Origin of the sequence: Streptomyces sp. NPDC005931 (assembly GCF_042871235.1) — a bacterium.
Taxonomy (GTDB): Bacteria; Actinomycetota; Actinomycetes; order Streptomycetales; family Streptomycetaceae; genus Streptomyces.
The window spans coordinates 115,344-229,599 of sequence record NZ_JBIAIG010000007.1; the positions used below are offsets into that span (position 1 = coordinate 115,344).

Genomic DNA, 114,256 nt, shown 5'->3' on the forward strand with positions numbered 1-114,256 from the left:
TCGGCCACCCCCGCCCGATCGCCTCCGCCCACGGGGCGAACCTGGCCACGGCGCGCTCCGCTCGCGGCAGGTCCCCGGCTCGGACGGCAGCTTCCACGTAGCTGGGCACGGCTTCCATCGCGACGCCGGGATGTCCGAGCCTCGTCCGGGCGAGCCGACGCAGCTTGACCGCCGCCTCGCCCCAGTTTCCGGAGGCGAGATCCAGCTGGGCCAGGCCCCACAGACCAAGGGCGGAAGCGAGGCCCAGGCCGTGTTCCTGCGCTTCGCCGACGACGCGGTCCGCGTACTGCCCGCAGGCCCCGGCGTCCCCGGCCATCCCCGCAGCCAGCATCAGGATCCCCATCAGATTGCGGACACAGCTGAGCTGGCCCGTTCCCCGGGCGAGCCGCAGGGCTTCGGTCGCGGTGAGCGTCGCGGTCTCCGGTCCTCTCAGCCAGCATTCCGGGTACGAGAGGTACTGCATGGCGTGCACCATCGCGGGTGTGTCACCTGCGGTGTGGGCAAGAGTCACCGCTCGCGTTGCCAGCGTGCGCGCGCGGGCGTCGTCGGCGACGAAGAGCGCAGCGTGCGATGCCCAGGTGAGCAGGAGGGGATCGTCCACCTGGGCCGCCGCGTCGAGGCGTCCCCGCAACCGCGGCACCGCGGCCGCGAGTCGTCCATGCAGCAACTCGACGACGTCGAGCAGAACGTCGGCGGCGAATCGGCTCTCCTGCTGTTCCTTGCGCGCTGAGCCGTCGAGTACCGCCTTCGCGCGGCGGCCGAACTGCACGGGTAAGGCCGCGTTGCCCGTGTACAAACTCGCTTCTCCCGCTGCCACCAGCGCCTTGACTGCCAGCGACGGGTCGTCACCGGCCAGGAGACCGGACGCACTCATGAGGCTGTCGTAGGCATCCGGTGCGGCAGCGTGGTGCAGGGAGATCAACCCCTTGAGGTAGGCGATGTGTCCCCGTAAGGACGGCTGATCCGTGCCGACCAAGCTCTCGGCGCGTTCCAGCAAGCGGGCTGCGCGCCGCGTCCGTCCGGCCCGCCTGTGGCAGTCGGCCGCAACGACCAGGCGGCTCCCCCGGCGGCCGTCCTCGCGGGTCAGCTCGGCCGAACGTTCCATGAAGGCCGCTGCCCGCGCCCGGTTGCCGCGCCGATCGGCGCCGGCCGACTGGCGTTCCAACGCGTCGGCCAGTTCGCTGTCGGCATCCGACAGCAGGGCTGCCTCGTGCCAGCAGCGACGACCGTCGTCCGTCTCGGCGAACGCTCGCGCCAGCGTGTCGTGCGCCCAGTGCCGCTCGGAGAGATCCACCCCCTGGCAGATGGCCCGGCCGAGCTCGTCGTGCCGGAAGGAGATCACGGTCTTCGAGACGGTGAGCAGGCCCGCGGTCTCAGCGGACGTCAGGGCCGACGGGTCCACCTTCGCTCGACGGGCCACACGGAGGAGCGTCGGGAGATCCAGCCCCGGTTCCGCGGCCAGCAGCAACAGCAGCCTCCGGCAGTCGCCGGGGAGCCGACGGAACTCGGCGAGCCACAGGCGGGCCTGATGAGGAGTCAGCGGGAGGGGCTCTGGCAGCCGGGACAGCCGGCTCAACTCCGTGGAGGTGAGCGTTCGCAGCAGTTCCAGCAGGACGAGGGGGTTGCCACCGGCCGCGTGGAGGAGCACCTCGCGAACCGACGGTGCCACGGTGGACGGTCTGGCCCGGTCGATGAGCCGCAGACAGTCCTGATCGCTCAGGCCCGCCAGCCGGAGCACCGGCACGCCGGACAGCGCGGCGCACCGGTCATTCTGCGTGCCGGCCAGGATCAGGACCCGCTCGGTGTCGATCCGGCGCGCTACGAAGCCGAGGGTGTACCGCGACTCGGCGTCGACCCATTGCAGGTCGTCGGCACCGACGAGCACCGGGAGGCGGCTGCCCGCCCTCGCCAGGAGCGCCAGTACCGCGACCGCCACCACTGTCCGCTCCGGGAGCGGCGGTACGTGACCGAGCAGCAGCCGCTCCAGGACGTCGCGGAACTGCGGCCGCAGTCGGCGGATGTCGGAAGCCAGCGGTCTGATCAGCCGCTGCACCGCTCCGTATCCGACGTCCTGCTCCGCCGGTACGCCGTCGGCCCGCACGATGCGGAAGCCGTCGGCGAGGTGGGACGCGTCACGGAGCAGTGCGGTCTTGCCGATCCCGGGGTCACCGGTCAGGAGCAGGGCGCCGCCTCCTGTTTCCCGGCAGGCGTCCACCGCCGCCGCAAGCCGCCTGCGCTCGGCCTGTCGTCCGATGATGGGGGGTTGCTCGGTGCCGTACGTCATGGCGCACGCCTCCCGACTCGAAGTCTCAAGCCGAGAATAATGACTATTCGCGTGGGTGAGCGCAACGGCTGCGACAGCCGAAAGCGCCGCGCTTCGAGGGCCGGATCCCTGAAGTCCCCCTGCGCGGTTAGGCTTGGGCCGTGGCAGAGCCTGATGACCTCTCTGGGCAGTCCAACGGCCTGATCCGTGAGCGGCTGATCGAGGCGGCCGTGCAGGAATTCGGTGAGCAGGGTTACGACCGCGCGCGCGTACAGGACATAGCCCGTCGTGCCGGGCTCTCGACCGGCGCCATCTATGGCAACTTCAGGAACAAGGCCGACCTTCTCGCCGAGGCGGTCGATCGCGGTCTGGCAGCCGCCGCGCGCAAGCTCGGCGAGGCACTCGACCGTGGGGCCGCCTCCGCCGATCTGCTCGAGATGATCACCACCGACCTCTCCGACCCCCGTCGGCGGACGTGGGCGCCCCTCGTCAGCGAGGCGCTCGCCGCCGCACGGCGGGACGACGAGGTCGCCCGCAGGGTCCACGCTGCTCTGCGCAAGGCGGAGACCAAGCTGACGGATCTGGTCGAACTCGCCCAACGGGACGGCTCGCTCACCACGGAGGTCGACAGCGCGGCATGCGCCCGCCTGGTGCTGTGTGTGTCTCTCGGAGTCGACGTACTCACCGCCTTGAACATCGAAGGCCCGGATCGCAAGGCGTGGACGGCACTGATGCACAGGCTGTTCGCCGGCCTGGCTTCGGCGACCGCCCGCACCGTGTCCTCCGCCCGGCGGTCGGCCGGGGGCCTCTCGCGGGGCGGCAGCGCCTGAATCACCGGTCCTCGGCCACCACGAACCGGTGAAGTCGCCGGTGTCGCATGTGCCCGAGGAGCGAGTTCCCCCGGGTGAACGCTGGTCAGCAACCCAGGCGTGATCCCCCGGTTCTCCTAGCGGCGCGGCGTCCGTTGACAGCGGAATGAGCGCACGTCACCCTACGGTCAGCCAGGCGAGGTCGTTGCCAATGAGGGGGACCCCCTCGGAGGCCCCGCCTGTTCCCGAGGTGTTGACCGCCGCACCCCGCTCCAGTTGGTGAAAGACATCGCCCGCGTTCGCGTGCCGATCGGTTCTCCTGACGTGCCCACCTTGTGAGGGCCCGGGTGAAGCGCGCTCAAATTGCTTACTCGTCAATGGAGTTCAAAGAGCCTCTCTCAGGCATGGAGGGAAAACATGCTGCAGCAAAAGATCGCGTTGACCGCCGTGGTCCTCGCCACGGCTCTTGCGGCCGGGGCCTTTCCGCCCGCCGCAGCCGCCGCCCCTGCCGCCTCCGATGCGCCACGGCAGGACGGTCCGCAGGTCACGACCGTACGGTACGGCCCGTTCACCATCCCGGCCGCGTCCGGCCACGACCACGGGGAGTCGGGCAACCGACTTTCCTTCAATGTCCAGAAGCCGTGCGACGACTGCTTCATCACCGGATTCAAACCCAATCTGGTCTACGCGGACGGGTCGAACGCCAATGTCAACACCGGCCCGATGCTGCACCACGTGGTGATGGGCACCCATCGGCGGAGCGATGTCGTATGCAAGGGCCCGCAGCGGGTATTCGCTTCCGGCAACGAGCGGGTGGAAAGCGTCTTACCCTCCGGATACGGCGTCAAGGTCGGCAAGGGCGAGCGCTGGAACATGGTCTACGACCTGATGAATCACGCCCCGCAGCAGAAGACGGTCTACATCTCCGTCACCTACACGCACGAGTCCGCCGCTGGCTCGGGGCTCGAGCCGGTGACACCGATCTGGATGGACGCGGGCGGTTGCCTCGGCAGCGTGTACGACGCTCCGGAGGGAGTCAGTGAAAAGTCCCGCCGGTGGCGGTCCACGATCTCCGGGACGCTGGTGCACATGCGCGGCCATCTCCACCACGGTGGTGACACGGTGCGGACCGAGAACCTGACCACGGGCAAGCTCCTGTGCTCCATCAAGGCGGAGGAAGGCGGCAGCCCCGAGTTCGTCGACCTCCACGGAAACCCCGAGGTCTCGGACATGCCGCCGTGCAGCGATGGCCCCCTCGGCAGCATCAGCCGCGGGGACGTCCTCCAAGTGACCAGCAGGTACGACATCGACGGGCACTCGCACGACGACGTCATGGGGATCATGGTCGGCTGGGTGGCCCGGGACTGATCCGTCTCCCACCGACCGGGCGGTGGGCCGGCGGGTCTGTCCTCACCTCGTCGTCCCACCGCCCCACCGCCCGAAGGAGGTGATCGCATGAAGCCGGGCCGGTCCCTCGGAGCGCTGCACGGCTGGACGCTCGTCGTCGCGGACGTGCTGATCTGTCTGGCATGGGCCGGCAGCGTATGGGCGGCACTGCATGTGGAGGTCGGCCCAGCGGTCCGCACGGTCGCCCTCTTCGTGCATCTGGGGGCGCTGGTCGTCGGACTGGGCTCGGTGCTGACCATCGACTACTACGGCGCGCTGTGGCTGCTGGGGAGGCGGAGCCTGCGTCAGGCGTTGGAGTTCGCCGGTCCGCTGCATGTGCCCGTGTGGGCGGGGCTGGCCGGCCTGGTGCTGAGCGGGATCACTCTCGACCCCGACCCGCGGGCACCCCTCACGCGGGTCAAGCTGGTGCTCGTCCTCGCGATCGCGCTCAATGGAGTGCACGCGCAAGTGGTGCACCGCTCCCTGGCCGACCAGGGAGGGACGTGGCCCCCGCGGAGACTGCTCGTGCGCGGAGTGATCTCGGCCGTCCTCTCTCAACTCGGGTGGTGGGGGGCCGTGACCATCGGATTCCTCAACAGCCAGTCATGACCGGCGCGCCCGTGTTCTCGACCTGGTCCTTCACGCGGACCGCTGGACGGCGCACTGGGAGATGCCCGGCATCCGGGTGACCGCGCGGGTGCCCTGAGCTGCTTGACCAGGTGCCGCATCCGCGCGGGGTGCGCTCCTGGGCGTCGGGCGGGGAACGCCTCCTGCACCGCGCAGCACCGCCGCGTCCAACGCCGTTGCCGCGCAGGCTCGTCGTCGCCCTTGAGGCGCTACTTCGTGCGCAGCATGAGGGCGTGGCGGGTGTTGTTTCCGTAGACGCCGCTCTCGTCGCCGCGGATGCCGTAGCGCTGCTGGAATCTGGACACCGCCTGCCGCACTTCGGTGCCGTAGCGGCCGTCGACCGCGCCACCGTCGTAGATGTGCGGGATCTGAAGCAGACGCACCTGCAACTCGTACACGCCATGGCCGCTGTCCCCCGGGCGCAGGATCCCGGTGCCCGGGATCTCGGGGAGCGATGAGCTGCCGGGGAGCGGCTGGTCCGGTTGACCCATGCCGGCCGGCTGCACGGGTGCCTGGTGCTCGTTGCCGAAGAGAGCAGAGGCAAGGATCAATCCGCCCACTGCGCCAAGTCCCACGGCTCCGGCGAAGCGGGCGTGACGCCGGTCGCTGAGACGTCGGCGCTCTCGGCCGCCTGGCTGTGCGAGTGGGCCGCGGGGTTCCGCGCGCACGGGCGCTCGGGAGGGCGGCGCGACGAGCGAAGCCGTAGGCACGGCCCGCGGCCCTGGGGCGGGCGGGCGGCGGCTGTCCACACGGGGGCCGGACGGGACGCCGGGGGCGTCCTGCAGCGGAGCGGACAGCGGCACGACCGCCGGAGGCTGGGTGGGCGGCAGACCTGCGCCCGTCGCCGTGGGTGGCGGCCCTGGCTCCCTCCGTGTCGCCTCTCCGGAGTGCATGCCGCGGGACCACAGGGGCGCGACCACGGTTCCCTCGGGAACCGGACCCGAGTGACCAGCACGAGTGCCGGCCGCGATCATGTCGCCAGGGTGAAGGGGCTGTTGTCGCAAAGTGCGGAGATCGGCCCGTGCGGCGTCCAAGCCGTCCAGAACGGCCTGGAACGAGTCCCGAATCTCCTGCACCGGATCGCCCCCGGAGGGGGCGTACCGCGGTTCGGCATCGGGCCATTTCATCGGCGGTCCTCCTTGGGCGGCATCCGCGGAGTGCCCCATGGGGCACCCGGCGTTCCGTCGGGGCGACGGGCGTGCTCGAGAGGGGCACGCCGAGGTCGGACTACGTGCGGGAACACCGGCGCGGTCGTCGGTCTTCCTGTGAAGCGATACGCACTCCGTGGGCTCCTGTCTCAATCCGCATCCGTGCTGACGCGAGTTCCCCGGCCACGGGGTACGCGGAAGCGGAGCCAAAGACCGAGAAGGCACGGCTCCCTCGCCGATCGTGAGGCGAAACGGCGCCGGCCACCCCGCAGGGCGGTCGATCAGGCGAGTTTGAAGAAGAAGAGGGCGCGTGTACCCCCCTCTGGGCCAGGAGGACCGCGCCTCCGCGACGCCCCGCGCCCGGTGACGGTGCTCTGTGTGTGGAGTCGCCGCCCCGCTCATGGATCCCGCTCACTGCGGCCGTCTGCGCGTCCGCGCACAGGTCGTCGCTTGCGGCGCGGGCGGCCGGGGCGGTGGTGAGGGGCTGATGTCGTAGGGCTGATGTCGTGGGGGTCGAAAGGCGCTGCCTCCGGGGCGTGCGCAGTCGCGCCGCGGGGGGATGCGTGCTGTCCTGGAACCAGCCGCAGGAGTACACGCCGATGCGTCACAGCCTGACTTCCGCCTTCGTGTCCGCCAGGACGCCCGCGCCGACCGGAGCGGGCGGGGGCTTGCTGCCGGCTCGGGATCTCGCCGCCGCCTGGTTGCTGATCGTCCTGATCGCGGTACCCGCCTGGGCGCTGACCATAGGGCAGGCCCGGGACATGGGGGTCGAGCCCGGCACGATGGGAATGGCGCTGCCGCTGTTCCTGCTGCTGTGGCTGACGATGATGACGGCCATGATGCTGCCGTCCATGGCGCCGGTGGCCCTCACCTGGGCGCGCGGGATCGGCCGCCAGTCCTCCGGCTGGGCGCGGACCGTGCGGACCGTCGAGTTCGCCGGTGGGTACCTCCTGGTGTGGACCGCCTTCGGTCTGCTCGCCTACGCGGCCCTCGCCGTCACCGGCGGCCTGGTGGACGACCATCCGACCGCCGGACGCTGGATCGGCGCAGCTGCCTTCCTGCTCGCGGGGCTGTACCAGCTCGGTCCCCTCAAGAACGTCTGTCTCCGGCACTGCCGCGACCCCATGAGCCACCTGGTGCGCTATGCCGGGTTCCGGCCGCCGGCCCGCGATCTTCGGGTCGGCGTCCACCACGGCGCATACTGCGTCGGCTGCTGCGCGGGACTGATGGTCGTCCTTGTTCCGCTCGGCGTGATGAACGTGGCTGCGATGGCCGGACTGGCTGTGGTGATCTTCGTGGAGAAGCTGTGGTCCCGTGGGCCGTTGCTCGCCCGGGGCGTGGGCGCAGCGTTTCTCGTGCTCGCCGTGCTCGCCGTGCTCGCGCCGTCCCAGGACTGGTTGTTGCCGGGGCTGCAGGCGTCGATGCCGACGATGGACGACATGTGACCCGACCGGCCCCGGAGACCGTACGAAAGGCTGTGCCTCCTCTACTCAGGACCGCTCCAGTCGAACGGGAAGTGTTTGCTCGACTTCCCCGAGCGTTCCCAGGAGAAGCCGAACGCGTCGGCGCGGTCGGCGGTGGCCCGTCCCCAGGTGGCGACCTGGCCCGGTCCGACCTCGGCGCCCGGGGCGTTGTGGACCTGGACGCGCGCACCGTCCGGCGTCGTCGGGCCGGTGAGTGCCTCGGCGGTGGCCGTGACCCGGCCGGGAACCTCGGCCCGCCAGCCACCGAGGTCCTCGTCGATCTCCACGTGGACGGGGGCGAAGTCCATGCCGCGCATCTCGGGGTGGAACATCTCCCCGAACTGCGCCGGCCACCCGCCCGCCTCACCGCCGAAAATGGCTCCGAGCGCGGCGCGCTGCTGCTCGTCGGCCCGTTCGTCGAGGAAGACCGCGGCGTACGGCTCGGTGTGCGTGCCGGCCCAGGGGTTGCCGACGAAGGAGCCGAGCATCAGGACGTTGAGATCGTCGAGCCGCACATCGCCGAAGCCGCCTTCCCGGATGTGCCAGACCAGCACGCCCTCGCAGTCGCCGTAGGTCGGGGGCTGGGCGAACGTGCAGGGGCACGGTATGGCGCACTTGCACACATCGAACCAGTCGCCGGTGAGGTGCCAGCGCGTACCGGTGGTGACCTGTTCTGTCATCTCGCTTCCCTCCTGCCGAGCCCGGGAGAGCTCACTCGCGGTGGGCGAGACCGCGTGTCCCGAGCCCGCACCCGGGATCACGAGGGGGCCTCCCTTCCAGCTTGCACCTCATGCCCCCTTTGGGGAAAACAGGCACTCACCACTCCACCGTCCCCCGCTCCGTGAGGTGACTCAGTGATCGTCGCCGATGGTGGTCACAGATGCCGTTGCCGATCATGGTCGCCGCCGGCCCGGACGCGACGAGGCACTGCGGCAGCGTCCTTCGACTCGCTCCGTTCGGTCTCGGGCAAGGCCGCCATCCGTTCGCACCGTCTTTGTCGCGACGGTCTTCGTAGGTGGTGGTCTGGGCGGTGAGGTCTCGATGTGCGCATCACTCCATGGCGTCGGCCTGGCGGAGGTGAGGCAAACAAGGGGCTCGCGCCACCGGTCCTCGGGCCCGAACAGCTGCTCACCCACGCCCGGTCCCGGCGCCGCCCTGCGTACACGCCGGTCGGGGCCGGCCGCTTGAGTGAGGCGGTGCAGAACAGACGGACCGACAGATCGCCTGTGGAACCGAACGACTTGGCTCCGAGGTCGCCACCCGGCTTCTGGAGGTCTTCGCGGCGGAGACGGAAAGGAAACTGCCCGGGCCTGTCAAGGAGACGCTGCTGGTACCGATCGGTGCTGCCCCCGCCGAACGACCCGTGCTGACACGGTGCTTGGGGTCACCCGAGCAGAGCAAACCTGCGGGGTCGCGAGCTTGGTACCGGCCAGCAAGGTGATCGGCAACCGGGCCGCCGGACCACCGGGCTGGACCGCAGGCCCAGGAGTTCAGGCAGGTTGAAGGCGCCGGTACGCGCCCCGCCGTCTCTGCTGCTTCGCTCCTGAAGGCATGCCCTTGACTCCAAGCACAAAAGACCCGAAGGTGTACGTATACGGTGTAATCGTGACGCACCGAGAGGCTTCTCTCGACATGCCGGCCTTCCGAACATCTGAGACTTCGCATGCTTCCGTGCCGTCCCCGCCGGATCGTTGCGCTCCGCAGCTCACAGGTGACCGTACGGCCCGCTGGGCCGGAGGAGGCGGACCCTGATGCCGACACCGATACTGCGCAGGCCCACCTCGCGTTTCGTCTCCGGGGGGCCCGGCGAGATCCCGCCGTGGCTCGCGCGCCCCGCCGTCGACCTCGAGCTGATCGTTCCGGCGCTCAACGAGGAACGCCGGCTGCCCGAGACCCTCGCCTGCACGGTCGACTACCTGTCGCAGCGGCCCTGGTCCTCGGCCGTCGTCGTGGTCGACAACGACAGCGTGGACTGCACCCTCGAAGTCCTCGACCCCTTCGCGGACGCTCCGGTCGGCGTGCATGTCATCGGGTGCAGCGAGCACGGCAAGGGAGCGGCGGTGCGCCGCGGTATCGCCACTTCACGCGCCCGCTTCGTGGGCTTCGCCGACGCCGACAGCGCCACCCCCGTCCAGACCCTCGATGCGGTCATGGCACTCCTTCAGGAGGGCCACAGCGCGGTCATCGCCTCCCGGCGGGCCCCGGGGGCGCGCTACCGGATCGAGCAGTCCTTCCCCCGTAAGTGCGGCGGATGGGTGTTCCGGAGTCTGGCACGCCTGGTCCTGCCCGAGATCGCCGACACCCAGTGCGGGTTCAAGTTCTTCGACGGCCGGCTCGTCCGGAGGGTCATCGCGGACTGCCGCATCGACGGCTTCTCCTTCGACGTGGAGGTTCTCGCACGCGTCGCACGAGAAGGCGGTGATGTCGTCGAGGTGCCCGTGGCCTGGTCCGACGTGCCGGGTTCGACGTTCTCCATCCGGCACGACGGTCTGCGTTCCGTGGCGGACCTTGTCCGGCTCTCGGTGTCCGGTAGGTGATCGACGTGACTGCCCTCGACCACATAGGTGCCGCAGACCTACTGCTGCTGAACTGGCGCGACCCTTCCCATCCCGCGGCCGGGGGCGCCGAGGCGTACTGCTACGAAATCGCCCGACGATTCGTCGATGCGGGCGCCGGGGTCACTCTGTTCACGGCGCGGCACCCGGGCTCGGCCGAGTCCGAGGTGTCGGACGGAATAAGGATCGTGCGGCACGGTGGCGCCTTCGGGGTGTACGCGGCTGCGGCACGTCACCTGGTACGTCACCGACACGCGTACGACGCCGTGATCGACTTCCAGAACGGCATACCGTTCTTCTCTCCCCTGTTCACTCCTCGCTGGACAGCCGACATCTGCGTCATCCACCACATCCACCAGGACCAGTTCGATCTGCGCTTCCGGTGGCCCCTGAACGTCGTGGGCCGGATCCTGGAGAAGGACATCAGCCGGTGGGTCTACCAGGGTCGCCCCGTTGTCGTGGTCTCCCCGTCCACGCGGGAGGGGACGCGCCGGAGTCTCGGCTTCGGCAACCCGATCTACATCGTGCCCAACGGCGGGCCGGGACCGGCCGCAGCAAGGCAAGCGCTGCCCAGGTACCCTGCCCCCGGCTCCCCGGGTGATCGACCCGTCATCACCGTGGTAAGCCGTATGGTCCCCCACAAGCGCATCGACCTGCTGATCCGTGCCCTGCCTGAACTGCTGTCGCACCGCCCGGACCTGCGGGTCGACATGTGCGGTGACGGGGAGGAACTTCCCTCCCTGCGCCGGCTGGCCGAGCACCTGGGCGTCGCCGAGGCCGTGGACTTCCACGGTCATGTCACCGAGGAGCGCAAACGGGAACTGCTCGCCGGTGCCTGGGTGACAGTCGTGCCGTCCGTCGCCGAGGGGTGGGGACTGACCGTCCTGGAGGCGAACGCCGTGGGGACACCGGGAGTGGCCTATGACGTACCGGGGCTGCGCGATGCCGTCCAGCACGGCCGTACCGGCTGGCTGCTGCCTGCGGAGGCGAAGCTCGCGGACGGCGTCCTGGCGGCCCTCGCGGAGCTCGAGGACCCCCGTGCACGAGAGCGTATGGCGCAGCAGTGCCACGCGTGGAGCACGCGGTTCTCCTGGGACGACAGCGCCGAGCGGCTGGCTGCTGTAGTGGTCGAGGAATGGCAACGCACGCGCCGTCACCGCCGCTCGCGGCGCCGGACGAGTGATCTCACCGTCCTCGTGCGGTTCCAGGCCCCTGACGCGGACGCCATGGAGCACACGATCGAGCGTCTTCTGCGGGGTACGGACGGCTGGAGCCGGCACGGCGACACCTTCCGGCTGTTGCTGCACGGCTGCGACGAAGTGCGCGTGCTGGGCGCACTGCGGCGGCTGGGCGTACCCGACAGCGCGGTCTCCCTGACCGGCCTCGCCCACCGGCAGGACCTGCTCGTCGGCAGCGAGCCGGCTCAGCCATGACGTCGCCCCGCAGCACCGGGACGACCGCCACGGAAGCCTCTCCGGGCGGGACGGACCGGGTGCACCAGGACACCGGGGGCCCCGAGCACGGCGCCCGATGGGTCACGGGGGCCGCGGTGGCCGTCGGCGTGCTGAACTACGGGTACGCCTTGGTGCTCACCCACCTCCTGGACGTCGAGGCGTACGCGGTTTTCGGTGCGGGGCAGGGACTGGTGCTGTGCGCGTCGACGGTGGCGTTCGTGGGCATTCCCTGGGTGCTGGCCCAGGCGCTGGCACGAGCCGGCTCGGAGGCCGAGGGCCGGGAGGCCGCCCGGTTCACCGCCCTTCTGGGAGCCGGGGCCGGCCTGGTGGCGGCGGCCGCCGCGAGCAGTGTGGCTCTTCAGTTCGCCGATCCGGCCACCACGGTGGTGATCGCACTCGGCGTTCTGCTGATCTTTTTCACCACGGTCACCGTGGGCTGGTTGCAGGGCACCGAACGTCTGCGTGTGCTCGCCTGCGCGACCACAGCCGGAGCCCTGTGCAAGTTCAGCGTCGGCCTGCTGCTCGTCGCCGCGCTGGGCCTGGCGGAAACAGGTGCGGTGGCAGCGCTCGGCGTCGCGGTGCTCCCGCTGCTGATCTGGTGGCCGTACTCGGCGGTGTCCGGGGCTGGGCGGCGGCTGCTGCGCGTGCGCGCCTACCGGGATCTGGCCCGCACAGCCCTCGGTATCACCGCGGTGCAGGGCATGGTGGCAGTCGTCGCGGCGGTCGCCGTCGTGCTGGTGACGGTGCTGCCCCTGACCTCCTCCGACGCCGCGAGCTACCAGGCCAGCGCCATGCTCGGCCGGGTGCCTCTCTTCCTGGCCGGTGCGATCTCGACCGCCTACTTCACGGCCCTGTCCAGGCGCACGGCGACCACGGCACTGGCCACCAATGCCGTGCGGCTGTACCTCACGGTCGCACTGCCGATCACGGCCATCTGCGCGACCGCTCCCACGGCGGTGCTCACTCGGCTCTTCCCCGCCGACTACACGCGGATGGGTGAACTCGTCGCGTTCGCCGCGGTGTCGGGGTTCGCCGTCGGCGTGCTGAACCTGGGAGCCACCTTCCACCAGGCCGTCAACGACTACAGGTGTCTGCGCGGTCAGGTCCTCGGGCTGGCCGTCTGCGTCGCTGCGCTGGTGGCCGGCTGGCAGCTGGGCGGGATCGTGGGTCTCGCGGCGGGATCCGCCGTCGGGACGGCGGCCGCAGCCGCCCTGCTCGTCCTGCGGCTCGTGCGTCGGTACGGTGCCGGGCTGCTGGGCCGGCCGCCGCTGGCGGAACCACTCCTGCTGGCCGGGCTGCTGATAGTGCTGCGTCCCGTACCGGTTGCCTGGCTGATCACTGCGACGGCGCTGGGAGCACGCGCCACGCTGCGCTTCTTCCGTCATCGCGGCGTCCAGCGCGCACCTGCGCCCGCCGCGTCCGAAGAGCCCACGGAGACCGACATGCCGCCGTCACCAGACGCACACGACGGCCCGGCTGCCGCCGCCTCCGGCGACGCCCCCAGCGCCGACACACTGCTCGTGGAAGCCGTGTGGACGAACCGCCGGCCAACGGCCGATGCCGGCCGGCTGAACCGCACGCTCGTCCTTGCGCGACGCAACCAGGTGGAGGGCCGGCTGGCACGTGCGTATCCAGGTCCGCTCGGGAACTCGCTTGCCCAGACCCGGGAGAAGACCGCCCTCTTCCGGCGCAACCTCGACGACGTCACCAACCTGCTGGACTCCGCGGGGATACCGGCGGTCCTGATCAAAGCCGACCCGGCGGGCGACTACGTCTACGACAACTTCGATCTCGTCGTGCCGGCCGGCCGGTGGCAGGCGAGCCAGCGGGTCCTGGCGCCCTGGTACGTACGCCGGACGACGTACTGGCTGGAGCGCTCCACCAAAGTGCTGCTGTGGCCGCCCCGCGGCCCGGCCGTTCACCTGCACACCGCCGTCTCCTGGTTCGGCGTACCCGTCATCCCCACAGGGCGACTGTTCGCCCGGGCCGTGCCCTGCCCGGGACATGGCTGCCTGCTGCCCGGGGAAGCCGACGCGCTGCGCATCTGGCTGGCCCACGCACTGTTCCAGAACCTCACCCTGGACATGTCCGAGCTGCTGGCGGTGCGGGGCCTGCTGCGGCCGGACATCGTCGCCCGGGCGCTGCGGGAGGCGGCCGGAGAGGGCTGGGAGACCGGTTGCCGCGCCGCGCTGGACGTGGTCACCGAAGCCGTCGCGCGACTGGATGTCGGGGTCCCCGTCCCCCTGCCCCTTCCCCTGCCGGTGTCGGCCTCGCTGCGCGTCGGTGCCGAGCACGCCCGTCATCTCGCACGTCGAGGCAACCTGCCCACGGCCGTGCGGGAGCTGGCCCTGCGTGGGCCGCTCGTTGTCACCAAGACGCTACGGAGTGCCTCCCCATGAAAACGACGCACACGGGGACGAAGCCTGTCCTCGTCGGGGTCTCCGGCCCGGACGAGGTCGGCAAGACGACGCTGGTGCGCGGGCTCGCACAGATCTTGCGGCAGCGGGGCTGCGCCGTCTCCACGGCCCACTGCTACGGGTGCGTGCTGTGCCGCAGACTGCCCGACCGCCGTCACAGTACGACGCGGGCGCAGCCCGGCCCCGCCGCGGCACTCCTCCGGTTCCTGCACGGCGCCCACTGCCTGCTCGACGCCGCCGAACTCAGGGCACGCCTGGCCATGGCCCGCCTGTCCGTACGGCGGGGCCGGGCCGCAACGACGGCCGTCATCACCGACCGGGGGCCGCTCGACACCCTGGCGAAATTCGATCCCGTCCCCGGCTCGTCCGCGGCACGCCGGCTGACCCGGCTGGCCGGCCGGTACGACGTCACCCTGCTCCTCCTTGACGGCCCGCAGGCCCGTGCGGGTTACGAACGGCAGAGCGATGATCCGGTCGCCGACGGCTGGCGGCTCCGCTACCGGCGCTGGGAGCGGAACGTGCCCGGCGTCAAGAGGCTCGCGGCAGGAGGCGACCCGTCCGAAACGGCGGCCGAGGCGATACGGCTGATGTCCGACAGGGCGCCGACAGCCGCGGCCCGCACCGGCCCGCCCAGGGTGGTGATCTCGAACTTCGACAACACCGGGCAGGCCGACTACGGCGGGGGCAGCGCCGTGACCCTGGAGAGGGTGGCTCGGAGCCTGGCCGAGGAGTTCCAGGTCACGGTGGTCACCGCCGGGCGGCGCGGCTGCACCCGCGCCGAGGGAAGGGTGACCTACCGGGTCCTTCCCGTGGCGTGGGCCGGCCCCCGTGGAGGGCAGCTGCTGTTCCAGGCGGTGCTGCCGTTCGCCGCCCGCCGGATACCCCACGAGCTGTGGATGGAGAACCTCACTCCCCCGTTCTCCGCGGGCCTGCTTCCGCTGGTGACACGGGCGCCGGTGGTGGGCATCGACAAGGTCCGCTACGGCGAGTTCCTGCGCCGTAAGTACCACCTGCCCTTCCAAGGCGCGGAGCGGATCGGCTACCGCCGCTATCGCAACCTCGTCGTCATGAACCATGCCGACGCCGACGCGATCCGGAGTCTCAGTCCCCGCACCACGGTGGAAGTGATCCCCAACGGGGTCGATCCGCCGGCCGACCGCACCAGGGACGGCGCGCAGGGCCCGGACGACGCCACCGCCGACGGCGCGCAGGGCCCGGACGACGCCACCGCCGACGGATACATCCTGTTCATGGGACGCATCGACCTGTGGCAGAAGGGCCTGGACCTCCTTCTGGCCGCCTACGCCAGGTCCGGGGTGACGCTCCCGCTGGTCATGGCGGGCCACGGCACCAAGGCGGAGGAGAAACGACTGGGGAAGCTGCTGGACGAGTTCGGCATGACGACACAGGACACCCCGCCCCGTCCGGCCGTGCGGACGGTCGGCCATGTGGAGGGAGAGCGCAAGCACCGTCTGCTGCAGGCAAGCACCTTCGTGGTGATGCCCTCGCGCCAGGAGACGTTCGGCGTGGTGGCACTCGAAGCGATGTCCTACGGCAAACCCGTCGTGCACTTCGACCTGCCGGCGCTGCGCTGGATGGGCGGTGACGGCGACGTGAGGGTTGCGCCCTTCGACGTCGACTCGCTGGCCGAGCAGATACGGCAACTGGCCGACGATCCCGCGCTGCGTCAGAGCCTCGGCGCAAGGGCCGTGCTCACGGCACGGCAGTACACCGTCGAGGCCATGACGCAGCGGTACCGGTCACTCGCCCGGCGCCTGCTGGCCCCGTCGGACCGTCCGGCGGCCCCCGTGCACGAGAGGTGATTCCCAGTGCCCGCTGCCCAGAACCGCTCTCCCACGCGCACCCCGCTCGACATGAGCACCTCGCAGGCGTGCGTCGCACCGCCTCGCGGCCGCACTCGTCCCCGGGGCCACCGTTCAGGCGACCGGGGGAGCCCGGAACCGGCGCTCTCCCGACTCCGGCCGGGGCCGGCACCCGGCGCAACCGGCCGCAGACACCGGTTGGTGGCCGCCGTGGGACACCACGCGGTGACCGCACCCGCACCCGCCCACGCGCTCACCGGCCGGACACGGTCCCCCCTCGGATGCCGCACCGCCGCTCCCCGCCCTGCCCGGGCGGCGCCACTTCACCGGAGTCCGCGATGACCACGACCAGTGCTCCCCGCAGCGCGGCACGCGACGGGACACGCAGCGCAACGGTGATCATTGCCGCCGCCGCGTGCCTGCTGACCGTGACGGTGCGGCTCCTCGGGGTCGACCGCTCGACGGACCTGTTCGTCGACGAAGTCATCTACCAGGAAGTGAGCGACAGCGCCGCCGAGGGCGGATTCCCCCGCACCGACACCGGACTGTTCTTCCTCCATCCTCCCGGCTTCTTCTATCTGTGGGCCGGATGGAGCAGGCTCCTGGGCACGGACACCGACATCGCCGGGGTGTACGCCGGGAGGGTGCTCAACGGGGTGCTGGCCGGTGGCACGGCCGCGCTGCTGGTGCTCCTGGTGTCACGTGCCGCGACGCGCGGAGCCGGCGTGGTGGCGGGCCTGCTCTTCCTCGCGGACCCGTACTGCATCCGGCAGAACGGCCTGGCGATCATGGAGACCGGGGCGCTGCTGTGGGTGCTGGCCGGCTACCTGCAACTGCTCGCCCTCACCCGCGACCCGCCGCCTGGACGCGCGGTGCTCCGGGCCGCCGGCGCGGGACTCTGCTTCGGCCTCGCCATACTGACCAAGGACCACGCCGCATTGATCACCGTCCTGCCCCTGGTCCTCGCCCTGGCACTGAACTGGGGCCCGCCCCGGCGCCTCGCGGCGGTCTGCGCGGCAACGGCGGTGGCGTGCTACGGCCTCTACGTGACCGTCGTCGCGGCAGCCGGTCACTTCGACGCCTTCTGGGACGCCAAGACCCGCGGGATCCGCCGCCTGCTGGGACTGGTCCAGGACACCGGGTTCAACGCCCGTAGGGGGAACCCGCTCTCCGAGCGCCTCTTCGAGGAGCTGCCCACCTTCTGGCCCACCTATGTCCTGCTGATCCTGGCACCGGCCGCGCTGGCCGTCCTGCTGCGCCACAAGGACCGCACGCACCGTCTGCTGGCTCTCTTCCACCTGTCCGCGGGCCTCACACTGGCCTACGCACTGGCGCTGGGAACACTCGAGGAGAAATTCCTCTACCTGCTGGTGGTGCCCAACATCGCGGCGGTGACGGTGGCCGGCTCCGACATCCTCACGCGACACCGGGCCGCCGCGCGCCCGCACCCGCGCCGTGGTCTGCTCCCGCAGGCCGCCACGGCGGTGTTCGTTGCGGCGGCCGTGACCGCCTCCGGCATCTCCTACGCCCAGTCCCGGCTTCAGGCGGACGACGGGTACGTCCAACTGCGCACCTTCATGACGGCCCATGTGCCCCGGGACAGCACGGTCATCGCTGCGGACGGGGTGACCACACGCGGCATCACCGGCTGGACGCTCAGGGAGGACTACCACGTCAAACGCATCGGTATCACGTCCACCAAGGTGCGCTACGCGGTCATCCCCTGGAAACTCGTCCACGACGGCTACGGCCGGTTCACCCCGGGCGAGGCACAGCGTTTGGTCAGGAACGGCAAAATGCTCTTCAGCACTCACAGCCAGATGTACGGCAAACTGGCCCTCTACCGGCTCCCGCCGGCCCCGGCGGGCCCGCCCGAGGAACAGGCCGATGCCCGCCGCTAGCGTCCGCCCCCGGGTGCTTCTGCTCACCAGCGGCCCGCTGGAGGGACAGGAGGGCGCCGACATCCAGCTGGCAGCCGCGGTCGCCGAGACGGTTCCCGGCATCGAATTCGTGTGGTTCACGAGGTGGCCCGGGCGCGGCCGCCCGCCGAGGGTCGACCACGGCCGGCCCGTACCCATCGCCTGCTGGGACGGTCTGCCCCATGTACGGCAACGCCTGCAGGCCGCAGCCGCCGGCACGGTGCTCGGCCGCCGGGTCGACCTGGTGCACGCCGTCATGACCATAGGCTCGGGCTATCCGCTCTTCTCACACCTGTGGCCCCCGATGCTCGCCGGCCGGCGCGTGCTGCACACGGTTCCCGCCGTGAAAGACCCCCGCCTGCTGCGGCACTGCCGCCCCCTGGGGCGGACCGTGGCGCTCTCGGGCGCCACGGCCGAGAAGCTGCACAGGGCCGGCTTCGGTGAGGTGCGTGTCGTACCGCCTGGGGTACGGCTGGACCGCTGGCCGCGCCGCCCCCGGCCGGCCCACGACCTGCCGATGGTCCTGGTCACCGGCCACCACGATCCGGACGGCGGCGCGGACGACGCCCTCGCGATAGCCGCCCGCTCGGCACGGGCCGGTGCCCGCTTCCGCCTGGTACTGGCCCTCAGAGCGCGCTCCGGGCAGAACGAGACCGCGCTCCGGGCCGCCGTGCACGACCGCGCTGCCGCAGCGGGACTCACCGACGTGGATGTGCGCGGCAACGTCGACGACATGCCCGCACTGATCGCGTCGGCGGACGTGCTGCTGTACGTGCCGCGCAGCCTCGGCGGCAAGGCGGACATACCCTTGACCGTGCTGGAGGCCCTGGCGACCGGACGCCCGGTCCTCCTGAGCGACCACCCGCAGTTCAGCGCCCTCGGCGACACGGTGATGCTCAGCCGCATCGGCGACCACGGCGGCGCGGCCCGGCTGCTGTGCCGGCTCCTGGAGCAGCCGACGTGGTGGAACACCCTGGCCGAACAAGGCCGACTCGCCGTGGAACAGCGTTTCCAGGCCGGGCGGCTCACCACCGCGTACACCAGCCTCTACCAGGAGTTGCTGTCATGAGTGGCGCGCAGCGGGGCCTCATCGGCGGTCTGCTCACGGCAGTCCTGGTTGCCGTGCTCACCCTCGTCATGGCACCGCAGAACTCAGGAAGCCACCGCACACCGTACTTCTTCGGCACCCTCCGTACGGACCCGGACAAGGCCCGGGAGGAACACGACCGCGGCATCGGCGTTGCCCATGTCACCATCCGCTGGGAGCAGTTCGAGCCCTCCCCGGGCGAATACGACACCGACTACATCGGCGAGATCGAAGACGACCTGCGGACCCTTCACCAGGCGGGCGCCCGGATCGAGTTGGGGGTCGGCCTCAACCATCCCCCGCCCTGGCTGTACGAGCGCTACCCCGAAGCGGCGTTCACCAACGAGCACGGCGATCGGTACGAGGACACCTCCAACATCGTCTTCAATCAGAGGATCCGCGACGAGGTGCGCCGCTACATCCAAGCCCTGGAAGAGAAAGTCGGGCTGGGAAAATTCTGGGCGATCCGCGTCGGTGTCAACGACAAGGGCGAGTTCGCCCTGCCACCGCCGGTGCCGGACGACGGCCGGCCGGGCAACGACTACTGGGCCTACGACGCCACCGCACAGGAGACGTCCCACCCGGACAGGGCACGGACCCTGCCCCCCAATCCCTATCCCGGCTGGCGCCCCGGAGAACGCCAGTACAAGGGCGAGCCCTTCACCCGCGAACAGGCAGCCAGGTGGTACCAGTGGTACCTCGGAACACTGCCCGACGCGGTCAACTGGCAAGTGGACACCTACCGGTCCATCGGGTTCCAGGGGCTGCTGAAAGTACTCGTCCCCGGCGCCGGCTACTACCCCGGCGACTACGCCGCGGCCCTGCGGCAGTACTTCGCCGGACCCTACGTCAACGGCCTCATCGGCCGCGCAGTCGCATACTTCTGGACCATCGAGCAGATCAGGCTCCGGAAAGGCGTCCAGATCGTCGCCACCTCCCTGGTCAACGGATCGGGGACGCCGCCCGACAACAGCTGCCGGGCAACCGACACCGCCACCGACCTGGACACACCCCCCGACACCGCCGTCCGGCGCTGGTCCTCGGTACGGTGGGTGACCTCCATCGCCCGACGCGCCGGCTTCACCGTCAGCGGCGAAAGCGCCGGACCCCACGTACGGCCCTACTATCCCGGCGTCATGGACGACGCAGCCCGACAGGTCCGCTCCTGCCGCCTGAAAGGACTCATGTGGGCCTTCGACGACAACCTCTACGACGGAACACCCGGATCCTCACTCCACGACTACGCACGAACCATCGACCGCCTGAACTGAGACGCGGTTTCTCATGGGGTGATCGTTCGTCGGACCGTGCATGACGGATCTGGTTGGGCGGTTGGTGCCGGACGAGAGTCTTGGGTGCTGTTCCGGCAGGTGATGGGCCGACGGAGGAGAAACATCCTCGGGGTGGTGGCCGGCGACGGGCCGGGGAGGTCGGGGAGGCGGCCGTGAACGCCGTGGTGCCCCGTGGCTCAGGACCATGGGGACGGCAGGGCGGCCATCAGGCAGGCCACGTCCAGCACGTCCCGTGCCTCGGCGTCCTCGCTCCACGTGGTCAGCAGGCCCGTGAGGGCCGTCCTGCTCAGCCCGGTCAGGGGACGCTGCAGCACGGCTCCGGGATGGTCGAAATCGTGCACCAGGGTGTGCCGACCGACGGTGCGCCTGCGGGGTCCGTCGGCGAGGCCCAGCTGTCCGCCGTAGGCGACGTACCGGCCGTCCGCCGAGGACATGACGAAGTCGAGGTGCTCCGCGACGGCGCGGAGTGGCACCGGGGGCGGAACGGGCCGCAGGGTGTGCGGGTCGTGGAAATGGAGCCGGTGCTCACGCTGGTCCAGGCCGCCGACGGCTCCCCAGGCCGGCAGGGCGAACAGGTCCCTGAGCGCGGGCCCTCGATGGGCGGCCGTCACGGACGGCCGGTGGCCACGCAGGTCCCAGACCAGCAGGCCGCCCCCGTCTCCGGAGGTCAGGAGCCGGTCGGGTCCGCAGAACACCATGTCGCGGATGTCACCGAAGTCTTCCGGGACGGCGGCCACGCCCAAGGCCCTTTCCAACCCATGGTCGACCGTGACCAACCGGTGCCTGTCGGACATGACCAGCCGGTCCCCGGCGGGGTTGACGGCCAGCAGGTCTCCGCGGGCGAGTCCCCACTGCGCGAGGTCCCACTGACGCAGGTCGTCCTCGCTGGTCGCGACGAGCGCGGCCGGCGCCAGCCGCAGACCGGCCACGAAACCGGAAGCGGTGGCGGCGAGGCTCGCTCCGCCCACCGCTGCGCCGGAGGCCAGTACCCGGGTGCGCGGTCCGTCCAGCCGGACGAGCTCGAACCCGGTGAGTGGCCCGTCCCGTCGGCGGGCCCCGATCGCCTGGTCGGCGCCGAGGCAGGCGATCGACGTCAGCGCCGCCGTGCCGCCGGCCAGTGTGGTCTGCCGACCGCTCTCCAGGTCGAGGACCCGAACCACCTCGCTCATGTCCGGCTCGATCGTGGCCACCGCGAGGGCCGCGCGGCCGTGCGCGAAGGCGGCGTAGTCCCCGTTGTGGAGGGTGAACTCCTCGGGCACCTGTAGCGTCGCGGCCTCGGCCAGCCGCTCGACCAGCCGGGCCGCCCGGCGGGGGTCGATGTCCCTGAGCCCCTCCAGCACTTCGAGATCGGCCTCCGCGGACGGACGCCACTGGTGCAGAGGGATGTGCACCGCCAGCTCGGCGGCGTCCACGAGCGGCACCGAGCGGATCAGCTGCCAGTAACCGGTCCAGTCCCCGGCGCTCGCCAGCTGCCGGCCCACCACGGCCGGTCGCTCCGGCGGGGGCAGTCGGCCGGGCACCCGTGTCGGGTCCCACCCGTACACGGAGACCGTGACGGCGGGCCGGTACGTCGCGTTCCGGAGTGAGACCTCAGGGGAGCGCCGGTCGGCTTCGGGGTCTGGCGGCAGGCCGGCCGCGCGCAGGGCGTCGTTCTGGCGGTGCAGCGCGCCCGTCAGGCGGCGTTCGTAGCGGTCGGGTGCCCGGGCGGCCAGGCGCCGGAAGACGGTGACGCACTCCGCTCCGGCCGTGACCGCCTGCGCCGCGCGGCCCGCGGAGACGAGGGCGTCGCGCAGCAGCCCGAGCGCGGTCGCCAGGCCCTCCTCCTGGGCGTGCGGATCGGCACCAGCCAGCAGGCGGTAGAGCTCGACGCTCTCCTCCGCGGCGGCAACGGCCTCGTGCGACCGACCCGCGGCGGCGAGTTCGCGCACCAGGTTGATCAGCGCGACGGCGAGGAAGGCCCGGTGGTGGCCCGGATCGCCGGCCGCCAGCTCCCGCCACAGGGCGACCGCTTCCGCGGTGGTCCGCGCGGCCTCTCCCGCGTCCCCGGTACCGGCGCCCCGCAGAGTCAGCGCCGACGCATTCGTCAGGGCGGTCGCCAGACCGGCTCTGGCCCGCGGGTCGGTGCGCATCCGGTCGCGGTAGCGAGCGATCGCCTCCTGACTCGCCCGGTGTGCCTCCTCCCAGCGGTGGGCGGATTCCAGCTGCAGGGCGTGGTTGGCGAGGGCGGTGGCCACGTCGAGGCCGTACTGCTCGGGGTCGGCGTCCGCGAGGCGGCGAAAGGCTGCCACCACCCGCTGCTGCGCCGCGAGCGCCTCGTCGGCCCGGCCCAGGTCGAAGAGGTGGTGGGCGTGGTTGTTCAGGGACCGGGCGACGTCCGCCTCGTAGGCGTCCGGGTCGGCGGCGGCCAGGTCGTCGAAGATGTCCACGGCCTGCCGTCCCGCCTCGGCGGCCTCCTCGTCGCGGCCCAGCGACTTGAGGTCGCTGCCGTGGTTGACGAGGATGCGGGCCCGCTCGGCGCGGTCCTCACCGGCCAGCGCGAGCCGGTGCTCCAGCAGCCGTACGCGGAGCAGGGCCCGGCCGGTGACCAGGTCGTCGGGCACAGGGTCGGGGATGTGGGCCGTGACCGTCAGCAGCAGTTCCGGGGCGGCATCGGGGAGCTGGGCCAGCGCCATGAGGAAGGCGTTGCCGGCGGCCACCGCGCGGGCGGGGTCGGCGCGGATCAGCGGGTACAGCACATCGCGCCCGACGTGCGGCCACCGGGCTGCAGCGGCGGCGAGCGTGGTCAGCGCCCGGCCGGGCCGCCGGACCCGGCGCACCGCCTCGGTGGCCATGCCGGAGGCCCATGGCTGCGCGGGGTAGTCGGCGGTGTGGCCCGGCAGGGTGAGGGCGAGGAAGTCCTCGGCCAGGCGGTCCGGGTAGAGCGGTTCGAGTACGGACTTCCCCGCCACGGCGTGGGGTGGCGGGTAGCACACCGCATGGTCGGCGAGCACATCGGCGGTGGGATGCCCGAACTCCAGGGCGTCCACGAGCATGGTCCCCTCGGCGACCGGCTGGGTCCCGATCAGCGACGCGGTGTACACGGCGCGGTTCATCACCGTCGGCGGCGTGCCGATGCGCCCGTGTCTCCTGCCGGTGTGCATGCGGGCCCAGTTGAGCTGCTCACGGTCGAGGAGGTAGACGGTGAGCCCTTCGAGGCTGATGGTGCCCGGGTCTTGGGCTGGGGCACAGCCACAGGCGTCCGCGTCCACCGCCACCAGCGCCGCCATGTGCACGGCCAGGGTGAGGGCGAACGCCTCGTCCGTCAGGTCGACGCGCGTTGAGGGCGGATCGATGCCGTACCGGTCGGCGAAGGCGTTGCGGGCGGCCCGGAACATCGTGGTGCGGGCGTCGGGCCCGTCGGCGTCCAGTGGAGGCAGGGCCTGGGACGATGCCGAGACCTGGTCGTTGGCCAACGAGGCCCGCAGGGCGGGCCAGATGTCCGCGGTCCGTCCCAGCAGCAGTACGCGTACGGGGATGTCGGTCCGGTGCAGCAGGGCGTTGCTGAACAGCCAGGTGAGCGAGGCGAGGGGCCAGCGGTCGGCGTAGTCGACCAGGAGGAGCAGGCCTGCGGAGCCTGCCGTACGGAGGTCCTGGCTGCCGGGGGGCGGCAGGACACCGCCGGGGCCCTCGGTCGCGATGACCACCTTCCAGCCGGCCGCGGCCCGGTCGCGTGCCAGCTCCTCGGCCAGGCGGGTCTTCCCCTGTCCTCCGGGTGCGTGGAGCCAGCGGGCGGCGCGGGCCGGCCGTGACGCGCACCAGTCCCGCAACGCGGCAAGCTCCCGTTCCCTGCCGGTGAAGCCGACCACCGCGAGGCGCGCGTTGAGCATGCGGCTCGGCTGTTCGGACAGCCAGGCCGCGTCGGGTTCGGCGGGCGGACGCCAGTTCTCCATCACGTAGAGCGGGGTGCCGTCGCCGAAGACGTGGAGGTCGGCGCCGACCACGCCGTAGGCGAAGCCTGCTGTGGCCGTGACGTACTGCTCGGTGCGGTCCGTCACTCGGGGTCGCCCGCCTCCCGGTGGACGATGACGTTTCCGCCCTGGGCGGCGAACACCTGGGACCGGTCACGGGCGTTGACATGCTGCACCCAGTGCTGCTCGGTCCGTGGCAGCGCGGCGAGTGTCCGCTCGGTCAGCTCCCGCAAGCCGTCGGCGGCCTCGGGGTCGGCGCGCAGGAACTCCTCCAGGCGCAGCCGCCAGCCCGGCACGATGCCTCGCCGGGCGGATTCGGTGTCCTCGGCCTGCGCCACGAGCGCGGCGTCCGCGTCCAGCTGAACCACCAGCTCCGGCCGGGGCTCCGCCCGCTCCGTCTCACGCCGGAAGAGCCGCGCCGCGCTCTCCCGCGTCACCTGCCAGGCGTCGGTCGCCATGGCCCCCACCAACGCCGTCGAACCGGCGGCCGCGACCGCCGCCAAGGACTCAGCCAGCATGAAACCACCCCGTCCGGTCGAGTGTGCCTGTGACCATGCTGCCATCAAACGCCCCGCATAACACAGGAGTTGGAGGTCACAGGCGACGGGTGCCGGGTGCGCCGGTGCAGCGGGTACGGGTCTGCCGTGCGTCGCGGCCGGCGGTCGCCCGGGGTGCCTCTGAGGCCGTGTCCTGCCTGGTGAGGGCATGGCCGGCCTCGGTATGGAGCGGGGAGGTGGAGGGGGGAAGATCGGCATTTCTGCAGGCCGCGTGCCGCCTCCCCGGGTAACGTCACGGTGCGCAGCCCGGACGCGGACGGCCGTTCCGGTTCCCGACGCGTCAGCCGGCGGCGCGCGTGCCGCTCGGTCTTCCCCGCCAGTGCGTACTGCGGGAGCAGGTCCAGCAAAGACTTCAGCAGCCCGGAGTAGGCGGCCTTGCAGACGGGGGTACCGACCACGATCCCGTCCGCGCGCTCGAACAGGGTGGTGGCCTCGACGATCGCCGGATGGCTGAAGTCTGCGTGCAGCAGGGCGGCGGGCAGGAGCCGCTGCAAGCACGCGACGCGTGGAGGTGTCAACCGCACGCTGGCGCCGCGTGGTTGGAGCCATCGGGGTCGCACTCGGGCGTTCGGCGGGAAGAGAGCGGGGGCTGCTTCATCGCCCTCGGCGTCCTGACCGACAGCCGGGCCGCCGCCTTCACGTCTCCGGTGGACGGCCCGCCGCTCACAGCGTGAGACATTCCCTATTTTCCCTACGGGATTACTAGGGAAGCCTTGACTGCGCTGACCCAGGGTGCGCAGGATGACGAACATGTCCCGCAAGCAGCAACGACTCGTTCGTCGTCGGCATGTCGACTTTGGTCACGTCGTCAGTGCCGCCTGCCGTCGCGCGTAGAGCACGCGGCTCACAGCTTCGCTCCGTGCCGCTCGACTCCACCTTCCCAGGCGTTCGGTCGCGTTCATCCACCGCGCCTGATGGCCCCACACACCTCTGAGGGACATCCGCCATGACCACAGCACGTCCGGCACAGGCCGCTCCACACCACCCGCTCCTCCCCGACGCGCCCCACCTTCGCCTGGTGGGCGCTACCGCTCATGGAGACACCCACGGACCCACGTCCGCGGCGCTCGTCGGCTACCTCGTGCTCGTCCCCGAGGGCACCGATCCCACCCAGCTCTTCGCCAAGGACGGACCACGGCCCGAGGTCCGACCGGTCACCACCACGGGTTCGGCTGACCGGCGGACCGCGGACGACGGCGTCCGCGTCGATCCGGCGCGGCGCGTCGCCGAGGTGGACGGACACGAACTGGACCTCACCTACCTGGAGTTCGAGCTGCTGGCGCACCTCGTTCAGCACCCCGACCACGTGCAGACGCGAGGTCGGCTGGTGGCCGCCGTCTGGGGCTACGACCACATTGGCGACGGCCGCACCGTGGATGTCCACATCGCTCGCCTGCGCCGCAAGCTGGGCGCGTCTCACCGGCACCGCATCGTCACCGTTCGGCGCGTGGGTTACACGTACGTGCCCGGCCAGCAGGAGAGCTCCAACGCCGCGCTCGGCGGACGACTTTGAGGAGATTGCTTCCATGGGCCCTGCCCCCGCGCCGTTCCGACTCACCTCGCCGCCCGACCGAGCCGGTCCCGGCCCTGCGCACTGGCTGCGCGTGGCCCGCGAGGCGGCGGACGACCTGGCCACGGACGTGGTGGCCAGGGAGCAGGCGGGCAAGGCCCCGGTCGAAGAGGTGTCCCGGCTGCGCGAGGCGGGACTGCTGACGCTCCTGACGCCGGCCGAGTCCCAGGCAGGCGGCGCGGACTGGCCCACGGCCTACGCCGTCGTCCGGGAGATCGCCGCGGCCGACGGCGCGATCGGTCAGATGCTCGGCTGTCACTACTTCCTGTCGAACAGCGCCCGGTTCTTCGCCGGGCCCGCACTCGCCGCGCAGACAGAAGAGCGGTCCGCAGCCGAACGGTGGTGCTGGGGCGGCGGATTCGCGCGTCAGGAGCCGCCTCTGATGCTGGCCAGGACCTCCAGGGGACTGGTGCTCAACGGCCGGCAGAGCTACACCACCGGGGTCCTGGTCGCCGACCGTCTCGCCGTGCGCGCCGTGCGGGAGGACACGGGTGAACCGCTCGCCGTCGTGGTGGATCCCGCCCGTCGCGGTGTGGTGATCGACGGCGACACGGACACCTTCGGCCAGCGGCTCGCGGCCGGCGGCAGCGTGGAGTTCGACGACGTCCCGGTGGGCGCCGACGACGTGCTGGGGTCCCTGTCCGCGGACGAGGACCTGCTGTCGCCCCGGGCCGCCCTGGCATCTCCGGTCGGGCGGCTCTTCTCCGCCCAGCTCCTTCTCGGCATGGCCGAGGGAGTACTCTCCGAAGCCCGTGAGTACAGCAGGACGGGCCACGCACCCCGGCACCCCGCCTGGCCGGCCGGTACCCCGCACGACCCGCAGGTGCAGACCGCCTACGGAGAACTCACCGTCCTGACCCGCTCCGCGTCGGCACTCACCGATCAAGCTCTGGAAGCCGTGCGAGGCGGCGTCGAGCGCGGTGACGACCTCACCTACGACGAATGCGCCGACATCTCCGCCCTCGTGGCCATGGCGGAAACTGCCGCAACCAGGGCCGCGCAGGAGTCCACCACCCGAGCGCTCGACATCGTCGGGGCCCGCTCCACCTCCGCGATGCTGGGCTTCGACCGGTTCTGGCGCAATGCCCGCACCCACACCCTGTACGAGCCCGTCGCCCACCGGCTCCGCGATGTCGGGGAGTACTTCCTCAACGGCGCCCACCCCCCGTTCGTCCTGCCGGCCTGATCGCGAGGCGGGGACGTTCGGGACACCGAGTCCGGAGATCGATTCCGCGGTCCCACCCATGCCGGAGCCGACCGGCCTGCTGCCGGGGATCCCTCGCTCCCGGGGTGCCCGGCAGCCCTGTGGGCCGGTGCAGCGGGACCACGGCGGCGATACTGCCCGGACATGCGAATCGGAGGCCCGCCGGGACCTGGACCACGGGGTCGGCCGGGCTGACCGTCGGCCTGGTCATCGCGGTGGTGACCGCGCCGGTGGAGGTGTCGGGTGCGGTGTTCCTGCTGCCCGTGCAGCTGAGCGTCCTCGGGGTGCCCAGCCCGGCCATCACGCCCACCAATCTGCCGTTCAACGTGGTGGCCGGGCCCGGCGCCCTGCTGCGCCACCACCGCGAGGGCCTGCTGTACGGCCCGCTGACGCGCACCGCCTGGTGGCCGGCCGACCGCAGAACGTCGTGAGGGTGCTCTGGACGCCGGGTGACCTGGTCCTGTTCGACAACCGCATCACCCAGCACTACGCCCCCGACGACTACGGCGACCTGCCACGCCTGCTGCACCGGGTGACCGTGGCGGGCGACGTGCCGGCCGGTGTCGACGGCACCCCCAGCCACGTCGTCGAGGGCGACGACGCCGCCCACTACACCCCGGCCGCGGCCTGAGCACCGGACTCTCCACGCACGGCCGCCGGGCAGGGGCATCCGCTCCCGCCCGGCGGCCCGCCCGCAGCTGATACGGGCCGAAGCCTTACGGGATAATGGACGCATGCGGATCTCAGCAAGGGCGGACTACGCGGTACGTGCCGCACTGCAGCTCGCCGCGTCACACGACGGCGGGCCGATGAAGGCGGAGGCCATCGCCGACGCCCAGGACATCCCGCACAAGTTCCTCGAGAGCATCCTGAACGACATGCGCCGGGGCGGTCTCGTGCTCAGTCAGCGCGGCGGCAACGGCGGCTACCGGCTGGCGAAGCCCGCCGAGTCCATCAGCATCGCCGACGTCATCCGCGTCGTGGAGGGACCCCTGGTCTCGGTACGCGGGGTCCGCCCACCCGAGCTGTCCTACACCGGCCCCGCCGAGTCACTGCTCCCCCTGTGGATCGCACTGCGGTCCAACGTGCGCGAGATCCTCGAAGGTGTGTCCCTCGCCGACGTCGCCTCGGCGCAACTGCCCGCTCACGTCACCGCACTGGCCGACGCCCCCAAAGCCTGGGCCAATCCCTGACACGCCGCTGGGCCATCGACCGAACATTCCAGCGAATGGTCCCACAAAGCGAGATAGCCGCGTCCATCATATGAACACCCTCTTGGGATGGGCGCCACCTTCTGCCACGATCCCTATCAGCCAGGTAGGAAAGCTAGGGATCCGCGGGGGTGATGGGTCATGAGGACGCGCCGCCGCGCCGACCTGTCGCTTCCCCCGCTCACCTCGCGTCGCCACATCGACTTCGGCCGCACGTCCAGCGCCATCTGTCGGCCCGCCTGAGGCCGTAGACAGGACGCCCTTCGGCCGCCAACGACGGCCCGACCTGCGATTCCCGCATCACTCCACTCCCGGACCCGTGGCGGCGTTCCGTCACTGACGGCCGGCGAATGGAGAGCAGGCCCATGCCCATGGCATGTACGCCTCACGCCTTCCCGCATCTCCGATCAACCCCTTGCCCGAGAGGACACCTCTGTTGTCTGCCGAAAGACCGCTCACCGCCCTGCGCACCCTCGCCGTCGCAGCCACGCTCCCCCTCCTGCTCACCGCCTGCGGCTACGGTTCCGAGTCCACGGACGACGGCAAGAAGACCGAGGTCGCGGCGGGCGCCAGGACACTCTCCGTCGACGAGGTGAAGATCGGCTACTTCCCCAACCTCACGCACGCCACCGCTCTGGTGGGCGTCCAGGAGGGGCTGCTCCAGAAGGAGCTCGGTGGCACCACGATCAAGGCGTCCACCTTCAACGCCGGTCCCTCCGAGATCGAGGCGCTGAACGCCGGCTCCATCGACATCGGCTGGATCGGACCCTCCCCCGCCATCAACGGCTACACCAAGTCGGGCGGGAAGAACCTGCGCATCATCAGCGGCTCCGCCTCCGGCGGCGTGAAGCTCGTCGTCAACCCGAAGAAGGTCAAGTCCCTGGACGACGTCAAGGGGAAGAGGATCGCGACACCTCAGCTCGGCAACACCCAGGACGTCGCGTTCCTCAACTGGATCGCGGAGAAGGGCTGGAACGTCGACGCGCAGAGCGGCAAGGGCGACGTCTCCGTCGTCCGCACGGACAACAAGATCACCCCGGACGCCTACAAGTCCGGCTCCATCGACGGCGCCTGGGTACCTGAGCCGACGGCCTCCAAGCTGGTCGCCGAGGGCGGCAAGGTGCTGCTCGACGAGTCGGCCCTCTGGCCCGACAAGAAGTTCGTGATCACGAACATCATCGTGTCGCAGACATTCCTCGACGAACACCCGGACGTCGTCGAGGCCGTGCTGCGCGGCTCGGTGAGGACCAACGAGTGGATCAACGCCCATCCGGAGAAGGCGAAGGCCTCCGCCAACGCGGCGCTGAAGGAGGAGTTGGGCAAGGCCCTGCCTGCCGAGGTCATCGACCCGGCCTGGAAGTCCGTCACCTTCCTCGACGACCCGCTGGCCTCCACCCTCAACACCCAGGCGGCGCACGCGGTGAAGGTCGGCCTGCTGCAGAAGCCCGACCTGAAGGGCGTCTACGACCTCACGCTCCTCAACAAGGTCCTCAAGGCGGACGGCAAGGGCGAAGTCGACGACGCCGGCCTCGGCGCCGAGTAGCCGAGCAGCCGCCAAACCACCGATCGTCAATCACCGATCGACCCGATCAGTACCCAGGAGGTGCCGACCATGGCCGCCACGGTCACCAAGGCCGTTCAGGACGCCACGCCGGTGACGCACGCCGCACGTGTCGAGCGCGTCTCGAAGTCCTTCCCCGCGCCGGGCACGCCCGGCGGGCAGCACCTCGTCCTGGACGACATCACGCTCGATGTCGCACCGGGCGAGTTCGTCACCCTCCTGGGTGCCTCCGGCTGCGGCAAATCCACCCTGCTCAACCTGGTCGCGGGTCTGGACCGGCCGTCCGCCGGATCCATCGACACGGACGGCCGGCCCGCCCTGCTGTTCCAGGAACACGCTTTGTTCCCATGGCTGACCGCGGGCAAGAACATCGAACTCGCGCTGAGAATGCGCGGGGTCGCCAGACCGGAGCGCCGCGCCGAGGCGGAACGGCTGCTGGACCTCGTACGGCTGCAGGGCGCGCACGGCAAGCGGGTGCACGAACTGTCGGGCGGTATGCGCCAGCGCGTCGCACTGGCACGGGCGCTCGCCCAGGACAGCCGGCTGCTGCTGATGGACGAACCGTTCGCGGCGCTGGACGCCATCACCCGTGACGTGCTGCACGACGAGCTGACCCGCATCTGGCACGAGACGGGTCTGTCGGTGCTGTTCGTCACGCACAACGTGCGGGAGGCGGTGAAGCTGGCGCAGCGGGTGGTGCTGCTGTCCTCACGGCCGGGGCGGATCGCCCGCGAATGGACCGTCGGCATTCCGCAGCCGCGCCGCATCGAGGACGGCGCGGTCGCCGAGCTGTCCCTCGAGATCACCGAAGAACTGCGTAGGGAGATCCGCCGCCATGGCCAGCACTGACACCGGCGTCGACACCAAGAAGGACGGCTCATCGGCAGCCGGGAAATCCCAGGACGCGCCGGACGCGCAAGACCTGGCCGGGCTGGAGGCCGGGCTCGACGCGCTGGACTCGGTGCCGGCCGCCCGTACACCGCTGCGCGCGACTCTGACGCGCAAGGCCCTGCCGCCCGCCACCGCCGTCGCACTGGTGCTGGTGGTCTGGCAACTGCTGGTGTGGGCCGAGGTCGCCCCCGACTACAAGCTGCCCTCGCCGTCCGCGGTGTGGGACGAGGTGGCCGACGCCTGGCGGCAGGGCACGCTGCTCGACTACATCTGGACATCCGTCTCGCGCGGCCTGCTCGGTTTCGTGATGGCACTCGCCATCGGTACGCCGCTCGGCCTCCTGGTCGCCCGGGTCACCTTCGTCAGGGCGGCCCTCGGCCCCGTCCTGTCCGGTCTGCAGTCGCTGCCATCCGTCGCGTGGGTGCCGCCCGCCGTGCTCTGGCTGGGCCTGAACAACTCGATGATGTACGCCGTGATCCTGCTCGGCGCGGTCCCCTCCATCGCCAACGGCCTCGTCGCCGGCATCGACCAGATCCACCCGCTGTTCCTGCGCGCCGGACGCACCCTGGGCGCGACCGGCCTGCGAGCAGCCTGGCACATCGTGATGCCGGGCGCGCTCCCCGGCTACCTCGCCGGGCTGAAGCAGGGCTGGGCATTCTCCTGGCGATCACTGATGGCCGCCGAGATCATCGCCTCCTCACCCGACCTGGGCGTCGGACTCGGCCAGTTGCTGGAGAACGGGCGCAACAACGCCAGCATCTCCCAGGTGTTCCTGGCCATCCTCCTGATCCTGCTCGTCGGCATCGCCATCGACCTGCTGCTCTTCAGCCCGCTGGAGCGACGGATACTGCGGGGACGTGGCCTGCTGGTCACCGACTGACGACACATCACAGGCAGCACCGCTCCGGGCCGGCCGGTGCGGTGCTGCCGGCCGAGTCGAGCCGCAAGGCGGGGCTGTACCGAGGTGGGACAGGAGCGTTTGCGACGTTCGGCAGAAAGGGCGGCCCACAGGACTCTACGATGAACGGGACGACTTCGATGGCCGGCCAGGAACGAGGGGCCCTGAACCTCGATGCCGCAGAGAACGAGCTGGGGCTTTCCCGTGGCAACTGAACCATGAGGCGGCCGGCGAACGCGTCACCCAGCACCTACAGCACATCATGCCCACTTCCAGATGCCCCCTTCGTTCGGCCCCCCGTAGCCCTTCGAGGAGCGGTGTTTCTGCGTGCAGCCGGATGGTCAGGAGACCTGATTGAGCGTCTATGTGTCCTCGTTGAAGACCAGTGTCCAGCAGTCGATCCCCGCCGACGGCGCCTACCACGTCGTCCGCTTCCCGTTCGGCTCCGGTGAGTCGTACGACGCGCACAACATGCACCAAGCGGCGCAGCCGGACGGCTACACCGTCACGAACTGGGCCACGGACGACCGCTCCGGCCTGATCTGGCCATCCACCGCGGGCTGGGGCCAGTTGTACGCGATGATCCAGTGGGAGGACGGCTCCTACACCGAGCTGCGGGACCGCTTCGTCCGCGATCCGCTGAACCTGTCCACGGGCTACGACTCGACAGCCACCGACCACCGCCCGCCGTCACCCGGCATGCAGTGCTTCACCAAGAGCCACGGCCTGTTCACCACCGTCGGCATGCCGCTCGCTCTGCTCGTCTCCCACAACGACAGTGTCGCCCGCGACCTGGTGCTCGCAGAATTCAAGCTCGCCATCCACACGTGACCGAGGCACGGACGCAGCACCTCACCAGCAGGCCCGGTACGGACTGCGGCACCTCCCCCTCCCACTGCGCGTTTAGGCACCCTCGGGTCGTCGCTACCGGATGTCGTGGCCAGGGTGGGCCCGGTCGTACGCCTGCCGCGCCTCAGCGATGACGGCACGGTGAGCGAGGGACCAGTCGGCGAGCGCCTTGACGAGGTGGGTCAGGCCGGCCCCGGTCTCGGTCAGACGGTAGTCGACCTGGGCCGGCACGGTCGGGTACACGGTCCGCAGCACGAGACCGTCTCGTTCGAGCCGGCGCACGGTGAGGGTGAGCATGCGCTGTGAGATGCCGTCGACGGCGCGCTGCAGTGCCCGGAACCGCCGCGGACCGCTCGCGAGTTCGACGATCACGAGCACCGACCACTTGTCCCCGATGCGGTCCAGGACGTCGCGGATGCCGCAGTCGGGATGGTCCTCACGCCCGCACGGGTCGAGGTCGGCGGGAGAGGTGGTTACCCCGGTGTGCGTGGGTGACATCGAACTGCCTCCTTGTGGCCGGTGGGCCTGCGGTCGAGGATCAAGCCTAGTTACCGATGAGAACCACGGAAGACGGCGATGCACATGATCCTGGTGACCGGAGCGAACGGGAATCTCGGCTCGATCACTCTTGCGGCGCTGCGCGCCCGCGGCACGGCTGCCACCGGCGGCAGCCGCACACCGGACGAGGGGATGCGGCGTCTCGACTTCGATGACCGCCTGAGCCTCGACCTCACCGCAGTGTCGACCCTGGTGCTGGTCTCCGCCGGTTATGCCGAGGACGACCAGGTCGTCGAGCGGCACTCGATGGTCCTGGACGCCGCGGTCCGGGATGGCGTCCGCCACGTCGTCTACACGAGCCTGACCGGTGCCGGCGACCATCTCGCTTTCGCGCTCGCGCACCGAGCGACCGAACGCATGGTGCGGGCGAGTGGGTTGTCGTGGACGATCCTGCGCAACGGCCTGTACGCCGAACTCTTCGGCGGTCTCCTGATGTGGTCCGGCCCTGATGTGGAGTCCGCGTTCGGGGACGGCGCCCTGGCCGCGGTCGCACGAGAGGATCTCGCCGAGGCCGCGGCGGTCGTCGCGGCGAACCCCGAACAGCACAGCGGGCGCGTCCACGACCTCGTCGGCACGCCGATCACGGCAGGTCAGGTAGCCCGCCGGCTCGGCGTCCCGCACCGCACCATCAGCCTTGCCGAGTACCGGCGCAGGCTCCTCGAGGAGGCGCCGGGGCTGCTGCCGTTCCAGCCACCCATGCTCGCCTCGATCGCCACTGGTATCCGACACGGCTTCCTGGGCGGCACCGCCTCCGACCTGGTGGATCTCCTGGGGCGCCCAGCCCGCGATCCACTGGCCACAGCTGTTGCAGCCGCGTCCGCCACAAGACCAGCAGCGAGCGTCTAGCAGCGAGTGGCCCGTGCTCAGCGACAAAGGCGTATGGCCGCCGATGACGGCGGGAGACTCTTCTGGCGGCGGCTGCTGAAGACATTTCAGCAGGATTCCGGGTCAAGCGAGTCCGGCGGGAACCCGCTGCGCCGTACCGCGCGGCCCTCGCCGGGCTCAGGGTTGGGACCTGATGTCGAAGACCTGGTTCTCGCTCTTGCGACAGGCCTGGATCACGGCCGCCGTTCCACTCGACGTGCCCGATCCGCTGATTCCCACGCACCCGTTGCCGACGACCCGCAGCACGTATCGGTCGCTGCGGCCGGTGTCGGTCGGCTCGATACGGAACCTGCTGGTCTTCTCGCAGTCGTTCCAGGGCTCCAGCAGCGCGGCGCCGGACGGGGCGGTCACCGCGTTCAGACAGCCCTTGCCCTGGTCGGGGTGGTACCACTGGACGCGATACGTACTGTCCCCCGCGGGCACCAACACGGTCTCCTGGGGCGCCACATCACCGCACGGACGCTGGACCGCCACCAGCGGCTCGTACCCCTCCACGTTCCCGTCGGTCAGGCACAGGCCGTCCGCCAGTACCGGACGGAGTTGTACGGGGCCCCGTGGCAGGACCGGCCGGTTCTGGGAGGACGGCGGCTCTCCTGCCCGGGCTCCGCCCGAGCCCCCCGGTTCTGCGGAGGAGGCCACGGCCCAGACGACGGCGGCCAGGCCCAGCATGCCCAGTCCCGCCGACAGCACGAGGACTCCGCGGCGCCGTGGTCTCCGACGCGGATGCTCGGTCGGTGGCTCCGCCCCTCCCCCGCTCCTACCGGTGCTGACGGCCCGTTCCCCGGCCCGGAGCCACTCCGGCAGCCGTGCGCCGTCCCCGCAGGCCCGGACGAACGCTGCCACCAACTCGGAACGCGGCACGGTCTTGCCACCGAGCACATCGGCCAGGGTGCTGCGCGCCAGAACCTCTCCGTTCTCGGCCGCCCGCTCCTCGAGCTGGCGATACGTCAGGCCCGAACGCTCCTTGAGCTGCCTCAGGGCAGCGGTGAACTCACCGGCATCACCGACCTGTTCAAGTCGTGGCTCCCCCGCGTCCGTCATGGGCCCATCGTGTCCGGTCCCGGTTCGCACCGGCAAGGCCGGGATCCGGCCGCCCCCATGCTGTCCGGACAGGATCCGGGCAGCACCTCCGACCAGCCCGGACAGGAAGAGCGCCATCGGGAGCGGGCGAATCAATCGAACCCTCGGAGGAGCGGGAGGACGGTCATGCGTGTACGGCAGCGGCCGGGGGCTGCTCGGCCTCGTCGTCCTGTGCTCGGTGACCGGCAAGCTCCGCTGCGCGGATGCCTACGAGGCCTTCCGGTTCGGGCTGGCACAGCTCGTCCCGGCTCTGCGGCGCAGGACGAGGGTGATGACTCCCCTGGTGATCGTCGCCGAGGCGACGGTGCCGGTGGCCCCCGCCGTACCGGAGGCCGTGGACGTCGGCTTCGCGCCTGCCGCACTCCCGCTCGTCTCGTTCGCCGCCCTCACCGGGATGCATCGAGCCTGCGCGAACGACGATCCGTACCCCGGTCGGCGGGTCGACGGCCCCGCCGTGACGGGTCGCCGCGATACCGCCCAGTTGTTTGCCGATCACCGCCGAGGGCCCCATACCGTAGGAGCGCCACTGATCGGCAGCTGGAGCTGGAGACCGTAGAGCGTCGGCATGACAGCGCCGAGCGGTCGGTCGACGTGGGAGCGGTGGGTGTAACTTCCTTGCCGTGGCGGAGCACCAGGACGGGACCAGGGCGGCCTACGACAGGATCGTCGAGCTGTACGCGTCGATGTTCGCCGATCGGCTGGAGACTCAGCCGTTCTCACGGAACATGATCGGCACCTTCGCCGAGCTGGTGCGCGGAACAGGCAATGTGCGGGCAGCCGACGTCGGCTGCGGACCCGGACATCTGACAGCCATGCTGCACGACCTGGGGTTGGACGCCTTCGGGCTCGACATCTCCCCGGCCATGGTCGACCACGCCCGGCGGGCCCGTCCGGCGCTGCAGTTCGTCGAGGCGCGGATGGAGGCTCTGCCGGTCGAGGCCGGCACGCTCGGCGGAGTGCTGGCTCACTACTCGATGATCCACACCCCTCCCGGGGAGCTGCCCGCGCTGCTCGCCGAGCAGGCACGAGTCCTGGCACCAGGGGGGCTGATCCTGGTCTCCTTCTTCGCGACCGAAGCGCCCGAGCCCGTCCGCTTCGACCACAAGGTGACGCCCGCCTACAGCTGGCCTGCGGACCGGTTCGCCGAGTCACTGGCCGGGGCCGGGCTCGTCACCTTCGCACGGCTGCTCCACGATCCTGCCTCCAAACCGGGCTTCCTGGACGCCCACCTGCTGGCCCGCCGCTGCTAGTGCTGTGACCGCATAGGTTCACCGGGTTGGTGGTCGTGGCGGTTGGATGTGCGGTGCCGTCCGGTCCGACCGCTGGAGGTGCGGTGGCCGAGCCTGTCCGTGTGCGCAGACTGACCGACCAGGAAGGGCAGCGGCTGCAGCAGATCGTGCGTCGGGGTAGCACGAGTTTGGTGCGCTATCGGCGCGCGATGATGCTGCTGGCGTCGGCTGGCGGGAACCGTGTTCCGGTGATCGCCCAGCTGGTCCTACCTGCCCCGTGTCCACGGCCGGGTCATCCGCATCGGCCGCGAGACCTTACGCTGTCTGCTCGCCCGCCGTGGCGTCACCTTCCAGCGCACCAAGACGTGGAAGGAGTCTCCCGATCCCGAGCGCGACGCCAAGCTCGACCGCATCGAGCACGTCCTGGACCGCTTCCCGGACCGGGTCTTCGCGCTCGATGAGTTCGGCCCGCTCGGCATCCGGCCCACCCCAGGTTCGCGCTGGGCCGAACAACGGCGCCCCGACCGGTTGCCGGCCACCTACCACCGCACTCATGGAGTCCGGTACCTCCACGGCTGCTACTCGGTCGGCGACGACACGTTGTGGGGCGTGAACCGCCGCAAGAAGGGAGCCGTGAATACCCTGGCGGCGCTGAAGTCGATCCGCGCCGCCCGGCCCGACGGCGCACCGATCTACGTGATCCTGGACAACCTGTCCGCACACAAGGGCGCCGACATCAGGCGCTGGGCGAAGAAGTACCGCGTCGAACTGTGCTTCACCCCGACCTACGCGTCCTGGGCCAACCCGATCGAAGCCCACTTCGGGCCGACCCGCATCCGCAGCGAGAAAGGCATCCGCTGGGGCGGACGTCCCCTCAAAACGGCAGCCTGACCACGCCACCTCCCGGCCCCGGCGCACGGCTCCCCATGAGAGGCTGGACGGCATGGGGGCAGCGCCGGACGATCAGACTTCCCGGGAGTTCTTGGCAGGGATCCACGTTGGCGACCTCTGCAGCGGGACGGTCGCAGAGGTCACGCGGTCTCAGGGGGTGGCGGTGACCCTGGACGGGTTCTCCACGTGCCCACTGGGGACCGTCTGGCCGGCGGACGTCTCCTGGCGCTGGAATACGGCTGTGGCCGTGGAGGTCGGCCAGCGGATCACCGCTGAGGTGATGGCCGTTGACCTGGATAAGAGCCAGGTCCGGCTGGCGATGACCGCCACCGAGAATCCGGAACTGTGGGCGTTCCTGAAATCACGTCACCGCGGAGAGATCCTTTCCGGGACAGTAGCGGCGATCGAGCGGTTTGGCGTGTTCGTCTCGCTCGACGACGGCCCTGACCACCCGGTCTTCCCTGGCGTCGGGTTCATCACCATCCCCGAACTGTCGTGGCTCCACATCGACGCAGTTTCGGACGTCGTTCGGGTCGGACAGCACGTCTCATGTGAGTTCCTCCAGTTCGACTACTGGAACGGAGAGGCAAGACTGTCCTTGAAGGCGATGCAGCCAGACCCTTTCGCGGCGTTCGCTGAAGGGACTGCGGTGGGCCAGACGTTGCACGGACAGGTCACCAAGGTGGTCCCGTTCGGCGTCTTCGTTCAGGTCGCCGACGGCGTTGAGGGACTGGTCCATCTACGAGAGCTCACCCGGATGCCTTTGGAGACTCCGGAGGACATCCTTCAGGTCGGCGACGAGGTCACGGTCGTCGTCACAGAAATCGACCGACAACGACGCAGGTTGGCACTCTCCCGACGTCAGGTCTCACCCGACCTCCAGTGACACCCGCGTGTCGCTGTCTCACCCGCACGAGTGCTCCAGTCCCTCAGCCTGTTTGATGAAGGCGAGGCCCTGCCCCCAACCCGGTGAACCTATACGGTCACAGCGCTAGAGGCTGAGAACCGGCTCCGGCGCGGCAGCTGGGGCTCGATATTGCTGAGGCCATGACAACCCCGCTGGGCTCCCTCTACCATCGCGACACTCACTGGCATTAATGCGATGAGGGGGGACGATGCGAAGCGGATATTTCCGAAAAAGCTTACGCACGACGGCAGTTGTCGTGTCATTGACGCTCCCGGTGGCGCTGTTGACCCTGCCGGCGCCCGAGGCCGCGGCAGCCGAACCGGTCAGGCTCGTTCCTGCCGCATGCACCGGCATGACCGTACCCGGGGAGGAGAACCACCCCGCCGTCCGGGTGGACGCGCCGGAACACGACGCCGAAGTCGCGGTCGACGAGGAGGGGAAGATCGATGTCGGCGGCGTCCTGCACAAGCAGGCCACGATGGTCGACGTCTCGGTCGGCAAGCTGGTGACGACCGACTTCACTCTGGGCCCGCCACCGGACGGGGTCTCGAACTGGGCCTCGTCGTGGGAGACGCGCCTGCGTCCGCCGGAGCTGGGCGAGAACCTGGTGTGCACCCGCGCCGAGCGGGAGCCCAAGCGGCACTCGAGGATCCTGCGCTCCATCACGGTCGTCGACACCATCCCGCCGAGCAACGTCGCCGGGCTGACGATCGGTGACATCACGGCGTACTCCGCGAAGGCGACCTGGGGCACGGCCTCGGACAACTACGGTCTCGCCGGATACGAGATCAGAGTCGACGGCGGCGCCGCGCACCGCTTGAACAGCGGCACCCGCTCATACACCATCACGGGGTTGGCACCGGAGACCGAGCACACCGTGTCCGTTGTCGCCGTCGACCTGGCCGGCAACAAGTCGCCGACTCCCGCCACGGCGACCTTCCGCACGGCGCAGAAACCGCCGGAGCCCGTCGGACTGGAGTTCGAAACGGGAGAGGGCGGCGCCCTGGCCACATGGCGCCCCGACCCGGCCTACGACGTCACGTACCGCTCCTTCCTCGACGGTTCTTTGTACGAGGAGTTCTCGCTGAAGCAGTACTGCGAGGACGCCGTCGGCAACTCGGCCGACCCGTGTACCGCGGACAGCGTCGTCAAGTACCCGATCGAGCCCCTCGAAGCGCTCACCTCCCATACGTTCCGCGTCGACGCGATCGGCCGGGACGGCACCAAGGTGCGGGACTTCGGAGGCGAGTTCGTCACCGCGGCCGTCGAACCCGCCGTGCCCGAGGCGGTCACACAACAGGTGACCAGCGAGGGCTCGCAGTGCGCCGCCCAGGGCGGGGACTTCTACATCGCGCCGAGCCTGCGCGGCGACGTCGAGCTCCCGGCAGGAGCGACCCAGGTTTTCGCGGGCTGCTACACCGCTGCGGACGCCACCTGCATCGAGGACAACCTCCCTCTGAACGACGACAAGAAGCTCGACTGCGACGACGACGTCACCGACATGCTCGAAAAGGTGTCCCCACCGGGCAGAGGACCGGCCATCGACTCGTTGAGCGGCGGCACCGCCGGAGGTAGTGGAGCACAGTTCGTGCCAGGAGTCGCGGTCCAGACCGTCGCCTGGTGTGCGGAGGGAGCCTGCGCATTGCTGCTGGCGCCGCCCACGGTCGCCGTCGAGGCAGCGGTGGGCGCCACCGCCGCATCAGCTGTCGCCACCTTCGTCGTCGTCACGATCGCGGGAATCGTCATCGGGATCGCGCTCGGTGCGCTCTGGGCGATCCTGTTCCCCACCCCGATAGCCATCGGAGGGCTCCTCGAATACCCGATCCACCACGACGACGACCTCACCACCTTCGACGACTGGCACCTGGACGAGGGTGATTGGTACAACAGCCTGAAGGCGTACGCCCAGGTGATCACGACGACGAAGGAGGTGACAGGCCGGGACAACCTTCCCTTCGCCTGGAACGACAGCGAGGACGCGAGGCTCAAGCGCATCATCGACGCGGCGTGCACCGCACAGCGGGGCACCCAGGGAATCGCCGCGTGCGACGACGACGTGGTCGTCTACGTGCCTGGTGGCACCAACTACCGGCGTGCGCCCATGCAGGAGACGGGGACCCACATCGTGGAGGCCATGGGGAACGGAAGTTACCCGCAGCCTCCGGCCCGGTCCAAGTGGTTCTACCCGGGGCGCAGCGAGCGCGGCCAGGCGGCGGAGTCCGCGGGCTACGACCGCAACTGGTACGACAACGAACCGCGGTTCCAGCCGAACGTCTGCAACGGTCGCGTCGCGAAGACCTGTGACGAGTTCCCGTTCTGGTCGACGGACCAGGCCGTCGACCTGTCGGGGCTGGTCGCCTCGCTGAAGCCGGTGCCGAACGCGGAATCGCTCCCGCAGGCCCACGACCTCTCGGCGTTCTTCGGCAAGTGCAAGGTGAAGAACACCGACAAGTTCGTCGTGCTGCCGATCAAGCCGTGGGTCCAGGCGAACGGGCCGAGTTTCGGTTTTCGGATCAACCCGGGCGGGACCGACCTGTGCATGGAACCCAAGCCCCTTGCGTAAGAAGGCATGACCACCATGCTCGATGACCTGCCTGCGCTGCATGCCGCCGTGCAGGCCTACCGGACGGCGGCGTCGGCTGCGGGCCTCAGCTGGCCCGCGGTCGGCTCCGCCTCGGATGGGCAGCCGCCGCAGCCGGTTCACCTGCTCTTCGACGTGGAGCACGTCGCCGAGCAGGTGACCTGGCTCCACTCCCAGGGGTGGCATGCGCGGCGGCTTCTGCCCAACGGCGGGAAGCTGCTCCCGTGGCCCGTCGGCGGGGATGCGCTCGACATGCTGTCGCTGTCCGTCGGTGTGCCGTTTCCCTGGCGGCACCAGCTGCCGCTGTTTCACTTCGACGTGATCCTGTACACCTTCGTGCTCGCCGGGGAGCACGAGGGAGAGATCTGGCGTTACGAGATCGCCCCGGACGCCTGGGACGCCGTCCGAGCCGCCACCAGCCTGGCTGCTCTGTTCTCCACCTGGACGAAGGGGATCAAGTGCGGGGTGATCACGTACCACGACGCCAACGGGTGGCTCTCCGTCTCCAACGGCACCCGCAGCGGCCTGGATCTGCTCGGGGAGCAAGCGCCGCACCTCGATCCGCTGGCCTTTCCCGTCTCCGTGGCCCTTCATCCGCTGCTGCGGACCCGACAGGCCGAGTGCGGGGTCGACATGAACAGCGTCGACCGAGGCTTCGCGTGCATGGAGGAGCTGCTCGACGAGATCGACGCCGCCCGCGTCTCCCTCGGCGGCTGAGAGACCGGGCCGCCATCAGGGCCCGTGACCACCGCGGCACGCGCACTCCGGCCACGGCTTGCTGTCGTCCGTGCCCGGTGGTGCGGTGACACGGCCCGGTATGCGCCGCCCTCACCCCATCGCTCGCTCGCCGGCAGCCAGGCGAACCGGACGGGCGAAGCCGCCCACCCCCCGCACCGAGCCGCGCTCGTCGCCGCACAGCCGCTGGTCGACGTGGCAAGGGGGTGGCGGCAGCCGGGGCCGGGGACAGCGCGGTCGACCTGGTGGCATTTTGCCCCGATCGCTCTGCCCACCCGACAGTGCGGAGCCCGTCATCGACCAAGCGGGTCAACCGTGTTGGGTTCGAGGGCGGTGGATGTGTCAGCTTGCCGGCAGGCCGCGCTGGGCGCTCCGCATCACCGCGTTCCTCCAGCAGCTCCGCGTGGCGCTGCGCGGCATACCCCAGCGTCCCGGCTGCTGGGCAGGCGCGCGATTCCCCGGTCCGGTCCCGAGCGGGCCATCTGATCGGTCTCTCACGCTGCTGTGCTCCTGTCGCGGCCACGCGGCACACCGTGCATCGTCAGTGAGCGGGCTTTTCCGCAGGGGCACCCGCTGGTCAGTTCTCCGACGGGATGCGGGCGGTGATCTCTTTCGCCAGCCGGTTGGCCTCCCACGACAGCGGCCCCTCCTCCTCTTGCGCGATGGTCACCAGCAGCCGCAGCAGGTCCTGCGCCTCTTCCAGCGTCAGCAGCGCCAGCCGCTCCGCTGTGTCATCCACCGGCACGAATTCAACGGCGGCGAGGTCGAGGTGCTCGTAGTCGTCCACGGTCAGAGCAACGGCTCCTCGACCGTGACGGTTACGTACGACTTCGGGTGACCCTCGCGCGGAGTGCAGTGAGCGGCTCCATCTGCTCGACTTCGGTCAGGCGGCCCTGCTGTACCAGCACGCCCGTACGAGGAGAGCCGGAGCTCGCCGAACAGGCCGTCGGGCTGTAGGCAACTCGCCATGGAGGGCCCGGGCTCGTACACGGGGTGCCTGGGCTCCGCCCGGACGAGTCTCTCACCCCATCAGGCCGAGTGCGGCCCCCCCGGAGAGGCGCTCGCATGCGGCACCGCCTGACAATCCGGTTCAGGACCCACCTGCCCGGCCTGGCGGCTACCTACCACTTCACCGTACGGCTACGGCTCGCCGATGACCAACACGCGCAAGTGGCCGGTGCGCGGAACGAGGCGGTCTCCAGCTGTCGGCAGCCTCCGCAGAAGCAGCCGGAGGTCCACCGTCCGAAGCTGACTTGGTACCAGCCGGCCACATGCCTGAGAGCGCTTGAGGCGCAGTCCGCCCGGACGAGGCCACTGATCCCCGGACCGACCGTCGCGTGTGAGTGGTCCGCCCGAGCCCCGGTACTCGACGAAGTCGTCCTTCTGCGGCCGGACCGAGAATTTTCACGGATTGGTCAGCCGCGGCGTCGGCCGGTCCTTCGGCGAAGGTCCCCGGCTTGCGAGCAGGCCCCAGGACCTACGAAAGGAAGAGCGGATGTCGGTCGACCTCGTCGGCTTCCTCGGAGTCGTACTGGTGGCGTACGTGGTCCCCGGCCCGGACTTCCTCGTGGTGCTCAGATCGGCCACCGAACATCCCGCCAAGGGGCGGGCCGCGGCGCTGGGGACCCAGGCGGGGCTGTGCGTGCACATGATGGCCGCCGCCGCGGGACTGTCGCTGGTCGCCGCACGCTCACCGGTGGTCCACGCAGCGATGAAGCTGCTGGGAGCGGCATACCTGGTCTTCTTGGGGAGCCGGGCGGTCCTGGCCGCACGGCGCGCCGCCCGGGAGCGGCGCGGACGCCAAAGGTGCGGACACGACGCAGTGGAGGTGGGGAAGGGCGCCAGGCCGCAGGACTCAGGGGGACAGGTGACGGCCCGCGGCCGGTGGCGTTCCGGCTTCACTCAGGGCTTTGTGACCAATGTGCTCAACCCCAAGGCTGCATTGTTCTTCCTCAGCGTCCTCCCGCCGTTCGTCCACGGCGGCGGCTCCATGGCGCGGCAGATCTTCCTGCTCGGCATCCTGGACATCCTGATCGGCGTCGTCTACTGGTTCGCCCTTGTCGCCGTCGCCGCGCGGCTGGGCACGCTGCTCGCCCGCCCGAAGATCCGCCACCGCTGGGAGCTGATGACCGGCTGGCTGTTCATCGCCATCGGGATCGGTTTCGCCAAAGCCTCCTGAATCGCGTGGACGTCCGGGCCGTCTCGTGGCCCTGCGCCGTCGGGCGTCCACCGGCCAGGAGTCGTCGTCGTGTCCGGCACGGAGGAGGGGGAATGGCCCGTACCGGTGATCGAACCGCACCGAGCGGAGCCGTGCTGCCGCCACCCCGTTCCTCAGGGACTGCGGGCCGACCCCGGTCGGCGCTGAGTGGAGCCCTGCGATGTGCCGGGGCAGGCTGGACGCATGCGGTCGATATCTCGCTCGCTCGTCCGACCCGGAACAAGCGTTCCCGGCCGAGTACTGTTCACCTTGGCGCAGTGGCTGCCGTTCGTGCTCGCGCTCGCCGTATTGATCATCGAGCTCACACCGGCCCACTTCATCTACACCGGCCCCCTACTCACCGCGACGCCGGCACTGGCAGCAGTGTCGCTGGGCCCCCGCGGGACACTCGCGGCGGCGGCTCTCGCCCTCGTGATCAGCGTGACGACCGCCACGTACAACCAGGCGTGGGCGACGCTTCAGGTGTACACCAATTTCCTGGCGCTGACGCTCGTGTCCATTGCCGGTTACCTGACCAGCAGCGCGGTGCAGACGCGAAGACGGAGTGAATTGGAGCAGGTGCGCCGCATCGCCATAGCCGCTCAGGAAGTCGTCCTGCGGCCCGTACCGGCGCGGCTGGGCCCCGTGCGGGCAGCCAGCCTCAGCCTCGCGGCCGGGTCGGAAGCGCAGATCGGCGGTGACCTCTACGAGGCGGTGCAGACCCGGTACGGGGTCCGGATGATCGTGGGAGATGTCCGGGGCAAGGGGCTCGCGGCCATGCGCGCTGTGGGAGTCGCCCTGGGCGCGTTCCGGGAGACCGCACACTACGAGCAGGATCTGGCCGAGGTCATGAACCACTGTTCGGCAGGGCTGAAGCGAGAGGCGGCGGTCCCCGGTGCGTACTCCCAGACGATCCGCATGGAGGGATTCGTCACCGCCGTCATGGCCCAGATTCCGAAGGAACCCGTCGTGCAGGTGGTCAACCGGGGCCATCCGGCTCCGCTGGTCCTGCACCGGGGCAGGGTGCACGCCCTCGAGCCCGCTTCGTCGTTGCCACCGCTCGGTCTGGAGGAGCTTGTCGCCCACCGGCCCGGCAAGCCCGAGAGCTATCCGTTCGTGGTCGGCGACCGTCTGCTGCTGTACACCGACGGGGTGACCGAAGCCCGCAACGGCGAGAACGACTTCTTCCCCCTGGCGGAGACCATGGTGAAGATGGGCGCCGACACCACTCCGCAGGAGTTCCTGGAGGAACTGCATCAGGCGTTGGTGCGCCACACCGGCGGTGACCTGGCGGACGATGTCGCGGTGGTCCTCGTGGACCGGATCGAGTGACCGGATCCGCACCGCCGATGCGGCGCACGGGACGAGCGGCATCCCGGCCACGCCGGAGGCCGCGGCCCTGTGGGCCACGGCCTCCGGGGGCGTCCTCTCACCAGGGATCACACCAGGGCCGTGGGCCGGAGGGTCGGTGCGGCCGCCGTGTCACCGAGTGCTCGCGCGAACTCCCGGACGACGGCGACGGCCTCGGCCCGGCCGGTGCGCGCGGGCCGGCGGTGAAGGGGGCGGACCACGGGGGTGCCGATGACGATGCCGTCGACGAACGGGGCGACGGCCCGAGCCCGGGCGGGAGTGGAGATTCCGATGCCGGCGACGAGGGGATGGTCGACGTGCGCGCGCAGCCTGCGGGTGAAGTGTTGCATCGCCGGGAGGTCGAGGGCGCCGTGGTAGCCGCTGGCCGCGGCGACGGCGGGCGTGTAGATCCATCCGGATGCGGCCGCGGCGACGGCCGCCAGGGTGTCGTCGTCGGCGTCACGGGGGGCGAACTGAGGCGTGCAGATCCCCGCACTCCGGGCGGCCGCGAGCCAGGAGGCAGTGTGCCGGCGGGGCAGGTCCGGGATCATTGCCCCTGCGGCGCCCGCCCGGGCCACATCGGCGGCGAACCTCAGCACGCCGTGGGTCAGCACCGACGTCCAGTAGCTCATCACGACAACGGGAGCACCGCTCTCCGCGGCGTGGTGCACGGTGTTCATGACTCGGTTCATGTCCGTGCCCTGGCGCAGTGCTTGCTCGTGGGCGGCGGCGATGACCGGGCCGTCGAGGGTCGGGAAGGCGCAGGGAACACCGACTTCGAGGATGTCGGCGCCATGCCGGGTGAAGCTGTGCAGGAGGTCGATGCACGCCGTCTCGTCGGGGAAACCTGCCGGCAGGTAGGCCCCCAGGGCCGTCCTCCGTGCTTGGCTGAGCAGGCGGGCGAGGCGGGGGGAGGACAGCGTCTGTGCGTTCACGATGGGTCTTTCCAGGCGTTCTGTTGAAGGGCGGCTTCCTGGCGCCGCGGCCCTGTCCGTAACGGCTGGACGGGCGCAAGGACACGCTCCGCCCGGCAGAAGAGTGATCAACGGTGCATGAGCGCATCGCGAGGGGCGGCCCGTCGGGGCGGCGTCGGCGTCTGCCGCGGTCGGGCCGGTTCTGCCCGCCGCGCCCGTCCGGTGCCGTGCACGCCGTGCTCGCCCACCGTTGTGCTCGCCCACCGCTCCGACGGGCCGCCGGCCGCCGGGTCGGGCAGCGGCCTCGGCGCGGAGTCGTCCGCGCTGTGACGGAGCCCCTGCACGACGTCCTCCCCGAGACACGCGTCCCGGCCCTCCGCCAGGCTCTCGCCGTCGCCGAACGGGCGGACGTGCCTTGAGTGCTCCGTTGCCCCAAGGCAGTGGCATTCCCGGTGCGCGGACGGGCGGGTGGTAGCGGTGTCGGTCACGGCGCGGTGGTGACGGCGGGTGAGTGGCCGCACGAGTCGGTCCGACCGCAGCATGTGGCCCCTCTCGAGGCCGGCGGGCCGACCGGGCGCCGGACCCTGCAGCGCCACCTGACATCTGTCAGGTTCACGGGCCACGGCTTTCTCGTGAGGATTCTGTTCACGTGATCGGCGCGCGGAAGCGCAATTCGCGCCGCCGGGAACTCGTCAACGAGGGGAAGATCAATGGTCAGTAAGATCAAGCGGACCGCCGTGGCCCTGGCACTCGCCACCGGAGCGATCGCCGGTACCGCGGCAACCGCCCAGGCCGGTGAACGGGCAGCACAGGGAGACTACGCGGGCTGCCGGGTCGGCTACGTCTGCATGTACCAGAACGAGGCCGACTGGAACGCCGGTCGGCCCAGCCACCGCTGGTACCAGTACGGAGCCCACAACCTCAGCAACCAGTACGGCACCAAGTGGGTCTTCAACAACCAGCACTCCGGTGCGAAGGCCCGGCTGTGCTACGGATACGACGGTGCCAACTGCACCGGCCTGATCATCAACAGCTACACCGTCGGCGTGGCCGACATCACGCCGATCAACAGCATCAAGCTCTACGCGTAACGCTCCGGCAGTCCGCGGGCGCGACGGGCCGGGTGGGCATGACCCGGCCCGTCGCGTGGTCGCGCCCGCTGTCCGCTCGCCGGTTCAGCCGAGGGACCGCAGCAGTTCATTGCACGCCTGTTCGCAGGACCGACAGGCTTCGGCGCACAGACGGCAGTGCTCGTGGGCGTCGGCGTGCGCGGAGCACTCGTCGGCGCACGCCTTGCAGGCGGTGGCGCACGCGGTGAGGATCGCGCGGGTGACGTTGGCGTCGTAACCGGTGTGCCGGGACAGCACCGACGCCGTGGCGTTGCAGATGTCGGCGCAGTCCATGTCGGTCCTGATGCACTTGGTCAGCTCGCCCACCATGCCCTCGGACAGGCAGGCGTCCGCGCACGCCGTACAGGCCTGGGCGCAGGCGACGCATTCCTCGATGCACAGGGTGAGCTTGTCGCGGTCCACCTGGCCCAGGTCGGCCGGGTAGGTGGCGAGCATGTCCCTGACCGTGGTCATCGCGAAGTGCCTCCTTCGGTAGCGGGGCCGCGGGCGGTGAGCCTCGCGGACGTCCGTCGACCGGACTCCTGCCGGGTGGACAGGGCGCGGCAACGCAAACCCGCCGCCGGTCAGCTCAGCTCGGCGAAGGCCTCCACCGCATGGTCTTGCCCGTGACGACGATCCCGTCGCCCTGCTGGAAGACTTGTCCGCGCGCTTTCTTCGGGACACCCACATCCGGCGTCGAGGAGGCCGTCGATGCCGACGGCCGGTACGACGCCGTTGCACCACCCGTCCTGGCCATCCGACCGGGTCACCGCCACCGACGCGATCCGGAGGCGGTTCCGCTCGGACCCTGCGGCCGACGGCGTCGTCGCGGTCACCGGGGCCGGCTCGCTCGTCCTCGCCTCTGGCAGCGGCAGCCAACTCCCCGCCGCATATGGGCGTCGCCACCAAGGCGGTTTGGATCATCGGCCCGCACAAGGTGGTGCCCGGCCTCGGCACAGCGCTACGCCGTATCGAGGAGCAGGCCCTCGCGCTGGGGTGCGCCCGCGCGCTGGAGCAGGCCCTCGCGCTGGAGGAGGCCCGCGCCCGGGCGGTGCACGGGACACCCAGCGTCGTGAACCGGCTGCTCATCCTCGACACGGACCTGCCGCGGAGCGGCGGCACCGTGCTGCCTCTCCCGGACGGCGGCTACCGGGCCGTGCCGAAGGCCTGCGTCCAGTAGGAGCCGGGCTGGGCGAGAGCGACGCCGATCTCCCTGAAACCGCAGTTGAGGATGTTCGCCCGGTGGCCGGAGCTGTTCATCCACCCCTGCATCACCTGCTCCGGCGTGGAGTAGCCGTAGGCGACGTTCTCGCCGTAGGTGCTCCAGCTGTAGCCGGCCCGTGTGATGCGGTCGGCGGGGGAAGAGCCGTCCGAGCCGGTGTGGGACATGGTGCCGCTGGAGGCCATGTCGTCGCTGTGGGCCTGCGCTGCCCTGGTCAGGGCGGAGTTCACCGTGACTGGGGAGCAACCAGCCTTGCTCCGCTCGGCGTTGACGAGTTCCACGACCCTGGCGACGGCACCGGACGCGGTGGCGGTGGCCGTCGCGGTGGGGCGGGGAGCGCTGGTGGTGGGTGTGGTGGTGGGCTCGGGGCCGGCGGTGGTGGCCTTCGGGGCGATCGTGGCGGTCTTCGATGCCGAGGCCTGGGGCGCCTTGGGGGCTGTCGTCCTGCGCTTTCGCGACGGCTTGGCGCCTTCACCGCGTTTCGAGGCACTCGCGGTGGGGGCCGTCTTGGACGGGGACGCGGCGGACTCGAGGTCCTGGCCGCGGCTCCATTCGCGATACCAGTTGTGATCGTCCCACCTGTCCTCGGCGGCGACCGTTGTTGCTGCGTCATGGCGCCGCTCGTCGGTCGGCCAGTCGGAACAGGCCAGCGCGACGGAGGGTATCCCTATGACGCTCAAGGCGACGGTCGTGACGACCGTGCGCCGGTAACGCTGCTGGTGTCGGTGCTTTGCCATGTGTGACCTCACCCCTGCTGTCCGGTGGCTGGTCATTCTTCGGAGGGCCCGTCGCGAAGCGCAAAGGCCCGTTTTACTACCGCGCTTCGTAGATCGGAGCGGCTCTTGCGACGACGCTGAGAGCATGCCGCCCCTCCCTCGGGTCGCCCCGGTGATGCCTGCCGCCTCGTCAACAGCCCTGGCATCAGGAAGGAAGACGGGATCCCGCGTCCGGCCCGGCTCGCGACTCCTCACGGAGCGCCCCTCACCGAAGGCAAACCGGACAAGTCTCCTATGTCACCGGAACGGCTTCTACTAAGCGGCCCGCGTAGATCGACCAGCCGCGTGACGGATGTCACGGAACCATGGATTCCGGATCGCTGTCCGGGCTTCGCCCGCCCCTTCCCCAGCACTGCCACGACCATGGAGGCGCGGGCCACCGCCACGCCCTCGCGCGTCCGCTGCTGTTCCTCGGCGGGTGATGCTCACGGCGGGGACTCCGGCACGGGCACGGCTTCACGATCCGTCTCCACGCGGTCTGCGCCGTGTCGGCCCCCCTACCGTGGCTCGGGCCGGGACGGCCGGTCACGCCCGGTGGCCGAGCATCCGGGACAGTGCGCGGCTCGCCTCCGGCGCCGCACACCGGCGCACTCGGTCTGTCGTCCTGCGAACGCCGGGTGCCTCGCGCATGTCCGTCGACATCCGGCGGTGACGCCGTCGTTCAGGCAGCCGTCGGGGTGTCGATGACGGCATGCCGGAGGCGGCGCAGGGTTAGGCGACGGGGCATGCGGTCGGCGTGGCGGTGGACGTCAGCGAAGACTCTGTCGCGCTCGCCGAAACCGCCGGTTGCTGGTCAGCGCACCACACGGTGGCGGAGGTAGACGATGCTCGACTGGAAGGTGCGGGTCTCGACGAGGTCGAGATCCACCCTGCGCTCGTCCCGGGGAAAGAACGGGATGCCGCCGCCCACCAGCACCGGGTGGACCACGGCCCGGTACTCGTCGATCAGACCCAACCCGGCCGCCTCGGCGGCGAGGGTCGCACCGCCGATCGCGATGTCGCCCTCCCCCGGCTCCCTTCGCAACCGCTCGATCTCCTCCGCCAGGCCGCCGGAGGCCAGACGGGCTGTGCCCTGTACCTCCGACAGCGTGGTGGAGAACACCACCTTGGGGAGCGGCTTCCAGAGCGCGGCCCACTCGAGCTCTGCCTCATCGAGTGAGGCATCCTGCTCGGCGGTCTCCCAGTACAGCATCGTCTCGTAGAGCCGCCGTCCCAGCACGTGCACGCCGACCTGTCGGATCTCGTCGATCCAGAAGCGAAAGACCTCCTCGCCGGGCACCGTCCAGTCGAACCTGCCGTCCGGCCCGACGATGTAGCCGTCGAGTGAGACACCCATTGAATAGGTCACACTGCGCATCAGAAGCCCTCCTCCGGAGCAGGACCAACACTACGGCCGGCGGACGCCGCGAGACCGGGAGCGACTCCGATCCTCCGGCGAGAGGCGGCCGGACGAGCAGCGACACGCACAACGCATCCAGCGTGACCGCTCCGCGTGGCGATCGGCGCATGGGCCAAGCGGAAGGTGCGTCAGCGCGTCGGGATCGGCTGAGTGAGGTTCACCGGATTGCCGTCAGGGTCCTGGATGTGGGCGACTCGCTGTCCCCACGGCATGTCCTTGGGGCCGCTGCGGACGGAGCCGCCGAGCGCCTCCACCCGGCCGAGCGTCTCGTCGACGTCGTCGACACCGATGCTGAGCAGGATCCGCGGCGTCGCCCCGGTCCCAGGGTTCGCCTTCGACACCAGCCCGAGGTCGGTGTCACCGATGCGCAGACCGAGATAGAAGGCCGGGCCTTTCGCCGGTAGCCGGAAGACCTCCTCAGCACCGAACAATGTCGTATAGAAGCCGAGCAGAGCGTCCTGGTCGGCAGTCAAGATCACTGGCTGGACAGTGGACATGGCACTCCTGTCGGGAACGGTCCTGTCACCGGGTAGACCGTTCGAGGACGGTGAACTCATCGCCGGCGCCGCCACGCCGACGGCTGCTGCGCGCCCACAGCGCCGCGGCACCGGCCACCGCCGGCCGGGCGGCCTGACCGATGGGGGCGGAGAGCCTGGCTCTCCCGGCGGCGCATCACCGCACCCATCGATCCCGAACAGCTCCTCCCGGAAACCGCTCACCACATGCCGGTCCCGCCGTGCGAAGCCGGCCTGATCAGCGGCGGGTCCTGCACGGCGGAGGGCCGACAGGCCCCGCCTTCCGCCGCCTCGGCAGTCGGCGAGTTCAGGCACCGCTCGTCGGGGCCGGATCGGGCCCGCAGGTGCGCAGTCCCGTCACGTAGTTGAGCTGCGGCCCATAACCGGCGAAGGTCGCCGACGCGCCCGGCTCGATGATGCGGCACGGGGCGTCCTGACCGTCCGTGTACTCGACCGTGACGGCGACGTTCCTTTCGCAGCCGTTGACGACGATGGTGTAGCGCCAGCCCGCGTAGTACTGCACGCACTCGGGCGGCGTGGTGTCGGTGAGCGCCGCGGCGGGCGGGGCGGCGGTCAGAACAGCCGAGAGTGCGGCCGCAGCCGTGGCGGCGAGGGAGAGGCGTCGCGCTGAGCGAGGCGTGAAGGGCAGGTTCGTCATGCCCGGCATCCTGGTGGCGGACGGCAGGCTTGCGCAAAGCCGTGAAGCATTTTTCAGACGCCAGCCGAGGAACTGGTGAAATCGCAGTTCAGAGCGCTCACCGCACTGCAAGAGCGTGCAACAGTAGATCGCTCAACGGGTTCGCCTGCCGTCAGGCCCGTCATGGCCCATCACCGCTTCCGGCGTCGGGATGCAGGAGGAGGCTGCCGGCTGAACGCCTGCGCTCGTACCCCTCGCCCGACCGGACGCCGACCGGTCCGCCACACATGCGGCTGCCGTCTGTCGGCGTGTTACTCGCAGCCACCGCCACCGGGGCTCCCGGGGTGTGCCTGCGCCCCCGTCAGGTCGCCGAAGGCCCCCCGCACGGCGGCCGCGACCGGCCGCCGTGCGGGCACGGCTCGGATAAACGCGCTCAGACCAACGCGTTCTTGTAGAAGATGCTGGACCGTCGGTCGCCCTCCACGCCAGTGGCGAAGCCGATGAAGAGACGGGCTTCGCCGGCGTCGGTGCGGTAGATCGCCAGCCCTTCCGGTTCGCGGTGGTGGAGCGTGGAGCCGGCCTTGGTGAGGACGGGGCCCTGCTTCACGGTGCCGGTGTTGATGTCGATGCTGGTGACGTAGGTGTTGCCGTCACCGGTGGGCGTGCCGTCGCCGGGGTACGCGTCGCCGGTCAGGTAGTACATGTACGAGCCGTAGAGGGTGTAGCCCTGCGGGGTGCCGGAGATCGCCGGCTGCTTGAAGTCGACCAGCGGCGTGCCGAAGCTGCGCGTCCGGAAGGCGGAGAGGGGGTACACCGCGATGCGCTTGCCGGCGCTGGTGTGGTAGCGCACGATCATGCGCTGGTACACCGGGTCCACGGAGCAGGTGTACTCGGTGGCCCCTGAGATCGGCCGGTAGGCGGCCGAGGCAGCCGGTGAGCCCATGGTGGTGTTCGCGGCGTAACGGATGGGGGCGAGCGCGGTGCCGTACCCGTTGGTGTTCGCAGCGCACTCGATCCACAGTTCGGTGTCGGAACCATTCGGCAGCGCGGCGAAGGCCACACCGTGGCCGAAGCCGTTGAGGTGCATGTACGACAGGTAGTTCCCGTCGAAATCCATCTTGTTGATGCACAGGTCACCGGCGGACTCGTCACTTCCGCTCCGCTTGGTGGCGACGAACAGGAACTTGTTCACCCAGTCGAAGGCGAAGCTCTGCTGGACCCGCGGACCGTGGGTGTCCTTGGACCGGAACAGGTCGTACGACGGCTGCGTGAGATCGAACCGCTGGGTGGTGGCCACGTCGGCGGAGGCGGTCTGCGCACCGGCGCCGAGCCCGAGCGCGGCGAGCGAGGCGCCGGCACCGGCGCGTATGAGGCTGCGGCGGGATACGGGGAAGCCAGGGGTGCGGTTCATGGGGGACTCCAGAGCATAGGTGTGGGGGCGGAAGAGGTGATGTTATCGGTAGCGGAGGTGGGGTTATGTGCCGGGTCTCGACAGGCAGTTGGGAGTGAGGTTGCACGGGGCCGACTTGACGACCGACCCGCACGCACCCTCGTCGTGCGGACGCACCGCCGACTCGAGCGGGACTTCGGCCGCTCGCACCGCACTGGCCTCCGCAGGCCGTGGCCCGTCGACCTGCCCGGCGCCGGGGGGCAGGCGCCCGGATCGAGCCGACATCGAGGGCCTCAGGAGGTTCCCGGCTCGCGCACGGAACAACCGGACGGCCAGGGTCGGTGCGCGAGTAGTGCCGCGGATCGCCGTGCGGATGGCGGTTGTTGCGAAGCATGCACCACGTCGTCGGCCGGACCAGCTCGGCCGGCTGCGTCACCGTCGTGGTTCACGGCACCCTCCGTCGGTCGAGCTCGGCCTGCGGCACAGAGGTCCCTCGACAGCTCCCGATGCCTCTGCCCCATGGCAGAGCGCGCCTGCGCCAACCGGGTGCTGTCTGCGCCGACCCCCGTGCCGCGGGCCGTCCTCGGGGGATGAAACAACAACCACCGGCCCAATCCGTCCCGCGGGGCGGGGCCCTTGCTGAGCGGAGCGAACGAAAGGCGCGACCGTGAATCGGAACTCCAACGCAGACCTCTCCGGCAGACGTGCCCTGGTCACCGGGGCGGCCCGGGGCCTGGGAGCGTCGCTCGCCCGCTGCCTGGCCAAGGCGGGAGCGAGCGTGTGCCTGACCGACGTTCGCCGCGAGGACGGCGAGAAGGTGGCCGCCGCCCTGACCGTGGAAGGCCACGACGCGCGCTTCGTGGAGCTCGACGTGCGCGACGCCGACTCCGTCGAAGCGGTGATCCGGGACCTGGAGCAGGACGGGTGGCCTGTCGACATCCTGGTCAACAACGCCGCCGTCGACGTCACCAAACCGATCGAACACCTGGCGCCGGAGGAGGTCACCCGCGTGGTGACCACCAACCTCCTGGGCCCGATGTACCTCTCCCTGGCCGTCTACCGCCGCATGGTGGCACGCGGCGACGGCCACATCGTCAACATCCTCTCGACCGCATCCCACCGGACCTGGACGGAAGCCGGCCCGTACGCGGCCAGCAAGACCGGTCTGCGGGCCTTCACCCGCACCCTGTTCCAGGAGGCGCAGCGCGACTGCATCGGCGTCGGCGTCACCGGCGTCATCGCCGGCGGCATGGAGACGCCGTTCATCATGGAGCGCTTCCCGGACGCCGACACCTCCAAGCTGCAGCAACCCGACATCGTCGCCGACGCGGTGCTCTACGCCTTGTCCGTGCCCGCCACCAGCGCCGTACCGGAAGTGGTCGTCGTGCCCCGCAACGAGCCGTCCTGGCCCTGATCGGCCGTCCCCCGTTTGTCACGCGGTGACCGCGGCACCCGGGTCACCGCGGACGACCGGGGCGACCGCCTCCGGCGCGGCACGACCCCGGCCCCAGCGGCCCGGGCGGAACAGAAGGTGGTCGATGACAACGATCGGTTGCATGTGCGGCTCGGCCACACCACGCCCCGGGTCCGGCGCTGTGTCCCCCACCCGCTCCGACGCGCCGACGGGCCCCTTCCGGGCCGGGGCCCGGCGTCCGCGCGGCATGGGCGCCCCAGGATGAGCAGGAGGCCGGGCGGACCGGTGCGGCGCCCGCGCGTGCGCTTCGAGGGCTGGATAGCGGGCACGGGCACCTCCTCCGGCACGCGGATCGTGCTCGGACACTGGCACCGGTCACCCTTCGGGGCCTTCAGCGACGTCATGCTGGAACGGGCCGACGGCAGCCGTCTGCTGCTCGCCCCCACGCGGGAGACGGCAGGCTTCGTCCGTGACACCTACGTCTTCGACGCCGTGCGGGTCGTCCCGGTCGACGTGGAGGTCACGGACGACACCTGGACCGTCGCGGCGGGACCGTTCCACCTGCGCTTCACCACCGGTCGGCGTGGGTTTCTGGGCCTTGCGCTGCGTGCGGTTCCCGACGCGCTCGCCGCCCGTCCGGCATGGACGGTGCTGACGGACCCGCTCGCCCGTCTGCTGCTGCCCGGTGTGCGCACCCGCGGCAGCGCCGGTGGGGGCCGCCGCCAGTGGTACGGCGCCCGGGACCTGCTGCCCATCCGTGCGGTGTCGGCGTCCCTGGAAGGCGTGGACCTGGGGGCGATGGCACCGGTCGCACCGCCCGTGCGCTTCGGATCCGGTTCGGCGCCGAGGACCCCCGCCGTCACCCGGGTCACCACGACGGTGGCGCTCGGAGCGCCGACTGGGGCGGCCCGGTGAGGGGTACCCGGCCCTCCCTCGAAGGGAGGCGCCTTGGACCGGACCGAAGTGCGCAGGCCGGCGGAAACGGCCGGAACGGGAAGCCGGCCGACCCCGCGCACGAAGGGTGCGAGGTCGGAATCGTGGCCGGTCGTCGTGGTGGGAGCCGGCTTCCGTCTGCTCGCGCGACTGCGCCGGGCCCCGGCCCTGCACCCGCACGGGCTCACGTGCGGCGCCCGACTGGAGGTGGTGGACGACGGCAACGGGCCCTGGGGGGTGCCATGGCTCGACGCACCCGCTGCGTACGCCGCGACGGTGCGCCTGTCACGAGCCGCCGGCCTGCCGGGGCGCCTGCCCGACGCACTCGGGCTGGCCGTGCGCGTGGACCGCGGCGACCGGCCCGGCCACCCACTCGACCTGCTTCTCACGAGCAGCGGGCGGGGCCGGATCACCAGGCATCTGCCCCTGCCGCGCTACGACGCTCTCGGCGGCCCCTGCTCCAGCCTGCTCTCCTATCGCGTCGGTGGCCGCCGCCGCGTTCTGGCCGCCTTCCCACGCCCTGCCCGGCAGTCACCCGTTCACGGCGCCCCCGAGAGCCTCGCCGAGGCCATGGCCGGTGGACCGCTCGTCTTCGACCTGTGCGCCGACACCACCGGCGGGTCGTGGCGCGTGTTCGCCGTGTTGACGGTGCACACGCCCCTGCCGCTGCGGCAGGAGGAGACCCTGGACTTCGACATCTACGCGCATGACGCAGACGGATTCACTCCGGGCAAGGCCCTGGCCGCCATCCGCCGCGCCGCGTACGGGGGCTCCCGGGCGGGCCGCCGGGAAAGGCCCCACGGGGGCTGACGTCCGGCATGCGCGCTCCGCCCCTCACCGGGCCGCCGCGTCCCGGGCCGGCGTCGGCCGCTCGATCCGGACGGCCGGCTCCGTCCTGGCCGGCGGCACGGCTCCCAGGTGTCGGGCGGCCTCGGCGGCGGGGTAGGAGGTGGCGAAGGTGAAGGCACGCGGGGACGGTCCGTGCGCCCGCAGGTCCGCCAGCCGCTCCAGGGCCTCGGCGACGGTGGGGTGATGACCGGCGGGGACCCACCAGAGCACCATGTGCGCCTCGGCGTGCCGCTCGAACCATTCCCGACGGCGCCGCATGACCTCCAGGTGGCCGCTGCGGTAGGTGAAGTCCCACAGGGCCTCCTGGCTCTCCCAGACCGTCAGGTTGACGATGACGTCCTCCCCCGCCGGGCGCAGGCCGGTGGCGTCGGCCGCCCCCTCCTCCACGAGCCGCCACACGAAGCCCGGAGCGGCGTCGGCCGCGGCGTTGACCGGGTCGAGCATCTCGACGAACGACGCCGTGCGCGGGTCGTCGAGGGGGTGGCGGAGCATGGCGACGTTGAGCTGGGCGAGGTGGGCGGCATGCGCGGATACGGTCATGGCGTCATCCCAGCACGCAACCCACTCTATGTCAACGCTAATTGTTTTTAGACTCCTCGACGACTACGCAGCACTCACCCGGCCGCGGGTCCAGGCGGGCGCGCAGGGGACCGTCCATGCCGAGCAGCCCCTCCAGGAGCGCCAGGTTCATGCCGCAGACGAGCGGCGGGTAGCGCTCGGCGACGGCATGGAAGGGACAGTTGCGCATCCGGACCACCGGCCCGGCCCCTCCCTCGGTGTCTTCCAGGTGCGGTTCGTAGCCGCGGGCGGCCAGTGCGTCCACGGCCTCCCCGAGGCTGCCGCAGGGCGCCGCCGAGCCGCGCAGGCCCTCACCCCGACGCCGCGCGGCCGCGCAGAGCCCGGCGTCCAGCCCGGCCTGCTCGGCGGCCTCGGCCAGCAGTTCGGCGGCGGTGCGGTAGTCGCGGGCGGGCAGTGACACCGCCCGCTCGGCCCGCGCCCGCGTGTACACCTTGGCGGGCCGCCCGGCGCCCGGCCCGGAACGGCCCGTCAGGCGGCGACTGCCGGTCTCCAGCAGCCCGGCCTCGGCCAGCTTGTCCAGATGGTGCGCGGCGAGCGTGCGCGCCACCCCGGCCGCCTCGGCGGCCTCGTTGCGGCCGACCTCGCGGCCCTGCGCCGCCACGTACTCGTACAGGCGTCGCCGTACCGGATCCTGCAAGGCCGCGATCGCGTCGATGTCCTCCACCCGGTCATTCTATGACCAACGCAGGTCGCCGATAGATGTGCGGGGCCGGCAGGCGTACGACCGGCCCCGCACCGCGGTGCACGGCGGGCTACTTCAGGTACGGCCCGGCGGTGCCGATCCTGCCGGTGCCGCCGAGGACGTAGACGCGCAGGTTGCCCTTGCCGGGAGCGGCGTGGGGCCCGCCGACTTCGGCTCGGTCAGCTCGCTGGCGCCTGCCGCGACCGGCGCGCCGGCCTGGGTCTCGGTGGCCCGTTCCCAGAAGTGGGGCCCGCCGGGCAGCTATCCGCAGTTGGTGCCCGGCCCGGACTTCCTGGGCTGGGACGGACAGGCGTTCACCGAGTACAGCGAGCCGGCGGTGGCCGGGGAGGGCGAATCATGGGCGCTGCGGCTGGCACCGGTGCCGGGCGCGGCGATGGTCTGGTCGGTGGGCCGCGCCGACGGCCCCGAGGGCACGTTCGCGCCACGCGTCCTGCGCTTCGGCTGATGGGGGAACAGAACCCGTCCCCGGACGAGGACTCGTGGTTTCGACATGCGCCGACCCAGTTCGTAATGGGATCCATTTTCATGTAGCGTCCTCCTTGCCCCTGCAGGAGTGAGGAGAACGATGGCTGTCCCCAAGCGGAAGATGTCCCGGAGCAACACCCGTCACCGTCGCGCCCAGTGGAAGGCGGCCACGCCGGCGCTGGTGCCGGTCACGGTCGACGGCGTGCGCCACCTCGTGCCGCAGCACCTGGTGCGGGCCTACGAGCGCGGCCTGTTGCGCCCCGAGAGCTGAGGTACCGCAGTGACGCACGACCGGCTGCCGGTGACGGTGCTGTCCGGCTTCCTCGGCTCGGGCAAGACCACGGTGCTCAACCACGTGCTCGGCAACCGCGAGGGCCTGCGCGTCGCCGTCATCGTCAACGACATGAGCGAGGTCAACATCGACGCGGCCCTCGTGCGCGGCGGCGAAGCGGCGCTGTCACGCACGGAGGAGCGCCTGGTCGAGCTGACCAACGGATGCATCTGCTGCACCCTGCGGGACGACCTGCTGGAGGAAGTCGGCCGACTGGCCCTCGAGGGGCGGTTCGACTACCTGCTCATCGAGTCCAGCGGCATCTCCGAGCCCATGCCGGTCGCCGCCACCTTCGCGTTCGCCCGCGACGACGGCGCCACCCTCGGGGACCTCGCCCGTCTGGACACCATGGTCACCGTCGTCGACGCGGCGAACTTCCTGCCCGAGTTGGCGAGCGGTGACGACCTCGTCGAGCGCGGCCTCGACCAGTACGAGGACGACGAACGCACCGTCAGCGACCTGCTGATGGACCAGATCGAGTTCGCCGACGTCATCGTGCTCAACAAGCTCGACCTGGTCGACGACGCGGTCGCCGAGCGGCTGCGCGCCACGCTGACCCGCCTCAACCCGGCCGCCCGGATCGTGCCGGCCGTCCACGGACGCATCGCGCCGAAGGACGTGCTCGGCACCCGGCTGTTCGACCTCGAACGCGCCCAGCAGGCCCCCGGCTGGGTCATGGAACTCAACGGCGAGCACATCCCGGAGACCGAGGAGTACGGCATCTCCTCCACCGTCTTCCGTTCCGAACTGCCGTTCCACCCCGAGCGGTTGTGGCGGTTCGTGACCGAGGGGATGGACAGCGGCACCTACGGCCGGATCCTTCGGTCCAAGGGGTTCTTCGTCCTGGCCGGCCGCTCGCACATGACGGGGTTGTGGTCCCAAGCCGGCTCCGTCGCCCGTTTCGAGCCTTCCGCCGCCCGCGACAACGACGGACCGGCCGGCCAGGAGCTGGTGTTCATCGGCACCGAGCTGCACTCAGAGGCGCTGCACACGGCGCTCGCCGACTGCCTGCTGGCCGAGGGTGAGAGCCCGCCCACGGCGGATCCGTTCCCCCACTGGGACACCTACGGCACCGACGCCTCCTGCGACCACGAACACCTCGGGGTCTCGGCGCCCACCTGAGGCTCCGGGCCGGGCGGTGGACGCAGCCACGGCACCGCCCGGCCCGGTCACCGGCCGCGCCGCGCAAGGCTGCCGTGTCAGTCGGTCGGCCTCGTCATCTTCTTCGCGGTCCTGCAAAAGGACCGCTGGCCTCCGGGCCCGGCATGACCTGATCAGGCGTCACCTCGCCCCTGACGCGCCCTCACTCCGACGTGCCGCTGCGTCGGGCGTACGCGCGGGCGGCGCGGGCGCGGTCCCCACAGCGGGTGGAGCACCAGTGGCGCCGTCCGTGAGTGCGCAGGAGGAACCGGTCACAGGGGGCGGAGCCGCAGGCGGCCAGGAGGTCGGCGTCGGGGCCGGTGAGCAGATCGGCGGCATCGGCGGCGAGCGTCGCCAGCGCGTGATTGACGGCCCGGTCGGTGGGGTGCGCCAGGACGCGGCGCGGTCCCCGATCCTCGTCCCAGGCGAGCAGGGGTGCGGTGGGCACCGAGGTGAGGGCCTCGTTGACGGCCCGCAGTGACCCCTCGGGCGGGGTGGCGCCGTCGACACGGGCGGCGAAGAGGGCACGCACGTGTCCGCGCAGCGTGCGCATCCGATGGGCACACACCTCGTACAGCCGGACGTCCGGGGCGGTCAGGGCATGGGCCGCGAGCCACTTCATGGCGGACCCGGGGTCGGCGAGCAGGTCGTAGCTCTGTCCGGCGGGCAGCGTCGCCGCGGTGTCGGCGAAGTCCAGGGAGGGGTGCCGGTCGGCCCCCGGAGGCGGAGGGAGGGCGGCCGGCGCGCTCTCGGTCACCGCGATCTCTTCCATGACCTCATGGTATCGCTTGCCTTTTTCCATGACACACACCTACCCTCCCTCACGGAAAACGTGAACAGAATCCGTGAGGTATCAGGTCATGCCCCAGCACAGCACCGAGCAGATCAAGGTCCGGACGTTCGGCGGCCCCACCGCTCTCTTCGAGTACGGCGGGCTGCGCTTCCTGACCGACCCCACCTTCGACGGCCCCGGCGACTACGCCACGCCCGGCCCGACCCTGACCAAGACCGCACCCTCCGCCGCCGCCCCCTCCGACCTCGGCCCCGTCGACGTGGTCCTGCTCTCGCACGACGAGCACGCGGACAACCTCGACACCTCCGGCCGGGCCCTGCTCGCCGACGTGCCCCTCACCCTCACCACGCCCGGCGGCGGACAGCGCCTCGGGGCCAAGGCGAAGGGGCTGGCCGACTGGGAGTCCGTCGAGCTCGAGCGCCCCGACGGGGGCACGATCACGGTCACCGGAGTCCCCGCCGTCCACGGACCCGGCCCACGGGAGGAGGTCGAGCCGTTCACCGGCCAGGTCGTCGGTTTCGTCCTGACCGGGCACGGACTGCCGACCGTCTACGTCAGCGGCGACAACGCCTCCCTCGACGCCGTGAAGGAGATCGCCGAGCGCTTCGGCCCCGTGACCACCGCCGTCCTCTTCGCCGGTGCCCCCCGCTTCCCCATGCTCTTCGACGGTGGCCTGATCGTCCTGGACAGCGCCCAGGCCGCCGAGGCCACCCGCATCCTCGGCGCCCGCCATGTCGTTCCCGTTCACCACGACAGCTGGGCCCACTTCACCGAGGGCCGCGACGAACTGGAGGCCGCATTCACCGCCGCCGGGCTGGCCGACCGCCTGGACCGGGACTGGATACGGCGCGCCTGAGCACACACCCTCCAGCCGCGGAGCCACCTCGGCGACGCCTGAGGGAAAGCCCCTGGTACGCAAAGCCCCGGCGGCCCGAAGGGTCGGGTCACCGGGGCATCAGGGGCAGGTGCGGGTCGATCAGACCCCGGCCGTCTCCGGTTCGCGCGCGGGCTCCGCGGACCCGGGAGTGTCGCCGAGTTCCTTGTGGAGCTTCTCGCCCTCGACGTCGACGTTCGGCAGGAGGCGGTCCAGCCACTTGGGCAGCCACCACGCCGTGCTGCCGAGCAGGGCGAGCACGGCGGGCACGATGGCCATGCGGACGACGAAGGCGTCGAAGAGGACCGCGATCGCGAGCCCGAAGCCCATCATCTTGATCATGTCGTCGTTCTCCATGATGAAGCCGGAGAAGACACTGATCATGATGATCGCCGCCGCTGCGACGACCCGTCCGCCGTGGCTGAAGCCCGTGGTGACGGAGTCGGCGGCGGAGGAACCGTGGACGTAGGCCTCACGCATCCGCGTCACCAGGAAGACCTCGTAGTCCATGGCCAGACCGAAGACCACGCCGATCATGAAGATGGGCATCATCGACATGATCGGACCCGGCTGGTCCACCCCGAAGACGTCCGCGAGCCAGCCCCACTGGAACACCGCGACCACCGCGCCGAGCGCCGCGGCCACCGAGAGCAGGAAGCCCAGAGCCGCCTTCATCGGGACGAGGATCGAGCGGAAGACGAGCATCAGCAGCAGGAAGGCCAGGCCGACGACCAGGGCCAGGTACGGGACGAGCGCGTCGTCCAGGGTCTGCGAGAAGTCGATGGTCATCGCGGTCATGCCGGTGACCAGCATGGTCGCGCCGGTGTCGGCCTTGAGGTCGCCGGACAGCGAGCGGATGTCCTTGACCAGCGACTCGGTGGCTGCGTCGCTCGGCCCGGTCTTCGGCACGACCGTGAGGACGGCCGTGTCACCCTCCTCGTTGAAGTTCGCGGGAGTGACGGCCGCGGCCTCGCCCAGGCCGGTGATCTGCTTGCCGACGGTGTCGACGGCCGCCTTGGGATCGCCGGCACCCCGTGTGTCGACCGTGACCATCAGCGGGCCGTTGAATCCGGCACCGAAGGACTCGGACAGCATGTCGTAGGCCTTGCGCTGCGTGGTGTCGGGCGCGGAGCTGCCCTCGTCGGGCAGGCCCAGTTCCATGCTCGCGGCGGGCACGGCGATGACGCCGAGGCCCAGCACCGCGGTCAGCAGCACGGTCACCGGGCGCCGCAGCACGAACCGGGCCCAGCGGGTGCCGAGCTTCTGCCTGTCGGACGCGTCGCGCTCCCCGGCGGGCGTTTTGCGGTCCTTGCGGCTGAGCGCCTTCTTCCCGGCGAAGCCGAGCAGGGCCGGGGTGAGGGTGAGCGCGATCAGCACGGCGATGCAGACGGTGGCCGCGGCGGCCAGGCCCATCTTGGTGAGGATCGGAATGTTGACCACCGCGAGGCCCGAGAGGGCCACGACGACGGTGAGCCCGGCGAACACGACGGCGGAGCCCGCCGTGCCGACCGCGCGTCCCGCGGCGTCCTCGGGCGTCCGGCCCTCGGCGATCTCCGCGCGGTAGCGGGAGACGATGAACAGGGCGTAGTCGATGGCCACCGCGAGGCCGATCATCGTGGCGAGCGTGGAGGTCGTGGCGGACAGTTCCAGTGTGCTGCCGAGCGCTCCGATGCCGGAGATACCGATGCCGATGCCGATGATCGCCGAGAGCAGCGGCATGCCGGCCGCGACGAGTGAGCCGAAGGTCAGCAGCAGGACGACCGCCGCGACGCCGATGCCGATGAGCTCGGCGGTGCCGCCCATCTCCTGCTCGGCCATGACCGCGTCGCCACCGGTCTCGACGGTGAAGCCGTCGCTGCGCGCCCGGTCGGTGGCCGCGGTGAGCGAGTCGCGCGCCTTGTCGGTCAGTTCCATGGAGTTGACCTTGTACGTCACCGAGGCGTACGCGGTCGAGCCGTCCTTGCTGACGGCGTTCGCCTTGAAGGGGTCGGCCACCGAGGCGACCTGCGGCCCGTCGCCGAGAGCCGTGACCAGCTCCTCGACCTTGGCCTTGCCGGCCGGACCGGAGATCTTTTCACCCTCGGGGGCCCGGATCACGACGCGTGCCGTGGCGCCCTCGGCACTGGCGGCCGGGAAGCGCTCGTCGAGCAGGTCGAACGCCTTCTGGGACTCGGTGCCGGGCATGGAGAAGGAGTCTTCGGGCGGGGCGGGCGCGGTGGACGCGGCGACGCCGGCGCCCACGAGTATGGCCACCCACAGCAGGGCGACCAGGCCGCGGCGCCGGAACGCGCGTCGGCCGAGTCGATAAAGGAACGTAGCCACCTGGGACCAATCCGTCGGATTTCGGGCAGGACGAGACCCGGCACATGGGAAACAGGGGTTCTGACCGGGATACCTCCCCATGTTCACCCGCGTTCCCGGGCATGAGATCCGCCCCTGGGTCTGGACCCGCGTACTGCATGGGGTGTACTGCGGCGCCCTGGCCCTCTCCCCGGGGCGTAGATCACGGCGATGGATGTACGCCGCATCCGATCGCACGGGCGGACGGGAGGGTCACCAGGTGGAGGACATGAGGACCTCGCCCGGTCGCCGTCTGCAGCGAGCCGGCCCCGCACCCGGCGGTGGCTTCCAACACGGCTCTGCCACCCGTCGGTTGGCGGTACGACGAGCACGGCCCGCCGACTGCGGAGGCGGCGGGGCGTGCAGGGCGTGGTGGCTCGGTTCGGAACGCCGGGACAGGTACAACGACGAATTCGCCGGGACTGCCGGCCCGGGCCGACGCCTTCGTCCAGGCCGACGTCGTGGTCCTCGCCCGAGAGTTGCTCACAGCGCCCCTCTCGTCGACGTGGACACGTCCGTGCTCGCCCGAGGCGAACCGCGCGCGGTTCGCCTCCCCGACGACACCGCGCCGGGCGGAGTGCTCTTGCACGCGGGGGACTCAGAAGCGGGGGCGAGCCTAGTCGGAGTCGCCGCCGCCCGTGGTCCCGTTCGAGCCCCTGCGTCCGCCCTTTCCGGAACCGCGCAGCAGTTCGCCCGCGGCGAGTGTCACGGTCGACACGACGCGGGCCCAGCGAGGCCCGCCGCGCTGCGCCCACACCACGCACACGCACCCGCCGATGACAAGCACCAGGACACCGAGCAGCACCACAACAGCCATTCCCCACCCCTGCGTTCGCCCTACGGTCACGGTGATCGTCTCAGACCCGGAAGGCGTGCTCCAACGGGAGGCCGGGGACCGGAGGACGGGAGACCATGGGGCGGGCGCGGACGCCGCGGTGAGTGGGCTGCGGGGCAAGGCGGTGGCCGTGATCGGCCGTCAGGTCACCAGTAGTGCCGGCGGCCGGCGACCGCGTGCCCCATGGAACCCATGATCCACAGAAGGGCGCCGATGACGGCGAGGATGATCCCAATCGTCCACAGGATCGATGTGCCGGTGAGGAGCCCGATGACAAGGAGGATGATGCCGAGGAGGAGCATGACCGCCTCCAGTGCGGAGTAGTGCTGCTTTCACTGTGGACCTCGGCGTCGCGCTGCGGAAGTGCCCCGAGCGGGAGAAATGCACCCATCGGACGGGCCGGGTGACGCTGCGGAAGAGGAAAGAAGGGTCATGACTGCCGGCGCTCCCGTTCGGCCCGGTCTCCGCTGACCGCATCGCGCATCGGGAATCAGCAGGTCATCGACGACTCGGTCCTGGCGGGGTGCGGGAACGGGACCGGCCGTGCAGGGCCCGTGGTGATCGCGAACGTCACTGCAGACTCGTCGGTCGTGCGCGCGGCACGCCCGCCGAGATCCCCGCGGTGTCGAGGGAGTACAGCGCGCCTGCCGCGCTCTCTCGGCCTTCACCACGAGCCGGACGGCTGGGCAGTGCGGCCCGAGTCGGCCGCTGCCGGGCGACGGGACCACCCGGCCGGGTCGGGGCAGGGCCGCGGTCAGGCGTCGGCCAGCTCCGCGTTCGCCCGATCCGTGACCAGTGCGAGCACACGGCCGGCGACCGCGAGATCCTCCGCCGGAATGCCCGCGTACAGCCGGGCCGAGATGTCGGCACCCTCGGCGGTGGTGCTCTCGTACACCTCCCGTCCGGCCTCCGTGAGCCGTGTCCGGGAGGCCTGTGCCGGGTCCTCCTCGAGCAGCTTCCCGGCCGTCAGCTCCTCGACCACGCGGCGTACGGCCGACGCGTCGACCTTCAGCGAGCCGGTGACGTCGCCGACCAGCTCGTCACGGTCGATGGAGCCACCCGCGGCCACGACGGCCCGGAGCGTCACGCTCTGCTCGAAGGTGACGCCGTGGCGGGTCAGCACGCGCTCGAGGAGGGCACGGGCGGCGTAGTGGGCCAGGGCTACGACCCGGCCGTTGACGGTGGGGGCGGTGGTGGTCATGGCTGCTCCTCGGGGTGGTCGGTGTGCGGATCGAGCGGTGCGTCCAGCAGGGTCGCCAGCTCCCGGATGAACTGCCGTGTGCGCGGGCTGTCCTGTCCCCCGAGCGGCTCGAGCATCTGGTCCAGCAGGTGGTGGACCACCTTGATCGCGCGGCGTGTGACGTCGCTCCCCTGCTCGGTGAGCGTCAGCTGCACGGCGCGCGGGTCGTTCGGGTCCCGGGTGCGGGTGACGAGCCCGGCGGTTTCCAGGGCGCGGGCGAGCTTGGAGACGTACAGCGGCTCGAGCCCCGTGTGGTCGGCGAGCCGGCGCTGACTGGGACGCAGGCCGGAGCGGGACATGCCGTACAGCGAGGCCATCACCGAGTACTGGGCGTGGGTCAGACCCAGGGGCGAGACGGCACGGTCGACGGCCACCCGCCATTTCATCGACAAGCGCCAGACCATGAACCCGGCCGTGGCGTTCTCCGCTGCTGAACTCATGGAAATACAGTACATGGCTATTGAGTACATGGCTACTATCTCGGGTGAGGGCGGGAAGTCCCGGATGCCCACGGCGCGGTCCGGCATCACCTCGCACAGCGTTCGTCTGCCGCTGCGCGGAACGATCGTCGGGCAGCTCGACGATCTCGAGAGCGCCCCCGTGGAGCGGCACGTCCGCATGGCCCCGCCCAAGCGTGCCGGTCACGGCGCCGAGGAGGATGGTTCTCGGCGTCGGGCGCGACATGAGCTGCGCCCGTCGCGCCGCAGTCACGTTTCCCGGTTCGCTCCCAAGGACGCTCGTGCGACCGGGCATTCGGGGCGTCCGACATCGTGAAAGCGTTTGCGGAACGGGCCGCCCACGAGTGACACTCCGTCTCTCCTCCTGCCTCAGTCGCGCCTCTCTCCCGAAGGACTCTGCCCGATGGAACTCTGCGTACATGTGCAAGGCACGATGGCGGTCACCGTCCCGAAGGCCGGTGCCTGAGCCGTGGAAATCGCTCGCATCGTCGTCATCGGGCTCGCAGTCGCCGCCGGCGTCGCCTACTACCGTCACGCCATGGGCGGTTTCTCCTCACTGCGGACTTCCCGCAGGGCCCAAGCCATGGGTTTCCTCCCGGAGTCCAGACAGAACACCCACTCGGCCGCGCCGGACCCCGAGGTGGATCGAGCGAAGGCCGCTGCCGCCCGCGGCCGGTGGGAGCCGGCGGCGCAGTTGCTGGCCCGGGCCAGGGAGCAGCGCGACTGGGCCCGCAGATCCTCCTACGCGGACGCGTTCGGCTCGCACCAGGCCGCACGTCCGGACAGTTGGCTGCGTGACTGGGAGGCGGCCGTCGGTCCGGACGACCCGGACGTGGCGGTGGTGCGGTCGAGGGCGACGGTGAGCCTGGCCTGGCATCTGAGGGGCGGTGGCCGGGCGAAGGACACCAGCCGGGAGCAGTTCGCGGACTTCCACACGACACTGGCTCGAGTACCGCAGGAGAACGCCCGCGCGGCCGAGCTGAACCAGAACGATCCCACTCCGTACGTCGCCGCGATCTGGACGGCCCTGGGACTGGGCCACTCGCACGAGGAGATGCGGCGCATCTGGAAGGAGGTCACCGCTCGGGATCCGCACCACTACCGCGCGCACTACGCGGCGCTCCAGTACTGGTGCGCGAAGTGGCGCGGTTCCGAGCAACTGGCCGTCTCCTTCGCCCGCGAGACCGCGGACAGGGCACCGCTCGGCAGCCTGCTCTCCGCGCTGCCCCTGATCGCCTGGTACGAGCACCACGACAACGACGCCGAACCGGCCGACTTCCGCGCGCCCCATCTGATCGCCCTGGTCGACGCCGCCCTGTCGGACGTGGCGGCGGCCCCGTCGGACCATCCGGACGCTGCGGCGGTTCGGCACCTGCTGGCGTACTTCCTGACCCGGCAGAACCGTTGCGGTGCGGCCCTGGAACAGTTCCGGCTGGTCGACGGTCATGTGGACGCCCTCCCCTGGCGGTACTGGAACGACCCGGCGGCCGTGTACTGCCTCTGGCGGGACCGTGCGGTCAAGGGCGCACGCCGGACCTGAAAGCATCCGTCCGGGCTCGGTCGGGCCGGTGTCCTCACCGCTGCCGCGACGCGGGACCTGAGGCGTCGGGCGTCGGGCGTCGGGCGTCGGCGGGAACGATGTGCGGCGCCGAGGGGCTGTGCCGCCGGGGCCCACGAGGAGTCGGTCAGGGCCGGTGCCGTCGGGTCGACCGGGTCCCGCCGGTCTCGCAGCCGCCGCGCAAACGGACGAGACCGACTTCGGCGACCGCAGGTGTCGACGGGTATTCGACACCGCGGTGGAGAGCAACATCATTTCGGCCGGCGAAAGTTGACCGGCAAGTGTGCACGTTCCCTCCCAAACCCCCTGCACCTTGCGGATTCGTAGTCACCGACCTGCCACAACGGGTGAGCCCTAGCGGTATGGTCCCTTGCCGAACGCCACCAGCGGACCCAGGACTTCCGGGCAGCCATGGCACGATCCCGTGCTGCCCCGAGCCCGCCCCTCGACGTCCCCTGCTCATCCACGCCCTCGTCTGTCACCAGGAGATTCATGTCGCGCGCGCTCAACGCCGTCCGCATCGACGAGTGCTCGTCCCGTGCACGGCTCACGGGCCACGATCCCGGGCGGTGCTGCGCGAGGGCGGCGAGGGCGGCCGCTGCGTCCCTTCGCCCCCTCTGCTGAAAGGCCCGATCCTTCCCGTCTGCTGAGGCTGCCCACCGTGGTCGGGCGCGTCGGCGGGGCCGTGTCGAGACAGGCAGCCCCCGGAGAGGAACGTCGGCGCGGGGGCTCCTCCTCCGGGTCGCCACCGCCCCCGGCGTCCGCCGGCTTCGCCGGCTCCCGTGCGGCCGATCGCAGTCCCGCGCCCGTCCGGCCCGTCGGTGGTCCCGCCCGGCCCCGGCGCTCGCCACCCCGGCCGTTCGGCACGGCCCCACCGCCCACCCCGACACACCGACGGCTTCCCCCATCCGTGAGGACCTGATGACCGAACTCCTACTGACCGCCGCCACGTTGCTGACGTTGGCCGGCGTCGGTTCCGCATGGCACTTCCGCAGCAAACGGGATCACGCCGAGCGCCAGGCCGAGCTTCTCCGCCGGCATGCCGACCGGCTCACCCAGCAACTCCTCGCGGCGGAGCAGTGCGTGGGGCAGGTCGCGGCCACCGTGATTCCGGCGGCCGTGAGCGGCGAGACGGAGCACGGGGGGCGCGGGGGCGAACTCGTGGTACCGCCGCATCTCGACGGCACCCTGCTCGCCGAGCGGCTGAGGGCCCTGTCCGGCGCGTTCGCCTCCGCGGTGGACGAGGTCCGGGCTCAGGAACGCGCTGTGGCAGCCCGAGCAGCCGAGCAGGTCCGCCAGGACGCCGAGCGGCAGGTCGCCCAGGTGCGGCACGAGTCCGTCGGCGTGGCCCGAGCCGCCGTGCGCGGCTTCGCCAACAATGTGGTGGCCCGGGCTGCGCGGCTCGGCCGCACGGTCAGCCAGGGCGTGCGGCGGCACGTCTCCGACGAGGCGTACGCCACGCTGGTGGAGATCGACCACCTCGCGCAACAGATGCTGCTCACCGCGTCGGGGTACACCGTACTGGCCGGGGACAAGCTCTCACGTCGCTGGCCCGCCACCACGCTGACCGACATCGTGCAGGCGGCCATGGGCCGGATCGAGGGGTACGAGCGGGTGAAGCACCCCGAGATGGGATCCGTCGCGGTGGAGGGCCGCGCGGTGGAGGCGGTCGTGCACGCCCTCGCCGTCCTGCTGGACAACGCGCTGCGCTACTCCCCGCCCTCCGCCGGCGTGCACGTCTCGTTGGAACAGGGTCACCACGCCTGCTTCCTGATCGTGGACGACGCCGGACTGCGCATGGACGACGAGCGCCTGCTGTGGGCCAAAGACGTGATGTCCGGCAAGCGGCGCGACGACATCACCCGCCTGGGCGCCCACCCGCAGACCGGCCTGCGGGTGGCGTCCCTGCTGGCGGAGGACTACGGCTTCCGCGTCGAGCTGACCGCCCCGAACATCTACCAGGGCACCCGGGCCATGCTCGTACTGCCGAAGAACCTTCTCACCACGCCCGCACCGGCCGCACCCGTCGCCGTCGCCGTGCCGTCGGGCCACGCCGAGCGCACCGAGCACTCCGACCGTCCCGAGCAGCCCGAGCGGCCCACCGCCCCCGCGGCCACCACGGCCAGCGGCCTGACCGTGCGCCGGCGCACCGCGGCTCCCGCGGCGCCGCGCCGCACGGCCGAGCCCGCCGCCGCCGAGCCCGGCCGTCCCGCCGTCGCCGCGGCCTGGGCCGAGGGAAGCCGCCGCGGCCGGCAGGCCGAGCCCTCCCCGAGCTCCCCCGGACACGACGCCGCACACGACGCCGCACACGACGAAGGACACTGACCGTGCGAGACACACACTCCAACAGCCTGGGCTGGCTCCTCGACCAGGAACTCGGCACCGTCGAAGGGGTCCGCTACGCCGTACTGATGAGCAGTGACGGGCTGCTGAAGGCCCGCACCGAAACGATCAGCCAGGACGACGGGGAGAAGTTCGCCGCCCTGACGGCGGCATTGCGGGCCGCGGGCAAGGCGTGGGACGAATTCACCGGCGGCGAGGGCATGCGCCAGTTGCTGATCGAGTCGGTCGGCTGCATCGGGCTGACGACCACCGCGGCGAAGAACACCATGCTGTCGGTGTGCACCACCGGACCCGACGCCGACGTCGGGCTGATATCCCATCACATGGTGCTGCTTGCCACCCGGGTCGGGCACGAGATGGCCACCGCCGACCGCCTGCCGGCCGCGGAAGGCGGCTCGCCGGCATGACGGGGCCGCGGCGTGACCCCGACATGGTCAGGCCCTACGTCCGCACCGGCGGTCAGGTCCGCGCCCGTGACGACGTGCGCCTGGAGAGCGTGGTCGTCGCCGCGACCGGTCCCACGGACACCCTCGCCCCGGACGCCCGCCGGGTGATGCGCCTGTTCGCCGGCGCGGGGGGCGGCCTCGCGGTCGCCGACATCGCCGCCGCACTGGAGCTGCCGCCCTCCACGGTGCGCATTCTCGTCTCCTCGCTGATGGACTCCGGCCACCTGGCCAGCCCGGTCGCCGCGACCGGCCACCAGCCCGAACCCGACCTGCTGCAGGAGGTGCTCCGTGGACTGCGCTCCATGGTCTGACCCGCCCGTCACCTACGTCCCGGCCACGGTGACGCGGTCGGCCAAGATCGTGGTCGCGGGGGGTTTCGGTGTCGGCAAGACGACACTCATCGGCAGTGTCTCGGAAGTGAAGCCGCTGCGGATGGAGGAACCCATCACGCAGGCCAGCGTCGGTGTGGACGATCTGCGCGGCACTCCGTGCAAGACCACGACCACGGTGGCGATGGACTTCGGCCGCATCCACATGGCCGGCGGCAGGCTCGCGCTGTACCTGTTCGGCCTGCCGGGGCAGTCCCGTTTCCGGCCCCTGTGGGAGGACCTGGCCGAGGGCGCGCTGGGCTGCCTCGTGCTGGCCGACACCCGTAATCTCGACGCCTCCCACGACGCGCTCGGCCTCCTGGAGAGCGGGGGCGTGCCCTACGCCGTCGCCATCAACGCCTTCCCCGACGCACCGAGTTATCCCGAGACCGAGCTGCGCCAGGCGCTCGCCCTCGAGCCGTCCACCCCGCTGACGGTGTGCGACGCCCGCGATCGCACCTCCTCCCTGCACGCCCTGATCACGCTCACCGAGTACCTCTCCGAGCGCCGCTCGGCCGACCCCCTGGAGTCCCGTCGATGACGATGCCCTCCGCCGCGCCCACGCCGACGGGCCCACCGGACCGGATCGCCCTGTACGCCCCGGAGTTCGCCGCCGATCCACACGCCGTGTACCGGCGCATGCGCCGCGTCCACGGCCCGCTGGTCCCCGTGGAGCTGGCTCCCGGTGTGCCCGCGACCCTGGTGATCGGCTACTACGAGGCCCGTCGCATCCTCAACGACCCGCTGCACTTCCCGGCCGACCCTCGCGCCTGGGAGAAGCTGATCCCCGCCTCGTGCCCGGTCCGGCCCATGATGGAGTGGCGTCCCAACGCACTGCGTTCCGGCGGCGCCGAGCACGCCCGTTACCGCGCCGCGAACACCACCGCCATCGACGCGGTCGACCAGCACGGGCTGCGGGCCCTCGTCGAGAAGGTCGCCTCCGGCGCCATCGGCGAGTTCCGCGCGGCGGGCGAGGCCGATCTGCTCACCCAGTACTCGTTCCCCATCGCCTTCAGCGTCCTGAGCGCGCTGCTGGGCTGCCCGGACGAGATCGGCCGGCGCATCGCCGACGGCATGGCGAAGATCTTCGAGACCACGGACGCCGAACGCGGCAACCGGATCCTCGACCAGGCCGTCTCCGACCTCGTGGCCCTGCGCCGACGGCATCCCGGTGACGACATCACCTCCCGGCTGATCGCCCACCCGGCGCACCTCACCGACGAGGAGATGGGCCACCAGCTCGTCACGCTCTACGGCGCGGGGATCGAACCGCTGACCAACCTGATCAGCAACACGGTGCTGAAGATCCTCACGGACGAGGAGTTCTCCGCCGACCTGCACGCCGGGCTGTCGACGGTGCGCGACGCCCTCGACACCGTCCTGTACACCGACCCGCCGATGGCGAACTACTGCATCTCGTATCCGCCGTACCCGGTCGACGTGGACGGGGTGCTCCTGCCGGCCGACCAGCCCGTCGTCATCTCCATGGCGGCCGCCAACAACGACCCGGTCCTCACCGACGGCGTGCCGGAGGGCCGCCTCACGGGCAACCGCGCCCACCTCGCCTGGAGCGTGGGACCGCACACCTGCCCCGCCCGCTCGCACGCGTACCTCATCGCGGAGACCGCGGTGACCTACCTCCTCGACGCGCTGCCGGAGACGGAGCTCGCCCGCCCCGTCACCGAACTCGCGTGGCGCCCCGGCCCGTTCCACCGGGCCCTGGAAGCCCTGCCCGTCATCTTTCCCGCCGCACGCTAAGGAGCCGTCCATGGCCCAGCAGCCTCCGCTCGTCCTCGACCCCTCCGGCGCCGACCACCACGCCGAGCACCGCGCCCTGCGCGCCCGCGGCGCCGCCACCCGGGTGGACATCCTGGGTGTGCAGGCCTGGTCGGTCTCCGACCCCGTCCTGCTCAAACAGTTGCTCACCAGCGCCGACGTGTCCAAGGACGCCCGGGCGCACTGGCCCGGCTTCGAGCAGGCGGTCGGTACCTGGCCGCTGGCGCTCTGGGTCGCGGTGGAGAACATGTTCACCGCGTACGGCCCCGACCACCGCAGGCTGCGCCGGCTGGTGGCACCGGCCTTCAGCTCGCGCCGCATCGCCGCCATGGAACCGGCCGTCCAGGACATCGTGACCCGGTTGGTGGACCGACTCGCGACGCTCCCCGCGCAGGAGCCGGTGGACCTGCGCCAGGAGCTGGCCTACCCGTTGCCCATCGGGGTGATCGGTCACCTCATGGGGGTGCCGGAGAGCCGGCGGGAGGACTTCCGCGCCGTCGTGGACCGTGTCTTCGACACCACGCTGAGCCCTGAGCAGGCACAGGCCAATACCGCCCGTCTGTACGGGCTCCTGGACGATCTCATCACCGCCAGGCGCGACGCCCCGGGCGACGACATGACGTCCCTGCTCATCTCCGCGCGGGACGACGAGGGCGACGGTGCCCGCCTCTCGCCGGGCGAGCTGCGCGACACCCTGCTGCTGATGATCAGTGCCGGCTACGAGACCACCGTCAACGTGATCGACCAGGCCGTGTACACCCTGCTGACCCGCCCCGACCAGCTGGACCTGGTCCGCAAGGGTGCTGTCACCTGGGAGGACGTCGTCGAGGAGACACTGCGACACGAACCAGCCGTCAAGCACCTGCCGCTGCGGTACGCCGTCAGCGACATCCCCCTGCCCGACGGACGGACCATCGCCCGCGGTGAGGCGATCCTCGCCTCCTACGCCGCGGCCAACCGCCACCCCGACTGGCACGGTGACGCCGACACGTTCGACGCGACCCGCACGGTCAAGGATCATCTGGCCTTCGGGCACGGCGTCCACTTCTGCCTCGGCGCGCCCCTCGCCCGTCTCGAGGTCGCCCTGGCGCTCCGGAGTCTGTTCGACCGCTTCCCCGACATCCGGCTCGCCGAGCCTGCCGCCGCGCTGCGTCCCGTGCCGTCCCTGATCAGCAACGGCCACCAGCGCCTCCCGGTCCTTCTGCACGCCCGCTGACCCCCGCTCCGGTCGCGTCCGCGCAGGCCGGGTGGCTCGCGGGCGAGGGAGGCGTGCGGTCGAGGGAGGCGTGAGGTCGAGGGAGGCGTGCGGTCGGGGCGGACGCGGTGTCCACCCCGACCGCTCCTCCTTCCCGTGCGGGGCGCTAGCGGTTGATCATGTCCCGGGTCTGTGCGTAGACCGTGGCGTCGACGAGCAGGCCCGAGTGGCTGAGGCAGGCGGTCCTGGTGTTGGTCGCGCCGGACAGCGGGACGGAGCTGTCCGGGTTGATGAACGTGTCGCAGGGCGACCACCAGGTCGCGTAACGGGGCGCGCCCGGCGTCTCGTCGCCGGAGTTGAGGGCGGTCAGGAACGCGGAGCCGATGCGCATCTCGGTACAGGAGGTGTCGAAGCAGGTGTCGGCGCTGTCGGTGCCGTGATTCGGGCCGCCCAGTGACACCCAGGCGTCGACCTTGGAGCTGCCGCCGAGGTTCTTCAGGTAGTAGCGCGAGGAGAGTCCGCCCATGGAGTGGGTGACGATGTCGACCTGGGAGGCGCCGGTCGCGGTGAGCAGGTTGTCGACCTCGGTGGAGAGCTGCTGGGCGGTCGTGGCGTTCGACTGGCGCCAGTCGTACGTCCACTGGGCCAGGTGGGAGGAAGGCCAGCCGTCCGCCCGGAAACGGTCGGCCATCGTGTTCCAATTGCTGCCGTTACCGCTGTAGCCGTGGACGAAGAGGATGGGGTTGCTGGTGGAGCGGAAGGCGGAACCGCTGGAAGCCTGGGCGGGGCCCGACAGCTGCACGGCGACGAGGACTGCGGCTGCCGCGGCGGTCGTGGACAGGAGGAATCTCTTCACGGAGGGGCCTCACGGAGTGCGGGGTGGGGAGGGCGCTCGCTGGCGCGCGTCTGACGGTGTTGCGCAGGGCGTACCCAGGGTGTGGGCCGCGGTGACGGCGTGCGGGCGCGGGTCGAGCGCGTTCCGCACCGCCGCAAGGTGGGGACGTCGAGGGGTGGCGTGAGCCTACTGACCGGTAGGTATTGGTGGTCAAGAGCTGTGCAGCGCCTTTTTCGTCCGAGGCGCCCCCGCGGCGGCGGCGCCGCGGAACGGGGCCGGCGGCGCGGAAGCGGGTTCGGCGCGCCGGGCCGGACGCACGCGGCGGTGCTATGAAAAGGGTATGCAGATATCTTTCCGGCGATATCTGACACCGTGGCGGCATCGGCCCGCGAGGCGCTCGCACGGCCGCCGCGTTTCCCTGCTGAGCCCGCGCAGTGCCGCCGGGCAGGTATTCCTCGTCCAGGTCGTCATCGTGGTGCTGCTGGTCTGCGCTGCGGTGGCCGTCATCGCGCTCCAGTCGTCCCGCGACGCCCTGCGGCAGGGGCGCAGGGAGTCGGTCGTCGCGGCCCAGACGTTCGCCAACGCCCCCGGTGTGGCCGAGGCGTTCCGCAGCCGGGATCCGAGCGCAGTGCTGCAGCCCGGGGCCGAAGCGGTACGGAAACGGGCCGGCGTGGACTTCGTCGTCGCCATGAGCACCGAGGGAATTCGTTACTCCTACCCCTACCCGGAGGAGATCGGGAAGAAGTTCGTCGGCACCATCGAACCCGCGCTCCAGGGCCGCACCGTCGTCGAGCAGGCCGGTGGTCCACCACTGCCCGCGGGCGAGGGCACGGCCGTACAGGCGGTGGTTCCGGTGAGGGACTCGAGCGGCACGGTCGTCGGCCTGGTCTCCGCCGGGATCACCGTGAAGAACGTGTCGGCGCGGTGGACGCCCCAGCTGCCGATCACCGTGGGGGCCGGCGCGGCGGCGCTCGCCCTGACCACGGTGGGGACGACGCTGGTGGCCCGGCGGCTGCGGCGGCAGACGCATGGTCTCGCCCCGGTGGAGCTGGCGCGGATGTACGAGCACCACGACGCCGTCCTGCACGCGGTGCGGGAAGGGGTGCTGATCACGGACGCGGACGGCCGGCTGCTGCTGGCCAACGACGAGGCGCGGCATCTGCTGGGCCTGCCCGCGGGGGCGCAGGGAAGTCCCGTGCGCGACCTGGGGCTACCCGAGCCGATCGCCCACCTGCTGACGTCGCGGGAGACGGTGACCGACGAGGTGCACCTCGCGGGCGACCGCCTGCTGTCGGTGAACAAGCGGCCCACCTTCCCGCAGGCGGCCGGTGAGGGCAGCGTGGTGACGCTGCGGGACACCACCGAGCTGGCCGCGGTCACGGGGCGGGCCGAACTGGCGCGGGGACGGCTCGCGCTGCTGTACGAGTCGGGGCTCAGGATCGGAACGACGCTGGACGTACGGCGCACGGCGCAGGAACTGGCCGACGGGGCCGTGCCGCAGTTCGCGGACGTCGTCACGGTCGACCTGCTGGACGCGGTACTGCGGGGCTCGGAGCCGTCGACCGGGGGTTGGCGGCACCTGCGGCGTACGGCGATCGGCGAGGGGCAGCGGAAGATACCGGTGTTTCCGCTCGGTGATGTGATCGCGTTCCTGCCGGGCACTCCGCAGATGCGGGCGCTGCACGAGGGGCGGGGTGTGCTGGAGGCGGACCTGCGCGCGGCGCGCGGCTGGCAGGAACAGGACCCTGAGCGCGCGCGGGAGGCCCTGGAGCACGGGCTGCGCTCCCTGGTCACCGTGCCGCTGCGGGCGCGGGGTGTGCCACTGGGCGTGGCGAACTTCTACCGGACGGAGGACTCCCCCGCGTTCGAGCCGGAGGATCTGGCCTTCGCCGAGGAGCTGGCGGCACGGGCGGCCGTGGCCGTCGACAACGCCCGCCGGTTCACCCGCGAGCACGCCATGGCGGTGACGCTCCAGCGCAGCCTGCTGCCGCGCGGGCAGCCGGACCAGGACGCGCTGGAGGTGGCCTGGCGGTACCTGCCGGCGGAGGCGGGCGTGGGCGGGGACTGGTTCGACGTGATCCCCCTTCCCGGCGCACGGGTGGCGCTGGTGATGGGCGACGTCGTCGGTCACGGGCTGCACGCCGCGGCGACCATGGGGCGGCTGCGTACGGCGGTGCACAACTTCTCCACGCTCGACCTTCCCGTGGAGGAGGTGCTCGGGCACCTGGACGACCTGGTCGTACGCATGGACCAGGAGGACGGCACCGGCGACGGTACGGACGGCCACGAGGGGATGGGCGTCACGGGCGCGACCTGTCTGTACGCGATCTACGACCCGGTGGCGGCGAAGTGCACCGTGGCCCGGGCCGGTCACCCGGACCCGCTGGTGGTGCGGCCGGACGGGACCGTGGCCTTCGCCGACGTGCCCGCGTCGGCGCCGCTCGGGCTGGGGGGCCACCCCTTCGAGACCGCCGAGGTGGCTCTGCCGGAGGCGTCACGGCTGGTGCTGTACACCGACGGTCTGGTGGAGGACCGCACGCGCGACCTGGACGTGGGGCTGGAGGCCCTGCGCCGGGCGCTGGCCGGGGCCGCGGTCCGCACGCCGGAGGAGGCGTGCCAGGTGGTGATCGACGCGCTGCGGCCGGCCCGTCCGGTGGACGACATCGCGTTGCTGGTGGCACGCACCCGGCGGTTCCCGCCGTCGCGGGTGGCCGAGTGGGAGGTTCCGTCGGACCCGGCGGTGGTGCCGTCCGTGCGGGCGCGGTGCAGGGAGCAGCTGGCGGAGTGGGACCTGGAGGACATGGCGTTCGCCACGGAGCTGATCATCAGCGAGCTGGTCACCAACGGGATCCGGTACGGCGCCCCGCCCGTCACGGCGCGGCTGCTGTACGGGCGCTGCCTGATCTGCGAGGTGTCGGACGCCAGCAGCACCTCGCCGCGGCTGCGCCGCGCGGCGGCCACGGACGAGGGCGGCCGGGGCCTGTTCCTCGTGGCCCAGTTCGCACAGCACTGGGGCACGAGGTACACGCCCCGCGGCAAGGTCATCTGGGCGGAACAGATGCTCCACGGCGGGGCGGCCGCGGCCGCGGACCACACTCCGGTCGACGTCCTCCTCGAGCAGTTCGGCGACACCTCCCTGTGAGCCACGGACCGCGCCGGCGGGCCGCGGCCCAGTGGCCGCCGCGGGACGGAGCGCTCAGCCGGCGGCCCCGAACCACGTGGGCAGCCGGTCGAGCAGATCCCGCTGGTCCTCGCCGACCCACGCCACGTGGCCGTCCGGTCGCAGCAGCACCGCGGGCACGTCCAGCTCCTCACTGACGTCCACGACGTGGTCGACCCGGTCCGCCCAGCCCGCCACCGACAGCCGCCCGGTCCGGTCCAGCAGCAGCCCGCGACCGCCGTGCATCAGGTCGTACAGACGCCCCCGCTTCAGCCCGACGTCCCGCATCCTGCGGCCCAGCAGTCGGTGCCCCTCTCCGAAGTCGTAGCGGACCGCAATGGCGATGATCCTCTCGATCAGGTGCCGGTTGACGTCCTCGAACTCCACCAGTTCCGACAGCAGCCGGCGCACGGCCCGGGGACCGGGCTCGGGGCACAGCAGCTCCATCTGCGCCCGGGTGTTCTCCAGCACATCGGCTGCCACCGGGTGCCGTTCGGCGTGATAGCTGTCCAGCAGCCCTTCCGGCGCCCACCCGCGCACCTCGGCGGCCAGCTTCCAGCCGAGGTTGAACGCGTCCTGGATACCCAGGTTGAGACCCTGTCCCCCGGTCGGCGGGTGGATGTGCGCCGCGTCGCCGGCGAGCAGCACCCGGCCGGTCCGATAGCGCTCGGCCAGCCGGGTGGCGTCGCCGAATCGGGAGAGCCAGCGCGGTGAGTGCACCCCGAAGTCGGTGCCCGCGATCGCCCGCAACCGACGCGTGAACTCCTCCAGGGTCGGCGCGGCGGCGCGGTCGGCGGCCACCCCGTCGGCGGGCACGATGATGCGGTACACCCCTGCCCCCTCGGGGATGGCGCCGAAGCGCAGATGGGTCTTGCGGACTTCCCCGATCACGGCGGCCAGCGTCTCGGGCGGCACGCCGACCTCCATGTCGCCGAGCAGCGTCTCGACCCTGCTCGGCTCGCCGGGAAAGCCGACGCCGAGCAGCTTGCGCACCGTGCTGCGGCCACCGTCGCAGCCGACGAGGTAGCGCGAGCGCAACCGTGTGCCGTCGGCCAGCTCGGCGGTCACCCCGTCCTGGTCCTGGCTCAGCCCGACCAGTTCGCGGCCGCGCCGTATCTCGGCACCGAGCTCGGTGGCGTGCTCGGTCAGCAGGCGTTCGGTGACCGTCTGCGGAATGGCGAGGACGTAGGAGTGCGTGGTGTCGAGCCGGGCGGGCCACGACGTGCCGATGCCGGCGAAGAAGCCGCCGACGGCGAACTTCTCGCCGTGGGCCAGGAATCGCTCCAGCAGTCCGCGCTGGTCCATCACCTCGACACTGCGCGCGTGCAGCCCGCGCGAGCGGGAGTGGGCGACCGGCTCCGCCTCCTTCTCCAGCACGACCACGCGCACACCATGCAGCCGCAGCTCCCCGGCCAGCATCAGGCCGGTCGGTCCACCACCGACGACGATGACATCCATCATGAAAATCCCCCATTCACACCTGCGGGAGCCGCGTGCACCCAAAGGGCACATAGTGCGTGAATCGCCGATATCCGCAGGTTCCGGTTTCGGCTGGAGATTCTGCAGCATCACCCGGCCCTTGCCGCAAGGCCCCTGGTGCGCTATACGTTGAGAGTGGCAAGGAGCGGTCGTCTCCTTGCCTTTCTTCTTGGTGGACGCGGGCGGGAACCGCCGTCACGGACACCCGCACGTGCCACGGGCCGCACGAGGTGCACGTGATGCCGTGACGGAGAGGCGATTGGCAGCGTGGCGCCCAGGGCAGCGGCTCGGGAGCGGTTGGCGGGTGCGGCGCGGGCCGCGCTGGGCCGGGGCCGGCGCCTGGAGTCGGCCGCGCGGCTCACGGGCGGCAGCAGGAAGGGCGTGTACCGCCTGGTGTTGGTTCAGGGGAGCAGTTGCCGTACGAGGCTGTCCGTGGCCCAGCGTTCCCAGCGCGCCGGGGGCCAGCCGCGCACGCCGACCAGCAGGTCGTAGGTCTCCGGGCCGAGCACCGTGAACGCGATGTCGGCGGCCGACGCCGCGTCGAGGCCGTCCCGCAGACGACCGTCGGCCTTGGCCGACAGGGCCTCGGCGAAGCGCAGTTGGACGGCGTGCCGCTGTTCGCGGTTGGTGCGCCACAGGTCGCCCAGCTCGGCATCGGTGTCCGCAGCGCCGCGCACGACGCCGAGCACGGGAGCCGCACGCTCGAGGATGCGGCGGGCCCCCGCAGCCTGGAGGGCGAGTTGACCCGCCGGGTCCGGCTCGGTGAGGACCTCCCTGGCCCACGGGCGGTCGAGTGTGGCGACCGGGTCCCCGTCTCCGGCGATCGCGACGTCGAGGAGCTCCTTCAGCAGGGCCCGTTTGGTGCCGAAGGTGAAGTACACGGTCTGGACCCCGACTTCGGCGGCGCGGGCGACGTCCTCGACGGTCGTCCTGGTCCAGCCCCGTTCGGTGAAGAGCCGGGCGGCGGCGTCCAGCATCCGCTGCCGGGTGCGGCGGGCCTTCTCGGCACGGGTCAGCGGCATCAGGGTCCTCCTCGATTCCTACTGTAGTGAGACTACAGTGTGATTCACTGGAGTATGACTACAGTGAAATCGCCGGGCGGCCCGGCCGGCCGGATCCTCGTCGTGGGCGGCTACGGCGCCGTGGGCGCAACCGTGACGTCGACGCTCGACGCCTGGTTCCCGGGCCGTGCGGTGCCCGGTGGCCGGGACGCCGCCCGGGCGCGCCGGCTGGGCGGCGTCGGGGTGGACGTCACCGACCCCGAGGACCTCCTGCGGGTGCTGGAGGTCCTCTCGGACGTGACCGCGGTCGTCCTGTGCGTGGAACCTCCGGACGCCCGCGTGGCCCGGGTCTGCCTGGAGCGCGGCGTCCATGTCGTCGACGTCGGCGCGACCGCGCGGCTGCTGGACGACGTGGGCGCGCTGCACGGCGTCGCGGCGGACGCCGGGGCCACGGCGGTGCTCAGCGTGGGTCTCGCCCCGGGTCTGACGAATCTGCTCGCCCACCGCGCCCACGATGCCGTCGGCGGTGCCGACGGCATCGACCTCACCGTGCTGCTCGGAAGCGGCGAGCGCCACGGTGCCGACGCGCTGCGCTGGACCGTCGCCGGACTGGCCGAGCCGGTGAGCGTCCGCCCGCTGCGCACCGAGCTGCCCGGTCACGGCTCCCGAACGGCGCACCCGTTCCCCTTCTCCGACCAGCACACCCTGCCCCGCACCCTGGGTGTCGCCCGCGTGACCACACGCCTGTGCCTGGACTCGCGGCTGCTGACCGGCGTCCTGTTCGCACTGCGCCGCACCGGTGTGACACGGGCGGCCGCGCGGCCGGACGTCCAGCGGCGGTTGGCCGCGCTCACCCGCCGAGTGCGTGTCGGCGGCGACGGTTTCGTCATACGTGCCGACGCCCGTCGCGGCGGCCGGCACGCCGCGTACGCCCTCACCGGCCGCGGGCAGAGCCGGGTCACCGGTCTCGTTGCCGCGTACGTCACGCGGGAGGTGGTCACGGGAAGGGTGTCCGCGGGGGTGCACCACATCGAGCAGATCCCGCGGCTGGCCGGGCTGCCGGAGGACCTCGGCCGGCACGGTGTGACCCTGTTGCGTCCCCCTGGGGGCACGGCCGAGCGGTGACGCAGACGGAGGGAACGGGGGCCGGGCGGGGACGGCGGCCTCGCACCGCTGGGGGCGCGCAGGGGTGAGGGCCGCTCGGCCCTGTTCCGTGTCCCGCTCAGCCCATGGGCCGGGGGCGCCGTCCGGCGGACCCTGAGAACACGGACACCGACGGGGCTCGGCCGGAACCGTCAGCCCTCCCCGTGTGACGCCCCGGGCCGATCGGCCCGGCCCCGTCGCACGGGACGACGGCCACCGGCACGAGTGCCCGGGAGTGCCACCGGACTCGGAAGGGACCGGCCATCATGAGCACCCAGACCATGCCCCCGGCGGTGCCTCCCGTTGCGACCCCGCCGGTCCACCCGGCACGACTGACCGCGGTCCTCGACAAGCCGCTGTCGCGCTGGTTGTGGCTCGTCAAGTGGCTGCTCGCCCTCCCCCACCACGTCGTTCTGGTCTTCCTGTGGGCGGGGTTCGTGGGGACGAGCGTGGTGGCCTTCTTCGCCGTCCTCTTCACCGGCCGGTACCCCCGGCCGCTGTTCGACTTCGGCACCGGCGTGCTGCGGTGGAGCTGGCGGGTGGCGTACTACGCGTACGGCGCCCTGGGCACGACCGCTACCCGCCGTTCACCCTGGCCGACGTCCCCGACTACCCCACGCACTGGGACCTCGCCCGTCCACCGGCCCTGTCCCGCGGCCTGGTCCTGGTGAAGTGGTGGCTGCTCGCGATTCCCCACTACCTGGTCCTGGGCTTCTTCGCCGGGGGTGTTCGTCTGGTCTGGTTCACGGGCGGCCTGATCGGGCTCCTGACGCTGTTCGCCGGGATCGCCCTGGCGGCCACCGGACGCTATCCGCGCGGCCTGTTCGACCTGGTGATCGGGCTCAACCGCTGGGTGCTGCGCGTGGTCGCCTACGCGGCCCTGCTCACCGACGTGTACCCGCCCTTCCGGCTCGACCAGGGCGGCGACGAACCGGAGGCGACGTCATGACCACCGCCCTCGTCTCGGCCTTCCTGTTCCTGCACGGCTTCGTCCACCTGCCGGTGTGGCTGGCGCGCTCCACCGGGAACGAGCCCTTCGACCCCCGGCACTCCCGGGCACTCGCCGCGGTCGGAGTGCCCGGTCCCCGCGCGACCGGCGCGACCGCCGTCGTCCTGGCCGCGGTCACCGCCCTGTTCTACTTCTTCGCCGGGGCGGCCGCCGCCGTGCACAGCAGCGCGTGGCCGGCCGCGGCACTCACCGCGGCCTGCCTCGGGCTGCTGCTCAAGGTTCTCTGGTTCAACCCGTGGCTGTCGCTGGGCGTGCTCCTGGACGTCGGCGTCGTCACCGCCGTCCTGGCCGCCTGGCCGGCGTCACTGTACTGAACCTCCCGGTGCCCGGGCCGCGGCCCGGCATCCGGACGATTCGGCATATGTCGTCCCCAGGACACTCCCCTCGGAGGTGAGGACATGGACGTCCTCGTCGGATACGCGACCGCTCACGGATCCACCCGGGCGATCGCCGAGAGAATCACCGACGTGCTGTGCGCGGCGGGGCTGACGGCGGAGGCCAGGCCCCTCGAGGAGGTGACCGACGCCGGCACCTACCGCGCCTTCGTCCTCGGCAGCGCGGTCCACGGGCAGAGCTGGCTGCCCGCCGCGAAGGAGTTCCTGCGCGACCATCCGACCGTGCTCGGCGCCCGACCCGTCTGGATCTTCAGCGTCGGGATGCCCGCGGCGCTGCGCGGACCGTGGCGGCGCCTGGCCCCCAGGGAACTGGCGGCGATCGAGCAGGCACTCGCGCCGCGTCCCGCCCACCGCGGCCACCGTCTGTTCTCCGGTGTCGTCTCACGGGATCAGTTCCCCCTCAGGGCACGCCTGCTGTTCCGCCTGATGGGCGGCCGGTTCGGGGACTTCCGTGACTGGGCCGCCATCGACCGCTGGGCACGCGGCATCGCCGCGGAGCTGCGCGCGGGTGGCTGACGGCCGGCAGGGGCCGGGCGACCGTCGGGCGGCTCCCGGCTGGCGCGGCGGCGCGGCGACCGGCAGCGTGGAGGAGGGCGGACAGCGACGATGAGTGAGGTGACCATGCAATCCTCTGGACCGGCGCCACGAGTGGTCGTGGGTGTGGACGGATCCCCTTCGTCGTACGCGGCACTGCGATGGGCGGACCGGTACGCGCGGACCGTGGGCGGTGTCGTGGAGGCGATCCACGTCTGGGACACTCCGTCCGCCAGGGGCTGGAGCGGACCGGCGATCGATCCCGACTTCGACCTGCAACAGGCGCGGGAGCGCTTCGCGGAAGAGTTGCACACCGTCTTCCCGGACGACCGTCCCGCGCACCTGAGGGAACATCTCGTCGAAGGAGACCCGTCCGAGGCGCTGATCCAGGCCTCGGAGGGAGCCGAGCTCCTCGTCGTGGGCCGCCGGGGACGGGGCGCCTTCGCCCGGGCCATGCTGGGGTCGGTCAGCCAGCGCTGCGCCCAGCACGCGGCCTGCCCCGTCGTCGTGGTCCGACAGGAGGAGGATCCCGCGCACTGACCCGCGTTCACCAGCACGCCACCCGGGTTCCGCGCGGCTAGGTCGCGCGCGGATCCGCACGCGGGCGGGTACAGCGGTGCGACCGCTTCACCGGGTCGCTCTCCGGCACCGGCAGTGGACGCGCCGGTGCACCGCGCCGCTGTCCGGGTCGAGGCACCAGTAGCCGGCCCGGACGGCATGAGGCAGTACGCCCGCCGGCCGGTGAAGGTCCATGGCGCGGGCGCACCCCGGTTGCCGCAGGCCGGGCTTTTGCGGGTCCCGGCGCCTCCCGCCCGAGGGGCGGGACGCACGGGCCGGGGACGTTCCACGCCTGCCGTCCGGGCTTCTTCCGCGCCAAGTGGGCCGAGGGAGCGCGACGAGGGGAAGGCGCCCAGCGCGCCGCGGCACGCGGGAGACCTGCCGGAGCCGCGGACACACGACCACGTCGAGCCGTCAGGACGTCCCCGGTTCTTCCGGCTCGCCCCGAGCCCGTCCCAGCGCTGTTAGGCTGGGCCAGTCGGTGTTCGGTCACCGTGTGAGAAGGCGAGGAGGCGAGTCGATGTCCGCGCGCAAGGTCACTGCCGTGCGCAGCGCCCGGATCATCCTCACGTCCCGGGCGACGGCCTGAACCTCGCCGAACGGCCCTGCTGGGAGCGTGAGCTCGCGGGGCGCCCGGCCACACGAACACCAACGGAAACGGATCCTCATCCGCCATGGGAACGCACCCCGTCTGGATCACGCGCGCCGAGACCGGCGCCGATGTCCCGGCCATCCGTGAGATCGACCTCGCGGCCTTCGACACCCCGCTGGAGGCCGACCTCGTGGAGGCCCTGCGGGCCGACGAGGCGTGGATCGACGGACTGTCCGTCGTGACCGCCGACCACGACGACAGCCCCGTCGGCCACGCCCTGCTGACGCGCTGCCACATCGGCACCGTCCCCGCCCTGTGCCTGGGGCCCGTCGCCGTCCTGCCCGGACACCAGGGCACCGGCGCCGGGTCCGCCGCGATTCGCGCCGGGCTGCGGGCCGCCGCCGACCTCGGTGAACCCTTCGTCACCGTGCTCGGGCATCCGTCGTACTACCCGCGGTTCGGTTTCACCCGGGCCTCATCGCACGGCATCGCCGTGACCCTCGACGTCCCGGACGAGGCGCTCATGGCCCTGTCCCTCGACGCCGACCACCCGTTGCCGAGCGGCACCGTCACGTACGCCGCCCCGTTCGGGATCTAGCCCGACCGGCCCCGGGCGGGGGCCAGCACTCCCCCGCCCGGGTCTCCGTCACTGCTCGGGGCGTGCGGCCCGGGCTCGCTCCAGCGGCTGGGTTCCCGTACTACGGGAAGAGACGTCCCAGTGCGCCGACCGACCCCCAACCCCTCTTGACGGGCCGCCAGTCGGCGGCCGGGAACCCCGGTGTCCGGGGCTCCGCCCATGCTCACGGCTTGCGCGCCAGGCCCCCGTGCTCACCGATCGTTTCCGGGGTGGGCGAGCCGGGGTCCGGGCGCCAGAAGGGCACCGACACGACGCCCGGGTCCACCAGGTCGAGACCGTCGAAGTACGCGGTGATCTCCGCGACGGTGCGCAGGTTGTACGGAACGGCACCGCTCTCGTTGTAGGCGTCCTGGGCCTGCTCGAAGGCGGGGTCGACTCCGCGGGAACCGTCGTTGACGGACAGGTGACTTCCGGACGGCAGCGCGTCCATCAGGCGGGTGACGACGGAGCGGGCCCGGTCGTGGTCGGCGACGTGCCTCAGGAAGTTGCTGAGGATCAGGGTCGTGGGTCGGCCGAGGTCCAGCGTCTCGGCGGCGGCCTCGAGGATGCGGTCGCAGTCCAGCACATCGGCGTCGACGTAGGCGGTCGCCCCCTCCGGGGTGGAGTCGAGCAGGGCCCGGGCGTGGGCCAGGACCATCGGGTCGTTGTCGACGCAGACGATCCGCGCCTCGGGAGCGATGCGCTGGGCGACCTCGTGCGTGTTGTCGGCCGTCGGCAGGCCGGTGCCGATGTCCAGGAACTGCCGGATGCCCACCTCGGCGGCGAGATACGTCACGGTGCGGCGCAGGGAGTCACGGCTGCCGCGGGCGATGGTGACGATGCCGGGGAAGACGGCGGTGTACGCGTCACCGGCCTCCTCGTCGACGGGGTGGTTGTCCTTCCCGCCGAGCCAGTAGTTCCAGATCCGCGCCGAGTGCGGCACCGATGTGTCCATCTCCCGGTGCGCGGATCGGACACCGTCGCAGGGTCGGTCATGTCCACCGTCCGTCGTGAGTGCCGCCAGGACTGGAGCACCGCAATCTGCTTCATCCACCTTTCTACGCACACCCGTTGGGCATTGGGCGCGCGAGCGGCCCCATGCGCTCAGCGTCGGCGCCGCAGGGACGGGTCGAGCAACGCCGGTGGCGTGTCGAACTTCTCGTGCGGGGCGAGGTCGGTGCCGGGGGGCACGACGGCGTCGATCGCGTCGAGCACGTCGGCGGAGAGCACCGTGTCGGCGGCGGCGAGCTGCGCCGTCAGGTGATCCGGTGTGCGGGGGCCGATGAGCGCGCTGGTCACGGCGGGGTGCGCGGTGACGAAGCCGAGGGCGAGCTGGATCATCGTCAGGCCGGCCGCGTCGGCGATGCCGGCGAGCCGCTCGACGGCGTCGAGCCTCGCCCGGTTGAACGGAAGGCTGGTGTCGAAGCGTTCGGGCATGAAAGACGAGCGGCTGGTGGTGATGTCCCGCCCCGCACGGACGGCACCCGACAGCCAGCCCGAGGCCAGCGGGCTCCACACCAGCACCCCGAGTCCGTACTCCTCGGTCACGGGCAGGACATGGGACTCGATCCCGCGCTGAAGGATCGAGTAGCTGGGCTGTTCGGTGACGTAACGGCCCAGGTGGTGCTCGCGAGCGGCCCACTGCGCCTGCACGATACGGTGGGCGGGGAAGGTCGAGGATCCGAAGGAGCGTATCTTTCCCGCACGTTGCAGGTCGGTCAGCGCCGACAGCGTCTCCTCGTCGCTGGTGTTCGGGTCCCAGCGGTGGATCTGGTAGAGGTCGACGTGGTCGACGCCGAGCCGGCGCAGGCTGTCGTCCAGCGCAGTCACCAGCCAACGCCGGGAGGTTCCCCGGTGGTTGCGCTCCTCACCCATCGGCATGCTCGCCTTCGTGGCGAGCACGATGTCGTCGCGGCGGCCGGCGATGGCCTTGCCGACCATCTCCTCCGACTCCCCCGCGCCGTACATGTCGGCGGTGTCGATGAGGTTGATCCCGCCCTCGAGGGCGGCGTCGACGATGGCGGTGGCCTCCTCCTGGGTGGTTCGTCCGATCCTGCCGAAGTTCATCGCGCCGAGCGCGAGGGAGCTGATCTGCACGCCGGTTCGGCCGAGGATGCGGTACTGCATGACGCGTCTCCTTCACTGCGGGGAATGTGCGGGGCACTGGGAGTGGGGGGAGGGGCGACGCATGACTTGGTCGCGGGCTGCGCCTCTGACATCATCAGAAGCGGAACGTCGTTCCGGAAAAACGATACGGAACGCTGTTCCGCTTTGGCAAGGTCTTGAGTGGAGGGAGCTGCGCGATGAGCGACGGCGAGGAGGGCGCGGGGCGCGCGGCCCCGTCCCGGCGCAAGGACGCCCGGCGCAACAAGGAGGCGCTGCTCGACGCCGCCGCCGCGGTCTTCGTGACGTCGGGCGTCGAGGCACCGGTGCGCGACATCGCGGCGAGGGCCGGTGTCGGGCTGGGCACCATCTACCGTCACTTCCCGACCCGGGCGGAGCTCGTCATCGCCGTGTACCGGCACCAGGTGGACGCCTGCGCCGAGGCCGGCCCGTCCCTGCTGGCGAGCAGTCCGACCCCGTACGCGGCGCTCGTGCGGTGGATCGACCTCTTCGTGGACTTCCTGGTGACCAAGCACGGCCTGGCCGCCGCGCTCCGGTCCGGCAACACGGACTTCGACGCCCTGCACGCGTACTTCATCGACCGCCTCGTCCCCGTCTGCACGCAGCTGCTCCAGGAGGCGGCCGGTGCCGGTGAGATCCGGTCCGGCCTGAGCGCCTACGAGCTCATGCGCGGCGTCGGGAACCTGTGCGTCGGCGCCGAGCACGATCCCCGCTACGACGCGCGTCGACTGGTGGGACTCCTCGTGGCCGGGCTGCGCCGGCCGCACTGACCGTCGGCCGTACGCACCTGGCGGACGAGGAGGACGCCCAGCGCGCCTCGTCCCGGTGGGGACTTCCGGCCCCGACGGCCCCGCCTTCCCCGACCACACCCCCTGTCGAGTTCCACGGGCCGCGCGTCCCCCGCGCAACTGTGATCCGCCTCACGCCTGTCACAGGGGCCGATCAGCCGGTGTCTTGAGGACAAGCCCTTGAGACGAAGGAGACGCCATGGCTGGGAACACCGAGGTGGTCGTGATCGGCGGCGGGTACGCCGGGGTGCTGGCGGCCAATCGCCTGACCCGGCGCCACGACGTGGCGGTGACGCTGATCAACCCCCGTCCGGACTTCGTCGAACGGCTTCGACTCCACCAGCTGGTGGGCGGCACCGACGACGCGGTGGTCGGCTACCGGGACATCCTCGCCGAGCGGGTCCGGCTGGTGGTCGACACCGTGACCCGGATCGACGCGGCGGGGCGCGGCCTGGAACTGGCGTCGGGCGGCACGGTCGGCTACGACTACCTCATCTACGCGGTGGGCAGTGGCGGCATCGCCCCGGACGTGCCCGGAGCCGCCGAGTACGCCCACCAGATCGCCACCTTCGAGGACGCGCAGCGGCTGCGGGCGGTCCTCGACGTGGCACCGGCGACGGCACCGGTGACGGTGGTGGGAGCCGGCCCGGCGGGGGTGGAGGCCGCCTCCGAGCTGGCGGAGGCGGGCCGCAACGTCACCCTGGTGTGCGGTGGTGTACTCGGTCCGTATCTGCACCCACGGGGCCGACGCTCGGTCGCACGCCGGCTGGCCGGGCTCGGCGTGACCGTCGTCGACGGCCCCGACACCACGGTGACGGGGGTGACGCGCCACGCCGTGCGGCTCGGCGACGGTCGCGAGCTGCCGAGCCGGGTGACCGTCTGGACCACCGGATTCGGCGTGCCGGACCTGGCCGCGCGCAGTGGGCTGGGCACCGACGCCCTGGGCCGCCTGCTCACCGACGAGACGCTGACCAGCATGGACGACCCGCGCATCGCCGCCGCCGGCGACTCGGCCGCGCCGTCGGACCTGCCGTACCGGATGGGGTGCCAGTCCGCCGTTCAGCTGGGACAGCAGGCCGCCGAGACCGTACTCAGCCGGATCGCGGGCGAACAGCCGGCGCCCGTCCACGTGGGGTTCGCCGGCCTGTGCGTCAGCCTGGGGCGTCGGGCCGGAATCTTCCAGTTCGCGCGCCGCCACGACGTCGCGATCGGGCTTCACCTCGGCGGACGGCCGGGCGCGAAGCTCAAGGAGTTCGTGGTCCGGCAGACCGTCGATCAGATGGCGTACGAGGCGCGCAAGCCGGGGGCGCGCGACCGGTGGGTCAAGGACGGCAAGCGCCAGGAGCTGCTGCGAACCCGGCGCGCCGAGGCGCCGGCCGCAGGCGAACGGGCGGCCTGACCGGGCTTTCGGGCCGACCGGTCCAGCGGACCGAGGGCTCCCGGGGCCCGGGGCGGCTCGGACCGAACGGCCCGAAAGAAGAGGATCTTGCAGTGCGACAACGCTTGAATGCCTCCGGTGACCGGGGGCAGGCACGGAGAAGAGGGATCAGGACATGAGCGGCCAGGCCATCGACCCGGCGACGGAGACGTTCGTCGCCCACCGCAACCTGCTCTTCACCGTCGCCTACGAGATGCTCGGATCGGCGGCCGACGCGGAGGACGTCCTCCAGGAGACCTGGCTGCGGTGGGTCGAGGTCGACCTGACGCAGGTGCGCGACCGCCGCGCCTACCTGGTGCGGATCACCACCCGGCAGGCCCTCAACCGGCTGCGCACCCTGAAGCGCCGCAAGGAGGCCTACGTCGGCCCCTGGCTGCCCGAGCCGCTGCTCACCGCCCCGGACGTCGCCGAGGACGTCGAGCTCGCCGAGAGTGTGTCGATGGCGATGATGCTGATCCTCGAGACGCTGTCGCCGACGGAGCGCGCGGTGTTCGTGCTGCGCGAGGTCTTCGACATCGGCTACGCCGAGATCGCGGCCGCGGTCGACAAGAGCCAGGCGGCCGTCCGCCAGATCGCGCACCGCGCCCGCCGGCACGTGGCGTCCCGCCGCCCTCGTGAGGTGGTCTCCCCGGGGGAGACCCGGGCGGCTCTGGAATCGTTCCGGCGCGCGTTCGAGACCGGGGACGTGCAGGGCCTCCTCGACGTCCTCGCCCCGGATGTCGTCCTCATGGGCGACGGCGGTGGCGTCAAGCACGCCGCGCTCCGGCCGGTCGTCGGCGCCGAGAAGGTGATCCGCCTGTTCATCGGCGGCACCCGCAAGGTGAGAGGGAGACTCACCAGCGACCACGCGGTGGTCAACGGCATGCCGGCACTCGTCGTCCACCTCGACGGCGCGTTCGACGGCATCATGGCGGTCCGCGTGGAGAACGGCCGCATCACCGGTGTCTACTACGTCCGCAACCCGGAGAAGCTGTCCCGCGCGCAGGTCGAGACCCCGCTCAGCCGGAGCTGAGCACCTGGTCCCGGACAGCGGGACACCCACGACGACACCGCCGCGGCCGGAAGGTGTCCTGCCCGGACGCCCCCACCAGCGCGAGCGGCGACCGGCGGACACGGCGGACAACGGAACGGGCTCAAGGCCGAGCACGGATGGGGGAACGGCCACCCCACGCGCTCGTCGCGCACACCCTGGCGGAGGCGCACGCGGCCGCTGAGGCCGCCGCACCGCGAGCACTTTGTCCCAGGCGAGGAAGAAGGCATGAGGCTTGCCGCAGAAGGGGTTACGCCTTTCGACGAAGCCCGCTAACTTCCTTGAGGTGTACTGGTCACACCCCCGCAGGTGACCGGTGGCTTTCAGGCGCGACGGCGTGCGCCCGTACTCCCCCCGCGGCACGGCATGTCGCATGCCTGCCGACACCCCACCCCAGGGAGACATCTGTGCGCAGAAGACGTTCAAAATCCGCACTCTTACGGTCACTGGCGCTCGCAGCGGTATGTACCGCGGGCTGTCTGCTGCCCGTGACCCCGGTCGCGGCCGCGGAGCCGGAGGACGACGGACAGGCGGTCTCCGCCGCTGAGTTCCAGCAGGTCACCCTCGCCAAGGGGGTGACCGAGACGGGCGAGCCGATGACCCTGGCGGTGCTGCCCGACCGCTCCGTGCTGCACACCTCGCGCGACGGAACGCTGCGGCTGACCGACGCCGCCGGTACCACCAAGACCGCCGGAAGGCTCGACGTGTACGGCCACGACGAGGAAGGACTCCAGGGCGTCGCGGCGGACCCGGGCTTCGCGTCCAACCGGTTCGTCTACCTCTACTACGCCCCCAAGCTCTCGACCCCGGCCGGCGATGCCCCCGCGGACGGCACCGCCGCGGACTTCACCCCGTTCGACGGGGTCAACCGGCTCTCCCGGTTCGTCCTGAGGAGCGACGGCACCCTCGACCTCGCGAGCGAGAGGAAGATCCTCGACGTGCCGGCGTCCCGCGGGATGTGCTGCCATGTCGGCGGTGACATCGACTTCGACGCGCAGGGCAACCTGTACCTGTCGACCGGGGACGACACCAACCCCTTCGCCTCGGACGGCTACACGCCCATCGACGAGCGCGCCTCCCGCAACCCCGCCTACGACGCCCAGCGTTCCGCCGGGAACACCAACGACCTGCGGGGCAAGGTGCTGCGCATCAAGGTGAACGCGGACGGCACCTACACGATCCCGAGCGGCAACCTCTTCCCGCCGGGCACCGCGAGGACCCGGCCGGAGATCTACGCGATGGGATTCCGCAACCCGTTCCGGATGAGCGTGGACAAGGCCACCGGCATCGTGCACCTCGGTGACTACGGCCCCGACGCCGGCACCGCCAGTGCTTCGCGCGGTCCCGCCGGTCAGGTCGAGTTCAACCGGATCACCAGGGCGGGCAACTTCGGCTGGCCGTACTGCACCGGCAGGAACGACGCCTACGTCGACCACGACTTCGCCTCCGGCGCCTCGGGAGCGGCCTTCGACTGCTCGGCGCCGAGGAACACCTCCCCCCGCAACACCGGCCTGACCGACCTGCCGCCCGCGCAGCCCGCGTGGATCCCGTACGACGCAGGTTCGGTACCGGAGTTCGGCAACGGCTCGGAGTCGCCGATGGGCGGCCCCGTCTACCGCTACGACGCCTCCTCCCCGTCCGACGTCGCGTTCCCGCAGGAGTTCGACGGGGACTTCTTCGCCGGGGAGTTCGGGCGGCGCTGGATCAAGCGCATCCAGAGCTCCGCAGACGGCACCGTGCAGTCCGTCCACTCCTTCCCCTGGAACGGCACGCAGGTGATGGACATGGCCTTCGGCCCGGACGGGGCGCTCTACGTCCTGGACTACGGCACCGGTTACTTCAACGGCGACGAGAACTCGGCGCTGTACCGCATCGAGCACGTCACGGACGGGCGCGCCCCCGTCGCCCGGGCCGGGGCCGACAGGACCTCCGGCACGGCACCGCTCACCGTCTCCTTCTCCTCCGCCGGCAGTTCCGACCAGGACGGCGACGCGCTGACGTACGCCTGGAGGTTCGGTGACGGGGCGACCTCCACCGCCGCCGACCCCTCCCACACGTACAGGGCCAACGGCCAGTACACGGCCACGCTGACGGTGACCGACTCCACCGGCAAGACGGCGACGGCCTCGGTCCTCGTCACGGTCGGCAACACCGCACCCACCGTCACGGTCGGCGCGCCGGCCGACGGCGCGCTGCACGACTTCGGTTCCGCGATCCCCTTCGAGGTGACGGTCACCGACCCGGAGGACGGCACGATCGACTGCTCCAGGGTCAAGGTGACCTTCATCGTGGGGCACGACAGCCACGGCCATCCGCAGACCTCGGCGACCGGCTGTTCCGGCACCCTCCAGACCCTGGCCGACGGCGAGCACGACCCCAACGCCAACATCTTCGGCGTGATCGACGCCGAGTACACCGATCGGGGCGCGAACGGCCAGCCCGCGCTGACCGCGCACGACCAGCACATCACCCAGCCCAGCCACCGGCAGGCCGAACACCACGGCGGCTCGTCCGGGGTACAGGTGGTGTCCCACGCCCCGGCCCACGGCGGCAGGACGGTCGGTCACATCGACAACGGCGACTGGATCTCCTTCACCCCCTACGCCCTGGGCAACGCCACGCGGTTCACCGCCAGGGTGTCCTCCGCCGGCGCCGGTGGCACGATCGAGGTGCGGGCGGGCTCCCCGACCGGCACCCTGCTGGGCAGCGCGACCGTGCCCGTCACCGGCGGCTGGGAGACGTTCCGTGACGTGAGCGCCGACCTCGGCGACCGGCCGAGCGGCTCCACCACCCTGCACCTGGTCTTCAAGGGCGGCACCGGCTCCCTGTTCGACGTGGACGACTTCTCCTTCGCCACCACCGGCGGTACCCGTTCGGGTGAGGTGAAGGGGGTCGGCGGCACCTGCCTGGACGTCGACGGCGCGGGCACCGCCGACGGCACGAAGATCCAGCTGTGGACCTGCAACGGCACCACGGCCCAGAAGTGGACCGTCACCGACGACGACACCCTCGAAGCCCTGGGCAAGTGCCTCGACGTCTCCGGCGGCGGCACCGCCGACGGCACCAGGATCCAGCTGTGGACCTGCAACGGCACCGGCGCCCAGACATGGACACCCCACACCGACGGCACCGTCCGCAATCCCCGCTCCGGCAAATGCCTCGACGCATCCGGACCCACCTGGAACGACGGCACCACCATCCACCTGTGGACCTGCCACACCGGCCCCAACCAGAAATGGACCCTGCCGTAACGGAAGGAGGCGACCCCCATGCGCAACCACCTGAGAGCGGCTCTCGGCCTCTTCGCAGGCGCCCTGCTGTGCACCGCACCGCAGGCCTGGGCCCAGCCGGCCCCGGACAGCCGCCCCGCCGGATCCGCGGGAGCACACGCCGCGGCGGACCCGGCCTACGAGATCCTCGTCTTCTCCAGGACGGCGGGCTTCCGGCACTCCTCCATCGACGACGGCATCGCGGCCCTGCGGGACCTGGGCGCCGCGCACGACTTCACCGTCGACGCGACCGAGGACGCCCAGGCCTTCACGGCCGGCAACCTCGCCCGCTACGAGGCGGTCGTGTTCCTGTCGACCACGGGTGACGTGCTGAACGACGCCCAGCAGACGGCCTTCGAGGAGTACATCAGGGCCGGCGGGGGCTACGTCGGCATCCATGCCGCCGCCGACACGGAGTACGACTGGCCGTTCTACGGCACCCTGGCCGGTGCCTGGTTCCGGTCCCACCCCGCGATCCAGCCGGCCACCGTGAAGGTCGAGGACCGCGCGCACGACGCCACCGCCCACCTGGGCGGAGCCTGGCAGCGGACCGACGAGTGGTACGACTACCGGACCAACCCACGCACCACCGCGCACGTGCTGGCCTCGCTGGACGAGTCCAGCTACTCGGGTGGTTCGATGTCCGGCGACCACCCCATCGCCTGGTGCAAGGACCACCAGGGCGGGCGGGCCTTCTACACCGGCGGCGGCCATACGGACGAGTCCTTCACAGACCCCGCCTTCCGGCGGCACCTGCTCGGCGGCGTCCGCTGGGCCGCGGGCACGACCGAGGCCGACTGCCGTCCCGAGACGGGCTACACGGCGCTGTTCGACGGCACCGGCACGACGGGGTGGCGACAGGCGGGCCCCGGCGGTTTCACGCTCTCCGACGGGACGCTGTCCTCGTACGGCGGGCTCGGCATGCTGTGGTACGCGGCCAGGGAGTTCACCGGCGACTACTCCCTGAAGCTGGACTGGAGGGCGGCCGGGGACGACAACTCGGGTGTGTTCGTCGGCTTCCCGGCCTCCGACGACCCGTGGTCGGCGGTGAACGGCGGCTACGAGATCCAGATCGACGCCACGGACGCGCCCGACCGCACCACGGGTGCCGTCTACGGCTTCCGATCGGCCGACATCGCCGCGCGGGACGCGGCGCTGAACCCGCCGGGCGAGTGGAACACGTACGAGATCCGGGTCGCCGGTGAACGGCTGGAGGTGTTCCTCAACGGACGGAAGATCAACGACTTCACCAACACGGACCCGGCGCGCAGTCTGCGGCAGGGGCACATCGGCATCCAGAACCACGGGGACGGCGACGACGTCTCGTTCCGCAACATCCGGATCAGGACGGCGGGCGGCACGCCCGGGCCCCGTTCGGGTGAGGTGAAGGGGGTCGGCGGCACCTGCCTGGACGTCGACGGCGCGGGCACCGCCGACGGCACGAAGATCCAGCTGTGGACCTGCAACGGCACCACGGCCCAGAAGTGGACCGTCACCGACGACGACACCCTCGAAGCCCTGGGCAAGTGCCTCGACGTCTCCGGCGGCGGCACCGCCGACGGCACCAGGATCCAGCTGTGGACCTGCAACGGCACCGGCGCCCAGACATGGACACCCCACACCGACGGCACCGTCCGCAATCCCCGCTCCGGCAAATGCCTCGACGCATCCGGACCCACCTGGAACGACGGCACCACCATCCACCTGTGGACCTGCCACACCGGCCCCAACCAGAAATGGACCCTGCCGTAGTGCCGTGCCACGGGGGTCCAAGCCGCTCATCGGTTTCACCGGAAAATGGGGGATACCCGAGGTTCGGCCCATTCTTCACGCACACCGGGAGGACTCTCGTGGCGACAGGCGAGACCGGATTCAGTGACGTCGTGTACGACCTCATCTCCGTTCAGTACCACTCGCTGAAGGCGGGGCACGACTACGGCCAGTACGTGCGCGACGCGGAGAACGCGGACCAGCAGGAGATCGCCGACTTCTTCCGCACCGTCATGGAACAGGATGCGGAGCGGGCGGCCCGCTGCCACCGGTTCCTGGCCCAGCTGTCCGGCACCGAGCAGGCGGGGCCCGCTGTCACCTGACACGCTGCCTTGCCGGAGGCGCGGGGGTGCCCCGGGCGCGGAGCCCGGGGCACCCCCGCGCGGGTCGGCGTGGCCACCGCCCGGCCGTTCTCCGCGCCACGCCGCGCGCCCTCCTGACCGGCCGCGCCCCCACCGGCTGCGGCTCGCCCCCAGAGGCCGGGGGCCGATCCGGCACCTACTTGGGGTCCAGCACCACCTTCTCGTCCGGCACAGGCGCAGGCCGCGCGCCGGGCCCGCGTCCGGCGACGCGCATGGCGACACAGGCGCCCAGGTACAGCACGGCGACGACCAGCAACAGTGCCTGATAGCCCGTCACCAGGGCCAGGTACTCGAGCGCGCCCCCGGTCAGCGCGCCCAGCAGATTCGCGCCGAACGCCGAGGTCGGGTCCGCGGCCTGTGCCAGGCGGTCCGAGAAGATGAGGTTGGCACAGAAGATGGGGGCGAAGGCCAGGGCGATGGCCGCGGCGAGGCGTCCGGCGAAGGGGAGCGAGAGCACGGCCTGTGCCGGGACGAGCCAGGCCACCGCCAGGGACGCGAAGAGCAGCAGCTGCAGCAGCAGTTGGTTGACCCGCCGCAGTCTGCGCCGGACCTCGACCGCCGCGAGGACGGCAACCAGGACACCGAAGAAGACAAGGGCGTTGACCAGCCAGGTGGTGCCGAAATACAGCGCGAAGCCGGTCACGCTCTTCGTTTCGAGCAGCATGAAGGCCGCCCCCAGCAGGAACATGTCGGTGTAGCGGACCGTGCTGCGGATACGCACCCCGGCCAGGCGCACCGACAGCAGCGTCACCAGCAGGATCGCCCCGAGGGCACCCAGGTAGAGCGTGGGAACGGTGCGGTGGAGCAGGTACGGGAACGGGTGGTCGTCGGTCGCGGCCGGCGGTACCGCGCCACTGGGTCGCCACGTCTGCTCGCACGACTGGTCGGCGGGGGTCATACCGGTCACCAGCACGGCCGCGTTCCTCTTGAACGTGGTGATGCAGGGTGCGTGGCCGTAGACCTCGTCGAGGCCGCCGGCGAAACGGTCGACCAGCCAGCTCTTCCGGTAGTAGTTGTACATGGCGAACGCGCCGTCCGGGGCCAGGTGGTCCCGCGCGGCCTCGAACGCCTCCCGAGTGAAGAGGTAGCTCTCCAGGCGCAGGTTGCTCGCGCCGGCCACCAGAGTCAGCGAGTCCGGCAGGGCCAGGACGATCAGGTCGTACTCGGTGTCCGTGCGTTCCAGGAAAGCCCGTCCGTCGCCGATGTGGACGTGCACCCTCGGGTCGTCGTACGGCTTCGCCGGGTGCAGATCGGCGCCGATCTCCTGGAGACGGGGGTCGATCTCGACCGCGTCCACCCGTTCGGCGCCGTGTGCCAGCGCGACCGCGACGTCGTTGCCGTTGCCGGCGCCGATGACCAGGACGCGCTTGTGCGGGTTGCGGGGCGTCCGGTCGTAGGCCTGCCGGTAGGGGGAGTTCTCCCGCATCAGCACCGGGAGCGGTGCGGTGCTCTGGTGGGGGACCCCGTTGGCGGCGATGCGGTAGGTCCGGTTCGCGGTCGTCGAGGGTTTGAGCTCGATCTTGTAGTAGGGCGACCAGGAAATGCCGCTCGTGGTCGTCTCCAGGAACAGCGCGGCGACCATGGCGGTCAGGGGGATGCCGTAGAGCAGGGTGTTGCGCCGCCCGCCGAGGACCAGCAGCGCCGCGGCGGCCAGCAGGCCCCAGGCGACCGAGGGTGCGCGCAGCCAGGACAGTGCGGCGAAGGAGACGGAGCCGGTGATGCTGCCGAGCAGGTCGTAGCGGTAGGCGTCGAGTGAGGGAAGCTGACGGAACAGATCGGCGGTGATCTTGCCGATGCCGGCCATGATGACCGCGGTCAGCAGGAAGATGGCCGGCAGGGTCACCCACTCGGGGAGACCGGTGGCCTTCACCGCGGTGAAGTAGATGACCTCGCTGCTGCTCTGGCGCACCTGGACCGGATACTCGCGCACCAGGACGACGAGGAGTGCGAGCGGGACCGGCGTCCAGCGTTTGAGCCACTGTCCGCGCGCGGCCGGGATCAGGAACCCGATGCCGATGCCGAGGAACGATCCGAGCAGGATGAAGTTGGAGAAGTAGCTGAGGTGGACGACGTTGGCGCCCGCCCATCTGATCAGGGCCAGCTCGACGAAAAGCATGGTGGTGCTGGCCAGTACGAGCCGCCAACGCACCGAGCTGACATTTCGCCCGGATTCGGTCCGCTTCATGCGGGTTTACGGTGCCATCTTCGGTGCGGCGCGTCGAGATGCCCTGCCGATGTCACCGCACCACCACTCCTTCCGCCCGCACGCCAGACGATTTCGATTCTCGTCTATGTTGACGTTTCTCGATGCAGAGCGCACAGTTGATTCCACGAACGTCGATACAGAGATCGGCGTCGTCCGATCATTCGGGAGTGGAGTCATGAGCGAGCTGTCCACCGACCTGCGGGAAACCGTCCGCCGCCGTTACGCCGCAGCGGCCGTGCAGGTCATCGAGGGCGGTACCGCCTGTTGCGGACCGCAGCCCGTCGAGATCGACGAGACCTTCGGCGCCGCCCTGTACACCGCAGACGAGCGCGGCGGGTTGCCCGCGGAGGCCGTCGCCGCCTCGCTGGGCTGCGGCAACCCGACGGCCGTCGCGGAGCTGCGCGAAGGGGAGCGCGTCCTGGACCTCGGCTCCGGGGGCGGGATCGACGTTCTGCTCGCCGCCCGACGCGTCGGTCCCACCGGCAGGGCGTACGGGCTGGACATGACCGACGAGATGCTGGCCCTGGCCCTGGCCAACGCCGAGAAGGCGGGCGCGACGAACGTGGAGTTCCTCAAGGGCACCATCGAGTCCGTCCCGCTGCCCGCCGGCACCGTCGACGTCGTGATCTCCAACTGCGTGATCAACCTGTCCGACGACAAGCCGGCCGTCCTCGCCGAGGCGTACCGCGTACTGCGGCCCGGCGGCCGCATCGGCGTCTTCGACGTCGTCGCCGACGACGGCCTCACCGCCGGGCAGCGGGCCGAGCGCGGCGACCACGCCGGCTGCATCGCCGGCGCCCTGTCCTTCGCCGAATACCACGCGGGGCTGGAAGCCGCCGGTTTCGTGGGCATCGACATCCGTGCGACGCACGCGGTCGCCGACGGCATGCACGCGGCGGTCGTCCGCGCCACGAAGCCGGCGGCTTCCGGTGCCGCCTCCCGAGCGGCGGCCACCGCGGACGCCTGCTGCGGGGTCGACGCCTGTTGCACCGCCGGTGAGACCTCCGCCGACGCCTCCTTGACCGTCGCTCAGGCCAAGGCGGCGTCGGGCTGCGGCTGCCGGGACTGAGACCGCACTGCGCGCCGAAGGTCCCGGCCCGCACCACCGCCGGCCGGTGTGTTCCCGGGACGGGAAGCATCGTGACCGGCGAGCGGGAGGGAGCGGGCCACGGCCGGACACGGACCCGGGTCACCCGGGAAGGGCCAGGTTGCGGTGGCGGGACGCGACGACGCCCGCCGCCGCGAGAACCGTGAACGCGACGAGAAGGGCAATGACGGAGGACGCGCCGATCGCGGCGGCCGGCGCCCTGGGGGTGTGGGTGAACGGCGAGAGATTCTGCGCCCACTGGGGCCACTTCAGGGTCGGAGCGAACAGCGGACCCAGCAGCACGGACGCCATCACGACGGTCCAGGAAAATGCCCCGGCCCACCGCGGCAGCAGCCCGACCACCGCGACGACGAGCCCACCGAGCGCCAGGATCGCCGGCAGCTGGGCGAGTGCGGCCGTCGTCAGGTCGCCGAGCTGTCCGGCGGCACCTCCGCCGAGCGAGCGGCCGGCCGTCAGCCCCATGCCGAGGGCGAACAGCAGCAGCAGTACGGCGGCACCCGATGCGGCGTTCAGGATGTGGCCCGTCGCCCACCGGGCCCGGCTGACCGCGGTCGCGAGGACCGGCTCCAGACGGCCCTCGGTCTCCTCGGCCCGCATGCGCAACAGGACCTGCACCACGTAGACCGCGGCGGCCATGCCCGCCATTCCGATGATCGAGGTGCGGTAGGCGTCCACGATCTCGCCCGTACCGCCCACGCGCGCGTACCAGTCGCGTGCCGCACCCTCCATGTCCTTGACCTCACCGCCGATGGCACCGAGGACCAGGCCGAATCCGAGCATGCCCACCGCCCAGGCGAGCAGGGCCCCGCGCTGGAGCCGCCACACCAGCCCGAACGGGCTGAGCAGCCCGGGAGCGGCCTCGGTACGGCCGCGCCGCCCGGGGAGCAGTCCCCGGCCGACGTCCCGGCGGCGCACCAGCGCACCCGCCACCGCGAGCAGGGCGGTGAAGAGGCCGGCGAAGAGCGCGAGCGGCCACCAGTGGTCGCCGCCGAACGGCCTCATCTGCTGGCCCCAGCCGATCGGGGACAGCCAGGCCGGCCACGCGCTGACCACCCGCACACCGCTCCCGTCCACCCGGCCGAGCATGTTGCCGACACCACTGAGCAGGAAGGCGATGGCGAGGACCGCCACCGCGATCCCGTTGGCGCCGCGCGTCGTGGACGACAGCTGCACGGCGATCGCGGCGACGCCGGCGAACACAACGCCCACGGCGCCGACCGAGGCGCCCGCGGTGAGGGAGCCCGCCACCGGCTGTCCGTTCAGGATCATCGCCAGGCCCAGCAGCGCCGACAGCACCACGTTCGCCCCGACCGCGACGACGACTCCCGCGGTGAGCCCGGCGTACCTGCCCACACCGGTCGCTCCCAGCAGATCGGCGCGCCCGGTCTCCTCGTTCTGCCGGGTGTGCCGCACCACGGTGAACGCGCTCATCAGCGCCGCGAGCACGGCGAGCGTGAGATGGCCGCGGACCAGTGTGTAGCCCCCGACGCTGGCGCCGGAGGCCAGGCCGAGCATGCGCATCGCCGCGTTGCCCGCCATCAGTTCGGTCTCCTGGACCACGTCCTGGCGCGTGGGCATACCGCTGACGCTCATCGCCGTGATACCGGCCGTGAAGAGGCTCAGCCCGAGGATCCAGGCGGCAAGCGTGAAGCGGTCCCGCCGCAGTGCCAGCCGGGTGAGCGCGAACGTGCCGGTCCGACCGGCTGCCGTCCCGGTCATGGCGTCCTCCCCGGGACCGTCGCACCCACCGGCACTTCCGGAGCGCCGATGTCCTCGCCGTAGTGCCGCAGGAACAGCTCCTCCAGCGTGGGCGGCGAGCTGGTCAGCGCACGGACGTCCAGCGTCACCAAGTGCCGCAGCACATCGCCCAGATCACCGGGGTCGACACTGAACCGTGCGCGGTTGCCGTCCGTGCTCACGTCGTGCACCCCCGGCACCCGGCCGAGGCCGTCGACCGGCTTGCCGGTCTCCACGGTCACCGTCGTCCGCGTGAGGTGGCGGAGCTCCTCGAAGGTCCCCGACTCGGCGGCCCGGCCCGCCCGGACGATGGTCACGCGGTCGCACAGCGCCTCCACCTCGGACAGGATGTGGCTGGACAGCAGCACGGTGCGGCCGGTGCCCCGCAACTCCTGAACGACCTCCTGGAAGACCGCCTCCATGAGCGGGTCGAGCCCGGAGGTGGGTTCGTCCAGGAGGTACAGCTCGACGTCGGACGCGAGGGCCGCCACCAACGCCACCTTCTGACGGTTGCCCTTGGAGTAGGCGCGGCACCGCTTGCCCGGGTCGAGCCGGAACCGCTCCAGCAGTTCGGCCCGGCGTCTCCGGTCCAAACTTCCCCGCAGGGTGCCGAGCAGGTCGATCACCTCACCACCGGTGAGGTTGGGCCACAGGTTCACCTCGCCCGGTACGAACGCCAGCCGGCGGTGGATCCGGACCGCGTCCCGCCAGGGGTCGCCGCCCAGCAGGGACACCGTGCCGGCGTCCGGGCGCAGCAGCCCCAGCAGAACCCGCAAGGTGGTGGTCTTGCCGGCGCCGTTCGGCCCCAGGAAGCCGTGCACCTCCCCGCTCTCCACCGTCAGGTCGAGACCGTCGAGCGCCCGGGTCGTACCGAAGTCCTTGACCAGCCCGGATACCGAGATCGCCGCGCACACGTCTGCTCACCTCATCACGCGGGAGCATCCTCGCCCTCAGGACCAGCGTCGGTCCGGTGAGCGGCGCGGCGGTAGGGCCGCACGCCCCGGGTCCGCCGGCCGATCGTCCCGCCGTTCGCGGGTGCCGCTCCGGCCCGGCCGCCCGGGCCGTTTCCCGGTCGGCGGGTCCGCATCCGGTACGAAAGGGTTCCAGCGGCGTTCATCCGATGGCGGGGATGTCGATCCGACGCCTTCCCCGTACACCGGTTGGCTGGGCGGCCGGAGTCGTCCTCCCGTTTCTCATCAAGGAGCAGCTGTGGAACGTCGTAATTTCCTGCGCGGTACGGTGTTCGGTGCCTCGGCCGCCGTCTTCGGCGGCACCCTGATGCACGGCGCCGCCTACGCGGCCCCGGCCCAGAACGGCACCAGCCCGTACGGTGGCCTGCTGGCCGCCGATGCCAACGGCATCATGCTGCCCGGCGGCTTCTCCAGCAGAGTCGTCGCCCGCTCCGGCCAGACGGTGCCCGGCACCTCGTACACCTGGCACAACGCCCCCGACGGCGGCGCCTGCTTCGCCGACGGCACGGGCTGGATCTATGTCTCGAACTCCGAGATCTCCTCCACCGGCGGGGCCGGCGCCGTCAGGTTCAACTCCTCCGGCACCGTCACGGGCGCCTACCGGATCCTGTCCAACACCAACCGCAACTGCGCGGGCGGGGCCACCCCCTGGAACACCTGGCTGTCCTGCGAGGAGGTCAGCCGCGGCTACGTCTACGAGACCGACCCGTGGGGCGTGAAGGCCGCCGTCCGCCGCGACGCGATGGGCCGGTTCAACCACGAGGCGGCCGCCGCCGACCCGGTGCGCAAGGTGATCTACCTGACCGAGGACGAGTCCGACGGCTGCTTCTACCGCTTCGTCCCCACCACCTGGGGCAACCTGTCCTCCGGCACCCTCCAGGTCCTCAAGGCCGGCACCGGCACCTCGGGCACCTTCACCTGGGCCAACGTGCCCGACCCGGACGGCTCCCCCACCTACACCCGCGACCAGGTCTCCGGAGCCAAGATCTTCAACGGCGGCGAAGGATGCCACTACGCCAACGACACCGTCTGGTTCACCACCAAGGGCGACAACCGCGTCTGGCAGCTCAACCTGCTCAACAGCACCTACGAACTCGCCTACGACGACAACCTGGTCACCAACGGCACCGCACCACTGACCGGCGTCGACAACGTCACCGGCAGCTCCTCCGGGGACCTGTTCGTCGCCGAGGACGGCGGCACCATGGAGATCTGCATCATCACCCCCGACGACATCGTCGCCCCCTTCCTGCGGATCACCGGCCAGTCCGGCTCGGAGATCTGCGGCCCGGCGTTCTCCCCCGACGGCAGGCGCCTGTACTTCTCCAGCCAGCGCGGCACAACCGGCACCTCCTCCGGCGGCATCACCTACGAAGTCACCGGACCGTTCCGCACCACCGCCTGAGCGCCACGCTTGCCCGCGGCCGCCACTGCCCGGTGTGGCGGCCCGGTGCCGCCGGTCGGGGATCGGTGGGGCTGCGCGGGGACTGTGCCCCATGTCGTCGTGACCCCCGCTGAGTGCTCCGGTCCGACCCCGTCCGCCGGTCACGACGACACCCCTTTGCTTCCGTGGACGGTGCCAGCGCCGCCGGGTGGCCCGGTGCCGGTCGGCACGGGACGCTCCGGCAGGAGCGGGGCCGGCCGCGGACCGGCGAAGCGCGTGACGAGCGGGCCGACGACCGCCAGGATCAGGACGTACGCGGTGGCCAGGGGGCCGAGCCTGTCGTTCTGGGCGCCGGCCAGCGCGATGATGACGAGGGAGAACTCGCCCCGGGCGATGAGCGCGGTCCCGGCTCGCAGCCGCCCCTGCCGGCCCGCGCCCTCGCGTGCGGCGGCGTACCAGCCGACCGCCACCTTGCTGACGGCTGTGACCGCCGCCAGGGCCACGGCGACGGGAAGCACGGGCAGCAGAGCGCCCAGACTGACGGACAGCCCGATGGCCAGGAAGAACAGTGCGGCGAACAGATCACGCAGCGGGCCGAGCACCGTCCGGGCCCGGTCCGCGGCGTCTCCCGTGAGGGCCAGCCCCACCAGGAAGGCGCCGATCGCCGCGGAGACGTGGACCGACTCGGCCAGCGCGGCCACGATCAGGGTGACGCCCAGGACCCGCAGGAGGACCTGTTCGGCGTCCGGGGGCGACACCAGCCGTCCGAGGTGGCGGCCCCACCAGTGGGAGGCTGCGAGGGCGAGGAACACCGCGCCCACCGCGAGCAGCACTCCCAGCAGCGCCTGCGGCCAGGTGCCACCGGAGACGACCACGGCGAGCACGGGCAGGTAGACGGCCATCGCGAAGTCCTCCAGCACCAGCACGGACAGGACCGCCGGGGTCTCCCGGTTGCCCAGCCGCCACAGGTCGCCCAGGAGCCGCGCGATGATGCCGGACGAGGAGATGTACGTGACGCCCGCGAGGGCCAGAACGCCGCCCGCGTCCCATCCCAGGAGCCAGCCCGCCAGGGCGCCTGGCGTCGCGTTCAGCACGAGGTCGGCGGCGGCGGACGGCAGGTGGCGGCGCAGGCTGGCGGTGAATTCGGGGATGGTGAATTCCAGGCCCAGGGTCAGCAGCAGCAGGACCACGCCGATGGACGCCGCCGTCTCCACGAACTCCCCCGCCGCCGGGACGGGAGCGATGCCTCCGGTGCCCAGGCTCAGGCCCGCCACCAGGTAGAGCGGAACCGGGGAGAGCGCGAAGCGCCGGGCCAGGGCGCACAGCACGCTCAGAGCCGCCAGGATGACGCCGAGTTCCAGCAGCAGCGCGATGGAGGTGTGCACCGGCTCAGCCCCGGATGATCTGTTCCACGCCCGCGATCCCGTCGTGGGTGCCGATCACCACCAGCACGTCCTCGGCACGCAGTACTTCCTCCGGTCCCGGTGACGCGATCACCTCCTCACCGCGGACGATCGCGACGATCGACGCACCGGTGCGCGTGCGCGCCCGGGTCTCCGCCAGGGGACGGCCGGCGAACGGGCTGTCGGCCCGCACCTCCACCTGCCCGGCACTCAGACCGGGCACCTCCCGGGTGAGATCGGCGAAACGCTCGGCGATCCGCGGAGCACCCAGGATCTCGGCGAGGGTGTCGGCCTCCTCGCCGGTGAGCCGCAGCAGGGGCTGGGCCTGGTCCGGGTTGTCCGCCGTGTAGACGACCAGCTCGAAATCGCCCGTTCGCCGGGCCACGACGCCGATCCGGTCGCCGTCGCGGTTGGTGAACTCGTAACGCAGTCCCACACCGGGCAGGAGCACCTCGTTCACGTCCATGGGTCCATCATGGCCGCTGTCGTGTGCGCGGACCGGCCGGTGGTGAGGCCATTCGAGGGGTTGCGGACCGGGGCGGTCGGGCGCGCGTCCGTACGCCGCGCGGACGGGGCGGCCGCCACGGGTGCGATCACGGGGATGCGGACGGAGGTCGTCACTCCGGGGGTGGTGGACGGGGGATCCGCTGCCCGCACGGCCGTCGCCGGGAGCGGGGGCGCCGCGCCGGCGTCCCGTGTCGCGCGGCGTACAGCCGGAGGTGGACCGGCGCGTACAGCCGCCGCGCCCGATTCGCGGCCTTTCACCACACGTGCGAGGCTGAGTCGGTGAGCGGTGATCACGACGGCGGGATCCCCGCCGCCCGGGACACCGGAAGGAGTTGTGCCCCGATGATTCCTGTCACGACGTCAGCCGTACGTATCGAGGCGTCCGTCGATCCCCGGCTTTCCCGGTGGATGTGGCTGGTCAAGTGGCTTCTCGCTCTTCCCCACTACATCGTGCTGTTTTTCCTGTGGATCGCGTTCGTGCTGGTGACGATCGTCGCGTTCTTCGCCATTCTCTTCACCGGCCGTTATCCCCGGGCGCTGTTCGACTTCAACGTCGGGGTGATGCGCTGGAACTGGCGTGTCAGCTACTACGCCCACACCGCCCTGGGCACCGACCGCTACCCGCCCTTCACCCTCGCCGAGGTGAAGGACTACCCGGCCCACTTCGACGTCGAGTACCCCGAGCGTCTCTCCCGCGGACTCGTCCTGGTGAAGTGGTGGCTACTGGCGATTCCCCAGTACATCGTCGTCGGGATCCTCGTCGGCGGCTGGGGCAGCGACGACGGCTGGCGTTACAGCGGACTCATTCCCTTCCTGTCACTGGTCGCCGTGATCGTCCTCGCGGTCAAGTCCCGTTATCCCGGGCATCTTTTCGACCTCATCATGGGACTTGCGCGGTGGGTTGCCCGGGTCAGCGCCTACGCCGCGCTGATGACCGACCAGTACCCGCCCTTCCGGCTCGACATGGGCGGCCCGGATCCCGCCCCCGCACGGGCGGGAGCGGGCTGACCCGGCGGACCGCGCCGACCGCTGCCTCACGGCCCCGCTGGGCTCGACAGGCGACCGTACACGGGGCCTTCTATGCTGGTCCTGATGGGGTCGCTGCCGGCTTCGCCCAGGCGGCCCGGTCTGCGGCGCACGTCTCCTCAGGCGGGAGTAGCCCCATGACACACCCGTCCACGCGGCTGCGCAGCGGGGTCGTCGCGGCCCTCACGACGGCGCTGCTCGCGGTGCCCGCCGCGGGAGGGGCCGCCGGTTCGCTGCCGCCCGCCGCCCCGGCCGTCGAACAGCCCTCGCCCTCCCCCTCCGGGGACGAGGTGCGTGAACTCACCCCGGCCGTGCGGCGCCAACTCGACGCCGCCGTACAGCGGGTCATGCGGGAGGCGAACGTTCCCGGAGTCACCGTGGGCGTGTGGACGCCGGACCGGGGCGCGTACGTGAAGTCCTTCGGCGTCGCCGACCGGAACACCGGCCGGGCGATGACACCGAACCTCTCCATGCGCATCGGCAGCGAGACCAAGACGTTCACGGTCACCGCGCTGCTGGAGCTGGTCGACCAGGGCAGGATCGGGCTGGACGACACCATCGGCCAATACGTCGAAGGGGTTCCGAACGGCGACAGGATCACCCTGCGCCAACTGGCCGGTATGCGCAGTGGATTGTTCAACTACTCCGAGGACGAGGGCTTCTTCAAGGCGCTGACGTCCGACCCGTACCGGCCGTTCACACCGCGCCAACTGCTCGACTACGCCTTCCGGCACCCCGTGCTGTTCCAGCCGGGCGAGAAGTTCTCCTACTGCAACACCAACCTGATCCTGCTCGGCCTGGTCGTGGAGAGGATCTCCGGCCGGTCGCTGGCGGACTACATCAACGACACCATCCTCGACCCGGCCGGCCTGGATCACACGCTGTTCCCGACCGGCAGTGAATTCCCGACCCCGCACGCGCAGGGCTACACGGACCAGACCGCCACGGGCCGGGTCGAGGACGCGGCCGACTGGAACCCGTCGTGGGGGTGGGCGGCCGGTGCGATGATCTCCCGGCTCGGCGATCTGCGGGTGTGGGCGCGCACCGTGGCCACCGGTCAACTACCCAACGGCGACAGGCTGATCAGTCCCGCTCTCCAGAAGGAGCGCCTCACCACGCCCTCGACGCCGATCCCGGGCAGCGGGTACGGCCTCGGCATATTCGACGTGCAGGGCTGGATCGGGCACAACGGCTCGCTGCCGGGCTATGAGTCGCTCACCGTCCATCTCCCCTCCGTGCAGGCCACCCTGGTCGTGGTGCTGAACACCGACATCGACCACCGGGGCCAGGAGCCCAGCACGCTCTTCGGCAACGCGATCACGAAGATCATCTCCCCGGACCACGTCTTCGACCTGCCCGCTCAGCCGGCGGCCAGGTGAGCGGGACGCCTGCCGCTTCCCGGCGGACGCCGGCGGACGGGAAACGCCTGCCGCTTCCCGGCGGACGCCGGCGGACGGGAGCGGCAGGCGGTGACCACCAGGAGGGACGCCAGGCGATCCGCGACCCGCCGCCCCACGTGCGACTACGGCGTCACTGGGCTGCGCCGGGGGCGGCGGGCGGGCCGACCGTGACTCCACCGTCCAGGACGAACTCCACTCCGGTCGAGAACGTGGCGTCGGCGACGACGAACAGCACCATGCGGGCCACCTCCTCGGGCTCCCCGAACCGCGGAAGGGGCTGGGCGGCCGTGAAGGAGTCGTCGAAGTCGGCCGTCATCGCCGTGCGCACCACGCCGGGGTGGACGGAGCAGACCCGGATGTCCGGGGCCAGGTCGAGCGCCGCCGCCTTGGTCAGCCCGCGCACACCCCACTTGCTGGCGACGTACGAGGCGATGCCCGCGTATCCCGTCATACCGGCGATCGAGGAGATGTTGACGATCACCCCGCCGCCGGCCCGGCGCAGCGACGGTGCGGTCGTGCGCATCCCCAGCCACGGGCCCTGGAGGTTGACGTCGATGACCCGGCGGAACGCTTCCGGGCTCTGCTCCTCCACGCTTCCCCACTCGACGATCCCGGCGTTGTTGACGAGCACCGAGACCGGTCCCAGGGAACTCTCGGTCTCCCGCACGACCGTCTGCCATCCGTCCTCACTGCTGACGTCCAGGTGTGCGTAACGGGCCGGGGCACCGAGTTCCGCCGTCAGCCTCTCCCCCTCGTCGTCCAGGACGTCGGCGACCACCACGGCCGCGCCCTCGGCTGCGAACAACCGGGCGACGGCGGCGCCGATGCCTCTGGACCCTCCGGTGACGATCGCCACCCGTTCGTCGAGCCGTCCCATCGTGACCTCCTCAACCATGGCGTGCCGAGGGCCGGAGCCCGTTCGGCCGCGTGCGGATGCTGCTGCCGTTCCGCGGGTGTCCGCGGGTGCCGGACCGCGGAGCCCCGCGTCGTCGGCACGGTACGGCGGTCATGCCCGCTGCGGCACCACCGCCACCGGGCAGGCGGCGTGGTGCAGCAACGCGTGGGCCACCCTGCCCAGTTGCAGCCCGAAGTGGCCCTGGTGCCGAAGCGCCCCCACGACGACCAGGTCCGCCTCCGAGGACGCGTCCACCAGAACCCGGTGGGCGGGGCCCTCGACGGTCCGGCGGTGCACCTCGAGTTCATCGAGGCCCGCGTCGTCCCGGGCCGCGTCGCTCAGCACCTCGGACAGGAGCGCCGAGGCCCCCTCCTCCTGGGAACTGACGGCGTCGTCGGCGATGAGCGGGTGGTCCATGTGCTCGTGGGCCGGACGGCGCCAGGCCCGTACGGCGTGCAGGGCACCACCGCGCGCGGCGGCCTCGCGCGCGGCGAACCGTACGGCCGTCGCGGCCTCGGCGGAGTCGCCGACTCCGACCACCACCCGGCCGAAGGCGCCCTGCCGTTGCTGGTCCCCGCCCCGGACCACGACGACCGGGCACACGGCGCGGGCCGCCACCGCGAGGCCGACCGAACCCAGGAGCATTCCGGCGAGGCCGCTGCGGCCGCGCGAACCGATGACCACGGCGCTGGACGTGTGAGCGGCGTGCAGCAGTACGGACACGGCGTCGTCGGGCAGGATGTCGCTCGACACCTTGATCTCCGGGTTGCGCAACCGTGCGCGTTCGACGGCGGACGCGGCGATGTGCTCGACCTGGACCTCCTCGGCCGGGCGGCCCGTTCCGAAGGAGGGCCGGCCGCCCTCGTACCGCTCCCACAGGGAGCCGTGGACGAGCCGCAGCGGCAGGCCTAGGCGGGCGGCCTCGTCCACCGCCCAGTCCACGGCCCGCAGGCTGGAGTCCGACCCGTCGATCCCCACCACGAGGGGAAGATCCATGCTCACCGCCACCTTCCTGCCCGGTCACTGCCGGACTCAACTGGTCCTTGCGGTCCTGACCCCGTGCGGTTCGGTGTCACCGCTCACCCTCGGCCTCACCGATGCGGCGGCCGGTCAGGCTCATGGGCCGGATCGTCACCCACATCTCCCGCGCACCGCCCGCCCACGGTGCGCTGTGGGCCCGCCGGCTCAGCTCACGCACGGCGCCGGGTTCGGTGACGACGCTGGCGGGGCCGACGGCGAGCACGCTCCAGCCCTGACTCAGGGCCTCGTCCACGTGGTCGACCTCGAAGGCGACCTCCGTGCCGACGGCCGCAGCGGGTACGGAGCGTGGCGCGGTCCGGAAGGCGATGGTGCCGTCGACGACCTCGTAGTTGACCGGAACCACCGCCGGGCCCTCGGGCCGCGTCACCGCGACGCGCCCCACACCGTGCGTGGACAGCAGCGCCAGGCACTCCTCGGGGCCGAGTTCGAGCAACTGCGGGTGGGGCAGGGCACTGCCCTGCCCCGGTGGCAGGCCCGTGCCTCCCCCGCGCAGGGAACCGACGGTGGTGCCGAGTACCGCGGCGAGGGCCAGCAGCGTCCCCGTGGAGGGGTCGGCCGGCTGCTCCTCCAGATAGGCCAGATAGTCGGGCGTGATACGGGCACGGCGAGCCGTCTCCTCCCGGCTGAGCCCTCGTCGGCGGCGTTCGGCCGCCACGCGTCGGCCGACGTCCCCGGGATTGGGGAGGTTTCCCGCCGGCGCGATCGTGTCCGGCGGGCCGTCCGGCCGGCCCGCGACGGGCGCGGACGTGCCCGGCCCCCCGCGGGGTGTCTCGTGCCCGAGGTGCCGGATGTGCGCATCGGGCCCGGGGAAGACGAGGGTGACCTGCTCCGTGTCCGACCAGCGCACGTCGTAGGGAGGTGTGCCGTCGGCGTGGTGCAGTCCGACGATCTCGCCGTCGCGCCTGGTGGCGCCGGTCGCCGGGCTTTCGATGACGAGGTGGTCACCGAGGTGAGCTCGCATGATCGCCGCCCTCTCCTCGCGGAAGCGCTGTATCCAACCTGCCACGCCCGGCACGGCACCGCATGGGGCGAACGGGCCCTGTCGGGGGGAACGGTGGTCCCGTCGCGGTCCGGCTGCACCTGGCGGCGGCCCCCGACCGGCTCGGGGGTGTCTCCATGGGAGGCGCCCCCGACGCGCCCACGCCGGCAGTGACGGATGCCGCGTGGCACGTGTCGGCCCCCGTACCTCTACCGAGCAATGCTCCGGCACGGCGCGAGGACCGACTGGCCCGAGCGGCCCGGGAACGGCGAACGAGGGTGCGTCCATACGGCGGAGGCACCGTCCGCGAGCAACGGCCCAGGCAGCAGCCCGTGCTCACGCGTGGCCCCCGCCGTCCGCGGGGCGACCGGCGGTCACGTGGGCCAGCCGGCGTTCCGCTCCGCGGCCGGCCGGGAGGCGCCCATTCCGCCGATGTCGCGCTCGGCGGTGGCCAGGAGCTGCTGAGCGAGGTTCTGCAGGGCGCGTCCCGCGGCCAGTTCGTCCCCGATCTCGGGCACGTCCGTGTCGACCGGGTTGCAGTGCGCCGTACCCCGGGCGGTCAGCGCCGTGGTCCCGGTGTCCAGGACCGCGTGCGCCTTCGTCGTGCCCCCGTCCTCGAAGAGGTGAACCCGGACCGTCCATTCCGTCGTGTGCGGCATCGCTGTCCTCCTCGATCCGATGCGCCGGGCCGTTCCCCTCACCCTGTCCCGCACACGTCGCGCGGGGATTCGGGTCCTCCTCGAGGCGACAAGGGCCGCCTCCGGTGGCCGACGGCGGCCGAACGACCCGGATCGGTCCGCCCCTCGGCCGTCCCGTCCAGCTTCGTACGAGGCGGAGGCCGCCGCCATGCAGCCGGTCGTCACCACCCGCCCGTGCGCTCCACCCGCCCGCACGTCCCCTCCACTGCCCGGGCACGCCGCGACACCGCCGCCTCCGCATGAGGCCGGGCCGGGGTCATCGGTCGCCGACGCCGGTGCGACAAGCGGCGCCTGCGGCCGCCGCACGGTGAGCGGCCGCGTCACGGGGCCCGGCCGGGGCGGCGCGGCGCCGGCCGGGCCGGGGCGGCGCGGCGCGGGCCCACCCCTCGTCACTCCTCGGCGAGAACGCCCACGGTCGCTCGGCCCCCGCCTCACCTGCCGCGGCGGCAGTGACCGCGCGCGGAGCCCCGTACGGGATCACAATGGCCGAAATGCCCGGCGAGTCCGTGGAGGCACGGTGATGGACGACAGCGCCGCAAATGCCGAGGGGCGCGTGGAAAAGCACGACCGGGACGACGACGTACTCGACGCCCAGGACGCCCAGGACGCCGGGGACACGGAGTACACCGAGTACAGCGAGGCCGAGCCGTACGACGACGGTCAGCCGGCCGACGGGCGTGCGGTGGCCGATCCGAACCCCGACGTCTTTCTCGACGTTCCGGTGCTGAAGGTCGACGAGATCGACCTCGACGTCGAGAACCTGCGGGCGCACGTCTCGTTGCAGGCCGAGGTGCTGGACCTGCTGAAGCTGAACGTGGGGGCCGACGTCACGCTCGGCCGGGTGCACCTGGGCATCTCGGGCGTGGAGGCACAGGCCCAGCTCAAGGTACGTCTCGACAACGTCTCGTCGATCATCGGCCGGGTGCTGACCACGCTCGATCGCAACCCCGAGATTCTCCACGAGCTGGCGCGGGGGGTCGGGTCCGCCGTCCGGGACGTCGGCGGCGGAGCACGCCAGGCCGTCGGTGAACTGGGGACGGGGGCCGGACGGGCCGTCCAGGACGTCGGCCGGGGCGCCGGGGCCGCCGTCGAGGACGTGGGCCGCGGTGTCGGCTCGGTGGCGGAGGATGTCGGCCACGCAGCCGGAGCAGCCGTGGAGGATCTGGGCAGTGGCGCCGGACGCGCGGTCGGAGACGTCGGCACTGGCGCCGGACGCGCGGTCGGAGACGTCGGCACTGGCGCCGGGCACGCGGTCGGAGGCGTCGGCGGTGCGGCGGGGCAGGTGGCCCGGACGGCCGGCGAGGCCGGGGGCGGCACCGTCGCAGGAGTGGCCGGGACGGCCGTGGGCGCGGCCGAAGCGGCGGGCGACACGGTGCGGGAGGGCGGACACGCCGTCGCGGACGTCCCGGACACGGCGGCCGGCACCGCGCGCCGAACCGAGGCCGAGCCCGCCGGACGCCGGAAGGTGCGCAGGCCGGCGGTCCGGGAACGGACCGACGCGGGGAAGGAAGGTACCCGCAAGCGCCGGGTACGCGCCGAGGACGGGGAGTCGCCACCGCGGCCCCGTCGCCGCCGCCCCCCGGAAGAGCGGGAGGAGCCACCCTGAACGGAGGCGGCGGGAACGGGCAGCCGGCTGTGGGACATCTCGTTGCGGTCGGTGGTCCGCGCCGAACGTCTCCGCTTCGCAAACAAACCGCGGACGGCCGTCGGCTTCCCCGGCGACGGGGTGCGGGAGTCGACGAGTCGCAGCGAGCGGACCCGACTTCCCCATGGGGTCGTCGCCGGCCGGGAGTACCGCGACGTCACCGTCGCCTACCGTCTGGCCACCCGGCTCACCGGTGAGGTGGAGGGTGGACGGAGTGGCGCCGACGGCGCGGACGAGACGGCATCACCGTGAGGCCGTGTACCCGCGCGGCCCGCGCCGCCCCCGGCGTTGACGGCTCAGTTCGTCCCGAACCGGGCCACGACGTCGACGACGTCGTCGACGTCCCGCACCGACGCGAGCAGTTCCGGCAGGGCGGCACTGTCCGGCCGGCCCGTCATCGTCACCACGCCGTTCTCCACGACCACCTCGACCGTGCCCGGCTCCGCGAGGTGACGCCCGACGAGCGACTCGACCTCGGCCAGGATGTCGGCATCGTCACGGACCAGGGCCTGCAGCAGGTCGCGCCGGCTCACCACACCGACGAGCCGGCCGTGGTAGTCGGTCACCGGAAGCCTCTTCAGCCGGCGGTGGGCGGCCGTCCACGCGGCGTCCGCCACGCGTTGCGCCGGGTGCACGGTGACCGGGGGGAAGGTCATCAGGGTGGCCGCGGTGTCGCCGTGGCTCTTGTCGTAGAGCCGGTGCTGCCGCAGCCTCCCGACCGGGCCGTGCCGCCGCGGCTCGGCCGTCACGGCGGCCTTGGCCAGCAGATCGGACTCCGAGACGACACCGATCACGTGATCGTCCGCGTCGACGACCGGCACGGAGCTCAGCCGCTCACGGGCGAGGGTGCGTGCGACGTCCAGAAAGGGCATGTCGCCGGGCACGGAGACCGCCGGGACCTGCATCACGTCCCGCACGCGCAGGACCGCCGGCTCCTTGGCGGGCACCTCCGCCACGGCGGGCGCGGAGGGCGCGGCACTCGCCTCGCCGGGAGCGGATCCTCGTTCCTCGGTGCTCTTCGCCGACGCCGCGCCCGCGATCGCCACGAGGTAGCGGCCCAGGGCGTCCTGGTGCAATTGTTCCTGCGGAGTCCAGTGCCGGCCCGGTGTGGCGCGGCGGGCCTGCTGCTCCGCAGTGCGGTGCTCGTGGTTGCTCACGGCTGCCTCCCAGGGACACGCCTGCGTCTACGGCGTCAGTCTGACATCGA

At 71.5% G+C, this 114,256-nt stretch carries 99 protein-coding genes and 5 pseudogenes (1 of these 104 running past the window's edge); 64 read left to right on the forward strand and 40 right to left on the reverse strand.

The genetic code is table 11. The annotated features are described in order from the left end of the window. Positions 1–2,284, reverse strand: the 5' portion of a protein-coding gene (locus ACFYOV_RS18400; protein ID WP_389088964.1) for a LuxR C-terminal-related transcriptional regulator. The gene continues 509 nt to the left of window position 1, outside the view; 2,284 of the gene's 2,793 nt are visible here — the first part of the coding sequence; it begins with the start codon at positions 2,282–2,284; its stop codon lies beyond the left edge, outside the window. A gap of 140 nt (positions 2,285–2,424) precedes the next feature. Here ACFYOV_RS18400 and ACFYOV_RS18405 point away from each other — a divergent pair, with 140 nt between their 5' ends. From ACFYOV_RS18405 to ACFYOV_RS18415, 3 genes are all read left to right on the forward strand, one after another. After that, positions 2,425–3,093 (forward strand): TetR/AcrR family transcriptional regulator, encoded by a 669-nt coding sequence (locus ACFYOV_RS18405; RefSeq protein WP_389088965.1) that lies wholly within the window; start codon positions 2,425–2,427, stop codon positions 3,091–3,093. A 396-nt stretch (positions 3,094–3,489) separates the two neighbouring features. After that, a complete protein-coding gene (locus tag ACFYOV_RS18410) occupies positions 3,490–4,440 on the forward strand; it encodes a hypothetical protein (protein WP_389088966.1) in 951 nt (316 codons plus the stop codon). Positions 4,441–4,527: 87 nt separating this feature from the next. Beyond that, entirely contained in the window at positions 4,528–5,067 is a 540-nt protein-coding gene (locus ACFYOV_RS18415; RefSeq protein WP_389088968.1) for a hypothetical protein, read from the forward strand. 227 nt (positions 5,068–5,294) lie between these two features. On the opposite strand, the gene ACFYOV_RS18420 is transcribed toward ACFYOV_RS18415, so the two are convergent. Continuing rightward, complete coding sequence (locus tag ACFYOV_RS18420; protein WP_389088969.1) at positions 5,295–5,645, reverse strand: peptidoglycan-binding protein; 351 nt, start codon at positions 5,643–5,645, stop codon at positions 5,295–5,297. A gap of 1,187 nt (positions 5,646–6,832) precedes the next feature. Between ACFYOV_RS18420 and ACFYOV_RS18425 the strand changes: the two genes are divergently transcribed. Further along, entirely contained in the window at positions 6,833–7,678 is an 846-nt protein-coding gene (locus ACFYOV_RS18425) for a DUF2182 domain-containing protein (protein WP_389088970.1), read from the forward strand. A 41-nt stretch (positions 7,679–7,719) separates the two neighbouring features. Here ACFYOV_RS18425 and ACFYOV_RS18430 read toward each other — a convergent pair whose 3' ends face one another. Next, positions 7,720–8,376, reverse strand: coding sequence for a DUF1326 domain-containing protein (locus tag ACFYOV_RS18430; RefSeq protein WP_389088972.1), 657 nt, complete (start codon positions 8,374–8,376; stop codon positions 7,720–7,722). 1,071 nt (positions 8,377–9,447) lie between these two features. On the opposite strand from ACFYOV_RS18430, the gene ACFYOV_RS18435 reads away from it, so the two are divergent. The 7 genes from ACFYOV_RS18435 (at position 9,448) to ACFYOV_RS18465 (ending at position 20,222) form a co-directional block, all read left to right on the forward strand. Next, on the forward strand, positions 9,448–10,233 hold the full coding sequence (locus tag ACFYOV_RS18435) for a glycosyltransferase (protein WP_389088973.1): 786 nt from the start codon (positions 9,448–9,450) through the stop codon (positions 10,231–10,233). A gap of 5 nt (positions 10,234–10,238) precedes the next feature. Beyond that, complete coding sequence (locus ACFYOV_RS18440) at positions 10,239–11,684, forward strand: glycosyltransferase family 4 protein (RefSeq protein ID WP_389088975.1); 1,446 nt, start codon at positions 10,239–10,241, stop codon at positions 11,682–11,684. Continuing rightward, positions 11,681–14,104 carry a hypothetical protein gene (locus ACFYOV_RS18445; protein ID WP_389088976.1) on the forward strand — a complete coding sequence of 808 codons (2,424 nt, stop codon included), beginning with the start codon at positions 11,681–11,683 and terminating at the stop codon, positions 14,102–14,104. Before ACFYOV_RS18440 ends, ACFYOV_RS18445 begins: the two co-directional genes overlap by 4 nt. Further along, a complete protein-coding gene (locus ACFYOV_RS18450; RefSeq protein ID WP_389088978.1) occupies positions 14,101–15,945 on the forward strand; it encodes a glycosyltransferase in 1,845 nt (614 codons plus the stop codon). The genes ACFYOV_RS18445 and ACFYOV_RS18450 overlap by 4 nt, the downstream gene beginning before the upstream one ends. Positions 15,946–16,283: 338 nt before the next feature. After that, on the forward strand, positions 16,284–17,846 hold the full coding sequence (locus ACFYOV_RS18455) for an ArnT family glycosyltransferase (protein WP_389088979.1): 1,563 nt from the start codon (positions 16,284–16,286) through the stop codon (positions 17,844–17,846). Further along, positions 17,833–18,933 carry a glycosyltransferase family 4 protein gene (locus ACFYOV_RS18460; RefSeq protein WP_389088981.1) on the forward strand — a complete coding sequence of 367 codons (1,101 nt, stop codon included), beginning with the start codon at positions 17,833–17,835 and terminating at the stop codon, positions 18,931–18,933. Before ACFYOV_RS18455 ends, ACFYOV_RS18460 begins: the two co-directional genes overlap by 14 nt. Beyond that, the gene (locus ACFYOV_RS18465; protein WP_389088982.1) at positions 18,930–20,222 is read left to right on the forward strand and encodes a beta-galactosidase; all 1,293 of its coding nucleotides are present in this window, start codon (positions 18,930–18,932) and stop codon (positions 20,220–20,222) included. Before ACFYOV_RS18460 ends, ACFYOV_RS18465 begins: the two co-directional genes overlap by 4 nt. Positions 20,223–20,419: 197 nt before the next feature. Here the strand turns inward: ACFYOV_RS18465 and ACFYOV_RS18470 are convergent, their stop codons facing one another. The 3 genes and pseudogenes from ACFYOV_RS18470 to ACFYOV_RS18480 form a co-directional block, all read right to left on the reverse strand. Further along, on the reverse strand, positions 20,420–24,277 hold the full coding sequence (locus ACFYOV_RS18470; protein ID WP_389088984.1) for a hypothetical protein: 3,858 nt from the start codon (positions 24,275–24,277) through the stop codon (positions 20,420–20,422). Next, entirely contained in the window at positions 24,274–24,708 is a 435-nt protein-coding gene (locus ACFYOV_RS18475; protein WP_389088985.1) for a hypothetical protein, read from the reverse strand. Before ACFYOV_RS18475 ends, ACFYOV_RS18470 begins: the two co-directional genes overlap by 4 nt. Positions 24,709–25,052: 344 nt before the next feature. Beyond that, positions 25,053–25,307 (reverse strand): annotated as a pseudogene (locus ACFYOV_RS18480) (NAD(P)H-dependent oxidoreductase); the annotation flags it as partial. Positions 25,308–25,693: 386 nt separating this feature from the next. Between ACFYOV_RS18480 and ACFYOV_RS18485 the strand changes: the two are divergent. From ACFYOV_RS18485 to ACFYOV_RS18525, 9 genes and pseudogenes are all read left to right on the forward strand, one after another. Further along, a complete protein-coding gene (locus tag ACFYOV_RS18485; protein ID WP_389088986.1) occupies positions 25,694–26,260 on the forward strand; it encodes a winged helix-turn-helix domain-containing protein in 567 nt (188 codons plus the stop codon). A gap of 13 nt (positions 26,261–26,273) precedes the next feature. Next, positions 26,274–27,503 carry an acyl-CoA dehydrogenase family protein gene (locus ACFYOV_RS18490; RefSeq protein WP_389088988.1) on the forward strand — a complete coding sequence of 410 codons (1,230 nt, stop codon included), beginning with the start codon at positions 26,274–26,276 and terminating at the stop codon, positions 27,501–27,503. A 152-nt stretch (positions 27,504–27,655) separates the two neighbouring features. Next, positions 27,656–27,916: pseudogene (locus tag ACFYOV_RS18495) on the forward strand (hypothetical protein); the annotation flags it as partial. 38 nt (positions 27,917–27,954) lie between these two features. Beyond that, positions 27,955–28,152 (forward strand): TauD/TfdA dioxygenase family protein, encoded by a 198-nt coding sequence (locus tag ACFYOV_RS18500; protein ID WP_389088989.1) that lies wholly within the window; start codon positions 27,955–27,957, stop codon positions 28,150–28,152. 103 nt (positions 28,153–28,255) lie between these two features. Beyond that, positions 28,256–28,714: an RrF2 family transcriptional regulator gene (locus ACFYOV_RS18505; RefSeq protein WP_389088990.1), complete on the forward strand. Its 459-nt coding sequence runs from the start codon at positions 28,256–28,258 to the stop codon at positions 28,712–28,714. A gap of 454 nt (positions 28,715–29,168) precedes the next feature. Beyond that, complete coding sequence (locus tag ACFYOV_RS18510) at positions 29,169–30,275, forward strand: ABC transporter substrate-binding protein (RefSeq protein WP_389088991.1); 1,107 nt, start codon at positions 29,169–29,171, stop codon at positions 30,273–30,275. A 69-nt stretch (positions 30,276–30,344) separates the two neighbouring features. After that, positions 30,345–31,142, forward strand: coding sequence for an ABC transporter ATP-binding protein (locus ACFYOV_RS18515; RefSeq protein WP_389088993.1), 798 nt, complete (start codon positions 30,345–30,347; stop codon positions 31,140–31,142). Beyond that, positions 31,129–32,064, forward strand: a complete 936-nt coding sequence (locus tag ACFYOV_RS18520) for an ABC transporter permease (RefSeq protein ID WP_389088994.1) — start codon at positions 31,129–31,131, stop codon at positions 32,062–32,064. Before ACFYOV_RS18515 ends, ACFYOV_RS18520 begins: the two co-directional genes overlap by 14 nt. A gap of 372 nt (positions 32,065–32,436) precedes the next feature. Then, positions 32,437–32,913 (forward strand): hypothetical protein, encoded by a 477-nt coding sequence (locus tag ACFYOV_RS18525; RefSeq protein WP_389088996.1) that lies wholly within the window; start codon positions 32,437–32,439, stop codon positions 32,911–32,913. Positions 32,914–33,006: 93 nt separating this feature from the next. Here the strand turns inward: ACFYOV_RS18525 and ACFYOV_RS18530 are convergent, their stop codons facing one another. Then, positions 33,007–33,429: a winged helix-turn-helix transcriptional regulator gene (locus ACFYOV_RS18530; protein ID WP_389088997.1), complete on the reverse strand. Its 423-nt coding sequence runs from the start codon at positions 33,427–33,429 to the stop codon at positions 33,007–33,009. Positions 33,430–33,513: 84 nt separating this feature from the next. Here ACFYOV_RS18530 and ACFYOV_RS18535 point away from each other — a divergent pair, with 84 nt between their 5' ends. Next, positions 33,514–34,335, forward strand: a complete 822-nt coding sequence (locus ACFYOV_RS18535; RefSeq protein ID WP_389089237.1) for an NAD(P)H-binding protein — start codon at positions 33,514–33,516, stop codon at positions 34,333–34,335. Between the two features lie 156 nt (positions 34,336–34,491). Here the strand turns inward: ACFYOV_RS18535 and ACFYOV_RS18540 are convergent, their stop codons facing one another. After that, the gene (locus tag ACFYOV_RS18540) at positions 34,492–35,415 is read right to left on the reverse strand and encodes a helix-turn-helix domain-containing protein (RefSeq protein ID WP_389088999.1); all 924 of its coding nucleotides are present in this window, start codon (positions 35,413–35,415) and stop codon (positions 34,492–34,494) included. A 169-nt stretch (positions 35,416–35,584) separates the two neighbouring features. On the opposite strand from ACFYOV_RS18540, the gene ACFYOV_RS18545 reads away from it, so the two are divergent. The 6 genes and pseudogenes from ACFYOV_RS18545 (at position 35,585) to ACFYOV_RS18570 (ending at position 41,779) form a co-directional block, all read left to right on the forward strand. Further along, positions 35,585–36,010: a hypothetical protein gene (locus ACFYOV_RS18545; protein WP_389089000.1), complete on the forward strand. Its 426-nt coding sequence runs from the start codon at positions 35,585–35,587 to the stop codon at positions 36,008–36,010. Positions 36,011–36,074: 64 nt separating this feature from the next. Further along, entirely contained in the window at positions 36,075–36,704 is a 630-nt protein-coding gene (locus tag ACFYOV_RS18550) for a class I SAM-dependent methyltransferase (protein WP_389089001.1), read from the forward strand. An 83-nt stretch (positions 36,705–36,787) separates the two neighbouring features. Beyond that, a pseudogene (locus ACFYOV_RS18555) lies at positions 36,788–37,574 on the forward strand (IS630 family transposase). 52 nt (positions 37,575–37,626) lie between these two features. Beyond that, positions 37,627–38,460 carry a S1 RNA-binding domain-containing protein gene (locus ACFYOV_RS18560; protein WP_389089003.1) on the forward strand — a complete coding sequence of 278 codons (834 nt, stop codon included), beginning with the start codon at positions 37,627–37,629 and terminating at the stop codon, positions 38,458–38,460. 373 nt (positions 38,461–38,833) lie between these two features. Continuing rightward, positions 38,834–41,044, forward strand: a complete 2,211-nt coding sequence (locus ACFYOV_RS18565; RefSeq protein WP_389089004.1) for a fibronectin type III domain-containing protein — start codon at positions 38,834–38,836, stop codon at positions 41,042–41,044. Between the two features lie 6 nt (positions 41,045–41,050). Then, positions 41,051–41,779: a hypothetical protein gene (locus ACFYOV_RS18570; RefSeq protein ID WP_389089006.1), complete on the forward strand. Its 729-nt coding sequence runs from the start codon at positions 41,051–41,053 to the stop codon at positions 41,777–41,779. Positions 41,780–42,374: 595 nt separating this feature from the next. On the opposite strand, the gene ACFYOV_RS18575 is transcribed toward ACFYOV_RS18570, so the two are convergent. Continuing rightward, entirely contained in the window at positions 42,375–42,584 is a 210-nt protein-coding gene (locus ACFYOV_RS18575; protein ID WP_389089007.1) for a DUF6417 family protein, read from the reverse strand. Between the two features lie 708 nt (positions 42,585–43,292). Here ACFYOV_RS18575 and ACFYOV_RS18580 point away from each other — a divergent pair. Together ACFYOV_RS18580 and ACFYOV_RS18585 are read left to right on the forward strand one after the other, a co-directional pair. Further along, complete coding sequence (locus ACFYOV_RS18580) at positions 43,293–43,976, forward strand: LysE family translocator (protein WP_389089009.1); 684 nt, start codon at positions 43,293–43,295, stop codon at positions 43,974–43,976. A gap of 288 nt (positions 43,977–44,264) precedes the next feature. Further along, positions 44,265–45,326, forward strand: a complete 1,062-nt coding sequence (locus ACFYOV_RS18585) for a PP2C family protein-serine/threonine phosphatase (protein WP_389089010.1) — start codon at positions 44,265–44,267, stop codon at positions 45,324–45,326. Between the two features lie 107 nt (positions 45,327–45,433). Here ACFYOV_RS18585 and trpA read toward each other — a convergent pair whose 3' ends face one another. Continuing rightward, positions 45,434–46,279: a tryptophan synthase subunit alpha gene (gene trpA / locus ACFYOV_RS18590; RefSeq protein ID WP_389089012.1), complete on the reverse strand. Its 846-nt coding sequence runs from the start codon at positions 46,277–46,279 to the stop codon at positions 45,434–45,436. Positions 46,280–46,968: 689 nt separating this feature from the next. On the opposite strand from trpA, the gene ACFYOV_RS18595 reads away from it, so the two are divergent. Further along, positions 46,969–47,349: a hypothetical protein gene (locus ACFYOV_RS18595; RefSeq protein WP_389089013.1), complete on the forward strand. Its 381-nt coding sequence runs from the start codon at positions 46,969–46,971 to the stop codon at positions 47,347–47,349. Positions 47,350–47,433: 84 nt separating this feature from the next. Here the strand turns inward: ACFYOV_RS18595 and ACFYOV_RS18600 are convergent, their stop codons facing one another. Continuing rightward, positions 47,434–47,841: a four-helix bundle copper-binding protein gene (locus tag ACFYOV_RS18600; protein ID WP_389089015.1), complete on the reverse strand. Its 408-nt coding sequence runs from the start codon at positions 47,839–47,841 to the stop codon at positions 47,434–47,436. A 418-nt stretch (positions 47,842–48,259) separates the two neighbouring features. Here ACFYOV_RS18600 and ACFYOV_RS18605 point away from each other — a divergent pair, with 418 nt between their 5' ends. Further along, positions 48,260–48,547, forward strand: a complete 288-nt coding sequence (locus ACFYOV_RS18605) for a hypothetical protein (RefSeq protein ID WP_389089016.1) — start codon at positions 48,260–48,262, stop codon at positions 48,545–48,547. Here ACFYOV_RS18605 and ACFYOV_RS18610 read toward each other — a convergent pair. From ACFYOV_RS18610 to ACFYOV_RS18630, 5 genes are all read right to left on the reverse strand, one after another. Next, positions 48,514–49,326, reverse strand: coding sequence for a CAP domain-containing protein (locus tag ACFYOV_RS18610; protein WP_389089018.1), 813 nt, complete (start codon positions 49,324–49,326; stop codon positions 48,514–48,516). The genes ACFYOV_RS18605 and ACFYOV_RS18610 overlap by 34 nt on opposite strands. Before the next feature lie 832 nt (positions 49,327–50,158). Further along, entirely contained in the window at positions 50,159–50,722 is a 564-nt protein-coding gene (locus tag ACFYOV_RS18615; RefSeq protein WP_389089019.1) for a dihydrofolate reductase family protein, read from the reverse strand. 170 nt (positions 50,723–50,892) lie between these two features. Then, on the reverse strand, positions 50,893–51,261 hold the full coding sequence (locus tag ACFYOV_RS18620) for a VOC family protein (protein WP_389089020.1): 369 nt from the start codon (positions 51,259–51,261) through the stop codon (positions 50,893–50,895). Between the two features lie 325 nt (positions 51,262–51,586). Continuing rightward, positions 51,587–51,937 (reverse strand): alpha-amylase, encoded by a 351-nt coding sequence (locus tag ACFYOV_RS18625; RefSeq protein WP_389089022.1) that lies wholly within the window; start codon positions 51,935–51,937, stop codon positions 51,587–51,589. A gap of 412 nt (positions 51,938–52,349) precedes the next feature. Next, positions 52,350–53,327, reverse strand: a complete 978-nt coding sequence (locus ACFYOV_RS18630; RefSeq protein ID WP_389089023.1) for a teichoic acid biosynthesis protein C — start codon at positions 53,325–53,327, stop codon at positions 52,350–52,352. 646 nt (positions 53,328–53,973) lie between these two features. Here ACFYOV_RS18630 and ACFYOV_RS18635 point away from each other — a divergent pair. Next, complete coding sequence (locus tag ACFYOV_RS18635; RefSeq protein WP_389089025.1) at positions 53,974–54,720, forward strand: SDR family oxidoreductase; 747 nt, start codon at positions 53,974–53,976, stop codon at positions 54,718–54,720. Between the two features lie 18 nt (positions 54,721–54,738). On the opposite strand, the gene ACFYOV_RS18640 is transcribed toward ACFYOV_RS18635, so the two are convergent. Beyond that, positions 54,739–54,864 (reverse strand): hypothetical protein, encoded by a 126-nt coding sequence (locus tag ACFYOV_RS18640; protein WP_389089026.1) that lies wholly within the window; start codon positions 54,862–54,864, stop codon positions 54,739–54,741. Between the two features lie 117 nt (positions 54,865–54,981). Here ACFYOV_RS18640 and ACFYOV_RS18645 point away from each other — a divergent pair, with 117 nt between their 5' ends. Both ACFYOV_RS18645 and ACFYOV_RS18650 read left to right on the forward strand, forming a co-directional pair. Next, the gene (locus ACFYOV_RS18645; protein ID WP_389089028.1) at positions 54,982–55,635 is read left to right on the forward strand and encodes a hypothetical protein; all 654 of its coding nucleotides are present in this window, start codon (positions 54,982–54,984) and stop codon (positions 55,633–55,635) included. 33 nt (positions 55,636–55,668) lie between these two features. After that, on the forward strand, positions 55,669–56,463 hold the full coding sequence (locus ACFYOV_RS18650; protein WP_389089029.1) for a phosphodiesterase: 795 nt from the start codon (positions 55,669–55,671) through the stop codon (positions 56,461–56,463). A gap of 24 nt (positions 56,464–56,487) precedes the next feature. Here ACFYOV_RS18650 and ACFYOV_RS18655 read toward each other — a convergent pair whose 3' ends face one another. Both ACFYOV_RS18655 and ACFYOV_RS18660 read right to left on the reverse strand, forming a co-directional pair. Further along, positions 56,488–57,042 carry a DUF3291 domain-containing protein gene (locus tag ACFYOV_RS18655; protein ID WP_389089031.1) on the reverse strand — a complete coding sequence of 185 codons (555 nt, stop codon included), beginning with the start codon at positions 57,040–57,042 and terminating at the stop codon, positions 56,488–56,490. A 37-nt stretch (positions 57,043–57,079) separates the two neighbouring features. Continuing rightward, the gene (locus ACFYOV_RS18660) at positions 57,080–57,745 is read right to left on the reverse strand and encodes a helix-turn-helix transcriptional regulator (RefSeq protein WP_389089032.1); all 666 of its coding nucleotides are present in this window, start codon (positions 57,743–57,745) and stop codon (positions 57,080–57,082) included. A 172-nt stretch (positions 57,746–57,917) separates the two neighbouring features. On the opposite strand from ACFYOV_RS18660, the gene ACFYOV_RS18665 reads away from it, so the two are divergent. The 3 genes from ACFYOV_RS18665 (at position 57,918) to ACFYOV_RS18675 (ending at position 59,702) form a co-directional block, all read left to right on the forward strand. Next, positions 57,918–58,229 carry a hypothetical protein gene (locus ACFYOV_RS18665; RefSeq protein WP_389089034.1) on the forward strand — a complete coding sequence of 104 codons (312 nt, stop codon included), beginning with the start codon at positions 57,918–57,920 and terminating at the stop codon, positions 58,227–58,229. Positions 58,230–58,349: 120 nt separating this feature from the next. Continuing rightward, positions 58,350–58,520 carry a 50S ribosomal protein L32 gene (gene rpmF, locus ACFYOV_RS18670; protein WP_389089035.1) on the forward strand — a complete coding sequence of 57 codons (171 nt, stop codon included), beginning with the start codon at positions 58,350–58,352 and terminating at the stop codon, positions 58,518–58,520. A 9-nt stretch (positions 58,521–58,529) separates the two neighbouring features. Beyond that, positions 58,530–59,702 carry a GTP-binding protein gene (locus tag ACFYOV_RS18675; RefSeq protein WP_389089037.1) on the forward strand — a complete coding sequence of 391 codons (1,173 nt, stop codon included), beginning with the start codon at positions 58,530–58,532 and terminating at the stop codon, positions 59,700–59,702. 181 nt (positions 59,703–59,883) lie between these two features. On the opposite strand, the gene ACFYOV_RS18680 is transcribed toward ACFYOV_RS18675, so the two are convergent. Then, on the reverse strand, positions 59,884–60,492 hold the full coding sequence (locus ACFYOV_RS18680; RefSeq protein WP_389089038.1) for an ABATE domain-containing protein: 609 nt from the start codon (positions 60,490–60,492) through the stop codon (positions 59,884–59,886). An 88-nt stretch (positions 60,493–60,580) separates the two neighbouring features. Here ACFYOV_RS18680 and ACFYOV_RS18685 point away from each other — a divergent pair, with 88 nt between their 5' ends. Beyond that, positions 60,581–61,369, forward strand: a complete 789-nt coding sequence (locus ACFYOV_RS18685; RefSeq protein ID WP_389089040.1) for an MBL fold metallo-hydrolase — start codon at positions 60,581–60,583, stop codon at positions 61,367–61,369. 120 nt (positions 61,370–61,489) lie between these two features. On the opposite strand, the gene ACFYOV_RS18690 is transcribed toward ACFYOV_RS18685, so the two are convergent. The 5 genes from ACFYOV_RS18690 to ACFYOV_RS18710 all read right to left on the reverse strand — a co-directional run bounded on the left by ACFYOV_RS18690 (position 61,490) and on the right by ACFYOV_RS18710 (position 66,242). Continuing rightward, positions 61,490–63,709, reverse strand: a complete 2,220-nt coding sequence (locus ACFYOV_RS18690; RefSeq protein ID WP_389089041.1) for an MMPL family transporter — start codon at positions 63,707–63,709, stop codon at positions 61,490–61,492. Positions 63,710–64,343: 634 nt separating this feature from the next. After that, the gene (locus tag ACFYOV_RS18695) at positions 64,344–64,544 is read right to left on the reverse strand and encodes a hypothetical protein (protein ID WP_389089043.1); all 201 of its coding nucleotides are present in this window, start codon (positions 64,542–64,544) and stop codon (positions 64,344–64,346) included. A gap of 164 nt (positions 64,545–64,708) precedes the next feature. Continuing rightward, positions 64,709–64,864 (reverse strand): DUF6131 family protein, encoded by a 156-nt coding sequence (locus ACFYOV_RS18700; protein WP_389089044.1) that lies wholly within the window; start codon positions 64,862–64,864, stop codon positions 64,709–64,711. Positions 64,865–65,316: 452 nt separating this feature from the next. After that, on the reverse strand, positions 65,317–65,763 hold the full coding sequence (locus tag ACFYOV_RS18705; protein WP_389089046.1) for a MarR family winged helix-turn-helix transcriptional regulator: 447 nt from the start codon (positions 65,761–65,763) through the stop codon (positions 65,317–65,319). Beyond that, positions 65,760–66,242: a MarR family winged helix-turn-helix transcriptional regulator gene (locus tag ACFYOV_RS18710; protein WP_389089047.1), complete on the reverse strand. Its 483-nt coding sequence runs from the start codon at positions 66,240–66,242 to the stop codon at positions 65,760–65,762. Before ACFYOV_RS18710 ends, ACFYOV_RS18705 begins: the two co-directional genes overlap by 4 nt. Before the next feature lie 487 nt (positions 66,243–66,729). Between ACFYOV_RS18710 and ACFYOV_RS18715 the strand changes: the two genes are divergently transcribed. The 7 genes from ACFYOV_RS18715 to ACFYOV_RS18745 all read left to right on the forward strand — a co-directional run bounded on the left by ACFYOV_RS18715 (position 66,730) and on the right by ACFYOV_RS18745 (position 73,967). Continuing rightward, a complete protein-coding gene (locus ACFYOV_RS18715; protein WP_389089049.1) occupies positions 66,730–67,800 on the forward strand; it encodes a hypothetical protein in 1,071 nt (356 codons plus the stop codon). Between the two features lie 939 nt (positions 67,801–68,739). Continuing rightward, positions 68,740–70,143, forward strand: coding sequence for a hypothetical protein (locus tag ACFYOV_RS18720; protein WP_389089050.1), 1,404 nt, complete (start codon positions 68,740–68,742; stop codon positions 70,141–70,143). Between the two features lie 2 nt (positions 70,144–70,145). Beyond that, a complete protein-coding gene (locus ACFYOV_RS18725) occupies positions 70,146–70,568 on the forward strand; it encodes a roadblock/LC7 domain-containing protein (RefSeq protein WP_389089052.1) in 423 nt (140 codons plus the stop codon). Continuing rightward, a complete protein-coding gene (locus ACFYOV_RS18730) occupies positions 70,565–70,918 on the forward strand; it encodes a DUF742 domain-containing protein (RefSeq protein ID WP_389089053.1) in 354 nt (117 codons plus the stop codon). Before ACFYOV_RS18725 ends, ACFYOV_RS18730 begins: the two co-directional genes overlap by 4 nt. Then, a complete protein-coding gene (locus ACFYOV_RS18735) occupies positions 70,896–71,516 on the forward strand; it encodes an ATP/GTP-binding protein (protein ID WP_389089054.1) in 621 nt (206 codons plus the stop codon). The genes ACFYOV_RS18730 and ACFYOV_RS18735 overlap by 23 nt, the downstream gene beginning before the upstream one ends. Next, complete coding sequence (locus tag ACFYOV_RS18740; RefSeq protein ID WP_389089056.1) at positions 71,513–72,733, forward strand: cytochrome P450; 1,221 nt, start codon at positions 71,513–71,515, stop codon at positions 72,731–72,733. Before ACFYOV_RS18735 ends, ACFYOV_RS18740 begins: the two co-directional genes overlap by 4 nt. Positions 72,734–72,743: 10 nt before the next feature. Beyond that, a complete protein-coding gene (locus ACFYOV_RS18745) occupies positions 72,744–73,967 on the forward strand; it encodes a cytochrome P450 (RefSeq protein ID WP_389089057.1) in 1,224 nt (407 codons plus the stop codon). A gap of 145 nt (positions 73,968–74,112) precedes the next feature. Here the strand turns inward: ACFYOV_RS18745 and ACFYOV_RS18750 are convergent, their stop codons facing one another. Continuing rightward, complete coding sequence (locus ACFYOV_RS18750) at positions 74,113–74,802, reverse strand: esterase/lipase family protein (RefSeq protein ID WP_389089059.1); 690 nt, start codon at positions 74,800–74,802, stop codon at positions 74,113–74,115. Between the two features lie 319 nt (positions 74,803–75,121). Here ACFYOV_RS18750 and ACFYOV_RS18755 point away from each other — a divergent pair, with 319 nt between their 5' ends. After that, positions 75,122–77,923: a SpoIIE family protein phosphatase gene (locus tag ACFYOV_RS18755; protein WP_389089060.1), complete on the forward strand. Its 2,802-nt coding sequence runs from the start codon at positions 75,122–75,124 to the stop codon at positions 77,921–77,923. Positions 77,924–77,977: 54 nt separating this feature from the next. Here ACFYOV_RS18755 and rox read toward each other — a convergent pair whose 3' ends face one another. Both rox and ACFYOV_RS18765 read right to left on the reverse strand, forming a co-directional pair. Next, entirely contained in the window at positions 77,978–79,402 is a 1,425-nt protein-coding gene (gene rox / locus ACFYOV_RS18760) for a rifampin monooxygenase (RefSeq protein WP_389089061.1), read from the reverse strand. A gap of 419 nt (positions 79,403–79,821) precedes the next feature. Then, positions 79,822–80,442 carry a TetR/AcrR family transcriptional regulator gene (locus tag ACFYOV_RS18765; RefSeq protein WP_389089063.1) on the reverse strand — a complete coding sequence of 207 codons (621 nt, stop codon included), beginning with the start codon at positions 80,440–80,442 and terminating at the stop codon, positions 79,822–79,824. 54 nt (positions 80,443–80,496) lie between these two features. Here ACFYOV_RS18765 and ACFYOV_RS18770 point away from each other — a divergent pair, with 54 nt between their 5' ends. The 6 genes and pseudogenes from ACFYOV_RS18770 to ACFYOV_RS18795 all read left to right on the forward strand — a co-directional run bounded on the left by ACFYOV_RS18770 (position 80,497) and on the right by ACFYOV_RS18795 (position 85,250). Beyond that, the gene (locus ACFYOV_RS18770; RefSeq protein ID WP_389089064.1) at positions 80,497–81,546 is read left to right on the forward strand and encodes a saccharopine dehydrogenase family protein; all 1,050 of its coding nucleotides are present in this window, start codon (positions 80,497–80,499) and stop codon (positions 81,544–81,546) included. 299 nt (positions 81,547–81,845) lie between these two features. Continuing rightward, positions 81,846–82,513: pseudogene (locus tag ACFYOV_RS18775) on the forward strand (DUF4389 domain-containing protein). Continuing rightward, entirely contained in the window at positions 82,510–82,887 is a 378-nt protein-coding gene (locus tag ACFYOV_RS18780; RefSeq protein WP_389089066.1) for a hypothetical protein, read from the forward strand. The pseudogene ACFYOV_RS18775 and the gene ACFYOV_RS18780 overlap by 4 nt, the downstream one beginning before the upstream one ends. A gap of 84 nt (positions 82,888–82,971) precedes the next feature. After that, complete coding sequence (locus ACFYOV_RS18785; protein ID WP_389089067.1) at positions 82,972–83,484, forward strand: flavodoxin domain-containing protein; 513 nt, start codon at positions 82,972–82,974, stop codon at positions 83,482–83,484. A gap of 105 nt (positions 83,485–83,589) precedes the next feature. After that, positions 83,590–84,042, forward strand: coding sequence for a universal stress protein (locus tag ACFYOV_RS18790; protein ID WP_389089238.1), 453 nt, complete (start codon positions 83,590–83,592; stop codon positions 84,040–84,042). Between the two features lie 692 nt (positions 84,043–84,734). Further along, the gene (locus tag ACFYOV_RS18795) at positions 84,735–85,250 is read left to right on the forward strand and encodes a GNAT family N-acetyltransferase (protein WP_389089069.1); all 516 of its coding nucleotides are present in this window, start codon (positions 84,735–84,737) and stop codon (positions 85,248–85,250) included. 202 nt (positions 85,251–85,452) lie between these two features. On the opposite strand, the gene ACFYOV_RS18800 is transcribed toward ACFYOV_RS18795, so the two are convergent. Together ACFYOV_RS18800 and ACFYOV_RS18805 are read right to left on the reverse strand one after the other, a co-directional pair. Further along, the gene (locus ACFYOV_RS18800) at positions 85,453–86,223 is read right to left on the reverse strand and encodes an SAM-dependent methyltransferase (RefSeq protein WP_389089071.1); all 771 of its coding nucleotides are present in this window, start codon (positions 86,221–86,223) and stop codon (positions 85,453–85,455) included. A gap of 149 nt (positions 86,224–86,372) precedes the next feature. Next, on the reverse strand, positions 86,373–87,395 hold the full coding sequence (locus ACFYOV_RS18805) for an aldo/keto reductase (RefSeq protein WP_389089072.1): 1,023 nt from the start codon (positions 87,393–87,395) through the stop codon (positions 86,373–86,375). Between the two features lie 176 nt (positions 87,396–87,571). On the opposite strand from ACFYOV_RS18805, the gene ACFYOV_RS18810 reads away from it, so the two are divergent. The 6 genes from ACFYOV_RS18810 to ACFYOV_RS18835 all read left to right on the forward strand — a co-directional run bounded on the left by ACFYOV_RS18810 (position 87,572) and on the right by ACFYOV_RS18835 (position 96,010). Continuing rightward, positions 87,572–88,162 (forward strand): TetR/AcrR family transcriptional regulator, encoded by a 591-nt coding sequence (locus ACFYOV_RS18810; RefSeq protein ID WP_389089074.1) that lies wholly within the window; start codon positions 87,572–87,574, stop codon positions 88,160–88,162. A gap of 217 nt (positions 88,163–88,379) precedes the next feature. Then, a complete protein-coding gene (locus ACFYOV_RS18815) occupies positions 88,380–89,579 on the forward strand; it encodes an NAD(P)/FAD-dependent oxidoreductase (RefSeq protein WP_389089075.1) in 1,200 nt (399 codons plus the stop codon). A 154-nt stretch (positions 89,580–89,733) separates the two neighbouring features. Next, positions 89,734–90,630 (forward strand): RNA polymerase sigma-70 factor, encoded by an 897-nt coding sequence (locus ACFYOV_RS18820; protein ID WP_389089077.1) that lies wholly within the window; start codon positions 89,734–89,736, stop codon positions 90,628–90,630. Between the two features lie 500 nt (positions 90,631–91,130). Further along, a complete protein-coding gene (locus ACFYOV_RS18825; protein ID WP_389089239.1) occupies positions 91,131–93,899 on the forward strand; it encodes a PQQ-dependent sugar dehydrogenase in 2,769 nt (922 codons plus the stop codon). 18 nt (positions 93,900–93,917) lie between these two features. Next, the gene (locus ACFYOV_RS18830) at positions 93,918–95,669 is read left to right on the forward strand and encodes a ThuA domain-containing protein (protein WP_389089078.1); all 1,752 of its coding nucleotides are present in this window, start codon (positions 93,918–93,920) and stop codon (positions 95,667–95,669) included. A gap of 98 nt (positions 95,670–95,767) precedes the next feature. Further along, positions 95,768–96,010 carry an acyl carrier protein gene (locus ACFYOV_RS18835; RefSeq protein ID WP_389089080.1) on the forward strand — a complete coding sequence of 81 codons (243 nt, stop codon included), beginning with the start codon at positions 95,768–95,770 and terminating at the stop codon, positions 96,008–96,010. 175 nt (positions 96,011–96,185) lie between these two features. Here ACFYOV_RS18835 and ACFYOV_RS18840 read toward each other — a convergent pair whose 3' ends face one another. Next, on the reverse strand, positions 96,186–98,234 hold the full coding sequence (locus ACFYOV_RS18840; RefSeq protein WP_389089081.1) for a spermidine synthase: 2,049 nt from the start codon (positions 98,232–98,234) through the stop codon (positions 96,186–96,188). 196 nt (positions 98,235–98,430) lie between these two features. Between ACFYOV_RS18840 and arsM the strand changes: the two genes are divergently transcribed. After that, on the forward strand, positions 98,431–99,324 hold the full coding sequence (gene arsM, locus ACFYOV_RS18845; RefSeq protein ID WP_389089083.1) for an arsenite methyltransferase: 894 nt from the start codon (positions 98,431–98,433) through the stop codon (positions 99,322–99,324). 120 nt (positions 99,325–99,444) lie between these two features. Here the strand turns inward: arsM and ACFYOV_RS18850 are convergent, their stop codons facing one another. Beyond that, a complete protein-coding gene (locus ACFYOV_RS18850) occupies positions 99,445–101,082 on the reverse strand; it encodes an ABC transporter permease (RefSeq protein WP_389089084.1) in 1,638 nt (545 codons plus the stop codon). Continuing rightward, a complete protein-coding gene (locus ACFYOV_RS18855; protein WP_389089085.1) occupies positions 101,079–102,014 on the reverse strand; it encodes an ATP-binding cassette domain-containing protein in 936 nt (311 codons plus the stop codon). The genes ACFYOV_RS18850 and ACFYOV_RS18855 overlap by 4 nt, the downstream gene beginning before the upstream one ends. A gap of 295 nt (positions 102,015–102,309) precedes the next feature. Here ACFYOV_RS18855 and ACFYOV_RS18860 point away from each other — a divergent pair, with 295 nt between their 5' ends. After that, entirely contained in the window at positions 102,310–103,476 is a 1,167-nt protein-coding gene (locus ACFYOV_RS18860) for an alkaline phosphatase PhoX (protein ID WP_389089087.1), read from the forward strand. 140 nt (positions 103,477–103,616) lie between these two features. Here ACFYOV_RS18860 and ACFYOV_RS18865 read toward each other — a convergent pair whose 3' ends face one another. Both ACFYOV_RS18865 and ACFYOV_RS18870 read right to left on the reverse strand, forming a co-directional pair. Beyond that, entirely contained in the window at positions 103,617–104,840 is a 1,224-nt protein-coding gene (locus ACFYOV_RS18865; protein ID WP_389089088.1) for a cation:proton antiporter, read from the reverse strand. 4 nt (positions 104,841–104,844) lie between these two features. Further along, positions 104,845–105,324, reverse strand: a complete 480-nt coding sequence (locus ACFYOV_RS18870) for a cation:proton antiporter regulatory subunit (protein WP_389089090.1) — start codon at positions 105,322–105,324, stop codon at positions 104,845–104,847. Positions 105,325–105,707: 383 nt separating this feature from the next. Here ACFYOV_RS18870 and ACFYOV_RS18875 point away from each other — a divergent pair, with 383 nt between their 5' ends. After that, positions 105,708–106,373, forward strand: coding sequence for a DUF4389 domain-containing protein (locus ACFYOV_RS18875; protein WP_389089091.1), 666 nt, complete (start codon positions 105,708–105,710; stop codon positions 106,371–106,373). Positions 106,374–106,528: 155 nt separating this feature from the next. Beyond that, entirely contained in the window at positions 106,529–107,770 is a 1,242-nt protein-coding gene (locus ACFYOV_RS18880) for a serine hydrolase domain-containing protein (protein WP_389089092.1), read from the forward strand. Positions 107,771–107,921: 151 nt separating this feature from the next. On the opposite strand, the gene ACFYOV_RS18885 is transcribed toward ACFYOV_RS18880, so the two are convergent. The 4 genes and pseudogenes from ACFYOV_RS18885 to ACFYOV_RS18900 all read right to left on the reverse strand — a co-directional run. Then, a complete protein-coding gene (locus tag ACFYOV_RS18885; RefSeq protein WP_389089094.1) occupies positions 107,922–108,668 on the reverse strand; it encodes a glucose 1-dehydrogenase in 747 nt (248 codons plus the stop codon). A 129-nt stretch (positions 108,669–108,797) separates the two neighbouring features. Further along, entirely contained in the window at positions 108,798–109,682 is an 885-nt protein-coding gene (locus ACFYOV_RS18890) for a universal stress protein (RefSeq protein ID WP_389089095.1), read from the reverse strand. A gap of 76 nt (positions 109,683–109,758) precedes the next feature. Beyond that, the gene (locus ACFYOV_RS18895) at positions 109,759–110,688 is read right to left on the reverse strand and encodes a DUF1918 domain-containing protein (protein WP_389089240.1); all 930 of its coding nucleotides are present in this window, start codon (positions 110,686–110,688) and stop codon (positions 109,759–109,761) included. Positions 110,689–111,080: 392 nt separating this feature from the next. Then, positions 111,081–111,416 (reverse strand): annotated as a pseudogene (locus ACFYOV_RS18900) (DUF1876 domain-containing protein); the annotation flags it as partial. Positions 111,417–111,957: 541 nt separating this feature from the next. On the opposite strand from ACFYOV_RS18900, the gene ACFYOV_RS18905 reads away from it, so the two are divergent. Then, positions 111,958–113,010 (forward strand): hypothetical protein, encoded by a 1,053-nt coding sequence (locus tag ACFYOV_RS18905; protein ID WP_389089096.1) that lies wholly within the window; start codon positions 111,958–111,960, stop codon positions 113,008–113,010. Positions 113,011–113,061: 51 nt separating this feature from the next. Continuing rightward, a complete protein-coding gene (locus ACFYOV_RS18910) occupies positions 113,062–113,301 on the forward strand; it encodes a hypothetical protein (RefSeq protein ID WP_389089098.1) in 240 nt (79 codons plus the stop codon). 44 nt (positions 113,302–113,345) lie between these two features. Here the strand turns inward: ACFYOV_RS18910 and ACFYOV_RS18915 are convergent, their stop codons facing one another. Then, the gene (locus ACFYOV_RS18915) at positions 113,346–114,206 is read right to left on the reverse strand and encodes a CBS domain-containing protein (protein ID WP_389089099.1); all 861 of its coding nucleotides are present in this window, start codon (positions 114,204–114,206) and stop codon (positions 113,346–113,348) included. Positions 114,207–114,256: the final 50 nt, after the last annotated feature.

Excerpts from the sequence above, each read along its gene's own strand:
- ACFYOV_RS18410 (WP_389088966.1), top strand. The coding sequence starts at position 3,490 with ATGCTGCAGCAAAAGATCGCGTTGACCGCCGTGGTCCTCGCCACGGCT.
- ACFYOV_RS18415 (WP_389088968.1), top strand. The coding sequence starts at position 4,528 with ATGAAGCCGGGCCGGTCCCTCGGAGCGCTGCACGGCTGGACGCTCGTC.
- ACFYOV_RS18425 (WP_389088970.1), top strand. The coding sequence starts at position 6,833 with ATGCGTCACAGCCTGACTTCCGCCTTCGTGTCCGCCAGGACGCCCGCG.
- ACFYOV_RS18430 (WP_389088972.1), bottom strand. The coding sequence starts at position 8,376 with ATGACAGAACAGGTCACCACCGGTACGCGCTGGCACCTCACCGGCGAC.
- ACFYOV_RS18435 (WP_389088973.1), top strand. The coding sequence starts at position 9,448 with ATGCCGACACCGATACTGCGCAGGCCCACCTCGCGTTTCGTCTCCGGG.
- ACFYOV_RS18445 (WP_389088976.1), top strand. The coding sequence starts at position 11,681 with ATGACGTCGCCCCGCAGCACCGGGACGACCGCCACGGAAGCCTCTCCG.
- ACFYOV_RS18450 (WP_389088978.1), top strand. The coding sequence starts at position 14,101 with ATGAAAACGACGCACACGGGGACGAAGCCTGTCCTCGTCGGGGTCTCC.
- ACFYOV_RS18455 (WP_389088979.1), top strand. The coding sequence starts at position 16,284 with ATGACCACGACCAGTGCTCCCCGCAGCGCGGCACGCGACGGGACACGC.
- ACFYOV_RS18460 (WP_389088981.1), top strand. The coding sequence starts at position 17,833 with ATGCCCGCCGCTAGCGTCCGCCCCCGGGTGCTTCTGCTCACCAGCGGC.
- ACFYOV_RS18465 (WP_389088982.1), top strand. The coding sequence starts at position 18,930 with ATGAGTGGCGCGCAGCGGGGCCTCATCGGCGGTCTGCTCACGGCAGTC.
- ACFYOV_RS18475 (WP_389088985.1), bottom strand. The coding sequence starts at position 24,708 with ATGCTGGCTGAGTCCTTGGCGGCGGTCGCGGCCGCCGGTTCGACGGCG.
- ACFYOV_RS18485 (WP_389088986.1), top strand. The coding sequence starts at position 25,694 with ATGACCACAGCACGTCCGGCACAGGCCGCTCCACACCACCCGCTCCTC.
- ACFYOV_RS18490 (WP_389088988.1), top strand. The coding sequence starts at position 26,274 with ATGGGCCCTGCCCCCGCGCCGTTCCGACTCACCTCGCCGCCCGACCGA.
- ACFYOV_RS18505 (WP_389088990.1), top strand. The coding sequence starts at position 28,256 with ATGCGGATCTCAGCAAGGGCGGACTACGCGGTACGTGCCGCACTGCAG.
- ACFYOV_RS18515 (WP_389088993.1), top strand. The coding sequence starts at position 30,345 with ATGGCCGCCACGGTCACCAAGGCCGTTCAGGACGCCACGCCGGTGACG.
- ACFYOV_RS18520 (WP_389088994.1), top strand. The coding sequence starts at position 31,129 with ATGGCCAGCACTGACACCGGCGTCGACACCAAGAAGGACGGCTCATCG.
- ACFYOV_RS18530 (WP_389088997.1), bottom strand. The coding sequence starts at position 33,429 with ATGTCACCCACGCACACCGGGGTAACCACCTCTCCCGCCGACCTCGAC.
- ACFYOV_RS18535 (WP_389089237.1), top strand. The coding sequence starts at position 33,514 with ATGATCCTGGTGACCGGAGCGAACGGGAATCTCGGCTCGATCACTCTT.
- ACFYOV_RS18540 (WP_389088999.1), bottom strand. The coding sequence starts at position 35,415 with ATGACGGACGCGGGGGAGCCACGACTTGAACAGGTCGGTGATGCCGGT.
- ACFYOV_RS18560 (WP_389089003.1), top strand. The coding sequence starts at position 37,627 with ATGGGGGCAGCGCCGGACGATCAGACTTCCCGGGAGTTCTTGGCAGGG.
- ACFYOV_RS18565 (WP_389089004.1), top strand. The coding sequence starts at position 38,834 with ATGACCGTACCCGGGGAGGAGAACCACCCCGCCGTCCGGGTGGACGCG.
- ACFYOV_RS18570 (WP_389089006.1), top strand. The coding sequence starts at position 41,051 with ATGACCACCATGCTCGATGACCTGCCTGCGCTGCATGCCGCCGTGCAG.
- ACFYOV_RS18580 (WP_389089009.1), top strand. The coding sequence starts at position 43,293 with ATGTCGGTCGACCTCGTCGGCTTCCTCGGAGTCGTACTGGTGGCGTAC.
- ACFYOV_RS18595 (WP_389089013.1), top strand. The coding sequence starts at position 46,969 with ATGGTCAGTAAGATCAAGCGGACCGCCGTGGCCCTGGCACTCGCCACC.
- ACFYOV_RS18600 (WP_389089015.1), bottom strand. The coding sequence starts at position 47,841 with ATGACCACGGTCAGGGACATGCTCGCCACCTACCCGGCCGACCTGGGC.
- ACFYOV_RS18605 (WP_389089016.1), top strand. The coding sequence starts at position 48,260 with ATGGGCGTCGCCACCAAGGCGGTTTGGATCATCGGCCCGCACAAGGTG.
- ACFYOV_RS18610 (WP_389089018.1), bottom strand. The coding sequence starts at position 49,326 with ATGGCAAAGCACCGACACCAGCAGCGTTACCGGCGCACGGTCGTCACG.
- ACFYOV_RS18615 (WP_389089019.1), bottom strand. The coding sequence starts at position 50,722 with ATGCGCAGTGTGACCTATTCAATGGGTGTCTCACTCGACGGCTACATC.
- ACFYOV_RS18620 (WP_389089020.1), bottom strand. The coding sequence starts at position 51,261 with ATGTCCACTGTCCAGCCAGTGATCTTGACTGCCGACCAGGACGCTCTG.
- ACFYOV_RS18625 (WP_389089022.1), bottom strand. The coding sequence starts at position 51,937 with ATGACGAACCTGCCCTTCACGCCTCGCTCAGCGCGACGCCTCTCCCTC.
- ACFYOV_RS18630 (WP_389089023.1), bottom strand. The coding sequence starts at position 53,327 with ATGAACCGCACCCCTGGCTTCCCCGTATCCCGCCGCAGCCTCATACGC.
- ACFYOV_RS18640 (WP_389089026.1), bottom strand. The coding sequence starts at position 54,864 with ATGCAACCGATCGTTGTCATCGACCACCTTCTGTTCCGCCCGGGCCGC.
- ACFYOV_RS18645 (WP_389089028.1), top strand. The coding sequence starts at position 54,982 with ATGAGCAGGAGGCCGGGCGGACCGGTGCGGCGCCCGCGCGTGCGCTTC.
- ACFYOV_RS18655 (WP_389089031.1), bottom strand. The coding sequence starts at position 57,042 with ATGACCGTATCCGCGCATGCCGCCCACCTCGCCCAGCTCAACGTCGCC.
- rpmF (WP_389089035.1), top strand. The coding sequence starts at position 58,350 with ATGGCTGTCCCCAAGCGGAAGATGTCCCGGAGCAACACCCGTCACCGT.
- ACFYOV_RS18680 (WP_389089038.1), bottom strand. The coding sequence starts at position 60,492 with ATGGAAGAGATCGCGGTGACCGAGAGCGCGCCGGCCGCCCTCCCTCCG.
- ACFYOV_RS18685 (WP_389089040.1), top strand. The coding sequence starts at position 60,581 with ATGCCCCAGCACAGCACCGAGCAGATCAAGGTCCGGACGTTCGGCGGC.
- ACFYOV_RS18695 (WP_389089043.1), bottom strand. The coding sequence starts at position 64,544 with ATGGCTGTTGTGGTGCTGCTCGGTGTCCTGGTGCTTGTCATCGGCGGG.
- ACFYOV_RS18700 (WP_389089044.1), bottom strand. The coding sequence starts at position 64,864 with ATGCTCCTCCTCGGCATCATCCTCCTTGTCATCGGGCTCCTCACCGGC.
- ACFYOV_RS18705 (WP_389089046.1), bottom strand. The coding sequence starts at position 65,763 with ATGACCACCACCGCCCCCACCGTCAACGGCCGGGTCGTAGCCCTGGCC.
- ACFYOV_RS18710 (WP_389089047.1), bottom strand. The coding sequence starts at position 66,242 with ATGAGTTCAGCAGCGGAGAACGCCACGGCCGGGTTCATGGTCTGGCGC.
- ACFYOV_RS18720 (WP_389089050.1), top strand. The coding sequence starts at position 68,740 with ATGACCGAACTCCTACTGACCGCCGCCACGTTGCTGACGTTGGCCGGC.
- ACFYOV_RS18730 (WP_389089053.1), top strand. The coding sequence starts at position 70,565 with ATGACGGGGCCGCGGCGTGACCCCGACATGGTCAGGCCCTACGTCCGC.
- ACFYOV_RS18740 (WP_389089056.1), top strand. The coding sequence starts at position 71,513 with ATGACGATGCCCTCCGCCGCGCCCACGCCGACGGGCCCACCGGACCGG.
- ACFYOV_RS18745 (WP_389089057.1), top strand. The coding sequence starts at position 72,744 with ATGGCCCAGCAGCCTCCGCTCGTCCTCGACCCCTCCGGCGCCGACCAC.
- ACFYOV_RS18755 (WP_389089060.1), top strand. The coding sequence starts at position 75,122 with ATGCAGATATCTTTCCGGCGATATCTGACACCGTGGCGGCATCGGCCC.
- rox (WP_389089061.1), bottom strand. The coding sequence starts at position 79,402 with ATGATGGATGTCATCGTCGTCGGTGGTGGACCGACCGGCCTGATGCTG.
- ACFYOV_RS18765 (WP_389089063.1), bottom strand. The coding sequence starts at position 80,442 with ATGCCGCTGACCCGTGCCGAGAAGGCCCGCCGCACCCGGCAGCGGATG.
- ACFYOV_RS18770 (WP_389089064.1), top strand. The coding sequence starts at position 80,497 with ATGACTACAGTGAAATCGCCGGGCGGCCCGGCCGGCCGGATCCTCGTC.
- ACFYOV_RS18780 (WP_389089066.1), top strand. The coding sequence starts at position 82,510 with ATGACCACCGCCCTCGTCTCGGCCTTCCTGTTCCTGCACGGCTTCGTC.
- ACFYOV_RS18785 (WP_389089067.1), top strand. The coding sequence starts at position 82,972 with ATGGACGTCCTCGTCGGATACGCGACCGCTCACGGATCCACCCGGGCG.
- ACFYOV_RS18790 (WP_389089238.1), top strand. The coding sequence starts at position 83,590 with ATGCAATCCTCTGGACCGGCGCCACGAGTGGTCGTGGGTGTGGACGGA.
- ACFYOV_RS18795 (WP_389089069.1), top strand. The coding sequence starts at position 84,735 with ATGGGAACGCACCCCGTCTGGATCACGCGCGCCGAGACCGGCGCCGAT.
- ACFYOV_RS18800 (WP_389089071.1), bottom strand. The coding sequence starts at position 86,223 with ATGGACACATCGGTGCCGCACTCGGCGCGGATCTGGAACTACTGGCTC.
- ACFYOV_RS18805 (WP_389089072.1), bottom strand. The coding sequence starts at position 87,395 with ATGCAGTACCGCATCCTCGGCCGAACCGGCGTGCAGATCAGCTCCCTC.
- ACFYOV_RS18810 (WP_389089074.1), top strand. The coding sequence starts at position 87,572 with ATGAGCGACGGCGAGGAGGGCGCGGGGCGCGCGGCCCCGTCCCGGCGC.
- ACFYOV_RS18815 (WP_389089075.1), top strand. The coding sequence starts at position 88,380 with ATGGCTGGGAACACCGAGGTGGTCGTGATCGGCGGCGGGTACGCCGGG.
- ACFYOV_RS18820 (WP_389089077.1), top strand. The coding sequence starts at position 89,734 with ATGAGCGGCCAGGCCATCGACCCGGCGACGGAGACGTTCGTCGCCCAC.
- ACFYOV_RS18830 (WP_389089078.1), top strand. The coding sequence starts at position 93,918 with ATGCGCAACCACCTGAGAGCGGCTCTCGGCCTCTTCGCAGGCGCCCTG.
- ACFYOV_RS18840 (WP_389089081.1), bottom strand. The coding sequence starts at position 98,234 with ATGAAGCGGACCGAATCCGGGCGAAATGTCAGCTCGGTGCGTTGGCGG.
- arsM (WP_389089083.1), top strand. The coding sequence starts at position 98,431 with ATGAGCGAGCTGTCCACCGACCTGCGGGAAACCGTCCGCCGCCGTTAC.
- ACFYOV_RS18850 (WP_389089084.1), bottom strand. The coding sequence starts at position 101,082 with ATGACCGGGACGGCAGCCGGTCGGACCGGCACGTTCGCGCTCACCCGG.
- ACFYOV_RS18870 (WP_389089090.1), bottom strand. The coding sequence starts at position 105,324 with ATGGACGTGAACGAGGTGCTCCTGCCCGGTGTGGGACTGCGTTACGAG.
- ACFYOV_RS18875 (WP_389089091.1), top strand. The coding sequence starts at position 105,708 with ATGATTCCTGTCACGACGTCAGCCGTACGTATCGAGGCGTCCGTCGAT.
- ACFYOV_RS18880 (WP_389089092.1), top strand. The coding sequence starts at position 106,529 with ATGACACACCCGTCCACGCGGCTGCGCAGCGGGGTCGTCGCGGCCCTC.
- ACFYOV_RS18885 (WP_389089094.1), bottom strand. The coding sequence starts at position 108,668 with ATGGGACGGCTCGACGAACGGGTGGCGATCGTCACCGGAGGGTCCAGA.
- ACFYOV_RS18890 (WP_389089095.1), bottom strand. The coding sequence starts at position 109,682 with ATGGATCTTCCCCTCGTGGTGGGGATCGACGGGTCGGACTCCAGCCTG.
- ACFYOV_RS18895 (WP_389089240.1), bottom strand. The coding sequence starts at position 110,688 with ATGCGAGCTCACCTCGGTGACCACCTCGTCATCGAAAGCCCGGCGACC.